Genomic DNA, 115,343 nt, shown 5'->3' with positions numbered 1-115,343 from the left:
GGTGGCAGGTGTCGTGGCGTCGCGATCCGGTCTCCCGGTGCCAGTTCACCGAGTGGTACCCACCCGGTGAACGCGAGGAAGGGATGGTTCGCGGTGGCGTCGATCTGCTTGCCCGACGCGAGGGTCAACCGGAACACCTCGCGGGTGCCGCTCGGAAAGACGTGAGTCATGGTGCGAGGGGTGTAGCGGAGGGTCTCGTCCAATGCCCAGACCGGGATGTCCTTCGTGCGGTTGGACAACAACTCGCCGAGAGTTATCTCCGCATTGTTGTCTGCACGAACGACTCGGGTATCTGCTGTGAGACAACCCGACTCCCGCAGGTCGGACAGCTGGGGGCGTTTGTCGGTGCGCTGCTCGGGGCCACGGTTCAGCTGACTCACCGCGATGACCGGGCACTCGACCTCCTTGGCCAGCAGCTTCAAGCCACGGGAGAGGTCCGCGACCTCCTGCTGCCGGCTCTCGGTGCGCTTCGGCGAGGTCATCAGCTGGAGATAGTCGACCACGATCATCTTGAGGTCGTGCCGCTGCTTGAGCCGGCGGGCCTTGGCCCGGATCTCCATGAGGTTCATGCTCGGCGTGTCGTCGACGAAGAGCGGCGCTTCGCTGATCTCGCCCATGCACCGGGCCAGCTTGGTCCAGTCGTCGTCGGAGAGCTGCCCGCTACGCAGAACGTGCAACGGCACCCGCGCCTCGGCCGAGAGCAGTCGCATGACGATCTCGACCTTGCTCATTTCGAGCGAGAAGATGGCGGCAGCCTGGTTGGCGCGAATGGCAGCATTTCGGGCAAAGTCCATGCTGGCAGTGCTGTTGTGGGTGGGGATCATGGACCGACCGGCCAGGTACAGGTGGTCGTCGTTGTCGACGGTCACGCACCGCACCGGCACGCTGGGAACCGGCCGGACGTCCACGATGAAGCGGCAACCCGTTCGAGCGGGTCCCTCCCCCCGCCGACGCGCCACGTGCGCATCCCGCTTTCGGGCGAGCCCGAAGACCTCGTCCGTGGTCGTGAAGTTCAAGGTGTACGCGACCGACGTCTCCGGCTTGCGTCCCTCGACTGCCTCGAGACTGATTGAGCAGCGGTAACCGAGACTGACGATCAGCTCGTACACATCTGCGGCCAGCCGCTCCGAGGTGCTGGTGAACTGAACATTTCCCGTACCGGTGACAGTCCCGTCGGTGTCGAGTAGTCCCGCAAGTAGGGCGCGGCGCTGCCCTTCGGACGCGCGCAGGTAGGCATCGGGTATGTGCTTGACGTTCAGCACGCCCGACTCTCGCAGGCTTCGTACCAGGGACGAAGGACGATTCCCGCAGGCCACGCAGCCATTTCGACGCCTGTCGCACACCGGGCAGCTCTTGGGCAGGATCGTGTAGAGGGTCGAGACAGAGCGTGACCGCCTGATCTCGAAGCCGTCCTCCTCGATGCGCCGGAGGATACCGGGGTCAACGGTGGTGATCCGGCTGTCGGCGCTGCTGCCGTCACCCAACCAGGCACCAAGGGTGTACGGCGGGATAGGAAGGAGTCGATCGGGAAGGTTGAGCGGGGCTGCATTCGTGACCGCGTGATTGAGACGACGGTCTGCGGTCTCCGTGCGAAGTGTCGCCCGAATCTGCGCGGTGGTGAAGACCCCCGGCTGCACGCTGTCAGCCAAACCAGCGGTCCACCGCTCCACGCGGTTGAGTGAACCCCCGTGAAGCGCTCGGGCGGGATACGCGCGCGCGGGGCGTGCACCCGGCCTGCCGCGCATGGTGGGGGAAGCCCCTCGCGGTATGTCACGGGTTACCCGCTGGGCGGTGTGCACGAGTTCCGCTCCGACAGAGCTGGCCAACTCGTGGATGGTGACAGTGTCCGTGCTCGTCGCGGTTGCGGCAGCGACGCGGAGTCGCTCCACGGTCTCCGGACGCCAGTAGTTGCGGCGCCTGACGTCATCCGCTCTGCGGCTCGCGCGGGTGGTGGTTTTCCACAGATGCTCGGCGTCGGCGACGAGGACCGACCCGTCGGAAAACTCGACCTCGTAGCACGGGCGATCGTGACGTACTTCGAAGGCGTGCGTGACAGTGGTGGGATGCCCGTCGGCGCCGATCAGCCGGTCGCCGACCTTGACCTCGCCCATCGTGGTCCAGCCATCCGGCGTCGGCAGCGGGGTGTCGAGCGCGAGCGCCTTACCCAGACCAGGCCTGCCCGCCACGATGATCAACTGGCCGGCGTGCAGGCCGTTGAGCAGCCGGTCCAGGTCGGTGAAGCCGGTCGGCACACCGGTCATCATTCCGCCCTGCGCACCCACCGCCTCGATCTCGTCGAGCGTCGGCTGAAGCATGTCGGCCAGGATCGCGAAGTCCTCGCTGACCCGCCGTTCGGTGACGTCGTAGACGGCCTGCTGCGCGAGGTCCACGACATCGTCGACGTCGCGGCTGCCGCCGCTGGCGGTGCCGTAGCCCAATTGCACGATCTTGGTGCCGGCCTCGACCAGCCGGCGCAGCACCGCCCGCTCGCTGACGATCCGCGCGTAGTAGGCGGCGTTCGCGGCGGTGGGCACGCTGGCGATGAGGGTGTGCAGGTAGGGTGCCCCGCCGACGCGGACGAGGTCGCCGGAGTCGGCGAGTGCCGCCGCAACCGTGATCGAGTCGGCCGGCTCACCCCGGCCGTAGATGTCCAGGATGATGTCGAAGATGGTGGCGTGCACCGGCCGGTAGAAGTCGTTGGTCTTGAGGATCTCGACGACGTCGGCGATGGCGTCCTTGGAGAGCAGCATTCCGCCGAGGACGCACTGCTCGGCGGCGACGTCCTGGGGTGGGGTTTTGTCGAACTGGCCGTCCCGCTGCACGGGCGGTTGGCCACCGCCGGGCCGTGACTCCGCCCGCCTGTCGTCGGTGACCGACACGGGTCCCCCCTCCACTGCGTCGGATCCGGTCCCAGCTCTACTGCCGGGGTACGACAGTTCCCTCCGACCAGGCCGGTCGATCGGGGGCCATCGCGCCGGCGGTCGAGGGCCAACCATACGGACCCCGAGGTCAGCGACTCAACAAGCCCGGTGGACGAGCCTCGGGACAACCTGTGGACACCGGTGGACGAGCATGTGCGCAGGGTGTGCACAGGCTGTGGACAACGGTTGGGGAATTCTCGACCACAAGCCTGTGAGCTGCTGAAACGCGGTCCCCAGCCTGTGGAGGAGAATATTTTGGTCGGTTCTGTGACACGATCTTCCCGTACTATCTCCAGCGAACGGCTACACCTGGACAGCGGATTACGCTTTCGGTTCAGAAGGGTCACACTCCGGCCGTGAGTTACCGGGACTGGGGACGCGGGGAGGGCAGCCCGCGCGAGCGCCCGCCAACCGCCTCGTGGGGTGAGCCCATGCTGCCCGCTCCGGTCGACCCGTACGACGAGGACGCGCGCTACCGCACCTCCAGTCGACGGCGCGCGCTGGACCGTGGGCAGGACGAACCGGTCGACGCCTACCTGCCGCGGTGGGCGCTGGAGTCGGGGGTTCGGCACGCCGACGGCGGTGGCCGACACGCCGCGCCCGACGAGGACGAGCCCGAGGTCGAGCGTCCGAGTTCCGGGGGCGGCTGGCGAAGCACCGAGACGGGTGCGCGACGGCGTGCCATCGAGACGGGTTGGCGTGAGCAGCCGGCGATCGGCGCGGGCCCCGATTCGGACCACACCCGGGAGTGGACACTCGACCGACCACAGGACGGGGGGTACGCCGGCCGTCGGCGTGCCGACGCGGCGGAAGAGGAGCCGGTCTCCGGCGCGTTCCCGGACCGTCGTCCCCGCCGTGCGCCGGTCGGCCGTCCGCAGGTGATCTGGTCCGGTGGGGATTTGGAGTCCGATCCGGCCGACGGGACGTCTCGTCCGGAGCCGAGCCGGCCGACGCGGCGCAGCCGACGGGCGGCGGAGGAGTCGTGGACGCGTCCGGCGGTGGATCCGTGGGAACGCGGGTCGGAGCGGGCGGCGGAGCCGGACCCGCCGTACGCGCCCGCGGTGGATCCGTGGGACGCGTCGGGTGTGCACGCGTGGCCCCCGGCCGGCCCGGATGGCACCGACCTGAGCGAGCAGTGGTCGCAGGCGGAGAGCGTCGGTGGCTGGGAGCGGTCGGACCGCACCGGCCAGTGGGAACGCTCGGCGGTCGAGGACGATCAGTGGGACCGGACGCTTCCGCCCCGTTCCGACCGGTTCACGGCGGCCGAGGGGTGGCCGAGCCGGGACAGCGGTTTCTGGTCCGGCACGCGGTTGTCCGGGGACGATCCGCGCTGGATGGACACGACGACGTCGGCACCCCGGTCGCCGGTGGTCGGTTACACGGCTCCGCGACCGCGCAGTGCTCCCGTGCCTCCTGATGACGCCCGGCGTCGGGCGGACCGGTCGCCGGTCGGCGCGGCGCCGGTCCGACGGCGGGTGGAGTCGGTGGCGACGGGCGGTTGGGCGCGTCGTCTGGAGGACGACCTGCTCGACCCGGATCCCGGTGGGTCCATCCGGCCCCTGCTCTACACCGCCGCGTGTTACCTGGTGCCGGCAGTGCTGATCTTCCTGTGGTTGCTGACGTTGGACGGGCAGGCGCCGGCGGGGTGTGTCACCGACATCAGCGGGGGTGGCTGCGACTCTGCCCGCTCACGCGCGTTGGAGTCGCTGCTGGCCGGCTCGCCGCGCTTCGGGTTGGCGCTGGTGAGCAGTCTGGTGGTGGCGGCCCTGCTGCGGCGGGTGGGCACGACGTGGCGGTCGGCCACCATCGCGCTGGCCGCCGCGGTGGTCGGCGGTGGCCTCTCCACGGTGCTGATCAGCGCGGTGACCGGTCAACCGATCGGCTGACGGCGGGCCGGTCACGCAAGGGCATGCGCGAGGGCCCGCACCGAACGCTCGGTGCGGGCCCTCGTCGTGGTGCAGCTGGTCGTCAGCCCTGAACGACGTTCAGGTTGAACGACGCGGTGACCTCGGGGTGCAGCTTGATCTTCACCGGGTAGGTGCCGGTCGACTTGATGTGACCGGGCACCTCCAGCCGGCGACGGTCGAGGACCGGGCCGCCAGCGCCCTTGACGGCGTCGACGATCTCGGCCGAGGTGACCGAGCCGAAGAGCCGACCGCCGTCGCCGGCGCGGGCCTTCAGGTTGACCTTGAGACCCTCGAGCTGGCCCTTGACCTCGTTCGCGTGGTCGAGGTCGCGGATCTCGCGGGCCGAACGGGCCCGCTTGATGACCGTGACCTGCTTTTCCGCGCCCTTGGTCCAGGCGATCGCGAAGCCCTGCGGCAGCAGGTAGTTACGGCCGAAGCCGTCCTTGACCTCGACGATGTCGCCCGGGGCACCGAGGCCGGACACTTCCTGAGTCAGGATGATCTTCATATCGGTGCCTCCTCTCAGCGGGCCGTTGCGGTGTACGGCAGGAGCGCCATCTCGCGGGCGTTCTTGACCGCGCGGGCGATCTGCCGCTGCTGCTGCGAGGTCACGCCGGTGACCCGCCGAGCGCGGATCTTGCCGCGGTCGGAGATGAACTTGCGCAGCAGCGCCGTGTCCTTGTAATCGATATAGGTGATCCCGTCCTTGTCGAGCGGGTTCACCTTCTTCTTCGGCTTGCGAAGTGCCGCAGCCTTGGCCATTGACCTTGCTCCTGGTTTGCGATCGCGGGCGCTCGGCGCCATTAGAACGGAGGCTCCTCGTCGAAGTTGCCGCCCGAACCGGCACGCGCGGGAGAGGGTGCGGCCGAAGCCCAGGGGTCGTCGAAGTTGCCTCCGCCGCCACCCTGGCCACCACCGCCGCCACCACCGAAGCCGCCGCCACCGCCACCGGAGCGGGACATCTTCTGCACCTTCGCCGTGGCGTAGCGCAGCGACGGGCCGATCTCGTCGACCTCAAGCTCGATGACGGTGCGCTTCTCGCCCTCGCGGGTCTCGTAGGACCGCTGACGCAGCCGGCCCGAGACGATCACGCGGGCGCCCCGCTGCAGCGACTCGGCGACGTGCTCCGCCGCCTGACGCCACACGGTGCAAGCCAGGAAGAGCGGCTCGCCGTCCTTCCACTCATTGGTGGTCTTGTCCATGAAACGGGGCGTCGAAGCGACCCGGAACTTGGCGACCGCCGCACCGGACGGGGTGAACCGCAACTCGGGGTCATCGGTCAGGTTGCCGATGACCGTGATGGTGGTGTCTCCTGCCATGACCATCTCCTCGCGCACTCAGCGTCTCGTCGTACAGGCTCTCAGAGCCGTACGACAGAGTCGCGGAGGCTGATCCGGGCGAACCGGGTTGAATGCCGGACTGAATGCTTAGCGCATCTCCGGCCGGATGACCTTGGTGCGCAGCACGGACTCGTTCAGCCGGAGCTGACGGTCCAGCTCGGCCACGGCAGCAGGCGTAGCCTGCAGGTCGACGACGGCGTAGATGCCCTCGGCCTTTTTGTTGATCTCGAACGCGAGGCGCCTGCGGCCCCACACGTCCGTCTTCTCAACCGAGCCACCCGCGGTCCGAATCACGTTCAGGTACGTGTCGAGCGACGGGGCGACGGTGCGTTCCTCGAGGCTGGGATCGAGGATCACCATGATCTCGTAATGACGCAAGACGTGCTCACCTCCTGTGGGCTAAGCGGCCACGGTCCTTCCGTGGCAGGAGGTCGTGCGTCGCTGCCCGCACGTGCCGGGGGAACCCGGCCGGACGCGGACAACCTGACCAGGATACCCGGTCCGGACGATCATGCCCGGGGTGGCCGGGCCAGTGCCCCGGGCATACCGACGGGGGCCCGCCGCCCGACCGTCACTGGTCGGTGGCGAGCCCCCGTCAACGAGGCCGCGGAGCGTCCCGTCCGCATTCCTTGGGTGGGACCTGGGGAGGAACGACCACACCGATGAGGTTGGACCGAAGACGCCCCGCGGAGCTTTATCGTGTTGTTATCTGACGATACAACGGCTCTCGTCCCTTGTTGGGGCAAAAGGCAGAATTTTCCGAGATTCTGCAACGGCGGAGATCTGGTACGTCGAGGGGTCGCCCCCGCGACGCCGGGCCGCGCCGCGGGGATGACCTCGCTCTCGGGCCGACGAGCGCCGACTGCCATGCGCGGCGGACCCGCCACGCGCAGCCCCGGGCCCTGCTCGCCGGGTTCCATCCCATCAACGATCGTCGACCAGCCGGGGTGACGCGACGAGCGACGACACCGCGCCGGTCATCGCCGCAGCCGTCGGGGTCGCGACGTAGGCTCGCTGCCATGCGTATCGGAGCCCACGTCGATTCGACCGACCCGCTGGCGGAGGCGGCCGCCCGGTCCGCCGACACCGTGCAGTTCTTCCTCTCCGACCCGCAGGGATGGAAGGCCCCCAAGCCGCGGGAGGACGCCGAGCGGCTGCGCGCGGCCGAGGTCGACCTCTACGTGCACGCGCCCTACGTCATCAACGTGGCGACCCTCAACAACCGCATCCGGATCCCCAGCCGCAAGCTGCTGCTGGGCCACGCCACCGCGGCGGCCGCGATCGGCGCCAAGGGCCTGATCGTCCACGGCGGGCACGTCAACGCCGGGGACGACCTGGCGGTCGGCTTCGACAACTGGCGCAAGACCTTCGCGTACGCGGCCGACTCCGGCGGCTTCGGCGTCCCGGTTCTCATCGAGAACACCGCCGGCGGCGACAACGCCTGCGCCCGCCGGCTGGACGCGCTGGCCCGACTCTGGGACGCCATCGGCGACCACGAGGTCGGCTTTTGCCTCGACACGTGCCACGCGTACGCCGGTGGCGAGGAGTTGCTCGGTCTGGTCGACCGGGTGAAGGCGATCACCGGTCGGATCGACCTGGTGCACGCCAACAACTCCAAGGGCGCGTTCAACTCCGGTCAGGACCGGCACGACAATCTGGACGGCGGGACGATCGACCCGGAGCTGGTGGTGGCCGTGATCCGGGCCGCCGGTGCGCCGGTGGTCGTCGAGACCCCGGGCGGCGTATCCGGTCAGGCTGCCGACATCGACTTTCTTCGCCAGCAGCTCGGGACGGAGCGCCCGGCCGCATGACCACCGGACAACCCGGGAACCCCCGGCCCACTCCGACCGACGACGCCCCGGGCCGACCGGCCTCGACGCGCGCCGGGGAGCGTCCCGCTCCGCCAGCTCCCGCCCCCGCCACGTCGTCCACCGACGCGACCGTCGACACCGACGCGGACAACCCGTCCCGCGCCGATGACACGCCAGCCGCCACCGCTGGGGCCAACGGCGCCACTGCCCCGAACGGCCGACCAGAGCGCGACGCCACGAAGGACGACATCGCCAAGGTCGGCGGCAAGAAGTCCGCCGCGAAGGGCGCCACGGTCAAGGACGCCGCGGTCAAGGACGCCGACGAGGCCGAGGGTACGAAGGCGGATGACGCCGACGCTCCGCGCAAGGCCGACGGTGACGCGAAGCCGGTCGAGGCCGAACGCTGGGAGGCGTTCGCCTCGGCGCCGGAGCCGCAGCCCAGTCGACTCAGCCGAGCCACCCACGCCGTCGGCCGGTTCCTGGTCCACGAGTGGACCCTGGCCGCCCTCGGCGCGCTGGCGCTGGCCGTGCTGATGACCTGGCCGACGCTGCGCTACCCGCGCTACACGCTTCCGCAGGACCACTGGGACCCGAGCCTGCAAGCCTGGCAGATGGCGTGGTCCGGGCACATCCTGCTGGCCGACCCGGCCCGACTGTGGCAGTCCAACACGTTCTTCCCGGAACTGTGGAGCTTCGCGTTCTCCGACACGCTGCTCGGCTACGCCCCGGCCGGGATGCTCGGCAGTGGTCCCGAGGACGCGGTGCTGCGCTACAACATCGTATTCGTGCTGGCGCACGCGCTCGCCACGTTCGGGGCGTACGCGCTGGCCCGGCAGCTCGGTGCCGGTCGGATCGGCGCCGCCGTGGCCGGGGTCGGCTACACCTACGCGCCGTGGCTGCTGGCCCAGGCCGGGCACCTGCATGTGCTCTCCAACGGTGGCATCCCGCTGGCGCTCGCGATGCTCGCGCGGGGGCACGGCTGGTCGCTGCGGCACGGCTACCGGCCGGAGCGGCGGCATGACGGCTGGGTGTACGCCGGCTGGCTGGTGGCGGCCTGGCAGGTCAGCCTCGGGTTCGGCATCGGCCTGCCGTTCGCGTACTTCCTGGCCGGCGTGGTGCTCGTCGTCGCGGTGCTGTTCCTCGTCCGCCGGCTGAGGTCCGGCCGGGCGCTGCCGTTCGGCCGCCGACTCCTCGTGGCCGACGTGGTCGGTGGGGTGTTCTTCGCCGGGGTGGGCCTGCTGATGGCGTTCCCGTACTTCAAGGTGACCCAACTGCACCCGTACGCCGAGCGGACGATCCGCGACATCAGCGCCTTCTCGCCACCGGCGTCCGGCTTCGTGACCGCACCGGCCCAATCACGGATCTGGGGTGGGTTGCACGAGGGCGCCCGCGCGGCGCTGCCGTGGCATCCGGAGATGACGCTGCTGCCGGGCTTCGTGCTCTACGCGTTGGCGGCCGGCGGGCTGTTCTTCTCGGTCTGGCGGCTACGGCACCGGTTGCTGTTGCTCGTCGGGGTGCTGGTGACGATGGCCTTCGCGATGGGTACCCGCTTCTTCGACGGCACATTCACGTACGTGCCGCTCTTCGAGCACGCGCCGGGCTGGAACGCTCTGCGGACCCCGGGCCGGCTGATGTTGTGGACCACGTTGCTGCTCGCGTTGCTCGCGGCGGGCGCGGTCACCGCCCTCACCGACCGGGTCCGTGAGCTGGCCGCGCAGCGGATCCCGTCCTGGCCGGGGCCGTGGCTGCGGATGGCCACCCTGCTGCCGCTGCTGCTGGTCACACTCGAGGGCCTGAACGCCACCCCGCATCCGGTGGTGCCGGCCCAGCCGGCGGCGATGCGCTCGGCCGAGGGACCGATGCTGGTGCTGCCCAGCAACCAGAGCATCGACCAGCACGTGATGCTCTGGTCGACCGACGGGTTTCCAGACGTGGTGAACGGCGGCAGCGGTTTCACGCCTCGCCAGCTCGATGATGTCCGTCGGGTGAGCCAGTCGTTCCCCGACCAGACGAGCGTCGACTACCTGCGGACGTTCGGCGTGCGCACGGTGGTGCTGCTCCGCAGCCAGGTGCCCGGCACCCCGTGGGAGATCACCATCGACGCACCGGTCGAGTCGCTCGGCATCACCCGCCAGGACGTCGGCGACGCCGTCGTCTATCGACTCTGACTCTCTCTCACGTGGTGATGGCCGGCTCCGGTTCGGGTTCGGTGGTCGTTGCTCGGCGGCGCCACCGGTCCAGCCAGGGCGCGTCTGGTGCGCCGTCGAGCACGCCGCCGTCCGGGTCGTCGGCATAGGTGGCCCGTACCGCGTCCTGCTCGGGGTGCAGGATCTCCCGGATGACCAGCACGCACAGCACCACCACGGTGGTCAGTCGCAGCGTCGACGCCAGCACGAACACCCCCTCCGGGAAGACCGGGCGGCTGGTCGCCGCGCCGAGCAGCTCACCGTAGAAGGCGACGAAGTAGCAGACCTCGGCGAGCTGCCAGGCCAGGAAGGCCCCCCACTTCGGGCGGGCCAGCACCACCAGCGGCAGCATCCAGAGCACGAACTGCTGGGACCAAACCTTGCTGAAGATCAGGAACGCGGCGACCACCAGGAAGGCGAGTTGGGCGAGCCGGGGCCGGCGCGGCGCCCGCAGCGCCAGCACGGCCACGCCGAGGCAGGCCAGCCCGAACAGGGCGTACGAGATGGTGTTGAGGGCGGGGATGTTGGCGTTCAACCATTCGAACGGCCCCTGCTGGCCGGGGTCGTTGCCGACCTTGCCGTCGAGGTAACGCCCGACGTACCAGAGTGTGCCCCAGTCGATCGGCCGGGTCGTGTTCAGCTCGAAGAACCGGCCCCAGTTGTCGGGGTAGGCCCGCGCGGGTTGCAGGTTCACCAGCACCACGGCGGCGATCGCGGTGCCGGTGGCGATGAGCGCGGCGCGGAGCCGGTTGGCCCGCAGCGCCAGGACGAGGATCGGCCCCAGCAGGAACAGCGGCCAGAGTTTCGCCGCGCCGGCCAGGCCGAGCAGCACGCCGGCCACCGCCGGCCGTTTCCGGGCCCAGGCCAGCAGACCGAACGCCGCCAACCCGATGGCGAGCAGGTCCCAGTTGACGGTGGCGGTGAGCACCAGCGCCGGGGCGAGTGCGAACAACGCGGCGTCCCAGGGTCGTCGGCGGCGCAACGCCAGGATCACCGCCACGGTGGCAATGGCGAGAGCACCGAGCACGAGCGCGTTGAGGTTGTAGAACCACTGGCCCTGGTTGATGCTCGGGTCGCCGTCGCCGATGGCGTGTACCGGCAGACCCAGCGCCCCCATGAAGTAGCCGGTCAGCACCGGGTATTCCACCGGGTGGTCCCGGTAGGGCACCTTGCCCTCGTTGAGACCCTCGGCGTAGTAGAGGGCGAGCACGTCGGTGTAGCAGAACCGGGTGTACTGGACGTTCTTCTGCCACGCGCCGTCCTGGCACGGGGATTTTTGCACCCAGTGCAGCGCGAGTGTGAGGCAGGCCAGCGCCAGGACGATCCGGACGACGGTCCAGAACCGGCGCTCGTGGCCGGCCGGCCGGTCCAGTGCCGTCGCGTGGTCGCCGAGCGGCCCGCCGATGGCGCCGGAGAGGCCGCGGACGAACCCATCGGAGCGGGAGGGGTGGTCGGTGGTTCCGGCGTCGTCGATGCCGGGCGTCGACTGGGTGCTCATGAAAAGGCATCCTGCCGTACGACGGGGGTGCGCGTCCTGTCCCGACGCGGAGATCGAGGGTACGGAAACGCCGCCGCCGGCCGGACGAGTCGTCCAGCCGGCGGCGGCGTCATGCGTGGTGCGGGTCAGTCCCGTGTGGTCGGTGGCAAGTCGGGCAGCAGCCCACCACCGTTTCCGCCGTTCCCGGGGCCGCCGGGGCCGCCAGGGCCGCCAGGGCCGCCAGGGCCGCCAGGGCCGCCAGGGCCGCCAGGGCCGCCGGGGCCGCCGGGGCCGCCGGGGCCGTTGCCGCCGTTGTTGCCGTCGGTACGTGGGCAGAACAGATTGGTCAGCGAGTCACAGGTCGTCCCCGGCCCACCGGGCTGACCCGACGGCGGCGGTGGCGCCTCCGACTCCTTGCCGTTGCCCTTGGTGATGTCGCCCTCGCCGGTGACGGTGGGCAGGGGGATCTCCTCCTGCCCCTTGAGGGCGGTGTTCATGTACTTCTCCCAGATGGGGCCAGGAAGGGTCGAACCGCCGATCGGCTTACCACCCGCGAGGCGGATCTGGGGCTTCTTCGGATCCCGGCTGCCCACCCAGACAGCCGTGGCGAGCTGTGGGGTGTAGCCGACCGTCCAGGCGTGCGCGTTGTCCTTGTTGTCGTACTCCCAGGTGCCGGTCTTGGCGGCGGCCTGGCGGCCGTCTTCCAGCGAGAGATGGTTGGGGGCGGGAATCTGCTTCAGGACAGCGGTGACCTCATCGGTGATCTTCTTGTCGATCCGCTGCTCGGGCTTGATCCGCTCGCTGCCGACGACCTTCCACTTGCCGGTGTCCTTGTCCTGCTGCTCGACCTTGATGACGAAGTGCGCCTTGATGTACTTGCCGTCGTTGGCGAAGGTCGCCATCGCGTTGGCGTGGTCGAACACGGTGATCGGGTACTTGCCGAAACCGGTGTAGTTGTCGAACGGGTTCGGCCCCTTCTTCGACAGGTCGAAGGCCTGCGGCGGGTCGACGCCCCACATGGTGGTCACGCCGGCCTTGTGGGCCATGTCGACCACCTTCTCGGCGCCGATCTCTCTGGTGACCCAGTAGAAGGGCACGTTGTACGACTGGATCGTCGACTCTTCGAGGGTGCAGTACTTGCCGCATTTGAGGTTGGTACGACCGGCGTTACCGATCGGAACCTTGGAGCCCTCGGGCTTGTACGGCGTGGGATCCCAGTGCGACTTCACCGAGATGCCCGCCTCGATCGCGGCGGCCAGCGTGTAGACCTTCATCGACGAGCCCGGTGAATGACCACCGGTCAGGTCGCCGTTCTTGTCGGTGTTCTTGCCGGCGTAGTCGAAGTCGGCGCCGCTGTCACCGCCGTAGTAGGCGAGCACACGCCCCTTCTTCGGGTCGATCGAGACCACGGCCGCCATCAGGTTCTTGGGCTGGTCGTTGAGCTCGGAGCCCTTCTTCGACTGCATCGCCGTGTTCTCGGCGGCCGTCTGGAGCTTCGGGTCGATGGTGGTGGTGATCCGGTAGCCGCCGTCGCGCAGGGCGTCGACACAGCTCGTCTTGCCCTCCGCGCCGGTGTCGGAGCAGAGGCCCATCGCGTCCATCTCCTGACGGACGTAGTTGATGACGTTGCCCCGAGGGCTGTCGACGCCGAAGCCGTTGCCGTCCTTCTTCGGCGGCAGCACCTTGGGGTACTCGGTGGGCGCCGGTGGGTGGTTGGGGGAGTCCAACCAGCCCTCCTTCTTCATCCCGCCGATCACGTAGTCCCACCGGGTCTTGGCGTCGGTCGGGTTGACCGCCGGGTCGTATCCCTGGTGGGTGTCGCTCGCCACCGGCTGCTTGATGAGCGCCGCCAGGACCGCGCCCTCGGCGGGAGTCAGCTTGATCGCCGGCTTGCCGAAGTACGTCTGCGCCGCCGCCTCGATGCCGTACGCGCCGCGTCCGAAGTAGATCACGTTCAGGTAGTGCTGCATGATCTCTGGCTTGCTGTACGCGTCGTTCAGCTTGGAGGCGAGAATCGCCTCCTTGACCTTCCGACCGTACGTGTCGTCCTTGAGGTTCTCGAACGCGTTGCGGGCGTACTGCTGGGTGATCGTCGACGCGCCCTGCTTGTCGCCGTTGGAGACGTTGTTCCACGCGGCCCGGACGATGCCCTTGTAGTCGACGCCCGAGTGCCGGTAGAAGTTCCGGTCCTCGGCGGCGGCCACCGCATGCTGCACGTACTCGGGGATCTGGTTGATGGTGACGAAGGTGCGGTTCTCGCTGCCCAGCTTTGCCAGTGTGGTCTTGCCGTCCTTGGCGTAGACGGTGGTGGACAGCGGCAACGGCAGTTCCTCGGGCATGACGACGTTCGTCGAGTAGTAGGTGAACCCGACCACGCCGGCACCGGCGAGCATGATGAAGACGGCGAACCCGGCGATCAGCAGGTTCATCCGTTTGCGCTTCTTGGCCCGTGCCGCCCCGCCGGGGTCGCCCGCTCCGCGACCGCCCCGACCCGGACCGTTCGGTCCGCCAGGACCACCGGGGCCGCCCGGTCCACCGGAGACCGGCGAGACGCTCGCCCGGGCGACCGCGGAGCGGCCACCCACCGACGCGGAACCGACGCTGGCCCGGCCCGCCGAGGCGGCGCCGACGGCGGCGGTGCCGACCCGCGCCCGGCCCGCGGGTGCGCCCGGTGCCGGGGACACCGGGACGGAGGCCCGGCCCGCGCCAGCGCGGCCCGCGGCCACTCCTGGCGCCGGCGACACGGGCACCGAGGCTCGGCCGCTGCGGCCCGGCGTGGCCGAGCCGACCGACGCGGACCCGGCCGCGGCACCGCCACGTGGCGGCACGGACGCCGAACCACCCACCGACGCGCGACCGCCGGCGGCCGGCGGTGTCACCGAGGCACGACCGGGGGGCGCCGCAGACTCCGAGGCGGACCAGCCGCCTGCACGAGAGTCACCTCCGGGCCGGCGGTACGCGTCGTCCGCGCCCGGTCCGGGGTCGCCGTTCGGGCCCGGGTACTGGGCCCGCCCGCGCGCAGAACTGGGATCGCCGTACGAGTTCATTCCTCACACCCTGCCGGTCGCGGTGGGGCGCGACTGCGCCGCCACCGGGTTGCCGTGAGTTGTTTCACCCGGGACGCCGGCACGGGTGTGCCGGCTCGCCAAGGTCATTGCCGTATCAATCGGGCCAATCGGACCAACGAGTGGTCGGCCGTCCCGGGTCATGTGCACGGCCCCGGAGCCGGTCGAACCACCTGAGATCACCGTTGCGCCTCTCGCCTCCGCCGACCCACACCCTCGGCGCCCGCCGCATCCTGTTCGCTGCCGCCAGCACCGTCACCGTCGCCCGTGAGACCGTCCCGGCCGAGCAGATACTGCTCGACGAGATGGTTCCAGTCACAGCCGAGGCACACCTCCACCACGAAGACCTGGAACTCACGTAGCGTCATCGCCAGCACGGGCAGCTCGGTCAGCGTCCGGGCCTGTCCGGCGGACTGCTTGAGTTCGTCGCCGTAAATGTAGTGGACGAGGGTCAGATTCTCGCTGCGACAGATGGGGCAGCGGTGATCGGTCGGTTCACCGTGGAACCGGGCAGCGTTCTTCAGGTACGGCGACGCGTCGCACACGTCGTACGTGCCGACCCGGCCGGCCAGGAGTTCACGCAGCACCGCTCGCTTCTGAAGCGAGTAGTCGACGACCTGGCGCTGCGTACGCATGCGGAGAAGGGTACGCGGTCCGGCTCGACGAGGCGACCACGGTCACGATCCGTGACGACAGCGCTTCGCAACGGGGGTTTGCCCTGGCTCACACGAACCGCTAACGTGCGATGTATCGGTCCGATACATCGCGGCGGTTACCGCTCCGCGTCGGAGGGTAAAGAGAGGGTGGCCCGTGCTGGAATTCGCCATCCTCGGCCTCCTGCAGGAGTCTCCGATGCACGGCTATGAGCTGCGCAAGGAGTTGACCGCCAAACTCGGCGCGATCCGGGCGGCGATCAGCTACGGCTCGCTCTACCCGACCCTGCGCAGGTTGCAGGCGGCGGGATGGATCATCGAAGCTGCCGAGACACCCGCCACCGCCGAGGAGGTTCCCGCGCTGACCAGCCGACGAGGTCGGGTGGTCTACAAAATCACCGCGGAGGGTAAGGAACGCTTCGCTCAGCTGATCGCACAGGCCGGGCCCGAGACCTACGACGACACGGGTTTCGGTGTGCACTTCGCGTTCTTCGCCCGTACCGACCAGGCGACCCGCCTGCGCATTCTGGAGGGTCGCCGCCGCAAGATCGAGGAACGTCGCGAAGGACTTCGCGACGTGCTGGGCCGGGCGGCCGAGCGCCTCGACGCTTACACCCTGGAACTGCAGCGCCACGGCCTGGACGCCTGTGAGCGTGAGGTCCGCTGGCTGGAGGAGCTCATCGCCAACGAGCGCTCCGGCCGAGCCCCGACAGTCCCGCACGGGACGGCCGGTGGCCGACGAGAAGACAACAGCCCGCCTCCACCTGGAGAGACCAGGAAAGAGCGGCCGTGACAGAAAAGAAGGAGGCAGACGCTATGGGCTCCGTCCGCGTCGCCATCGTCGGTGTGGGTAACTGCGCCTCGTCCCTGGTTCAGGGCGTCGAGTACTACCGCAATGCCGACCCGAACGACCGCGTCCCGGGTCTCATGCACGTCGCCTTCGGCGACTACCACGTCAACGCCGTGGAGTTCGTCGCGGCATTCGACGTGGACGCCAAGAAGGTGGGCATGGACCTCGCGGAGGCGATCGTCGCCAGCGAGAACAACACCATCAAGCTCTGCGACGTGCCGCCGACCGGCGTGTCCGTGCAGCGCGGCCCGACCTTCGACGGTCTGGGCCAGTACTACCGCGAGATCGTCGAGGAGTCGGACGCCACCCCGGTCGACGTGGCGCAGGCGCTGCGCGACGCGCAGGTCGACGTCGTCGTCTGCTACCTCCCGGTCGGCTCCGAGCAGGCCGCCAAGTTCTACGCCCAGGCCGCGATCGACGCCGGCTGCGCGTTCGTCAACGCCCTGCCGGTCTTCATCGCCTCCGACCCCGAGTGGGCCCAGAAGTTCACCGACGCGGGTCTGCCGATCGTCGGTGACGACATCAAGAGCCAGGTCGGCGCGACGATCGTGCACCGCGCGCTCGCGAAGCTCTTCGAGGACCGCGGTGTCGAGCTGCTGCGCACGTACCAGCTCAACTTCGGCGGCAACATGGACTTCATGAACATGCTGGAGCGCAAGCGGCTGGTCTCGAAGAAGATCTCGAAGACCCAGTCGGTGACCTCGCAGATCCCGCACGAGATGAGCAAGAGCGACGTGCACATCGGCCCGTCGGACCACGTGCCGTGGCTGGACGACCGCAAGTGGGCGTACATCCGCCTGGAGGGTCGCTCGTTCGGCGACACCCCGCTCAACGCGGAGCTCAAGCTCGAGGTGTGGGACTCGCCGAACTCGGCCGGCGTCATCATCGACGCGGTGCGCGCCGCGAAGATCGCCCTGGACCGGAAGATCGGCGGCCCGATCCTGTCGGCCTCGTCGTACTTCATGAAGTCCCCGCCGGTGCAGTACGCCGACCACGACGCCCACCAGGCCGTGGAGGAGTTCATCGCCGGCGAGGTGGCGCGCTGACCCGCTGAGCACCAGCACGGCCGAGGGCCGGGTCCGTCAGGGACCCGGCCCTCGCCGCGTTCCGCCCGCCGTCGCGCCCGAGGTCAGGACCAGGCGTGCCGCAGCGCGACGCTCGCCTCCAGCTCCAGCAGCTTGACCTTGCGCGGCAGGCCCCCGCCGAAGCCGACCAACTTGCCGCCCGCGCCGACGATCCGGTGACAGGGCACGATCACCGGGATCGGGTTGCGGTTGCAGGCCACCCCCACCGCCCGCGCCGCTCCGGGATCTCCGACCAGCCGCGCCACCTCGCCGTAGGTCAGCGTCTCGCCGTACGGGATGCGCGTCATCTCCCGCCACACCGCCCGCTCGAACTCGGAGCCGCGCGGCGGCGACACGGGCACGGTGAACGCGCTCAGCTCACCGCGGAAGTACGCCAGCAGCTCGTCGACGGTCTGCCGAGACAGCGGGTCGTCGGGCTCGACGGCCGCCCCATCGACGCGGCCGAAGTGGGCGCCACAGACGGTCGTACCGTCGGTGGCCACGGAGAACTCGCCGATCGGTGAGTCGAGCACGGTCCAGCGCATGCCGCCATTGTCCCGCGCGGCGAGGCAAAGTTTCGTCGCCGCCCGGCGTCTGAACTACGGAGGTGGACGGTGGCGGAGGTCGACGGGGAGTTCACCACGTTCGTTCAGGAGCGGGGCGCGGCTCTGCTGCGCGTCGCGTACGCGCTGGCCGGTAACCAGCACGCGGCGGAGGACCTGCTGCAGAACGCGCTGGCCAAGGCGTACGCCCGCTGGCCGCGGATCAGGGGTGACGCCGAGCCGTACGTGAAGCGCATCCTCTACCACGACCAGGTGTCCGGCTGGCGCCGACGGGCGCGGCGCGCGGAGGTGCCCGTGGCGGAGTTGCCGGAACGGGCGGCCGACGGCGACGGCGGCCGCGAGACCGACCTGCGGTTGCTGCTGCTGGAGGCGCTGCGGGCGCTGCCGCCCCGGCAGCGGGCCGTGCTGACCCTGCGCTACCTGGAGGACTTGAGCGTCGAGCAGACCGCGACGCTGCTCGGCTGCCGTGCCGGCACGGTCGCCAGCCAGAGCGCCAAGGCACTGGCACGGCTCCGGCACCTGGTACCAGGGCTGGACGAGCTGACCAGCCACCCGGAGGTGACGCGATGACCACGCAGCTGGACGAGATGCTCCGCCGGGCCGTGCGGGACCTCGCCGGGGGCGCCGCGCCCGCTCCGGGCCTTGCCGTCCGGGCGCTCGGCCGGGGTCGCCGGCTGCGCCGTCGGCGACGGATGACCGCCGGCGCGGCCGTGCTGGTCGCGGTCGTCGCGACGGCCGTGCCGTTCGTGCTGCTCCGGCCCCGGTCGGCCCCGCTCCCCGCGACGCCACCCGTGACCGCCAGCCCGTCGCCGTCGCTCCGGCCCGCCCCCGGTGCGAACTGGACCGCCGCGCCGCTGGTGCTGCCCGGCGACTGGGTGGTGACCCGTGCACAGGTCGGTGGCGGGTCGGGGAACGGGTTTCTGCTGGACCGGAGCCGGGGCCGCTACGTTCCCACCGACCGCTACGACGGGATCTACCCCGCGCCGACCGGCTCGCTGGTCGCCGTCGTCGACGAGAACCGTCCACGCGAGGTCGGCCTGGTCGACCTGGCTACCGGCAAGACCCGCTGGCACCAGGTCGGCCGCGCCCTGACCCGCCCGGCGTGGTCACCTGACGGTCGGCGCCTGCTGTTCACCACCGACCAGGTGGATCATTTCGGCTTCATCGTGGTCGAGCGGGACGGCGCACGGCGCACGTACCCGGTCTCCCGGGAGCGCTTCTTCTGCACCGACCACTGCTTCTTCGTCTGGACCCGGGACGGCCGCGAGGTGGCACTCCAGCAGACCGCCGACGGCAAGCCCCGGTCCGAATCGACCCGACACCCCCGCAGGGGCGTGCAGATGTTCTCGGCCGACGACGGACGACCGACCCGGTTCGAACCGCTACCCGGCGACCCGGCCGGGCCGTGGGCCTGGTCGCCCGATGGCAAGCTGGTGGTCGTCCAGGGCCAGCAGGAGCCGCTGCTGGTGGAGACGACCACCGGGCGCGTGGTCAACCCGCTGCCCACCGCTGACGTCACCTGGGTCGGCGACGACAGACTGCTCTACCGGCGGCCGTACGGGTCGGGCGACTTCGTGCTCGCCGACACGACGGGGCGTGAACTCGTCCGCCAGCCACTGCCCAAACAGCTGGTCGAGTTGGAGGTGGGTGTGGCACCACGCTGAGCCGTTCGACCGGTGATCATCGTTGCGCGACACCGATACCGTGCAGGTCGTGGCCACGGGGACGCTCATCTTTCTGATCATCGGTGGGGCGGGTGTCGGTGTGCTGGCACTCGCCCTGCTCGGCAGCGAGCTGCTGCACTTCGGGCACGCCGACGCGGACGGGCCGATCTCCACCGAGACGGTCGCCGGGTTCGCCGGCGCTTTCGGGTTCGGCGGGGCGATCGTCAACGAGCTGCTCGGCGCGCGTACCCCCGCGCTGATCGCGGGTGCGGCGGCCGGCGGCCTGCTCGCGGCCGTGCCCACGGCGTGGTTGGCGTCACGGCTCAGTCGGGCGGCGCGCAACATGCGCACTGACCCCACCCCCACCCGGGACGACCTGGTCGGCGCGCTCGGCCTGGTGGTCACCCCGGTGCCGGTGAACGGGTACGGCGAGGTGCGGGTACGCGTGGCCGGCCAGCCGGTCAAGCTCAACGCCCGCGCCGACCAGCCGATCCCGGTCGGGGCTCAGATCTTCGTCGTACAGGCGCTCAGCGAGACCAGCGTGCACGTCGAAACCTACTGATTCCTCCTCACAGACGGGACTACCCCTTCATGCCCCTGTTGATAGCTGTCGGCGGCGCGGTTCTCCTCGCGCTCGTCCTGGTGTTCTTCGTTCTCTCTCGGATCAAGGTGGCCGGGCCGAACGAGGCGTTCATCGTCACCGGCCGCAAGGGCCGCACCACGCAGACCGCCGACGGCGCCCGGTCGACCGACAATTCCGGGCAGAAGGTGGTGCTGGGCGCCTCGGTCTTCGTGCTCCCGGTGGTGCAGAAGCTCCAGTCGCTCGACCTGTCCAGCCGTCGGATCGACGTCGGCATCCGGGGCGCGGTCAGCAAGCAGGGCATCCGTGCCGACCTGCACGGCGTGGCGATCGTCAAGGTCGGCGGGACCGAGGACGCGATCCGGGCAGCGGCGCAGCGGTTCCTGCACCAGCAGGACGAGATCGACAACTTCACCCGGGAGGTGCTGGCCGGCGCGCTGCGCTCGATCGTCGGCCGGCTCACCGTCGAGGAGGTCATCCGGGACCGGGCGGCGTTCGCCAGCGCGGTGGCCGAGGAGGCCGAGCACTCGATGACCAACCAGGGTCTCGTGCTGGACACCTTCCAGCTCCAGGACATCCTCGCCGAGGGTTCGTACCTCCAGGATCTGGGGCGACCCGAGGCGGCCCGGGTGCTCAAGGACGCGGCGATCGCCGAGGCACGGGCCCGGCAGCAGGCCGAGCAGGAGCGGCTGCTCGCCGAGGAGGCCATCGCGGAGGCGAACCGGAACCTGGCCCTCAAGCAGGCCGGCATCCAGGCGGAGATCGACGCGGCGAAGGCCAAGTCTGCTGCGGCCGGGCCACTCGCCCAGGCCGAGCGGGACCAGGCGATCCTCTCCGAGCAGCAGAAGGTGGCGGAGCGCAACGCCGAGCTCAAGCAGCGTCAGCTGGACACCGAGGTGCGCAAGCCCGCCGACGCCGCCCGGTACAAGGTGGAGCAGGAGGCCGAGGCGGCCCGCAACGCGGCGGTGCTGAGCGCCGACGCGCAGCGACAGGCCGTCATCGCCGCCGCGCAGGCCTCCGCCGAGCAGGCACGGCTCACCGGTGAGGGCGAGCGCGCCCGACGGGCCGCGCTCGCCGAGGCGAACGCGATCGAGGGCGCCAAGGAGGGTGAGGCCGAGCAGCGGCGGCGCTCCGCGATCGCCGAGGCGGTCGAGCGGGAGGGTACGGCCGAGGCGGCGGCCATCCTGGCGAAGGGCGAGGCCGAGGCCGACGCGATGGCCCGCAAGGCCGAGGCGTTCGCGGCGTACGGCGAGGCCGCGGTGCTGGACCTGCTGGTCAAGGTGCTGCCGCAGGTGGTCGAGGCGGCGAGCGCTCCGATCGGGGCGATCGACAAGATGACCGTCATCTCCACCGACGGCGCGTCGTCGCTGACGAAGTCGGTGGCCGGCAACGTCGCCCAGGGGCTTCAGCTCGGCAGCGACCTGACCGGCATCGACCTGGCCGGCCTGCTGGCCCGGCTCGGCTCGGCGTCCACGTCCGGCAACGGCACCCCCGCAGGCAAAAGCCCGTCCGTAGACGGAACGGCCGTCGAGACGCGCTAGTCAGTCACGTCCGCGGCCCCGGGCCGCGTCGATCTTGCGCTTTCTGTCGCGACACAGGGGGCACCAGACCCCATATCGACGGCAGAAAGTGCAAGATCGGCGCGGCCGGGGGCGTGGGGGCGCCGCTTAGGGGATCAGGCCCTCGGCGCGGGCCCAGCGCAGCAGCTCGGCCTCGGCGGCGTCGCGGTCCAGCGGGCCGTGCTCCAGACGCTGCTCCTTGAGGTGCTTCCAGGCCCGCCCCACGACCGGCCCCGGCGGTACGCCGAGCAGCTCCATGATCGCGTTGCCGTCCAGGTCGGGACGCACCCGGGCCAGGTCCTCCTCGGCGGCGATCCGGGCGATCCGGTCCTCCAACGCGTCGTAGTCGGCAGCGAGCTGGGCGGCCTTACGACGGTTGCGGGTGGTGCAGTCCGAGCGGGTCAGCTTGTGCAGCCGGGGCAGCAGGTCACCGGCGTCGGCGACGTAGCGGCGCACCGCCGAGTCGGTCCACTCGCCCCGCCCGTACCCGTAGAAACGCAGGTGCAGCGCGACCAGCGCGGTCACCTTCGCGGTGATCTCCTTGGGGTAGCGCATGGCCTTCATCCGGGCCTTGGTCAGCCGCGCGCCCACCACCTCGTGGTGGTGGAAGCTGACCCGGCCGTCGGACCCGACGGCCTTGGTCGCCGGCTTGCCCACGTCGTGCATGAGGGCGGCCATCCGCAGGATGAAGTCGCAGCCCTCCTCCTCGAAGGAGACCGCGTTCTCGACGACCGTCAGCGTGTGCTCGTAGACGTCCTTGTGCTGGGCGTGCTCGTCGATCTCCAGCTTCAGGCCGGTCAGCTCCGGCAGGAACCGCTCGGCCAGACCCGTGTCGACCAGCAGCCGCAGCCCGGTGATCGGGTCGGCGCCGCAGAGCAGCTTGGTGAACTCGTCCCGCACCCGCTCAGCCGTGATCCGGTCCAGGTCGGCGGCCATCCCGGTCATCGCCGTGTGCACGTCCGGGTGCACGGCGAAGCGCAGTTGGGCGGCGAACCGGGCCGCCCGCAGCATCCGTAGGGGATCGTCGCCGAACGACTCACGCGGGGTGCTCGGCGTACGGATGACCTTGGCCGAGAGGTCGTCCAGGCCACCGTGCGGGTCGGTGAAGCGGTGCTCCGGCAGGCTGACGGCCATCGCGTTGATGGTGAAGTCACGCCGCTTCAGGTCCTCGTCGAGGCTGGTGCCGTACACCACCACCGGGTTGCGGCTGACCTGGTCGTACGACTCCGCGCGGTAGGTGGTGATCTCCAGCCGGAGGCCGTCGCGCTGAGCGCCGATGGTGCCGAACTCCCGGCCGGTCTCCCAGATCGACTCGGCCCAGCCCTTGATGATCCGCAACGTCTCGTCGGGGTGGGCGTCGGTGCAGAAATCCAGGTCGTCGCCGAGCCGGCCGAGCAGGGCGTCGCGCACCGAACCGCCCACCAGGTGCAGCTCGTGACCAGCGCGAACGAAGCGGCGGCCCAACTCGTCGGCGACCGGCGAGACCCGGAGTAGTTCGGCGACGGCGTTGCGCTGCGCGGCGGTGAGTTCGCGGCGGTCGGCGGCGTGAGGAGCGGAGGCTTCGGACATGGGATCGCCAGCTTATCGGGCCGGGGTGCGATCCGATCCGCCGGGCGCGGGTAACGGGCAGGGGTTGACTATGGTCTGTGACGTGCGGGTCGCGCCCGGCTCGACGTACCCCTGGGAGGCTGGAGATGAGCGGCGGGCTCTACCGCAGCGCGAACGCCGCGCGGGACGGCGGTGCGGGAGCCAACGTCCGCCCCTCCGACGGCGCCACGTTCATTTCGGCCGAGCCACTGAACCAGCCGGCCATGGAATCGACCGCCCCGCCGCAGGAGCAGGTGGGCGAGGCGAGCGCCGCGGCCAACAGCGCGGTGATGGCGGTCGGCAGCCTGGTCAGCCGGGGTACGGGCTTCCTGCGCACGCTCGCGTTGACCGCCGCGCTGGGCGGCGCGCTGGTCGGTGACGCGTACACGACCGCGCAGATCCTGCCCGGGATGGTGTACGAATTCCTGCTCGGCGGCATCCTCACCAGTGTCCTGATCCCGGTGCTGGTGCGCCGGCGCAAGGTCGACGGCGACGGCGGTCAGGCGTACGCCCAGCGGCTGCTGACTCTCGCGGTGCTGGCCCTGGCCGTGGCGGCGCTGGTGGCGGTGGCCTTCGCCTCGGTGCTGACCTCGCTCTACGCCAGTAAGAAGACCGGAGCCGACTTCCGGGATCTGGTCACGGCGCTGTCCTACCTGATGTTGCCGATGATCTTCTTCACCGGCCTCAGCGCGCTGATCAGCGCGGTGCTCAACACCCGGGGGCACTTCGCGGCCCCGATGTGGGCGCCGATCCTGAACAACATCGTGGTGATCGCCACGGCGGGCCTGTACATCGCGATCTTCGGCGCCACGATCGTCAAGCCGGACGAGATGACCACCGGCCGGATCCTGCTGATCGGCGGCGGCACCCTGCTCGGTGTCGCCATCCAGGCCGCCGGGCTGCTGCCGGCGCTGCGCAAGGTCGGTTTCCGTTGGAAGCTCCGGTTCGACTTCCGCACCCTCGGACTGCGTGAGCTGGGCCGCCTCGGCGGTTGGATGTTCTGCTACGTCGCGGTCAGCCAGGTCGGCCTGATCGTGCTGTTCAACCTGCTGAACCGGGCCGGTAAGGAGAACGCCGCCGGCCCACTGATCTACAACAATGTGTTCCTGCTGCTGATGATGGCGCACGGCATCATCGCCGTCTCGATCATCACGGCGCTGATGCCTCGGATGAGCGCGGCAGCAGCCGACGGTCGGTACGCCGACGTCGCCGCCGACCTGTCCCGGGGCACCCGCACCGTCTCGGCGGTGCTCGCCCCGATCGCGGTCTGCTACGCGGTGCTGGCCACCCCGCTGGCCGTGACGCTGTTCCGCTACGGCGCGTTCACCGACGAGAACGCCGCCGACACCTCACTGGTGCTGCTGCTCGCGGCGCTGGCGCTGGTGCCGTTCGCGATCAGCCAGCTCTTCACCTTCGCCTTCTACGCCCTGCCGGACACCCGCACCCCGGCGCTGATCAACATTCCGGTGGTGGCGCTGCGGATCGGGGTGCAGGTGGTGCTCTACGTCGCCTTCGCCGCGCACTTCGCGGCGGCCGGGATGATGATCGGTAACGCCGTGTCCTACCTGGCGGCGGCGTTCGCCTCCGCCTGGCTGCTGCGGCCCCGGGTCGGCCGGATCGGGATGGGCGCCATCCTGCGTACTCTCGGCCGGGTCGTCGTGGCCGCGTTGGGCTCCGCCCTGGTCGGCCTGCTGGTGGTGAGCCTGCTGCCCGGCGGCGACACGCCGAGTTGGCTGCAGGCGGTGGTTCAGCTCGTGATCGGCAGCGCGGTGATCGGTGCGACGTACCTCGGTCTCGCCATGGTGCTGCGGATCGGGGAGATCACCGAGGTGGTCGGCATGGTCCGCCGCCGCCTCGGTCGCTGACCGCAGGGATCCGGGCACCGAAAGTCGTAGCCACACGCAACGTGACCACGGATCACCAGGCTGGGGATGCACCTGTGGATAACTCCGCGATTCGCCGGTCAGCAACCGGATCGGCCTGTGGATAACCAGCCGTACGGCTGAGCGTGGTCCCCCGATCGGCGGGAACAGGCGGTTGGCGAGGGCACCACGCCAGGTCCAGCCCCAACGTCGGTCACTTGCGGTGAAGCCGTAGATTGGCTAGTACATGTGCCAGCAACGTGGCTGACAACGGTCGTAACCGGACGACTTCCCCGACTCCCGGCACCCCGCCGGGTACGGCAAGAAGATGACATGTCGGGGAGACGGGCAACCCGGGTAAGGTCGCTCTCGACGGGTACGGCAGGCGCCGACGCTGCGCGTCGACACCGGTTGGCCGGTTCCTTCGACGGCAGAGCGGGAAGCCACATGCCCAGCAGTGCGGGTCCATCGATCGACACGATCACCGAGGGAGGACGGGTGACCCAGGTCGGCGAGGGTCAGGAGGCGGACGAGAGCGCTCCGCCGGTCATGACCTTCGGTGCTCCCACGGCCGGTGAAATCCTCGCCGAGCGTTACGAGCTGGTCGAGCACATCAACAACGACAGCGCGGGTCGGCTGGTCTGGCGCGGGGTCGACGTCATCCTGCGCCGCCCCGTCGCGGTGGTGCTGCGCTATCCGGGTGGCGACTCCGCCACCGAGATGCTCCAGGCCGCTGTCGCGGCCAGCCGGGTCATCCACCCCAACCTGGTCGGCGTCTACGACGCGATCGACGAGGCCGAGCGGGCGTACGTGGTCCGTGAGTGGGTGGACGGGCAGTCGTTGCGCGACCTGGCCGCCGAGGGTCCGTTGGACCCGGCGCGGGCCACCGCGATCGGCAGCGCCGTCGCCAGCGCGCTCGCCGCGGTGCACGCCACCGGGATGGTGCACGGCAACGTCCATCCCGGCACCGTCATGATCAGCGACGAGGGTCGCGTGGTCCTGGCCGACGCGCGCACCGACGGCGACGACAGCCAGGAGAGCGACATCCGGGCGGTCGGCGGCGTTCTCTACTTCGCACTGACCGGTCACTGGCCGCACGCCGAGGCACCGCTGCGCGGCGCCACCGCCGGCCATGGTCGGGCCGCCATCGCGGACGCGGTCCGGGACGCCGGGGGCGCCCTCGCGGCACCCCGCCAGGTTCGGGCCGGAGTGCCCGCGTACCTGGACGACCTGACCATGGATCTGCTCGACGCCGAGATCGCGCCGCCGTCGTCCGACGTGCTGGCGGCCGAGTTGGCCCGGCTGGACGTGCCCGCCGAGGAGGAGCACTACCTCGACAACGGCGGGCCGCTGCGGTTCGCCGCCGACACCGAGGACGAGCCGTCACCGCTGGCCGCGGCCGGTGGTCGCAAGGTCGCCATCGGCATCGCCGGCCTGCTGGCGGTCGCCCTGGTCGGTCTGCTCATCGGGATCAGCGCGCTCGGCGGCGACGACAAGGACCCGCAGAACACCGCCGGGGCCACGCCCACCGCCAGCGCTCCGGCCGGCGAGGCCACCCCGGCAGCCGCGCAGGTGCGCAAGTTGACCGTAAAAGCCGTTCGGATCATCGACCCGGACAGCCAGGTGCGCGACGAGCTGAAGGGCGCCGAGAAGACCACCGACGGCGACGCCGACACGGCATGGGGCACCGACACGTACACGGCGGCCAAGTTCGGCAACCGTAAGTCCGGCATGGGCGTCTGGCTGGATCTCGGCGCGCCCCACAGCGTCAAGTCGGTGCAGGCGGTGCTCTCGGCCAGGGGTGCTTCCGCCCAGCTCCTCACCGGCACCATCGCCCCACCGTCGACCTCCAACGGTGACAAGCAGATGATGACGAACTACAACACCGACAAGAACATCATCGGGCGGCCGTTCGAGGAACATGACGGCACCACCATGACGTTCAACGGGTTCGACGCCGACAAGAAGTACCAGTACCTGCTCTTTTGGATCACCGAGTTGCCCCCCAGCGACCGGGGCTTCCAGGTGGACGTGCAGGAGATTACGGTCCAGGGTTCGTGATCCGGCCAGCACGACCCGGGCACCCCATTCGCTGGACGTGGTGATGGACGGGCGCGACGCGGCAACGGACCTCGAGCTGCTGCGCGCCCACGTCGCCGGCGACCGGGACGCCTTCGCGGTGCTGTTCCACCGGCACCGCGACCGGCTCTGGGCGGTGGCCCTGCGGACGCTCGGCGACCGCGAGGAGGCCGCCGACGCCCTTCAGGACGCCCTGCTGTCGGCACACCGGGCGGCCGGCCGCTTCCGGGGCGACTCCGCCGTCACCACGTGGCTGCACCGCATCGTGGTGAACGCGTGCCTGGACCGGATCCGACGCCGGCAGACGCACCCCACCGTGCCACTGCCCGACGGCAACCGGTCCGGCGACGGATCGGGCACCGGCGGTGTCGAGCCGGCGGCGCCCGCGCAGGACCATGACACGGCGCTGGCCGTCCGCGCCGCACTCGCCGCGCTGCCGCTCGAGCAGCGGGCCGCCCTGGTGCTGGTGGACCTGCAGGGCTACCCGGTGGCCGAGGTGGCCCGCATCCTCGGTGTCGCCGAGGGGACGGTGAAGAGCCGCTGTGCCCGGGGCCGGGCACGGTTGGCGGTGCTGCTCGGGCATCTGCGGCCGGCGACGCCGTCGCATCCGGCCCCGGCCGGCCGGAACGCGGACGTGCCCGGCGTCACGCCGGGGAACCCGCGCCCGGCCGAGGGCGTCGGATCAGGGTCGGTTCGGTACCGGCAGGACGCCAACCAGGAGGACGCGTGACGAACGAGGGGTTCAGGGAGGTCGACACCGACCTGCTCGCTGACTACCTCGGCGGCGCGTTGGACGGCACACCACAGCAGGCCCAGATCGCCCGACTGGTCGACGCGGACCCGGCCTGGGCCGAGGCGTACGCGCTGCTTGCTCCCGCGGTGACGCAGGTCCGCGCCGAGCTGGCCCGCTGGGCCGAGCCCTCCCCCGAGCTGCCCCCGGCCGTCGCCGAACGGATCGCCGCCGCTCTGGCCGCGGCCGACACCCCGACGGACGACGCCCCGGCCACCCTCAGCGGCGCCACCGGCTCGCCCGAGCTGGCTGCTCCCGCGACGCCGGTCGGTGTCCCGGCGCAGGGCGGCCGTCGCCCCGGCGGCCCCTCGCCGACCGAGTCGGGGCGCGGCAGAGCCACCGGCCCGGGTCGCCGACAACGCCGCTGGGCTCGAACCGTCGCTCCGGTGGCCGCCGCGGCCGTCGCCGTCGTCGCGGTCGGTCTGGGCCTCCAGCAACTGTCGACGAACACCACGGACAGCGGTGCCATGGACCGTCCGGCCGCCGCACCCGAGGGTGTGGCGGCGGCCGGGGCGGCCCGCACCTCCGGGCCCGCGCTGCACAGCGGAACCGACTACACCCCGCAGACCTTCGGCCAGACGGCGACCACACGGCCGTCGCCGCTGCTGGGGGACACCAGCGGCGGTCCCCACGTGCAGCCCGGGGTGGACGCCGAAGGGGATCGACGGCCCGCCCCCGACGGGTCGGACCAGCTGGCTCGGCTGAGCGGCGAGGCGGCGTTGACCGGCTGCCTGTCGGCCGTGGCGGCGGAGCACGGCTCGGCTCCGCTGACCGTCGAGGTGATCGACTACGCACGGTTCCAGGGCGAGCAGGCGCTGGTCATCCGGTTCACCGACGCGACCGGGACCCGTTGGGCGTGGGTGAGCGGCCCCGAGTGTGGCGTACCCGGGTCCGGCTCGGACAGCCGGTATTCGACGCGGGTAGGGTGAATCCGCCGTCATCGGTGCGATGAGCGTCCACGTGACCTGACCCACGCCGATGCCCGGCTCGGGAATCCCCGCTTCGTACGATGACGTTCTGGAAGTCAGCTGCCGGCACCCCCCAGGCGTCGGCACTCGGATCAGCATCGGTGCGCGCGCCGACGCCGAACACACACAACTCGGGAGACGGCAGTGGACGAGGTCCGCAACCTGATCATCATCGGCTCCGGTCCGGCCGGTTACACGGCGGCGGTCTATGCGGCGCGCGCGAACCTGAAGCCGCTGATCATTGAGGGCGTGCAGTCCGGTGGCGCGCTGATGACCACGACCGAGGTGGAAAACTTCCCCGGTTTCGCCGACGGCATCCTCGGCCCCGAGCTGATGGACAACATGCGCAAGCAGGCCGAGCGGTTCGGCGCCGAATTCCTCACCGACGACGTGACCCGGGTCGAGCTGGTCGACACCGGCGACTCCGGCGCCGGCGCGGTGAGCACCGTGTGGGTCGGCGAGACCGCCTACCGGGCCCGCTCCGTCATCCTTTCCACCGGTTCGGCCTGGCGTCCGCTGGGTGTGCCGGGTGAGCAGGAATACCTCGGCCACGGTGTCTCTTCGTGTGCCACCTGTGACGGCTTCTTCTTCCGCAACCAGCACATCGTCGTCGTCGGCGGTGGTGACTCGGCGATGGAGGAGGCCAGCTTCCTCACCCGATTCGCCGACTCGGTGACCATCATCCACCGGCGCGACTCGTTCCGGGCCAGCAAGATCATGGCCGACCGGGCGCTGAGCAACGACAAGATCAAGGTCGAGTGGAACAGCACCGTCGAAGAGGTCCTGGGCGCCGACGGCAAGGTCACCGGCGTACGGGTCCGCAACGTGCACACCGGCGAGATCAAGGTGCTGGACGTGACCGGTGTGTTCGTGGCCATCGGTCACGACCCGCGCAGTGAGCTCTTCCAGGGCCAGGTCGAGCTGGACGACGAGGGTTACGTGAAGGTCCAGGCCCCCAGCACCCGGACGAGCGTGCCGGGCGTCTTCGCCGCCGGTGACGTGGTCGACCACACCTACCGCCAGGCGATCACCGCTGCCGGCACCGGCTGCGCTGCCGCGCTCGACGCCGAGCGGTTCATCGCGACGCTCAGCTGAAACAGGAAACACATCCCGGAGGAGGGCAATAGTGGGAAATACCAAGGCGGTCACGGACGCGAGCTTCGTCGCTGACGTGCTGCAGGCCGACAAGCCGGTGCTGGTGGACTTCTGGGCCGAGTGGTGCGGGCCGTGCCGCAAGGTGTCGCCACTGCTCGAGGAGATCGCGGGCGAGATGGGTGACCAGGTCACCATCGTCAAGCTCAACATCGACGAGAACCCGGAGACCGCCCGCGCCTACCGGGTCATGTCGGTGCCGACCCTCACCGTCTTCAAGAACGGCCAGCCCGTGCAGTCGATCGCCGGCGCCAAGCCGAAGGGCGAGCTGATCCGGCTCATCGAGTCGGCCCTCTGATCCGCAGAGACAACTCCGAACCCCGTACCCGCTCGTCGGGTGCGGGGTTCGCCGTCTCCCGGCCGGCACGAACGGAGTTTTTCCAGGCCGAGCCACCTGACCGCCCCGGAACGCATAACCTCAAGCCGGGGCCGCCCGGCCAGCCAGATTCGTGCAGAGGGGGTCGTGCGTGCGTCCGATCCGAGCCGGAGACCGGGGACCTGCGGTCACGGAGATCCGTACCATCCTCACCGGCCTCGACCTGCTCGCCGCCGCCGGTCCGCACACCGACGAGTTCGACCTGGACACCGAACGCGCGGTCCGGGCGTTCCAGCAGTCCCGTGGGCTCAGCGTGGACGGCCGGGTCGGCTCGGAGACCTGGGGCGCGTTGGACGCCGCACGCTGGCGACTCGGCGCCCGCACCCTCTACCACGCGATCCCCGAGCCGCTCACCGGCGAGGACGTCCGGTCGCTGCAGGAACGACTGCTGGAGATGGGGTACGACGTCGGCCGCGCCGACGCCATCTACGGCATCCGGACCTCCCGTGCGGTGGCCCAGTTCCAGCGCGAGGTCGGGCTCACCCCCGATGGCTCCTGCGGGCCGCACACCATGGACGCGCTGCGCCGGATCGGTCGCAAGGTCGTCGGCGGCCGCCCCCAGTGGCTTCGCGAGTCCGACGCGATCCGCCAGTCCGGGCCGGCGCTCGTCGGCAAGACGGTGGTCATCGACCCCGGCCACGGTGGCACCGATCCGGGCATGGTGGTGCCGGACGGGCCGCTGCGCTGGACGGAGGCGGACCTCGTACACGACCTGGCGAGCCGGTTGGAGGGGCGGCTCGCCGCGTCCGGGGTGCGGGTTCAGCTCACCCGCGGTCCCGCGCCCGACAAGTGCCTGCCGGACACCGACCGGGCACTGCTGGCGAATTCGCTCGGCGCCGACGTCTTCATCTCGCTGCACCTGGACGGGCACGCCAACCCCGACGCGGAAGGGGTGGCGACGTACCACTACGGCACCGACAACGGGGTGACGTCGGCGACCGGTGAGCGGCTGGCCGGGTTGGTGCAGCGGGAGATCGTGGCGCGGACCGGGCTGCGGGACTGCCGTACGCACGCCAAGGCATGGGACCTGCTGCGGCTGACGCGGATGCCGGCGGTCCGGGTCGAGGTCGGCTACCTCACCTCCCCCGTGGACCGCGCCCGGCTCGTCGACCCCCGCTTCCGGGACCGGGTGGTGGAGGCGATCGTGGCCGCGGTGCAGCGGATGTACTACCCGATCGAACGGGACGTGCCGACCGGCTCCCTCGACGTCAGCGAGCTGCGTGCGGTGGTGACCGCCGGCACGGTGGTCGACTGACGACCGTGCGACGGCGAGCGCGTCAGCCGCTGGTGGAGCGGGTGGCCGGGGCGGGGCGGACCGGACGGAGCAGGGTCTCCGGGCTCATCGACCCGAGCAGCTTCTCCAGCGCGTACTCGACGTCGGACTTCCAGCTCAGCGCCGTGCGCAGTTCGAGGCGCAGCCGGGGGAACCGGGGATGCGGACGTACCGTCTTGAAGCCGACGGAGAGGAAGAAGTCGGCCGGTGCCACACACCCGCCCACCGGATCGTCCGCGTCACCGAACTTGGCGTCCCCGAACGCCTCGATCGCCTTGATCCCCCGCTTGGTCAGGTCCCGGGCGACGCCCTGTACCAACATGCGACCCAACCCGCCGCCGGCGAACGCGGCGACCACGTTGGCGGTCATCAAGAGGGCGGCGTCGGCGGAGACCGGCGACGTCGGGAAGGCCATCGAGCGGGGCACGTAGGCCGGCGGCGCGTACATCACGAAGCCCGCCGGCATGCCGTCGACGTACGCGAGCTTGCCGCAGGAGCCCCACTCCAGCAGGGTCTGGGAGACCCACGCCTCTTTCTCCAGGCCGGGGTCACCGGCGGCGCAGGCCCGGTCGGCCGAGACCGGATCCAGCTCCCAGTAGACGCACTGGCGGCAGGGGCGCGGAAGGTCCTCCAGCGTGTCGAGGGTCAGGCTGACCAGACGTCGCGACATATGGCGCATCCCCACAATAGGCTCGGTCGTGAGGCCGGCATGGAACGACAGTGCCGCCTTCCTGCCCCCGACGAGCGATCGTACGCCGCCGATCGACCGGACGGGAGGGGACGCGCAAATGCCCACCACACCGGGGACGTCCGCCATGTGGTCGATCCGTCCCGGTACGGCGGCAGGCTGGTCACGGCCGACTAGGATCGACAATCGGTGTCCCGTCGCCATGGTCACGAGCGTGCGGGGTACCCGGGGCGGGAGCCACCCGAGCAGCGATCGAGGTGAGGTCATGACCGGCACGACACTCGACGACTACACCGACCGGTACGCCCGGCGGGTACGCGGGATGACCGCCTCCGAGATCCGAGCACTCTTCGCGGTGGCCAGTCGACCCGAGGTCGTCTCCCTCGCCGGTGGCGCCCCGTACATCGCCGCGCTGCCGCTCGACGCGGTCGGCGAGATGCTGGGCCGGCTCGGCTCCGAGCACGGTGTGACCACCCTGCAGTACGGCATCGGGCAGGGGACCCTGGAGCTGCGCGAGCGGATCTGCGAGGTGATGTCGCTCTCCGGGATCGACGCCGCGTGCGGCGCCTCACCGGAGGACGTGGTGGTCACGGTGGGCGGGCAGCAGGCGCTCGACCTGGTGGCCCGGCTCTTCCTCGACCCCGGTGACGTGGTGCTCGCGGAGGGCCCGACGTACGTCGGCGCGCTCGGGGTGTTCCAGGCCGCCCAGGCGCAGGTGGTGCACGTGCCGATGGACGCCGATGGGTTGATCCCCGAGGCGTTGGAGACGGCCATCGCCGACCTCGCGCGTACCGGCCGGCGGGTCAAGTTCCTCTACACCATCCCCACCTATCAGAACCCGGCGGGCGTGACGCTCAGCGAGGAGCGCCGGGAACGCGTGCTCGACATCTGCGAGCGCGCCGGCCTGCTCGTGATCGAGGACGACCCGTACGGCCAGCTGGGTTTCGAGGGTGAGGCCCCGGCGCCGCTGCGGGCCCGGCGGCGCGACGGTGTCTTCTACCTCAGCACCTTCTCCAAGACGTTCGCTCCCGGCCTGCGGGTCGGTTGGATCCTGGCGCCTCACGCGGTCCGCGACAAGCTGGTCATCGCGAGCGAGGCGCAGATCCTCTGCCCCAGCGGCTACGCGCAGGCCGCCGTGGCCACCTACCTCGGCACCATGCCGTGGCGGCAACAGCTCAAGGTCTACCGCGAGGTCTACCGCGAACGCCGCGACGCACTGCTCGACGCGCTGGCCGATCTGATGCCCGAGGGCACCAGCTGGACGACCCCGGCCGGTGGCCTCTTCGTGTGGGCCACCCTGCCGGAGGGGCTCGATTCGAAGGCGATGATGCCGCGCGCCATCGCCGCCCGGGTCGCCTACGTGCCCGGCACCGGCTTCTACGCCGACGGCACGGGCACCGGCGCCATGCGACTGAACTTCAGCTTCCCGCCCCCGGAGCGGATCCGCGAAGGCGTCCGCCGACTGGCCGGCGTCATGGAGCAGGAGATCGCGACGCGCCGCGTCTTCGGCGCCGTGGGCGGTGCCGCCGGCCGGCGGGGCCGGCCCGGCTCCGACGTGCCGGGTCCCGACTTGGCATGATGCCGGCATGGGTACGACCGCTGTCGAGCGCTTCTCCGTGACCGATTCCGCCGTCGCGGCCGACCTGCGTGTGCTGGTGCTCGCCGGCGGGCTCTCCTACGAACGGGACGTGTCGCTGCGCTCCGGCCGTCGGGTGCTCGACGCTCTGCGTGCCGTCGGCGTCGAGGCCGAGCTGCGGGATGCCGACGTGGCACTGCTGCCCGCCCTGGCGGCCGACCCGCCGGACGCGGTCGTGATCGCCCTGCACGGCGCCACCGGGGAGGACGGCTCGCTGCGGGGAGTGCTGGACCTGTGCGGCGTCCCGTACGTCGGCTGCGACGCCCGCGCTTCCCGGCTCGCCTGGGACAAGCCCTCCGCGAAGGCGGTCCTGCGCGAGGCCGGCATTCCCACTCCCGACTGGGTGGCCCTGCCGCACGACCGCTTCTCCGAACTGGGAGCGGTCGCCGTGCTGGACCGGATCGCCGACCGGCTCGGTCTTCCGCTCATGGTCAAGCCGACGCAGGGCGGCTCCGGTCTGGGCGCCGCCGTGGTCCGGGACGCCGCGTCACTTCCGGCCGCGATGGTCGGTTGCTTCGCGTACGACTCGACGGCCCTGGTGGAGCGGTACGTGCCCGGCATGGACGTGGCGGTCTCCGTGATCGACCTCGGGGACGGCCCGCAGGCGCTGCCGCCGGTGGAGATCGTGCCGCGCAACGGCGTGTACGACTACGCCGCCCGCTACACCGCCGGTCGGACCACGTGGCACGCTCCGGCTCGGCTGGAGCCGGAGGTGGCCGCCTCGGTCGCCGAGGTCGCTCTCGCCGCGCACACCGCGCTCGGCCTGCGGGACCTGTCCCGGGTCGACGTGATCGTGGACGCCGCCGGCCAGCCGCACGTGCTGGAGGTCAACGTCTCGCCCGGCATGACGGAGACGTCGCTGCTGCCGCTGGCCGTCCAGGCCGCCGGCCTGGACTTCGGCCGCCTCCTGGGTTCGCTGGTGACCCGGGCCGCCGCCCGCCGCCCGGCCTGACTCTGGCCTCGATCCGTCGCACGGCCCGCCGGCCGTGCGGTCGGCGAGTTCCGTACGCGCGGACCTCTCGCCGACCCACGGCCGAACCGGCGGTCAGCGCGGCGCGCGTACGTCGGGTGGGATGCGTCCGTCATCGGTGACGACGGTGGGGGCGCTGCGCGGGGCCGGGATGACCGGGTGGTGCTCATGGCCTGCCGGCTCGGGGGCGTCTTCGGGGGCCGTCACGGAATCGGCTGCCGACCTGTTGGAGGGCGTCGACGCGGCAGCGGACGCTGCCGCCCCGGCGTCGGTCGCCAGCTCGTCGGAGGGCACGGCTCCCCGGCTGGTGTCCAGGGTCGGGATCTTCGGGCCGCCGCCAACGTCCCCGTCAGCGCCAGGGCCGGGGGTGTCGGCGTCGGGGGTGCCCTCTACTGCTGGCTCCGGAATCTCCTCGGCCGCCTCGATGACCGACACGGTCTCCTCTTGGGCCGCCGCGGCATGGGCCGCCGCCGCGGCGGACTGGGCCAGCAGGCTCGACGGCGCCTGCCACTGGATGCGAGGCGGCTCGGCCAACGGCCGGCCACCGAACTCGGCGAGCCAGGCAGCGACGAGCGCCAGATTTTCCCGCCACTGCTCCTCGGAGATCGGCGGCAGGATCGAATCCCACAGGGATAGGAAGGTCCCTCGCAACTGAAGCCGGCCGTACGGCCGAGCCAGGAACCACATGTGCAGGTGGGCGGAACCGTCGCCCCATCGATTGACGTGCACCCGCGCCACGCCGTCCAACGACCGGATGGCCCGCTCCAGACGTACCGTCATCACGCCCAGCTCGGCGGCGAGCAGGTTCGGCAGGTCACCCAGGTCGAGGTGGGTCCGCGATTCCAGGATGAGCACCATCGGCAGGCCGGTCGGCCGGTCCATGGCGCGGACCCGCCACCGCTCTCCCACCCAGATGTAGGCGTCGTCCGGCGCGTTGCAGGCGGTGCATTCCCGGAGGCCCTCGCCCTTGCGTGGCGGTTCGACCGGGACCGGGTCGTCGAGCTGCTTCACGCGGAGGTCACCCTCGAAGGGGAACGAGGGCCACTGGGTGAAGTCCGGGACTGAGGGAGGGGTGTCGTGCACGACGCTGACCCTAACCGAGTCTGGGACCGCTGTCCCTACCTGTTCGACCGGTCCCGACCCTTCCGATCAGCGCTCATCGTCAATCGCTGTTCCCGTCAGCGCTGACCGCCAGAGCGATATCCACAGGCTGCCGAGATCGCGAACACAGGCCGTCATCCACAGGCTGACACCCGCTTTCACGCGGGGTTTCACGTGAAACGAGGGGTACCTGTGGACAACGGGTGTGGATAACTTTTCGGCCCCTCAGTCGTTGCCGGCGCACCCCGTCATCGCCGTGTTGATGGACGGGTGCCGGGGTCGCCCCGCCCGGAGGGACGGGGGCCTTGGTGGCGTGCCCATGGTGTCGCGGACGGTGCCGAATGGTCGCCGTTTCACGTGAAACGGGGCCACTCTGCATCAGTCCGGCGGCGGAACCGCCCTTCGGGACAGACGAACAGGTGCCCCCTGCGCCCTCTCAGTGAGCCGCTGCCGCCCTGAGGACCGAGAGGGGTGCCTCAGGTCGACCTACTGCCCTGCAAGCGTCCTCGTCGCTCGTGTAGGTCATCCGCCCTCCGGGCTTACCCTCACGGGCTTCACGCGCCGAGGGTTTACCGGGCCTTACGACTCCCGAGGCTTCAGCACACGCTGTCACGCCGGGAAAATCCGCCTGAGCCTCTCGATACCGCGCCGCCGAGACGTCGACCTTCCCGGGCCCAAGTCTGGACACCGCGCCGCCGACGCGGCGACCATCTCGACCTAGGTCTGGGCGCCGGCACCGTCGAAGCGCCGACGATCCCGGCCTCGGTCTAGAGCATCGCGTCGTCGCGCCATCGAGGCGTCACGTCGAGGCGTCAAGGCGTCGCGTCGTCCAGGGGCCGAGGCGTCGACCATCCCGGCCTACCGAACCCTCGTCAGCCGCACCGAGATGGGACCGTTCATGCCCCGCCGCCGAAGCGGCACCTGCGGCCGAGCCGACACCGGAATCCGGGTGGGCCGGGCAGCCGAGAGCGAACAGGTCCTGACCGCTGAACACGTGGTGCCGTTTCACGTGAAACGAGGACGGATACGAAACGGCCGCGCACCCGAGGGGATGCGCGGCCGTGGTTGGAGACGGGACGATCAGTCCTCCGTCCCCTCCTCCTGCGGCACGCCGATGATGCCGACGATCCGCTCCAGGTCGTCCACCGTGGCGAACTCGATCGTTATCTTGCCCTTGCTCCGGCCGATGTCCACCTTCACCCGGGTATCGAAGCGGTCGGACAGTCGATCGGCGAGATCCGACAGCGCGGGCGCGTGCGGCTTCGGTCGCCGCTTGGTGGCCTGACCCTTCGCGGGGCCGTCGTTCAGGGTAAGGGCCACGATCTCCTCGGTCGCCCGCACCGACAGACCTTCGGCCACGATCCGCAACGCCAACTGCTCCTGGGCCTCCGAGTCGTCGAGGCTCAACAGCGCGCGGGCGTGGCCGGCGGACAGGATGCCCGCGGCAACCCGGCGCTGCACCTGCGCCGGCAGGTTCAAGAGCCGGATCGTGTTGGAGATCTGCGGCCGGCTGCGGCCGATCCGGCGGGCCAACTCCTCGTGGGTGGCGCCGAACTCCTCCAGCAACTGCTGATACGCGGCGGCTTCTTCCAACGGGTTCAGGTTGGCCCGATGGATGTTCTCCAGCAGCGCGTCGCGGAGCATCGCGTCGTCACGGGTGTCCCGGACGATCGCCGGGATGTTCTCCCGGCCCACCGCCTGGGCGGCCCGCCAACGGCGCTCGCCCATCACCAACTCGTACTTGTCGTCGTCGAGCTGGCGCACGACGATCGGCTGAAGGAACCCGACCTCCTGGATCGAGGTCTTCAGTTCCTCCAGCGCCTCCTCGTCGAAGACCTGGCGGGGCTGCTTCGGGTTCGGCACGATCGCGTCGACCGGGATCTCCGCGAACCGGGCACCGGGCACCGGACTGAGCGTGGGCTCGGGCGGGTGGACGGTGGACACGACGGGAGCCGTCGACTGGGGCCCGGCCGCCGCACCGTCGTCGACGTCAACGTGCCCGTTCTCCGGTTCGGCCGTCACGGTGCCGGCGGCACCCGGCACCGGCCCGGTCGGGATGAGCGCCCCCAGGCCCCGTCCCAGACCGCCCCGAGGACGGTTCTTCATGCCACGCCTCCCAGCGACTTGTCCCCACTACGCATTCCGACCCACCGGCTCCTTGACGCCCCGCTCGGCGATCTCCTGGGCAGCCTCGAAGTAACTCGTGGCACCCCGCGAACCGGGATCGTAGGTCATCACCGACTGGCCGTAGCTGGGTGCCTCGGAGACCCGCACGTTGCGGGGGATGACCGCTTGGAGGACCTTGTCGCCGAAGTGGTTCCGGACGTCCTGCTCGACCGCGTCCGCGAGGCGGGTACGCCGGTCGTACATGGTGAGCAGGATGGTGGACACGTCGAGCTTCGGATTGAGGTGTTGCCGCACCAGGTTGATGTTGTTGATCAGCTGGTTGAGCCCTTCCAGGGCGTAGTACTCGCACTGGATCGGGATCAGCACCTCCTGCGCGGCGACCAGGGCGTTGACCGTGAGCAGGCCGAGCGAGGGCGGGCAGTCGATGAAGACGTAGTCGAACTGGCCCGGGTAGGCGGCGATCGCGCGGTCGAGGCGCGACTCCCGCGCCACCACCGACACCAGCTCGATCTCCGCGCCGGCGAGGTCGATCGTGGCCGGTACGCACCACAGGTTGGGGATGCCCTCGACCGCCTGCGCCACCTCGGAGAGCGGCACGCTGTTGATCAGACAGTCGTACACGTCGGGGATGCCGGTGTGGTGCGGGACGTTGAGGCCGGTCGAGGCGTTGCCCTGTGGGTCGAGATCGACCACGAGCACCCGGTTGCCATGCAGGGCGAGTGCCACCGCGAGGTTGACCGTGGTCGTGGTCTTACCCACGCCGCCCTTCTGGTTGGCGACGCACATGACCCGGGTCCGGTCCGGTCGAGGCATGGTCACCTCGCCACTGGGATTCAGGATCTGCACGGCGCGCATCGCCTCCATAGCCAACGGTGGGTCATCCTCTTCGCGCGTCGGGGTTTCACGTGAAACGTACGTGGGATCGGCCGCTACCGCGGCCAGCGACTCGGTCGACGCGACCGGTACGTCCGGGACCGCCGGCGCCGCATCGCGTGCCGCCGCAGCGGTCGGCTGGTGCGGCACTGCCGACTCGAAGCGAACCGCGGCAGCCGCGTTCCGCCGGCCGAGCGGCTGTCGCACCTCGGCCGCGTTGACCGGTCGGCTGGGTCCGTCCGATGCTCGACGACCAGCCGTCGGCTCGGGAGTCTCCAACCCGGCGAGGTGAATCGCCGGGTCGTCCCGCGATGCCAGCGGATCGCCGTCCGCCGGAGGGGTGGACGCCCCGGTGACACCGGGCGACCAGCTGGGGTAGTCGGTTTCACGTGAAACCGGGTCGCTGGTTGACCCGGTCACGCGTGGATCGTCGTACCTGCCGTCGTCATGCACCTGTCATCCCTGCCCGCTTCGGATGGTCGGTCCGCGCCCCGGTCAACTTGGCCACACCCGCGCTCGCACCCCGGAGCGTACGGCCCCTCGGGAGCGGTCGGAGTCCGCGACGTCCGTCGGCCGCTCCACATTATCGACGCGCGGCCAGCCTACGGCGGACGGGCGCGGCCGGTCCACGTCGGGTTCTCATTAGCTCGTCCATCCGTACCGGTACAACGAGGCAACCCTCCGACCGGACGCCCGATGGCGCGATGGTCAGCGGCGTCGGGCTCGCCCGCCTCGGGAGCGCTTGCTCGCGGCCGGCCGGACCGGACCGACCATCCGCTCACGGACGATCTCCACCACGGTCGTGGGCGGATCGATCACCCCGACACCACAGAGGTGTACGGCGGCTTCCCCGCCACCGAGTCGCGCCACGACGTCGGCGTGCTCCTCGATCTCCGCGGCGGCGGACGATCCCTTGAGCGCCAGCAGCCGTCCGCCCCGCACGGCGAGCGGGAGGCACCAGGTCGCCAATCGGTCCAGCGGCGCGACCGCGCGGGCCGTCACCACGTCGCCGCTGATCGGCTCCCGGCCACTCGATCCGCTGGCGGCTTCGTCGGCCCGGCCGCGGAACACCCGTACCGACCTGGTCAGGCCGAGCCGCTCGACGACCTCGATCAGGAACGACGTCCGCCGAGCCAGCGGCTCGATCAGGGTGACCGTCAGGTCGGGGCGCGCGATGGCCAGCACCAGACCGGGCAGCCCGGCGCCGGAGCCCACGTCGAGCACGCGCGCCTCGGTCGGAATGCGCTCGACCACCGCGGCGCAGTTGAGGAGATGACGGTCCCAGATCCGGGGCGCCTCGCGCGGGCCGATCAAACCGCGGACCACGCCGTCGGTGGCCAGGATTTCGGCGTACGCGGCGGCCAGGTCGAGCCGGTCACCGAAGAGAGTCAGTGCGGCCGGCGCCAGCTCGGGCGGCAGCGCGACGTCCGACGGCGACGGTGGGCCGTCTGACGGGGCGGCCGGTGGCGAGCCGTCGGCTCCGAGAGCCAGGGACGGGCCGCCGTCGGTGTCGGTGCCCGGAGTGGCACGCCGGACAGCGGACGGCCCGGACGGCGTGCCGCCCGGGCCGGTCACGGCGTCGGCCGTGGTGTCGTCGTGGGTCACCCGGTCAGTCCGCCGGCCGCACGACGATGCGGCGGTTGGGCTCGACGCCCTCCGACTCGCTCTCCACGCCGGCCATGGCGTTGACGACGTCGTGGACGCACTTGCGCTCGAACGCGGACATCGCCTCCAGGCGCACCGGCTCGCCGTACTCCTTGACCTTCTCGACGGCGTTCTTGGCGACGGCGGCGAGTTCCTTACGGCGGTTCGCCCGGTAGCCACCGACGTCGAGCAGCAGGCGGCTCGGCGTACCGGTCTGCCGGAAGATGGCGAGCCGGGTCAGCTCCTGGAGCGCCTCCAGGGTGGCGCCGCGCTGGCCGACCAGGTTCTGCAGTCGGGCACCGACGACCTCGACCACCGGACGGCCGCCAGCGACCAGCTCGTCGATGTCGCCGTCGTAGTCGAGGATGTCGAGCAGCCCTTCGACGTAGTCGGCCGCGATCTCGCTCTGCCGGAACAGGTCGGACTCGCCCACGGACTTCTTCTCACGACCACCGGCGGTGGCCTCGGTCTCGTCGCCGTCGGCCTCGTCGCCGTCGGCCTCGGTGTCGTCGGCCTCGGTGTCGTCGCCGTCCACCGCGAGCGTCGCGGTCTCCTCCTCGTCCAAGGACTGCTCGGTGCGGGGGATGCTGGTCTCGGTCACGGTCTCATCTCCGTACTCGCTCGGCCGGACCGTCGGGTCCGCTGGTTTCCCGGGGCCGGCGGGAGGTCGCCGGTGCCCACGGGCACGTCTGTACGGGCAGTGTCGCCCGTTACCGCGTCGTGCGCGGTCGGTTCCGCCCGGCGCCGGCCGTACGGCGGCTGCGCGGTGCGGGGTCGGGCCGCCGCCGGTTGCCCGACGGCGGCCCTACGGGGGTCAGCCCTGCCGCTTGGCCGGGCGGCTCTTCTTTGGGTTGGCCGGCTTGGCGCCCGGCTTCGGGCCCGCCACCTTCGGGGCGGTCGCCTTGACCGGGGCCGCGGGGGTGGCCCTGCCGCGGCCGAACAGGCCGCCCGACTTGGCGGGCTGCACCGGGCCGCGAGTGGCGGCGGGGGCGGTGGTCTTCTTGGCGGTCACCGGCGGGGGGAACTTCCGCAGCACCCACTGCTGCTGACCGAGGGTGAAGAGGTTGTTCGTAACCCAGTAGATGATCACACCGATCGGGAAGATCGCGCCGGAGATCAGCAGCGAGGCCGGGATGCCGTAGAGCATCAGCCGCTGGATCATCCGCTGCTGCGGGTCTTCGGCCCAGCCGGTCTTGAGGATCATTTGACGGCTGGTCAGGTAGGTGGTGCCGATCATGATGAGGACCAGGATGCCGGCGATCACCTTGACGGTGGTGCCGTTCGCGCCGAGCCGGGACAGCTCCTCAGCGGTGGACCCGAACTTGCCCGACAGGGGCGCGGTGAAGAGCTTCGCGTGCGAGGCGCTGTTGAACTGGTCGACGGTCCAGCCGTAGATCGTCTTCTTGTCTTCCGACTTGAAGGGGTCAAGTCGACGCAGCACGTGGAAGAGGCCCAGGAAGACGGGGATCTGGAGGAACATCGGAAGGCAGCCCATCAGCGGGTTGGCCTTTTCCTTCCGGTAGAGCTCCATCATCTCTTTCTGGAGCGTCTCCCGGTCACCCTTGTGCTTCTCCTGCAGCTCCTTGACCTTGGGCTGCAATGCCTGCATCGCCCGCTGGGACTTGATCTGCTTGACGAAGACCGGGAACAGGATCACCCGGACGGAGACCACCAGGAAGACGATGGCCAGGATCCAGGCGAAGTTGGTGCCGATCACCGCGTCGACGGGCACCCCGATGGCGTCCCAGGCGGAGTGCCAGGTCAGCAGGATCCACGAAATCGCGTAGTAGATCCAGTCGAGACTCAATTCGGTGCTCCAGTCACATCGGCACGGCGGCGACCGCCCGGCTCCGGCACCGGGTCATGTCCACCAGGGTGGAAGGGGTGGCAGCGCAACAACCGCCGGACCGCCAGCGCGGCTCCCCGGAGCGCGCCGTGCCGGGACACCGCCTCCTGGGCGTACGCACTGCACGACGGGTAGAACCGACAGCGAGCCGGCAGTGCCGGACTTATCCACCGACGGTACGCGATGATGGGCGCGATCAGCACCCTGGCACCGGTTGACGTCGGGCGCGTGGCGGTCGGGTCAGTGCTCACCGGGACCGCCTTTCCCGGGGCGACCGGGCAACCGCGATGGCGGAGTCCAGGTCCGTGGCGAGCCGGGGATACGACGCGTCAGCCGCAGCGGGCAGCGCCCGGACGACAAGGGTGCTGCCGGCGGGCAGCGCGCCGAGCCGCTCCCGGACCAACGCCCGCAGTCGACGCCGAACCTTGTTACGGACCACCGCGTTGCCGACGGCCTTGGATACGACGAAGCCGGCGCGGGCCGGGGCGGAGGGCTGCTCCGCAACGGTGTCCCGCGCCGGCTCCGGCGAGGTCGTTGTGCCGGTCCCGGTGGTCGACGGCATGGTCAGGTGGACCACGATCGCGCCTCGGCCTACGCGTCGGCCACCGCGAACCGCTGCGGCGAAGTCGGTGCTACGCCGCAGTCGCTGTGCGGCGGCCAGCACGACTGCCCACGTCCCCCGGACCGGCCCGGTCGGCTCAGGCCGACAGGGTGGTGCGACCCTTGGCGCGGCGGCTCGAGAGGATGGCACGGCCGGCACGGGTGCGCATGCGCAGCCGGAAGCCGTGGGTCTTCGCGCGCCGGCGGTTGTTCGGCTGGTAGGTGCGCTTGCTCACGTCAGGCTCTCCGTTTTCGTACGCGCCCCGCGCGACGGGATCGCCGGGGTCGTGGGGTGGTCCAGGCCACCTCGACGGTGGCCACCGATCGGTGCTGCCCTGCGGAGCCGGACCTCGGCGGTGCGGGGATGCGACCGCGGACAGCAAGCACCCATCACCCTAGCAGAGGACGAGAGAGCAGCCGCTCCAGCCTACGCAGGGGTGCAATGACCGTCAAACACCCACAGCGGGGGGGAACATCGGGACGCGCCCGGGACCGAAGGGGAGGTTTTCGCTGATGCCGACAAGGCCGCTGCCGCGTCGCCGGTTGATGGGGCAGGGACAACGCTGTTACCGTGCCCGATTGCGGTGAGCGTCGGAAGCTCCGGTCGTCGCGCGCAGGCAAGACCGGACACGCTGGTGAATCGTTCGGCACGGTGAACCCGCTTCAGCGCACGTCCAGGCAGGGGGCAGGTCCCACCCGCGCCCGGCGGGCGACCACAATCGGTCGGTACACAGGCTGTGGATAACCTGTGGACGACCGCTGGTCAGCTGTCCGGGTGGGTGTTGTTCCACCCGCGCACGCGGCGGGCCCGGGACGGCCGGCTGGCAGACAGCGGCGGCCGGGAGCAGAGGCGAGGGGGTGGCACGACGGTGGCCGGTACGACCGACCTTGCCGCGGTGTGGTTGGCGGCGACCGACGAGCTCGCCGACGAGATCATCTCCGCCCAGCAGCGTGCCTACCTCCGGCTGACCCGCCTCCGGGCGATCGTCGAGGACACCGCGCTGCTCTCCGTACCGGACGCGTTCACCCGAGACGTGATCGAGTCGCGGCTCCGCCCAGCGATCACCGAGGCGCTGACCCGCCGGCTCGGCCGGCCGATCCAGGTGGCCGTGACGGTGCGGGTGGCCGAGGACGCCACCGGACGCCCGGCCGGCACCGTCTACCGCAGCACCCCCGAGCCGGGGCTGCCCGACGTCGAGGATCCGCCGTCCGCCCCGCTCGGCGACGAGTACACCGGGCGAGGTGTGGCCGACGAGGCCACCGGTGAGCAGCAGCGCCCACCCGCGGGCCCCATACCGCCGGCGCCGGCGAGCCCGCCTCCCGCGTCGGCCGTCGACGGGCACCGGTCCGGTCTGATCCCCGCCAGCCGGGACGGGCAGGAGGCACTCTTCAGCGCGGCCTTCGTCGAGCCGATGCGCTCGCCCCGACCGGCGCCCGAGCGGCGCGGGTACGACGAACAGGCGGCCCGCCTCGACCCGCCCGGCCCCGACACCCGGCCGTATGAGCCCCGCTACTCCGAGGGCGCCGCGTCCCCCCGGGACCAGCACGTGATCCGTTCACTGCCCCGTGACGGTGCGACGGACAGCGGTCCGGGCCGCAGTGGGATGGAACACCGCGCGGGCGGCCGCGACGACCGCCGGCTGCCCGGCGCCGACACCGGCGGCAACCGGCTGAACCCGAAGTACATGTTCGAGACGTTCGTCATCGGCTCGTCCAACCGGTTCGCCCACGCGGCCAGCGTGGCGGTGGCCGAGTCGCCGGCGAAGGCGTACAACCCGCTGTTCATCTACGGCAGCTCGGGGTTGGGCAAGACGCACCTGCTGCACGCCATCGGGCACTACGCCACCACGCTCGGCAACGCCCGGTCGGTGCGGTACGTCTCGACCGAGGAGTTCACCAACGACTTCATCAACTCGCTGCGGGACGACAAGACCAGCGCGTTCCAGCGGCGCTACCGCGACGTCGACATCCTGCTGATCGACGACATCCAGTTCCTGGAGAACCGCGAGCGTACGCAGGAGGAGTTCTTCCACACCTTCAACACCCTGCACAACGCCAACAAGCAGATCGTCATCACCTCGGACCGGTCACCGAAGCAGTTGGCCACGCTGGAGGACCGGCTGCGGACGCGCTTCGAGTGGGGCCTGCTCGCCGACATCCAGCCACCGGACCTGGAGACGCGGATCGCGATCCTGCAGAAGAAGGCGGCGCAGGAGCGGCTGTACGCCCCGCCGGACGTGCTGGAGTTCATCGCCTCCCGGGTGTCGAACTCGATCCGGGAGCTGGAGGGCGCGCTGATCCGGGTGACCGCGTTCGCGAGCCTGACCCGGTCGACCGTCGAGCTGTCGTTGGCCGAGGAGGTGCTGCGGGACTTCATCCCGGACGGCGCCGGCCCGGAGATCACGGCGGACCAGATCATGGTCTCCACGGCCGACTACTTCGGGGTGAGCCTGGAGGACCTGCGCGGCCAGTCCCGCTCCCGGGTCCTGGTCAACGCCCGCCAGGTGGCCATGTACCTGTGTCGGGAGCTGACCGAGTTGTCGTTGCCCCGGATCGGGCAGGCGTTCGGTGGCCGGGACCACACCACCGTCATGCACGCCGACCGCAAGATCCGGCAGCAGATGGCCGAGCGGCGTTCGCTCTACAACCAGATCGCCGAGCTGACCAACCGGATCAAGCAGAACACCTGAGGGGTACGCCGCACGACGCGGCGGACACGCCCGGCCGGATCTCCGGCTGGGCGTTCTTTTTTGGTCTCCGGCGGGCCTCGGCTCACCTCCCGGGGGCGGGTTCGGCTTGACCCTCGACATGGTGCAGACCACAGGATCGACGCCGTGACCACCTTGATACTCACTCGTTGTCCACAGCTCGTTATCCACCGTCGGTGGATAACTACGGTCCGTCCTCCGCCAGTTACCCACAGCCTGTGGAGAAACCCTGTGTACGACGCTGTGGACGGCTGGGGACAACGACGACGTTGTCCACCGATGATCGTCGGCCTGTGTACGAGCTGTTGAAGGTTCTGGGGACAACGGCAATGGTGATCTTCTCGGTCGTCCACAGGCATGGGGAGAAAGTCGGTGGATTACCGGTGGACAACCGGTGGACAACGGTGGACAACCGGCCGTCGTCGCCGGGCTGTGGACACCCGAGGCAGTTGTACCCCCGGTTCTCCACAGCCAACTCACCGGTGGATAACCTGTCTGAGCTGCGCAGACCCGAGTTCTCCACAGTTTGCACAGGTGCGATGAAGACGATGGGTTATCTCTTCTAAGAGAACAAAAACCAATCATCACCGTTGGGCTTTCTGTGGATCGGGCCGAACGCTGCCGGACCGGCCGGTCAGCATCGACACGATCCACGGGGTCGGGCGCACAGCCGATGTCCCCGCGCCCTAAGGTGCGATGGGTACCCGCACGGTCGGGCGGGACGGTAGGCAGCGGTCGGCATGAGAGAGTTGTCGCTGACGTCGACGCGGAGGCATTGATGAAGTTCCGAGTGGAGCGCGACGCGCTCGCCGAGGCCGTGGCGTGGACCGCGAAGAGCCTGCCGAACCGGCCATCCGTACCGGTGCTCGCCGGGGTGATGCTCCGCGTCACCGACGGCAACCTGCGGGTCTCCGGTTTCGACTACGAGGTTTCCAGTCAGGTGACCGTCGAGGTGCAGGGTGACGCCGACGGCGCCGCGCTGGTCTCCGGCCGCCTGCTTGCCGAGATCACCAAGGCGCTGCCGGCCAAGCCGGTCGACATCGCCGCGGTCGGCGCCCACCTTGAGCTGGTCTGCGGCAGCGCCCGGTTCACCCTGCCCACCATGCCGGTGGAGGACTACCCCGCCCTGCCCGAGATGCCGCAGAGCGCCGGCACCGTCGACGCCGCGGCGTTCGCCACCGCGGTCTCCCAGGTGGCCATCGCCGCCGGCCGGGACGAGACGCTGCCGATGATGACCGGCGTCCGCGTCGAGCTCGCCGGCAACACGCTGTCGATGCTCGCCACCGACCGGTACCGGCTGGCCTTGCGCGAGATCCAGTGGCGGCCCGACGACCCCGAGGTCAGCATCAACGCCCTGGTCCCGGCCCGCACCCTGAACGACACCGCCAAGGCGCTCGGCCCGCTGGGCGGCGAGGTCACCCTCGCCCTCGCTCAGGGCGCGGCGGGAGAGGGCATGGTCGGCCTCGCCGGCGGTACCCGTCGCACCACCAGCCGGCTGCTCGACGGCGCCAACTACCCGCCGGTTCGCTCGCTCTTCCCGGCCACCCACAACGCCGAGGCCCGGGTGTCGGTCAGCACCCTGATCGAGGTCGTCAAGCGGGTCGCCCTGGTGGCCGAGCGCACCACCCCGGTGCTGCTCAGCTTCAGCGCCGACGGGCTGGTGGTCGAGGCCGGCGGCTCCGAGGAGGCACGGGCGAGCGAGGCGATGGAGGCCACCTTCACCGGTGACGCGCTGACCATCGGCTTCAACCCGCAGTACCTCATCGACGGCCTGGCGAACCTGGGTTCGCAGACCGCCGTGCTGTCGTTCGTCGACGCCTTCAAACCCGCGGTGATCTCACCCGCCGGCGAGGATGGCGAGGCCATTCCGGGGTATCGGTACCTCATCATGCCGATCCGCGTGTCTCGCTGATCGCGCCCAGCAACACCCAGATCCACGGAGGTAGGAACAAATGCAGCTCGGCCTGGTAGGACTCGGCCGGATGGGCGGCAACATGCGCGAGCGGTTGCGGGCTGCCGGCCACGAGGTGGTCGGATTCGATCACAACCCGCAGCTGAGCGACGCGGCAAACCTCGCCGAGCTGGCACAGAAGCTGGAATCGCCGCGGGCGGTCTGGGTCATGGTGCCCGCCGGCGTCACCGACGCCACGATCGACGAACTCGCCGAGGTACTCGGCGACGGCGACATCATCATCGACGGCGGCAACTCCCGCTTCAGCGACGACGCTCCCCGGGCCGAGCGGTTGAACGAGCGCGGCATCGGCTACGTGGACGTCGGCGTCTCCGGGGGCGTCTGGGGCCGGCAGAACGGCTACGGGCTGATGGTCGGCGGCGCCCAGGAGCACGTCGACCGGCTCATGCCGATCTTCCAAGCCCTCAAGCCGGAGGGTGAGTTCGGTTTCGTGCACGCCGGCCCCGTCGGCGCCGGGCACTACTCGAAGATGGTGCACAACGGCATCGAGTACGGCCTCATGCACGCCTACGCCGAGGGCTACGAGCTGCTGACCGCCTCCGAGCTGGTGACCAACGTCCCGGGCGTGTTCAAGTCCTGGCGCGAGGGCACCGTGGTCCGCTCCTGGCTGCTCGACCTGCTCGACCACGCGCTCGACGAGGACCCGGAGCTGGCCGAGCTGAGCGGCTACACCGAGGACACCGGCGAGGGCCGGTGGACCGTCGACGAGGCGGTCCGGCTCGCCGTCCCGCTGAACGTCATCACCGCCTCCCTGTTCGCCCGGTTCGCCTCCCGGCAGGACGACTCACCCGCCATGAAGGCCGTCGCCGCGCTGCGCCAGCAGTTCGGTGGCCACGCCGTCCACAAGCGCTGAGCGGTATCCACAACCTGTGTACGTCCACCGACTGGAACTGGTCGACTTCCGCTCGTACGAGCGGGTCGCCGTCGACCTCCAGCCGGGGGCGAACGTCCTGATCGGCGCCAACGGCGTCGGCAAGACCAACCTCGTCGAGGCGCTCGGCTACGTGGCGACCCTGGATTCGCACCGGGTCGCCACGGACGCGCCGCTGGTCCGGATGGGCGCCACCTCGGCGGTGATCCGCTGCGCGGTGGTCCACGACGGCCGGGAACTCCTCGTCGAGCTGGAGATCGTGCCGGGCCGGGCCAACCGGGCGCGGCTGGGCCGCTCCCCGGCGCGGCGGGCCCGGGACGTGCTCGGCGCCCTGCGACTGGTGCTCTTCGCGCCGGAGGACCTGGAGCTGGTCCGCGGCGACCCGGCCGAGCGCCGCCGCTACCTGGACGACCTGCTGGTCAACCGGCAACCCCGCTACGCGGGCGTACGGGCCGACTACGAGCGGGTCGTCAAGCAGCGCAACGCCCTGCTGCGCACCGCGTACCTCGCCCGCAAGACCGGCGGCACCCGGGGCGGCGACCTCGGCACCCTCGCCGTCTGGGACACCCACCTGGCCCAGCACGGCGCGGAGCTGCTCGCCGGGCGGCTGGAGCTGGTCGCCGCGCTCACCCCGCACGTCGCCAAGGCGTACGACGCGGTGGCCGCCGGGCGGGGCGCGGCCGGTATCACCTACCGGCCGTCCATCGAGCTGGCCGAGCCGACCACCGACCGGGCCACGCTGGCCGAGGCGCTGACCACCGCGCTCGCCGCCTCGCGCACCGCGGAGATCGAACGGGGGACCACCCTCGTCGGCCCGCACCGCGACGAGCTGGCCCTGTCTCTCGGGCCGCTCCCCGCCAAGGGGTACGCCAGCCACGGCGAGTCCTGGTCCTTCGCGCTCGCCCTGCGGCTGGCCGGCTACGACCTGCTGCGCGCCGACGGTATCGAGCCGGTCCTGGTGCTCGACGACGTCTTCGCCGAGCTGGACACCGGGCGTCGGGAGCGGCTGGCGGAGCTGGTCGGCGGGGCGAGTCAGCTGCTGGTCACCTGCGCCGTGGACGACGACGTGCCGGCCGCGCTGCGCGGCACCCGCTATCAGGTCGGCGAGGGGACGGTACGCCGTGTCGGATGAACCGGACGCCAGGCGGTCAGGCGCCAACCGCATCGGCAGCGGCCGACCGGCCGGTGACGCCGCGAGCGCGCGTACCGCGAGGTCGGGAGCGACCGGAGGCGGCGCTGACGGCCCGGACGTGGCCGGAAGTGGCGCGGCCGGGGTCGACGGCGGCGGGCCGGCGGACGGTGCGACGGGGCCGGAGCTGGCCCGGGCGGTGCTCGACGCGGCGCTGTCGCGCCGGCAGGCGGCGGCGCGCACCCGGCGTGCCCCTGGCGGCGCGGGCGCCGACGGTGCCGGCGGCTCGGGGCGGCGGCTGCGTGGCTACTCCGGCCCCGGCCCGGACCCGCGCGACCCGCAACCCCTCAGCGCGGTGCTGAACCGGCTGGTCAAGGCGCGCGGCTGGCAGCAGCCCGCCGCCGAGGCCACCGTGTTCGGCGCCTGGGAGCGGGTGGTCGGTGCCGAGGTCGCCCAGCACAGCCGGCCGGTCAAGCTGGAGAACGGCGAACTGACCGTGGAGGCGCGCTCGACGGCCTGGGCGACCCAGCTGCGGCTGCTCGCCGGCTCGCTGCTCAAGCAGATCGCCCAGGAGGTCGGTCACAACGTGGTGCGCAAGCTGCACATCCACGGCCCGGCCGCGCCGTCCTGGCAGAAGGGGCCGCGCCGGGTGCGCGGTCGGGGGCCGCGCGACACGTACGGCTGAGCCGGCCCGCTCAGCGCCGTCGGTCGGCTTCGCGGGCCGCCCGCTTGCGGTCGCGCTGCTCCTGGGTGTAGCGCTTGCGCTCGGCCAGGTCGCGTTTCCACGCCTCGCGGGCCTCGGCCGAGCCACCCTGCACGGCGCCCGCGACCCCGTCGGCCGGGCCGGCGAGGTTCCGGAACGTCCACCGCATCAGGCGACCACCCTCGCCCGGTGTCCTGTTCGCCGTGCCGTTCTCGCTCATCCCGGTCCTTCCACGCGATCAGTTGCCACACCAATGATTGGTGCACCAACGATCGCTACGATAGTCAGCATGCAGTCAGCGAGCAACCGATGAGTGGGCAGCCGGAGGGCGTCGACCCGTTGGCGCTGGAACAACAGGTCTGCTTCGCCCTGTCGGTCGCCGCACGCAGCGTGGTGGCCGTCTACCGGCCGCTGCTGGAACCGATGGGGCTGACCCACCCCCAGTACCTGGTGATGCTGGCGCTGTGGCAGCACGCGCCGCTGTCCGGTCGCGACCTCAGCCGCCTGCTGCAGCTCGACCCGGGCACCCTGTCACCCCTGCTCAAGCGGCTCGAAGCAGCCGGCTACCTGCGCCGGGAACGCGACGCCGCCGACGAGCGCAGCCTCGCCGTCACCCTTACCGCCACCGGCGCGGCCCTGCGCGCCCAGGCCGAACGGATCCCGGCCGCGATCGTGCAACGCCTCGGGCTGCCCGTCGAGGACCTGCAGCACCTGCACGCGGTGCTCACCCAGGTGATCGCGGCGGCCAACCGGCCCGGCGCCGACCCGGCCGCCCCGCAGAGCGGGACGGCCGCTCAGGCGTCGGCGTAGACGGCGAAGCCGCGCTCGGCGCAGCGGCGGTAGAACGCGGCCAGCACGCCCAGCTCCGCACAGGTGAAGTTCCACTGCGGCGGATCACCGCGCTCGTCGCGCAGCGCGTCGAGGCGAGTCTCCAGCCAGCGCAGCTGCTGCTCGGCCAACCGGCCGTCGCCGAGCAGCGCCCGCAGCACCGTGCTCACCGAGTCGAAGGTGACCGTCTCGCCGTACTCCCGGTGGCCGGCCACGAACCGCTCGATGCCGCCGGCGATCCAGGCGCAGCCGTCCGGGTCGATCACCGGATCCTCGTCCTCGGCGGCGGCATCTGTGGCATACAACACACCTTCGAGACCGAGCAGGAGATCCACCAGCTCGGTGTAGGCGGTCGCCCGGACGGTGCCGGTCTTCGCGATCAGCTCGGCCAGCGCCGCCGTCGGCGCGGAGATCCGCGGCAGGTCGACGATCTCGCCGAAGTCGACGAACTCGGCCGGCGCCACCGGATCATAGAAGCGGCCGGTCCGCGGCCAGTGCACCGCGACGTTGTCCAGCCCCATCTTTCACCTCTTAGAGAGCACGTGTCGGGTCGATCGGGTCGATCGTCCCGGTTCCGGCCGGTAAAGATCAAGGCCGCTTCCGGGGCGCCGCAAACGTACGGCACGGACGGTCCGGCCGCGACCCCCGACCCGCCCGAGCGCGGGTCAACCCGTTCGGGGGCGGCGCGTCCGAACGGAGCCTGGCGTGTGGGGGGAGTCGCGGGTAACGGGGTTCTGCCGGCTACGGACATCTCAGCCGCCTCGTTGAGGGTGCCGAGTGGTGGTTCTGTCCTCCGCGCACAGTAGGATTGACAACGAGACGAAGACCCGGTGCGGGGCGGGGGACGGGGCCGGTGGCCCAGTTTCATTCTCCACTCCGGGTTGAGCCGATCGCGATCCGCGGGCAAACCGCGGCGACCGGCGCGTTCGACCCGCTGTCCGGAGGTCTCCGGCGCCGGTCCGCGCGCCGACGTCGCGTCCTGTCCGCCGAACCCGCGCCCGACGTGCCCTCCCGGCGCCGACGACGCGAGAAAGTGGCCGAGGGTGGCAGCGCAGGACAAGCAGGAGTACGGCGCAGAGTCGATCACCGTTCTCGAGGGGCTGGAGGCGGTCCGCAAGCGGCCCGGTATGTACATCGGGTCCACCGGCGAACGCGGTCTGCACCACCTCGTCTGGGAGGTCGTCGACAACGCGGTCGACGAGGCGCTGGCCGGATACTGCGACACCATCGACGTGGTGCTGCTCGCCGACGGCGGCGTCCGGGTCACCGACAACGGCCGAGGCTTCCCCGTCGACCTGCACCCGAAGCTGAAGAAGCCGGGTGTCGAGGTCGCGCTGACCGTGCTGCACGCGGGCGGCAAGTTCGACGGCAAGGCGTACGCGGTGTCCGGGGGTCTGCACGGCGTCGGCGTCTCCGTGGTGAACGCGCTCTCCACGCGGATGGCCGTGGAGATCCACAAGTCGGGCTTCGTCTGGCGGCAGCAGTACAACAACTCCAAGCCCAGCTCTCTCGACAAGGGCGAGACCACCGACCGCACCGGTTCGGCGGTCTCCTTCTGGCCCGACCCCGACGTCTTCGAGACGGTCGACTTCGACTTCCAGACCATCTACCGGCGCCTGCAGGAGATGGCCTTCCTCAACCGCGCGCTGCGCATCCACCTGCTCGACGAGCGGGTGGCCGAGGAGGAGGACGGCCGGCAGCGCGAGGTCACCTTCTTCTACGAGGGCGGCATCGCGGACTTCGTCCGGCACCTCAACGCCTCGAAGAGCCCGATCCACAAGACCGTGGTCGAGTTCGAGGCCGAGGAGGAGGGCATGTCGCTCGAGATCGCCATGCAGTGGAACGAGTCGTACGGCGAGTCGGTCTACACCTTCGCCAACACGATCAACACGCACGAGGGTGGCACCCACGAGGAGGGCTTCCGGTCCGCGCTGACCAGCGTGGTCAACCGGTACGGCGCCGACAAGAAGCTGCTCAAGGGCGACGAGAAGCTCTCCGGCGAGGACATCCGGGAAGGGCTCGCGGCGATCATCTCGGTCAAGCTGGCCAACCCGCAGTTCGAGGGCCAGACCAAGACCAAGCTGGGCAACACCCCGGTGAAGAGCTTCGTGCAGCGGGTCTGCAACGACCGGCTGGTCGACTGGTTTGACCGCAACCCGGCCGAGGCCAAGATGATCATCACGAAGGCCTCCCAGGCGGCCCGTGCCCGGATCGCCGCGCAGCAGGCGCGCAAGCTGGCCCGGCGCAAGTCGCTGCTGGAATCCGGCTCGATGCCGGGCAAGCTGGCCGACTGCCAGTCGACCGACCCCCGCGAGTCCGAGGTGTTCATCGTCGAGGGCGACTCGGCCGGCGGCTCGGCCAAGCAGGGCCGCGACCCGCGGACCCAGGCGATCCTGCCGATCCGCGGCAAGATCCTCAACGTGGAGAAGGCCCGGATCGACCGGGTGCTGAAGAACAACGAGGTCCAGGCGCTGATCACCGCGCTGGGCACCGGCATTCACGACGACTTCGACATGGAGAAGCTGCGGTACCACAAGGTGGTGCTGATGGCCGACGCGGACGTCGACGGCCAGCACATCCAGACGCTGCTGCTCACCCTGCTGTTCCGCTTCATGCGTCCGCTGGTCGAGATGGGGCACGTCTACCTGGCCGCCCCGCCGCTCTACAAGATCAAGTGGAACAAGAAGGGCGACGACGCGCAGTACGCCTACTCCGACCGCGAGCGGGACGGGCTCATCGCGCTGCGCCAGCAGAAGAAGCCGAACGCCAAGCCGGACGACATCCAGCGCTTCAAGGGCCTCGGCGAGATGAACTATCCCGAGCTGTGGGAAACCACGATGAACCCGGCGACGCGTACCCTGCGTCAGGTCACGCTCGACGACGCCGCAACCGCGGACGAGTTGTTCAGCGTCCTGATGGGTGAGGACGTCGAGGCGCGCCGGTCGTTCATCCAGCGCAACGCCAAGGACGTGCGGTTCCTGGATATCTGACGGGCCTCGGCGGGCCGGTCGGGCACCACCCGGCCGGCTCGCCGGTCCACAGAGTTATCCACAGCTTGGTCGGTATCCACAGCCGTTATCCACAGCACGAAAACGACTCTGAGTCTGATAAGGGTATACAGTGACCGATTCCCCCGAGTCCACACCGAACGAGCCCGAGGTTCCCGCCGAGGCACTCGCCGCCGTGGTCGCGCACGACCGGATCGAGCCGGTCGGGCTCGAGGTGGAGATGCAGCGCTCCTACCTCGACTACGCGATGAGCGTGATCGTCGGGCGCGCGCTGCCGGACGTCCGGGACGGGCTCAAGCCGGTCCACCGCAAGATCCTCTACGCCATGTTCGACTCCGGCTACCGGCCGGACCGCGGCTACGTGAAGTGCTCCCGGGTCGTCGGCGACGTGATGGGTCAGTTCCACCCGCACGGCGACTCGGCGATCTACGACGCGCTGGTCCGGATGGCGCAGCCCTGGTCGCTGCGCTACCCGCTGGTCGACGGCAACGGCAACTTCGGCTCGCCGGGTAATGATCCGGCTGCCGCCATGCGCTACTGCGTCACGGCGGATGTCCGGATTCGCACCGCCGAGGGCAGCGTGCGGATCGCGGACGTGGTCGCCGACGCCGCGCCGTCCAGCGAGACCGACATCGACCTCAAGGTCCGCGACCGCAACGGCGACCTGGTCCGCGCCAGCAAGTTCTTCCACTCCGGTGAGCACCCGACGCTGCGGCTGCGCACCCGCGAGGGGTACGAGCTGACCGGCACCCACAACCACCCGGTGCTCTGCCTGGTGGACGTCGCCGGCGTGCCGACCCTGCTGTGGAAGTTGCTCGCCGAGATCTCCCCCGGCGACCGGGTCGTTCTCCAGCGTTCGGTGCCGGACGAGATCGGCTACCCGATGCTGGAGCACGTCGAGGCCGCCGTCCTCGCCGGCGCCTTCGTCAGCGAGGGCTGGGTCTCTACGGGACGGGCCGGTTTCAACAACGTCGACCGCGAGTTCTTCGTCCGCGTCCTCGCGGCCTACGACTTGGCGGTGGGCGGCCCGCGTTACGTCAGCGAGCGGGTCATCGCGTCCGGCAGCACCCTGCACGAACTCGACGTGCAGGACCTCACCGCGCTGCGGTCGAGCCTCCTCGGTGAGCTGATGGGCGCGCGCAGCGCCGCGAAGTTCGTTCCCGAGTTCGTCTGGCAGGGGCCGGCCGCGGTCAAGCGGGCGTTCCTTCAGGCGCTGTTCGAGGGCGACGGCTCGTCGTCGCTGCTGCCGCGCAACACCATTCAGATCTCGTACTCGACCCGGAGTGAGCGGTTGGCGGGCGAGGTCCAGCAGTTGCTGCTGGAGTTCGGTGTGATCAGCCGACAGATCCGCTACGACGATGGCGAGATCAAGGTCGTGGTGACCAACCGCCGCGACGCTCGAATCTTCGCCGCGCACGTCGGTTTCCTCGGCCGCAAGCAGGCCAAGCTGGAGGCCGAGCTGGCCCAGGTGCCGGCGAGCAGCACCGCGCTCTCCAGCGACCACGTGCCGCTGGTCGCCGACTTCATCCGCGAGCACGGCGCGCAGCGCTGGACCGAGCGGGACTGGCTGCGTCGGCACAACGTGGACCGGGTCGAGCGGTGGGAGCGCGACCGCGACGAGATCGCCGCCCGGATCACCAAATCCGAGGTGCTTGACGTCGTCGAGCCTCTTGTCGACGGGCGCTTCTACTACGCCGAGGTGGCGCAGATCACTGACGCCGGCGTGCAGCCGGTCTACAGCGTCCGGGTCGACACTGACGACCACTCGTTCGTCTCCGACGGGTTCGTCAGCCACAACACCGAGTGCAAGCTCGACCCGCTCGCCATGGAGATGCTGCGGGACATCGACGAGGACACCGTCGACCTGCAGGACAACTACGACGGCCGGGCCAAGGAGCCCACGATCCTGCCGTCGCGGATCCCCAACCTGCTGGTGAACGGCTCCGAGGGCATCGCGGTCGGCATGGCCACCAAGATCCCGCCGCACAACCTGCGGGAGATCGGCGCGGCGGTGCAGTGGTGCCTGGAGCACCCCGAGGAGGACGAGGAGACCACCCTCGAAGCCCTGCTCGGCATCGTCAAGGGCCCGGACTTCCCGACCCACGGCCTGATCGTCGGCACGACCGCCATCCAGGACGCGTACCGCACGGGTCGTGGTTCGATCCGGATGCGGGCCGTGGTGGAGGTCGAGGAGGACAAGCGGGGCCGGCCCTGCCTGGTCGTCAGCGAGCTGCCCTACCAGGTCAACCCGGACAACCTGGCCGAGCGGATCGCCGAGCTGATCAAGGAGGGCAAGCTCGCCGGCATCGCCGACATCCGCGACGAGTCCTCCGGGCGTACGGGCATGCGGATCGTGCTGGTGCTCAAGCGCGACGCGGTCGCCAAGGTGGTGCTGAACAACCTCTACAAGCACACCCAGCTCCAGGAGACCTTCGGCGCCAACATGCTGGCGCTGGTCGACGGTGTGCCGCGCACGCTCAACCTGGCCCAGTTCATCCGTTACTACGTCGAGCACCAGATCGACGTGATCCGCCGGCGGACGGCGTTCCGGCTGCGCAAGGCCGAGGAGCGGGCGCACATCCTGCGCGGTCTGGCCAAGGCGCTGGACGCGCTGGACGAGGTGATCGCGCTGATCCGGCGGTCGCCGACGGTGGACGACGCCCGGCAGGGCCTGATCCGGCTGCTGGAGATCGACGAGATCCAGGCGACCGCGATCCTGGACATGCAGCTGCGCCGCCTCGCCGCCCTGGAGCGGCAGCGAATCGTCGACGACCTGACCAAGCTCGAGATCGAGATCGCCGACCTCAAGGACATCCTCGCCAAGCCGGAGCGGCAGCGTCGGATCGTCTCGGAGGAGCTGGGCGAGATCGTCGCCAAGTGGGGCGACGAGCGGCGTACGCAGATCATCCCGTTCGACGGCGAGGTCTCGATGGAGGACCTCATCGCCCGGGAGGACGTGGTCGTCACGATCACCCGAACGGGGTACGCCAAGCGGACCAAGGTCGATCTGTACCGCTCGCAGCGGCGCGGCGGCAAGGGCGTCAGTGGCGCCACGCTGCGGCAGGACGACATCGTGAGCCACTTCTTCGTGTGCTCGACGCACGACTGGATCCTGTTCTTCACGAACAAGGGTCGGGTGTACCGGGCCAAGGCGTACGAGTTGCCGGAGGCCAGTAGGGTAGCCAAGGGCCAACACGTGGCCAATCTGCTCGCCTTCCTACCCGACGAGCAGATCGCGCAGATCATCGAAATCCCGAACTACCAGGTAGCCCCCTATCTGGTACTGGCCACGAAGAACGGCCTGGTGAAGAAGACGCGGCTCGAGGAGTTCGACTCCAACCGTTCCGGCGGAATCATCGCGATCAACCTGCGCGATGAGGACGAGCTGGTCGGTGCTGCGCTGGTGGCGCCGGAGAACGACCTGCTGCTGGTCTCCAAGAAGGCGCAGGCGATCCGGTTCAACGCCTCCGACGAGGCGCTGCGGCCGATGGGCCGGGCCACCTCGGGCGTGATCGGCATGCGCTTCACGGACGACGACGTCCTGCTCGCCATGGAGGTCGTTCGGGACGGCTTGGACGTCCTGGTGGCCACGAACGGGGGATACGCGAAACGTACCCCGATCGAGGAATACCCGGTGCAGGGCCGGGGAGGTAAGGGCGTGCTGACCGCGAAGATCACCGAACGGCGCGGTGGTCTGGTCGGTGCCGTGGTGATCGACCCGGACGACGAGTTGTTCGCGATCACCAGCAACGGTGGTGTCATTCGGACTCCGGTGAAGCCTGTACGCCGTACGCGTGACCGGAACACAATGGGGGTCAAGCTGATGGACCTCCCGGACGGCGTGACTATCGTGGCGATTGCTCGCAATGCCGACGAGCCTGACGAACAGGACTAGTTGAATGACGGAGACACAGGCGAAGTCGGGGAACACGGGGACCTCGGCCAACCCGGTCGACGAGGAGGCCGCCAAAGGCGGCACACCAGCGACCGGCCGCGCGGCCGTGGGCCGGGCCACGGTTCCCGCCGACGCGCCTGCCCCGAAATTCACCCGGGCTCCCGGCATGACACCTCCGCCGGAGCAGCCCGGCGAGGACGGGGGATCGGGCGACGCCAAGGCCGAGACGGCGGCTGTCGAGGCACCGACGTCCGCCGGGGCGGCCCCCACGGCGGCCGCCCCGACCCCGGCTCGGCCGACGACCACCCAGCCGACCAACACCCGGCCCGGTCAGGCGACATCGACCGGAGCCACCGGCACCCAGCCGCGGATCACGCCGGGCATGACCCAGCCCGACTCGGGGCGTACGGCCGCTGGCGGTCGCCCGGCGAGCGGTGGCGGCCTGCCGCCGGGGATCGGCAACGCGTCGGCCGTCGGTGCCGCTCGCGTCGGTGAGGCGGTACGCGCCGCGCGTACCTCGGTCAGCTCGGCGGCGTCCCGCGGACCGCGCCGGGCCCGGCTGAACCTCAAGCGGATCGACCCCTGGTCCGTGATGAAGTTCGCGTTCGCCGTCTCGGTGGTGCTGTTCATCGTCGTGGTGGTCGCCACGTCGGTGCTCTACCTGGCGCTGGACGCGATGGGCGTGTTCCAGAGCGTCAACGACAGCCTCAGCGACCTGGTCAACGCGGGCGGTGGGCAGAGCACCAACGGGTTCCAGATCACCGCCAAGGGCGTGATCCTCAGCTCGGCGCTGATCGGCCTGGTCAACGTGGTGCTGTTCACCGCGCTGGCCACGCTGGGAGCGTTCGTCTACAACGTCTGCGCCGACCTGGTCGGCGGGATCGAGCTGACGCTCGCCGAGCGGGACTGAGTGTGACCGGGGCGCCGGGCACCGCGGAATGCGGTCGCTCCGGCGCCCCGTACTCGGGTAGGTTTTGCAGGGCGGCGACGGAACGGCTCGCAGGTTCGGACCCCGATTTGGGGCCGGCAGAGCGGATGGGTTAATCTTGCCGTCGCAACGCGGGGCTATAGCTCAGTCGGTTAGAGCGCAGAGCTGATAACTCTGAGGTCGATGGTTCGATTCCATCTAGCCCCACCGCACATCGTCCGACGCTAGTCGAGCGCGAGGGGTCACCCCATGTTCAAGAAGTTGCTGATCCTGGCCGGCGTCGTCGGCGTGGCTGCCGTCGTCTTCAACAAGGTCAAGGCCGCCAACGACGAGCGTGCCCTGTGGCACGAGGCGACCACCGCACCCGACCTGCGCTGACGTCCGGCCGGCGGCGAGCGACGCACCGCCGCAGCCGCTCACGGGGCCCTAGCTCAACTGGCAGAGCACTGCCTTTGCAAGGCAGGGGTTAGGGGTTCGAGTCCCCTGGGCTCCACCAGCACTTTCCCCGGTCGATCTCGGTCCGAGTACAGCCATCCGTACAGCCAAGCCGGTCACGCCGTGCCCTCCTGGCCGAGAATCCGGTCAATGGCCGAGGCAGCCTGACGAGCCCGCGCCGGCAGAACGTGGCCGTAGGTGTCGGCCGTCATCCGGATCGTGGAGTGCCCGAGCAGCTCCATCACCGTCCGCAGCTCCTCGCCCTGGTCGAGCATGAACGTGGCGAAGGCGTGTCGCAGGTCGTGCAGGTGCAGCCAGTCCAGCCCGGCCGCCGCGCGGAGCTGCTCGAAGCGCCGGTTGGCGTTCCGTGGCTCCATCGCGGTGCCGATGGTGCTGGCGAAGACCAGGCCCAGATCCGACCACACCTCCCCGGCCGCGAGCCGGTCCTTGGCCTGGCGCACGCGCTGTGCCTCCAACGCCCGAACGGCCAGAGCCGACAGCGGCAGCGGACGGGCTGAGCGGTGCGTCTTCGGTGGCACGAACACCAACCCGTGATCCGTTCGCTGGAGCGTCTGCCGAACAAACAGCGCCTTCCCCGGCAGGTCGACATCCGACCACCGCAGGCCCAGCAGCTCAGCCCGCCGCAGCCCGGTCGCCAGCGCCAGGACGAACAGCGATTCCAGCCGGTCCCCGGTCAGCACCGACAGCAGGGTCTTGGCTTCCTCGGGGGTCAGAGCACGCCGCTCGGTTCTGCCGAGGGCCGGTGGCTTGGCTGCCTTGGCGACGTTGCGCGGGACCAAGTCCATCCGCTCAGCGTCGGCCAGGGCGACACGCAGCACCGCATGCACCTTGATGATGCTGGCCGGTGCGAGCTTGCCCCGCAGCCCGGTAAGGAACCGCTGCACATCGCGAGGCGTCAGCCGGTCGAGCTTCACCCGGCCCAGGCCCGGCACGAGGTGCTTGCTCACGGCCAGGCGGTAGCGCACCAGCGTTGACGGCCGGGTTCCGTCGTGTGCCTTCACGTCCCGCAGCCACTCGGTCAACCAGGCTTCGAGGGTCCGAGGCTGCGCGGAGAGGTCGACGCCGAGCTGAAGTTGGCGCCGCAGCTCGTCTCGCTTCCGGACCGCCTCAGCCTCGCTCTTGGCGTAGACGTACTTCCGCTTCCGCTTCCCGTCAATCCAACCGAGGTCGACCACCGCAGCCCACACGCCCGGCCGCTGCTCGTACACCGAGCCCTCGCCAGGAGAACGCCGACGCCGGCCCGTCATGCCGCGAACTCCTCATCCGCCGCCAAGAACTCATCGAGCGCGGACAGCGGAATCAGCCGAGCACGACCCGCCTTGATCGAACGCAGCCGGCCCGATCGCATCAGGACGTACACGGTGTCTCGACAGACGCCGAGCAGGGCCGCAGCCTCGGCCGGGCGGACGCTCTTCTTCTCGCTCACGCTCCGGTCCCTTCCTGCTCTGCGGACTGATGTGAGGTGGTTGCCGAAACGTCGGGTGGGTCGGCCGCGCGTCTTGCCGTGTCGAGTTGGACGCGCCATTGGATGCGTTCGGAGATCGCCCGCAGGACCCGGTGGCCGAGCGGCGCCACGTCCGGGTCGGTGGGTTTGGCGAGTTCCCAGGCGTGGCGTTGCTCGCCGCCGGGCGGGGCGGTGTCGGCGTCGGTGGTGACACCCAGGAGCGCCTTGACCCACTCGCGCCGGTCGGCCCGGTGGTCGGTCAGGGTCTTGCCGGACCATTGCCGAGAGATGAGGACGCGGCGCCCGCCGATGCCGAGGGTTTCCCGCTTGTGGACCTTGTTTTTGCAGTTCCCGGGCCGCAGCCCGGGTCGGGCCTTCTTGGGTTGGATGCCGTAGAGCAGCCAGTTGGCGCAACGCTCCGAGCAGGGCGTGTGCCGCAGCTCTTGCCAGAGCCGTTCCAGGTGCGCCCGTTGCCGGCCGGTGGTCACGTCGTGGCAGTCGGCGGCCTGTTTGGTGAGGTACTTGGTGATGTAGCCGACGCACCGGTCGGCGTCCTTGGTCCCGGCGAGTACGCCTTTGGCGTCGACCTGGGCACCGAAGCGGGCGACGTGCACGGGTTGTGCGTCGGGGTCGGCGTCGACCAGGTCTAGGGCGTCATCCCAGGACGGCAGGAGCCTCGGGGCTCCGCCCCGAACCCCGGCCCTCCTCAGAGATGCCGCCGCGGATCACCTCGCCGGGCACCACAAGGGCTACCAGCCTCCCCGCACGGGGCCAAGGTCGTTCGGCTGGTAAGGCGCTCCACCTTGTCCCCGTGCGGGGAGGCTGGACGGTCTACGACTGCCCGACGAGGAGATCCGCTTCCCTGCCTGGTTGCTACGCTTCGCGACCTGACAGGGAGGAAGCCGTGGGCAAGTTCCTAGACCGCTTTCGCAAGGTCGACCGAAGTGAGCCTGCTCCGGGCCTCAACCCGGAAGGCTCTGCCCTCGGTATCGCGGCGGCCCGCCGGCTGAGGGAACTCGGACACATCGAGATTGAGCGCGGTCTGACGGAAGCGGAACTTGCTCGCGTGGAGCACACCTTCGGCTTTCAGTTCGCCGACGACCACCGCGCGTTCCTAGCCGCCGGGCTACCGGCCGGCCCTTCATGGCCTGACTGGCGACGAGGAGAACATGACGCCCTCCGTGACCGCCTTGCGTGGCCTATCCATGGCGTGGTGTTCGATGTCGAGCACAACGGCTACTGGCATGAGAGCTGGGGAGAGCGGCCAAGCAACCGCCGTGAGGCGGTAGCAAACGCCGAGCAGCACCTCCGGATAGTGCCGCAGATGGTGCCCGTGTTCGGCCACCGTTTTCTGCCCTCCGGCCGCGGCTCGTACGGGCACCCGGTCCTGTCGATGTATCAGACCGACATCATCTACTACGGCGACGACCTGGAGGACTACATCCATTCGGAGTTCGGCGGACCAGCACCGGACCGAGACCAGGAGCCGCAAGCCACCGTCGCCTTCTGGAGAGACTTCCTCTAACTGGTCCTGTACAGCCATCCGTACAGCCAAGCCGGCTGACGGGCAGGAGTGACCAGCGACGGCGGCCGACAACTCGAGCAGGTCAGCGGCACCGGCCGACACCTGCCTACAACAGGCTTGATCTTTGCAAGGCAGGGGTTAGGGGTTCGAGTCCCCTGGGCTCCACCACATCGCTCGGGCAGGTCACGGCCTGCCTGCTCAGGAACGAGTACTCGGATGCCGGCAATCGTCCTTCGCGCGGCGGCATTCCGGCATTGAATGGCTCGCATGGAGGGTGCTGGCGCGGCCATGGGCTCGGGGGTGAAGCTCCTCCGGAATGAGCGGAGCAAGCAGGAAGCGAGCTTCGTCGAACTCTTCTTCGACCTCGTGCTGGTCTTCGCTCTCAACCGAGTGGTGGCCACCAGCACGTCGCAACTGGCGTCTTCCTCAGGTGCGGGGCGGTGGGCCAGCTTACTGCAGGCCCTGCTGCTGATCCTGCCGCTGATCTGGATCTGGTCAATCACGGCTTACAGCACGGCGCGCTTCGAGCCCCGCCGGCTGGCGGTGCAGGTCATGGTGCTGGTGACGGCTTTCGGTGTGCTGCTCCTGGGCGTCGTCACGCCGCGGGCGTTCGACGGCAACGGGTGGGTCTTCGCCGGGGTCTATGTCGCGCTCCAGGCCGGCCGGGCGCTGGTGGTCGCTCTGACGCTGCGGTCGCACTGGCTGCAGCGCCTCTACTGGGGAATGCTGGGTTGGTTCTGCGTGTCCGCCGTTCCGTGGCTGCTCGGCGCCCACGCTCACGGTGCGGCCAGGACGCTGCTCTGGTCGCTCGCGATCGCCATCGAGTACGGATCGGCCCGGCTGGGCTGGTGGGTGCCGTGGCAGGGGACAGAGCGCATCCTGGCTTGGGAGTCCGCTGCCGGACATCTCGCCGACCGATACCAACAGTTGGTGCTGATCGCGCTCGGGGAGACGATCCTCGCGGTCGGGATCGCCTACACCGAGGCGTCCGGGAGCCCACGCCTCCTGCAGACGCTTGGGCTGGTGATCGCGTTCATCACCGCTGTGCTGCTCTGGCGTATCTACTTCTACAAGGCAGGCGAGCTGTTCGGATCGGCGGTCAAGTCGGCGGCGAGTCCGGCCAGCCTGGGCCGAGTAGCCGGCACCGCCCACCTGCTTATGATCATCGGGGTGGCTGCCACCGCCATCGGCAATGAACTGGTGCAAAAGCACCCCACCGGCCATACGTTCAAGTCCTGGCTTGCGTTGATGCTCGGCGGCCCCGCCCTGTACGTGGCGGGCCGCACGCTGCTGGAGTGGGTTGTCTTCTCCCGCGTCTCCAGGCACCGACTGCTCGGCATTGCTGCTCTGCTGTTGCTCGCCGTGCCGCTAGCCTTCGCCCCGCCGCTGGCGGTGGTCGCCGCAGTGCCCGTGGTGCTGATCGCGATCGCCGTCGCCGACGCTCGCCGGGCAGCTGGAAGGCCCGCTGAGGCACCCACGCCGCCGGGCTGACCATGGGCGGCAGACTGAGGACCGCCATGCTTCGTAAAAAGGCCGGCGGGCAAGGCTGGAGCGTCAGTAGGAAGTCAGCAGAAGCGGTAACACCCGTTGGTAAGCCCTGACAGAGAACGACGGCCGCCTTTGCAGGGCAGGGGTTAGGGGTTCGAGTCCCCTGGGCTCCACCAACATCGCCTCCGACGGCCGATCCCGAGCGTGCTCGACTCCAGCAGGAGTAAGGCTTGGCGCGCGGCACCATCCTGGACACGGTTCGGTGTTGGTCGGCGAGGACCTGGTCTACGTGGTGCCCGGGAAGGGCACGTTCGTCAAGGCTCCGTGACGAGACACCGCCGTGCGGTCGGAGCTTGGCGCGCTCAGCAGTGACTAGCTAGCAGACGGTGGGCATTTCCGGCTCGCCACCGGACCCGTCAGCGGAGCGTGGCAATACGACCGGACACGCGACCGGCCCACCGCCACCGACGTGTCGCACGGTGTTCGGCCCAGGCAACGATCTTCAGGCGAGCGTCGGAGCGGGTGCGGACGTGGCGGCGGTGGACGTACCGCAGTCAGGTGTGGGCGCTCGTAGCGGGTGGCTCCGTGAGCTTCCACCGGTCGCCGTGACCCGTGGCGATCGCGACCGCCTCGACCACCCGTCGGGCCGCCGCTGGGTCATCGGCGAAGCTGGCGGCGGCTCCGAGGTCGACCGGCGGCCCGCCAGCGAGGCTCGCGGCCACGGCGATCATTCGCCGGTCACGGTCCGGCACGTCGGCGGTCGCCGCGAATCCGACCACCGCCGACCAATCGGTGACCTGCCCCATCCGCACGATCTCGTCGTCGTCCCACAACAGATCCAGGATCCGCACGAGGTCACCGAAGCCCGGCTGGTCCGGGAGCGCGGTGAAGGTCAGCAGGTGCACGGCGGCCTGCTGGCCGAGCAAGGCGCCGGTGGCGATGTCGGTGCGCAGGGCGATCCGAATCGCGTCACCGGTGAACCCCGAAGCGAAATCCGGCGGGGGAGGCCTCCGATGCAGCGGCGGCGCCGTATCGGGGTCGGCCAGCAACTCCGCCACCCGCAGGCACTCCACACACGGCGGTAACGCGGCGATGTCGACGTATGTGTCGCTGCGATGCATCTCGTAGGCAAGGTCGATCGCCCGCTGGTCATGGCCCCAGACCGGACGCTCCGGAGCCGAACACAGCGTGAGACCCGAATTCCCGTGATCCCCAGCGTGGTCGAGAGCGAGATCCACCGACAGGTGCTGGAATGTGCCGTCCGTACACGGCCGAGGTGTCATCGGGTCCTCCTCACCACCGGATGCTTCGCCGGTCGCCCGTGACAACGAAGTCTACCTTTCTCGGCCCGGATTCTGGTTGGTCGATTACTGCTCGGCGAAAGATCCATGGGCTCGGCCATCGCTGTCATGATTCATCGAAGTTAGCCAGGGTGCAGGCAGGCATGAACCATGTGCCGTATTGCAGAGAAATTCCGCGAGGAACGGCCAACGTGCCTGTGCACGCCAGGACGACGAGGGACAATCGAGCCCGAAAACGGGGTGTCAGACGCCGTGAAGCGCTGAAGACTTCCCCGTTGGTCAGAGGCCAGACCTGCCCGATTGTGGGTGATATCTACTCGGCTTCCGGCATTAGGGGGCACCGTTCAACGCAGACGCGCCCGGCCCGACGAAGCGTCGGGCCGGGCGCGTCTGCGTGGGGCTACGCCACGAAGTGCGAACGGCGTCGACGTGCGACCACGAAGCCCGCACCGCCGAGGAGCAGGAGCGCACCACCGATGGCGGCCACGGTCGCGGTGTCGGCACCGGTCACGGGCAGTCCACCGCCCTCGCCGCCGCCAGCGGCCGGGCTCGTGGAGGTGGCCGCAGTGGGCGCGACGCTCGTCGTGGCGCTCGGCGTCGGGGTCGGGGTCGGCGTCGGCGTCGGCGTCGGCGTCGGCGTCGGGGTGGGCTGGGACGCGCAGTCGAGCGCACGCGCGTCGTACAGGCCCTCGTTCAGGTAGGCCAGGTAGGCGTCGACGGATGGGGCATCGAGTGTCTTCTGCGCGGCCTCCTTCACGTTGGGACCAGCGCCGGTCAACGTCTGGACCACCTTGACCCGCAGATTCACCGACCAGACGGTCTGCACGTCCTTCTTGAGGAATGCCCGGAGATCGTCTGAGCTGCCATCCAGCTTCTTCTGAATGACGTCAGGCAGGGTGGGCAGCGACTCGGTGTTCGCGGCGTACAGGATCTGGGCCGTCAGCACCCGGAGTTGGGTGGTAGTGGCGGTGTCCAGGTCGATGGTGAAGAGCTCGCGGATGTCCTTTATGCCTTGCGCTCGACCGTCTGGCAGGTCTCGTTCAGCCCGAGCGACCCGGTCTGCGCCACCGCCGGTGCCGCCGGAACCATAAAGGCCAGCGCTATTGCAACGCCGGCCGGGATCTTCCATCGCATGTGGATCTTCCTCCCCGTTGTAGATCAAAGCCTGGAGATGTTACCGCCGCTGGCGGATTGGCAGGACCCCGCATGGCTGGCGTTACCTGGATCGGCGGCGGGGATCCGCGATCGTGCGGATTGACGTTGACGAACCGGATTAAGCCGAAAGAGCCCGCTGGACGACAGCAGACTTCACCCGGAGCGCATCGAGTTGGCCGAGAGGGCCATGCGAGGAGAGGTGCCGCTTCCCAGTCCGCTTCGGTAATGACCTGTCGGTTCGCGCATCGCCCTTGTCATGATCCGCGAATGGATGAGCAAACAACCCCCGTCACCGTGCACATCTACTGTCGGGTCGAGGTGGTCGTCACCGACCCCGCAGCGGTCACCGGTCACGCGATCGCCGACCTGCGTGCAGCCGACATCGACTGGTCCGCAGAGGCGGACGATCTCGGGACGGCCGTCGAGGAACTACGGTCGGACCTCGCCACCTCCCTGGCGGCGCTGGTGGACATCAGCCAGCTCGGTGACGGCATACCGGGTGTGGAGTTTCGCGGTGGTCTGCGTTGGGCCGAACAGGGCCCGGCCCGGGACCCGTTCCGTGCCGAAGAGCGGTGACGGAGGGCGTCTATCCGGTGGCCTCCGCCGCTCAGCAGGGCGGGGTGAGCGGCGCGGTCTCGCCGCGCGCGATGGTGCGGACCTGCTTGACCCAGCCCCGGCGGCGGGCCTCGTCGACGAAGTGCGCCAGCGGCGAGCGGAAGACCGGGTAGTCGTCGTAGTGGATCGGCACCGTCAGCTTCGGGCGGATCAGCTCCACCAGGTCGGCGCCCTGCCGGGCGTCCATGGTGAGCAGGATGCCGGCGACCTTCGTGCCACCGAGATGAATCAGCATCGCGTCAATGTCCGGGTAGCGCTCGGGGATATCGGTGAGCAGCGGACGGTTGAGCGTGTCGCCGGAGACGTACAGCCGGAATTCGCGCCGCCCGCCGCGTTCCACGTCGATCATCGTGCCCATCACGTCGGGCAGCAGCCGGTCCAGCGCGCCGGGGCCGTGCTTGCCCGGCATCGAGGTCAGCCGCAGGGTCGTACCGTCGCGGTGCAGCTCTCGTGACGACCAGGTCGGCAGGCCCTGGGCGGCGTGGAAGCCCCAGCGGCGCAGCTTGCGTTCGGCGGCGGGCGTGGTGACGATGGGCAACTCCCGGTCCAGCTCCCGGCGGGCCACCCGGTCGAAGTGGTCACCGTGCAGATGGGACAGGACCACGGCGTCCAGGTGGGGAAGCTGGGCGATCCGTAGCGCTGGGTCCGTGCGTCGGCGCGACCACAGGCCCTTTCCGAGGTACGCCCGCTGGCCGCGGTGCAGGAAGTTCGGATCGGTCAGCAGGGTGAACCCGCCGATCCGCAGCACTGTCGTCGCGGTGCCGATGAATGTCACCTGTGGATGCTCGGCCATCATCCCCACCTCCCCCGGCTCCGGTACCCCAGCCGGTCCCGCTCAAGCGTCATCCGTCCGTGGCCGTCTCCTCGGCCCCGGGAGTGGGCTGCGCGAGGTCGGGTCGTGCCGACGGAAGGTGCTCCACCAGTCTGGTGAGCGCGCCGTTGGCGAAGGTGGCACCGAGCGCCGATCCGGCGCCGATGGTCCAGCCCACCGGGCCCAGCGGGGTGCAGCCGAAGAACTGGCTCACCCCCGGCGTCTGCACCACCACGACCAGCACTCCCAGCGACGCCGCCGTGGACGCCAGCACGGCCGGGCTGGTGCCGCCGGCCAGGATGGTCTGGCCGAGTTGGGTGCCGACGAGCGAGACGAGGGCGACCGTTCCGGCCCGCCGCTGACGGCCGGTGTAGCGGGCCAACGTCCAGCCGACCGTCGCGCCCAGCGTGGTGGACGCCGCGCGGAGCCCGATCTCCCTGCTGAGGGTCTCACCGAGCGACGCGTCGGGACCCTCCCGGAGCAGCCCGTCGGTGCGGTCCGGGGCGGGTGGGCGGACCGCGATGGCCAGCGCCGGCGCCAGGTCGGTGAGCAGATTGACCAGCAGCAGTTGCCGGCCGGTGAGGGCGGAACGGCCGGTCACCGCGGCGCTGAGCACACTGAACGCGATCTCGCCGAGGTTGCCGCCGACGAGGATGCTCAGCGCGTGGCGGACCGATGACCACATCGCGCGACCCTCGACCAGGGTGGCGATGATGGTCTCCAACCGGTCGTCGGTGACCACCAGGTCGGCGGCGGCGCGGGCCGCCGGTGTGCCGCGTTGGCCGAGGGCGATGCCGACGTCGGCCAGCCGGATCGCCGGGGCGTCGTTGGCGCCGTCGCCGGTCATCGCCACGGTCCGCCCGCACTTCTGCAACGCCTGGATGATGCGCACCTTGTGCGCCGGGGTGCAGCGGGCCACCACGTCGGTGTTGGCCAGTCGCTCGGCGAGCGCGTCGTCGTCCAACTGGTCGAGTTCGGTGGCGGTGACCACCCGCTGCTCGTCGTGTTCGCTGATGGTGGCGGCGATCGCCTCGGCGGTGGCCGGGTGGTCACCGGTGATCATGATGGTGTGCACCCCGGCCTGCCGGATCCGGCGTACCGCGGGGGCTGCGCTCTCCCGGACCCCGTCCGCGAGGGCCAGGAACCCCACGAAGGTCAGACCTCGGACGTCGGAGTCGGTGATGTGCGCAGCGTCCACCTGGCACTCCGCGACGGCGAGGATCCGGTGCCCCGCCCCGGCCTGATCGGCCAGCAGGCCTTGCAGTTCCGCGCGGCCGGCGTCGTCCAGCGGCTCCTGCCGGCCGTCGATGCGCCGCGTCGCGCAGCGTGGCAGCACCGTCTCCGGGGCGCCCTTGACGCTGAGCAGCAGGCGACCCTCGGTCTCGCCGATGCTCGCGTGGTAGCCGCGGGACGGTTCGAACGGCAGCCCGCCGGCAGCCCGCCAGCCGGCGGCGCCGGTCTGCTCCACCACGTGAGCCGTGGCGGCGCCCCGCCGAACCGCCCGGTCGGTCTGCAACGCCAAGTCCTCCGGCTTGGCCGCGGCGGGCGTGGCCCGCAGTGCCGTGGCGAGGGTCAGTCGAAGCCGCTCGTCGAGCCGGTCCACCGGGGCGTACCGGTCGCCGACGCCGTCGCCGACCCCGGCGAGCAGCAACTTGCCCTCGGTGAGGGTGCCGGTCTTGTCGAAGCAGAGCACGTCCACCCGACCCAACGCCTCGATCGTGCGTGGGTTGCGGACCAACGCGCCGTGCTCGGCCAGCCGCCGGGCGGCGGCCAACTGCGCGGCGCTGACCAGGAACGGCAGCCCCTCCGGCACCGACGCGACGGCGAGGTTCGCGGCGGTCGCCGCCGTTTCGGCCAGCGGTACGCCCCGGAGCAGCCCCGCACCGGCCACGGCGATCGCCGAACCCGCGGCCAACGGAATGGCGGCGCTGGTCAACGAGCCGAGCCGGGCCTCCACCCCGCTGGTCGGGGGCGCCTGCCGGATCAGCGCCAGGCTGCGCCCGGACTCGGTGTCGACGCCGGTCGCCACCACCACGGCGGTTCCGTGGCCGGCGGCGACGGTGGTGCCCTCGTACAGCATCGAGTGCCGGTCGGCGATGGCCGCGGCGACGACCGCCCGGTTGCTCTTGGCGACCGGCAGCGACTCGCCGGTCAGCGACGACTCGTCCGCCTCCAACCCCACCGATTCGAGCACCCGGCAGTCGGCCGGCACCGAGTCTCCCGATTCGAGGGTGATGACGTCTCCGCGGACGAGGTCCTCGGCTGCGACGATTCGCTCGGCGCCGTCCCGGCGGACCCGCGCGGTCACCGCCGAACGGGACAGCAACTCCGCCAGCGACCGTTCGGTGTTGCGTTCGTGCACCGCCCCGATCAGGGCCGACCCGCCGACGACGCTGCCCACCAGCGCGGCGTCGACAAGCGAGCCGAACGACGCGGAGAGCACCGCCCCGGCGGCCAGGACGGGAGTGAGCGGGTTGGACAGCTCGTCCAGGAACGCCCGCAGCAGCCCACCACCGGCGGGTGTGTCGCCGCCGCCCGTCCCGTGACCGTCGTGTCGGCGATGCGCCTCCGCGCTGGCCAGCCCGTCCGGCCTGGTGTCCAGCCGGTCGAGCACGGTCCGGACCGGCATCAGGTGCCAGGCGGTCGCCACCGGCGTCGGGGTGTCCGACCGGTCGGGCAACCGGCGGGCACGCCAGACCCCGTTCGCGAAGGCCAACCCGGCCGCGCCGTTGACCGCGACGAGCGACCGGTGTGGCAGCTGGGTCGGCGGGGCGGTGAACGCGCCCAGCGCCCCGAGGCCGGTGCCCGCCATGGCGAGCCGGATGTTCTGCTGTGACATCCGCCGGGCCGCCCCGGTCGCCTCGATCATCAGGGACACCACCCGCAGGTCGCTGCCGACCAGCAGGTGCGCCCCCCACGGCGGCAGCTCGTCCGGAGCGGACATCCCCAGCCCGCAGTCGGACGCGCCGAGCGCCGCCCGGTCCCCGGAGACCAGCATGACGACCGCCCCGTCGCGCTGCAACGCGCGTACGGAGTCGGCCAGCCGATCCCCGCCGGGCAGCAGCGCGTCGGCGAAGCCGTACCGCTGCTCGTCGCCGCCGGCCACGATCAGCTTCAGGCCGGCGTGGCGGGCAGCGGCCGGCAGGCCGTCGACACCCGGCGCGGGTTCGGGCTCGACCCGCAGCAGCGCCATGAGCCGACCGGAGTGGGTGAGCCCCAGCAGTTGGCCGCCGGCCGCGCGCAGCCGATCGCCGTCCGGCACGTCGCCGGGATCGCCCGCCTGGAGGTGGTCCAGCGGTGCCAGCCGCCAGCCGTCCAGCTCCTGTGAACCGGTCGGGTCGTTCGGGTCGAACAGCGCGAACGCCTGCTCCGCCACGTCGTCGACGTTCACCTCGGCCGCCGGGGCCAGGTCGGCGAGTACGCCCCGCTCCGAGCCGAGGACCGCCGCGTCCAGCACCAACGTGTCGATCCGGTCCAGCTCCCGCAGCACGCCACGGTCCATCGCGATCACCCCGCGCCGGGCGAGGATCCGGCCGAGCTGTGCCGCGTACCCCTCTCGTCCGCTGCCCGGGGCCTTGGGCAGCGCGGACAGGCCCAGCGCGGCGGCTCGCTTGCGCCCGGCGATCGGTGTCGCCGCCGCGGCGGCAGCCACGCCGGCGGTCAACATCCGGTTGATGTAGCGCTCGACCGGCCCGTCCGGTTTCGGGCGGGGACGGTCGACCGTCGGCCACGGCGCGGTGGCGCGCTCGGGGTCGCCGGTCAGCCGCGGCTCGGCCTTCTCCCACGCGGCGAGTTGGGCCCGCGCCTCGCCCCACTGCACCATCCGTTGGGCGCCGTCGAGAACGATCCCCGTCCAACGGCCGGTCAGACCCTGCACCACCGCCTCGGCCAGCGGAAAGATGACGTCGGCGCGGGGGTCGGAGCGCAGCCGCCGGCCCACGAACGCGTGCAGCTTCGGTTGCAGGTCCGCGGCGGTGAGCAGGCCGGAGACCTCGGCGGGCAGCGGTGCGAACGGCAGGAGCCGGGTGGCCGCTGAGATGGTCAGGCCCAGTGCGTCCGAGGCGAGGGCGCCCAGGGTGCGCGGGGTGCGCGGCCCCTCCTCCGGCGGATGTGGCGGCGGGATCTCCGGATCCGGTTCGTGGTCGCAGGTTCGCTCTGTCCGCTCGATCGTGGCGACGAGGTCCCGCAGTCTCGGCTCGGGGGCCTGCACGGCCACCACCACCCGGCCGGACGGGGCGTTCACCCGGGCCCAGGCCACCCCGGGCATTCGTTCCAGCGCGGCCTCCACCTGCCGGGCCAACTGGTCGCCACCGTTCTGGCAGACGCCGTGCACCTCGATGTGGTGCCGGCCGGGGCGGGACCAGACCCGCCGCCGGGTCAGCCCGACCGTCCGGGCCAGCCGGGTCGCCGCCGACCCGAGGGTCCGGGACGCCTCCCCGACCAGGTGCGGCACGCCGATGGACGGCAGGAGGCGGCCGGCGGCGCGACCCGCCGCCGTCATCGAGGCGTACGGCCGGACGGACGCCGACCCGACTCTCCGTTGTCGCTGCTGGTGCCGTCGGTCATCTCGTCCTCCCACCGCCTCACGTCCGGCGGCCTGGCTTCCCGACCTGGCGTCCGTTATGCCCCTCTGAGCACCGGAAGTTTGCGAGCCTGGCCGCGCATGGACGGGGTGGGTGGTGGAACCCGACAACCATCACCGGACACGGGGAGGCCGGAATGAGCACCTTCACGCGACACCTCAACGGTTCACGCGAGAACGTTCGGATGTACCGCCGCCGGGTCGAGCTGCCGATGCTGGGTGAGGTGGCGGTGCCACCACCGGACAAGATCGCCTACTACGCCGGGCTCGGCGTGCTCGCCGCGTTGCAGGTGATCGAATGGCCAACCGCCCTGGTGGTCACCGCCGGGCATCTCCTGGCGGACCAGCACCTGTCGGGACTGGTCCGAGGCCTCGGCAGGGCATTCCAGGACGCCTGACGAGAGCCGGGTCACCCCCGGTTGACATGAATCCGGGTTGAGGTCGCAGGCTCGGTGCATGTCGAGCCGAACCGTCACCCCCGTTCCGGCCCCCGCCGGGCTGTTCGCACCCCGGCTGCGGGCGATGACGGTGGGCAGCGTCGCGCTGGTGTCGCTGCTGGCGTTCGAGGCGTTGGCGGTCGGCACGGCCATGCCGACCGTCGCGCGCAGCCTGGACGGGCTGGCGCTGTACGGGATCGCGTTCGGTGGCCCGTTCGCCGCCGGTGTGCTGGCCATGGTGGTTTCCGGGATCTGGTGTGACGCACGGGGGCCCCGGGGGCCGATGTGGCACGGTGTCGGCTGGTTCGTGGTCGGGCTGCTGATCGCCGGAACCGCGCCGATGATGACGGCGCTGGTGGTCGGGCGGGTCGTGCAGGGGTTCGGCTCCGGGTTGCTCTCGGTGGCGCTCTACGTGATTGTCGGGCAGGCGTACCCCGAGGAGTTGCATCGGCGCATCTTCGCCGCGTTCGCTGCGGCGTGGGTCGTACCGTCGCTGGTCGGGCCGGCGCTGGCCGGCCTGATTGTCGAATACCTGGGCTGGCGGTGGGTCTTTCTCGTGGTGCCGGCGGTGGCCGTGCCGGCGGTGTTGCTGATCCATCCGGGCCTGCGGTCGCTCGACCGGACCGTGCGGACCCGGCCGCCGGCCGGCGCGATGGCCCGCATCGGCTGGGCCTGTGGGGCGGGCGTGAGCGCTGCACTGCTGCACATCGGGGGTCAGCAGCGCGGCGTGATGGCCCCGGCGGTGATCGCGCTCGCCCTGGCCGGCCTGCTGGTCTGCGCTCCGCGCCTGCTGCCGCCGGGGTTCCTGCGGGCGGCCCGCGGGCTGCCCACGGTGGTCGGTCTGCGCGGTCTGGCGTCGGCGGCGTTCGTCGGTGCCGAGGTGGTCATCCCGTTGATGCTCTCCCGGGAGCGGGGACTGTCGCCGACCGCCGCCGGGCTTGTCCTCACGGTGGGCGCGTTGGCCTGGTCGGTGGGCTCCTGGGTGCAGGGCCGTTTTCCCGTGCCGGCCTCCCGGGCCAGCTTCCCCCGCGTCGGGTTGTGCTGCATCACGGCCGGCACCGCGACGGTGGCGTTGGCCGTACGACCCGAGCTGCCGGTGGCCGTCGCCGTGCTGGGCTGGGCGTTGGCGGGGCTCGGTATGGGACTGCTGTACCCGTCGTTGTCGGTGCTCACCCTGGAGCTGTCCGCGCCCGGCGAGCAGGGGCGCAACAGCTCGTCGCTGCAACTGGGCGATTCGCTCTTCGCGGCGACCGTGCTGGCGCTCACCGGTGCCGTACTGGCCGCCGGGAGTGCCCCCGGCCCCGCCAGCTACGTGGTGACCCTGGTGGTGGCGGCCGGTCTGGCCCTGGTCGGCGCGCTGCTGGCGGGCCGGGTGGTGATGGACGGGGCTACCCGGCCGGGCGGGTGATCCGCTGAGGATCCGCCATGCCCGTACCGGGCGGGCGCGAGGATGGCAGGCGATGAACGTCCTGCCCGTCCTGCCGCTGGCCGTGGTGATGGTTGCCGGGAGTCAACTGGTCGTGGCGGTCTTCCTCGCCTCGTCCGACCGGCCCCGGGCCGCGTCGCTGGGCTTCCTCGCCGGCGCCGGCCTGGTGGTCGCCGTCGGGGTGACCGTGAGCTGGTTGTTGACCCGGTTGCTGGGCGGGTTGGCGACGGACGCCAGCGCTGCCGCCAGCAGGATCGATCGCGGTCCGGCCATCGATCTGGTGGTGCTCGCGCTGCTGGTGTGTCTGGCCCTGGTGGTCTGGCTGCGTCGCAACCGGTCCGGGCCGCCGCGCTGGCTGGGCAGCGTGGGCCACGCCGATCCGCGCTGGGCCTCGCGGATGGGCGCCCTGCTCTTCGTGGTGACACCCACCGACGACCTGATCATGGCGACGGTCGGCGCGACCGTGGCCCGACACAACCTCCCCTGGTGGCACCTGGTGCCGTTCGTGCTGCTCACCGTGCTCCTGCTCGCGGTTCCGCTGCTGGCGTTGGTGCTGCTCGGCCAGAAGGCGGCGCGGGTGCTGGCCCGGATGCGGAAGTGGGCCGAGGGGCATTCGTGGATCGTCAACGAGACCGTGATCGCGTTCTTCGCGCTCCTGACCGTGCTGGACCTGATGCGTTCGGTGTGAGGCAACCGGTCACGTGTCCGGCAGCGGTGTCGTCATCAGTCGACGGGCTGTACGAGCGAGGGCGGAACAGGAGGAGACGATGAGGGTTCTGGTCACCGGGGCGGGTGGTCAACTGGGGAGCCATGTGCTGGCGCGACTCTGCGCCGACGGGATGAGCGTCCGGGCCGGCAGCCGCCGGCCGCGTACCGGCTCGGACGTGGAGTGGGTCGTGGCCGACCTGGCCACCGGCGGCGGGCTGGCCGAGGCGGTGACCGGGGTGGACGCGGTGCTGCACCTGGCGTCCTCGCCCCGGGGGCGTACCCACCAGGTGGACGTGCTGGGCACCCGTCGGCTGGTGGTCGCCGCGAGCGCGGCCGGCGTCGGGCACCTGGTCTACATCTCGATCGTGGGGGTGGACCGGGTGCCGTTCCCGTACTACCGGCACAAGCTGGCAGCCGAGCGGGTGGTGGCGGCCGGCCCGGTGCCGTGGTCGGTGCTGCGCGCCACCCAGTTCCCCCAGTTCCTCGACGATTTGCTGGCGACCAGCGCGCGGCTGGGCCCGGTGTTCGGCGACCGGGCGGTGCTCGCCCAGCCGGTCGACCCGGGTGAGGTGGCCGCCCGGCTCGCGGCCCGGCTGGCCGCCGGCCCGCTCGGGGGCATCGAGGAGTTCGGTGGGCCACAGGTGCTTCGCTTCGACGAGGCCGTCCGCGCCTGGCGAGAGGCACGCGGGTCACGCGGACCTCTGCTTCCGGTACGGATTCCCGGCCGGCTCGGGCGCGAGCTGCGCGCCGGTGGATTGGTCACCGAGGCGCTACCTCGCGGTGTGCGTACCTGGGCCGACCACCTCGCGGACACGTACGGGGGAACCGCGCGGAGATGAGAGGGATGCCGGTTCACGTTCGTCTTACGGTGACGCCATGTTCGTTGTCGTCACCACGGTGATCCTCTACGTCTTCGGTTTCGTCTTCCTCTACGGCGTGATCCGGCTGGGTGTCCGGCACGCGCTGGAGGACCTGGAGCTGCAGCGGGCCAGAGCCCGACGCGAGGAGGAGTTGGCGGCCGCCCGCGACCGTTCCTTCCTGCGCGACAACGCGTTCCTCGCGGGCAGTTGAGCCGCGACGTGGAGGTGGTGTCGCGGGACGGCTCGGGAGTCGGCGAGCGATCCGGCCGCACGGGTGCGAGGATCGCACCCGTGATAGGAACGCTGAAGACCGAACCGGCCCGTGCCCGCCTCGACCTGCTCGCCGCGCCGGTGGCGGAGGCCATCGCTCAGTGGCCGGCCAGCGCGCCGGTGGACGTCGACGACGTGCTGGTCGCGCCGATCGACGCCGACCTCGCCGACACGGCGGCGTTCTGCGAGGCGTACGAGGTGGGGCTGGACGTGTCGGCCAACTGTGTCGTGGTGGCCGGAAAGCGCGAGGGCGTGGTCCGCTACGCGGCCTGCATCGTACTGGCCACCACCCGGGCCGACGTGAACGGCGTGGCCCGGCGGGCGCTGGACGTGCGCAAGGCGAGCTTCGCCCCGATGACGGACGCGGTCGAGTTGACCGGCATGGAGTACGGCGGCATCACCCCGATCGGGCTGCCGGCCCAGTGGCCGATCCTCGTGGATGCGCGGGTGATCGCCACCCCGCACGTGATCATCGGGTCCGGCGTACGACACAGCAAGATCGCGCTGCCGGGGCCCGCGCTGGGCGCGCTGCCCGGCGCGCAGGTGGTCGAGGGCCTGGCCAGGCCGGCCTGACCAGGCACCGACATCGATACCGTTGCACGTGAAACATCACCCCGGTCGATGTTTAGGGCGTGTGTCAAAGCCCCTGGCCCGCCTGGACTCCGCCTCGGCTCGACCGAGGACTTTGACACACGCCCTACCGTGCTGCGGCCTCTCGCTGCTCGACCTCGGCCAGCGCGGCGAGGAGCGTGGACGTCTCCTGGGCGCCGCTGACCGCGTACTTTCCGGCCAGCACGAACGTCGGGACGCTCGTGATGCCCAGGTCCCGGGCGGCGGCCAGCTCGGCGGCGAGTTCGGCGGTCCGCTCGTCGGAGTCGAGGAAGCGTCGGGCGTCGGCGGAGTCCAGGCCGATCCCGCCGGCGATCGTGGCCAGCGCCTCTCGCGAGCCGATGTCGAGGCCCTGGGTGAAGTGCGCCTGGTACAGGGCGTCCACCATCTCAGCCGCCCGGCCGTGCTCGGTGGCGTAGGCCACCAGTCGATGGGCGTCGAAGGTGTTCGCGGCGACCGCACGGTCGTAGTCCAGCCGCAGCCCGTCACCCGCCGCGGCCTGGGTCACCCGCGCGACCATCTGCCGGGCCTGCTCCGGGCCGCCGAACTTGTCGGCCAGCGCGTCCATGATCGGGCGGGGCTCGGGCACCGGCGACGGGTCGAGTTGGAACGGCCGGTACCGGACTGTCACCTCGCCGTCGTAGCGGGCGAGCGCCTCATCCAGTCGGCGCTTGCCGAGGTAGCACCACGGGCAGACGACGTCGGCGTAGATCTCGATCTCCATGATCGGTGCCAACTGCCAGCTCAGCCGAGTTGTTCCCGGACCTGCCGCTTGAGCCGGCCCAGGATCGCCGTGCCGCCACGCACCCGCAGCGGGCTGATCGCCTGGGCCAGGCCCATCCGCTGATAGAGGTCGTCCGGCACAGCCAGCACCTCCTCGGCGCTCGCGCCGGCCAGGCCCTCGGCGAGGATCCCGGCGAACGCCCGGGTGGTGGGTGCCTCCGGCGGGCAGTCGAAGAGGGTCTCGACGGTCCCGTCCGGCGTCACCCGGGCGCGCAGGAAGAACGCCGTCTGGCACTCGGGCACCTGCTCCATGCCCTCGTGCCCGGCGGCGTCGGCGGGCAGCGGCGGAATGACGTCGGCGTACTCCAGCAGCATCTCCAGCACCAGGTCGCGTGGCGCGGCAGCGAACTCGTCGACGATCTCGGCCAGTCGGGCCGGCATGTCAGCCATGGGTCGAGGCTACCGCCGGTGCCGACGGCTCACGTGGTCGGAGACTGTTCGCTGATCTCGCTCAACGCGCTGGTCGGGTCGAGCTGCATGGCCAGGTCACCGAGCGAGACGATCCCCACCAGCTTGCGGTCGCTGTCGCAGACCAGCACCCGGCGGATGCCCCGGTCCCGCATGAGCGCCGCAGCCTCACCCGCCGTGCAGTGCTGCTCGATCATGACCACCTCGCGGGTGACGATCGAGCCGATGGTGGTGGCCGCCGGCGAAATGTTCTCGGCCACCGCCCGCACCACGATGTCCCGGTCGGTGAGCATGCCGGCGAGGGTGGCGCCGTCGGTGACCACCACGTCGCCGATGTCCGCCTCCTTCATCACCCTGGCCGCCTCGTCCAGGGTGGTCTCGGCCGACAGGTACACGACCTGCTTGGTCATCACGTCGCTGACCCGGTAACCGGTCATGAGATCCTCCGAAGACGTATCACCCGATCCGACTGCACTACCCCGTGACGCGGTTGCTACACCAGGTTTGCACGCTCCCGCCGGGCCTCGTCGACGATCCGCTCCACCGCACCGTCCACCGGCAGTTCCGCGCGCCCGTCGCCGGCCCGCTCGCGCAACTCCACGTACCCGTCGGCCAGTCGGCGGCCGACCACGACGGTGCGGGGGATGCCGATCAGCTCCGCGTCGGTGAACTTCACCCCGGCCGAGACGTGCGTCCGGTCGTCGACCAGCACCCGCAGGCCGGCGGTGGCCAGGCGCCCGCCGAGGTCCAGCGCCGCGTCGAGCTGCGGGCCCTTGCCCGCCACCACCAGGTGTACGTCACACGGCGCGACCGCCGCCGGCCAGACGAGTCCCCGGTCGTCGTGGTGCTGCTCGGCGATGGCCGCGACCGCCCGGGAGATCCCGATGCCGTAGCAGCCCATGGTGGGCCGGACCGGCTTGCCGGCCGGCCCGAGCACGTCGACAGCGAACGCGTCGGTGTACCGGCGACCGAGCTGGAAGATATGCCCGATCTCGATGCCCCGCCGGATGGTCAGCTCGCCGTCGCCGCAGGCGGGGCAGGGATCTCCGGCGCGCACCTCGGCCGCCTCGATCGTGCCGTCGGGGGTGAAATCCCGCCCGCAGACCACGTCGGTGGCGTGCCGACCCGGCTCGTTCGCCCCGGTCAGCCACGCCGAGCCGGTCACCACCCGAGGATCGACCAGATAGCGGATGCCCAGCTTGGCGAGCACCTGCGGACCGAGGTACCCGCGCACCAGCTCCGGATGCTCGGCCCACTCGTCGAAGACCGCCACCTGCGCCGGCTCCAGCGCGGCGCCGAGCCGCTTCAGGTCGACCTCCCGGTCACCGGGCAGGCCGATCACCAGGAGTTCGGCCCGCTCGGCGCCCGGCTGACGCACGGTCAACACGACGTTTTTCAGGGTGTCGGCGGCGGTCCAGTCATCGCGGTCCCCGAGCCGACGGGTGTTCGCCAACTCGACCAGGCTGGCGATGGTCGGGGTCTCGGGGGTGTCGTGCGCCTGCGTCGCGGGCTGGGCGGTGGGGTCGCCGGCGGCGGGCGCCCGGGTGACGACGGCCTCGGTGTTCGCCGCGTAGTCGCAGGCGGTGCAGCCGACGAACGTGTCCTCGCCGACCGGGGTCGCTGCCAGGAACTCCTCCGACGCCGAGCCGCCCATCGCACCGGACATCGCGTGCACCACCGTGTGCTCCAGGCCCAGCCGGTCGAAGATCCGCTGGTACGCCGCCCGGTGCCGGGCGTACGCGTCCCGCAGCCCCGCCTCGTCCAGGTCGAAGGAGTAGGCGTCCTTCATCAGGAACTCTCGGCCGCGCAGCACACCGGCCCGGGGACGCGCCTCGTCGCGGAACTTCGTCTGCACCTGGAACAGCGTCACCGGGAAATCCCGGTACGAGGTGAACACGTCCTTGACCAGCAGCGCCGCCATCTCCTCGTGGGTGGGTGCCAACAGGTGCTCGGCGCCGCGTCGGTCGGCGAGGGTGAAGAGGAGGTCGCCGTACTCCGTCCACCGGCCGCTCGTCCGGTACGGCTCGGCGGGCAGCAGCGCCGGGAAGTGCACCTCTTGGTCACCGATCGCGGCCAGCTCGGTGCGTACGACCTCGGTGATCCGGTCCAGCACCAGCTTTCCCAGCGGCAGCCACGTGTAGCCGCCCGGCGCGGCGCGACGGATGTAACCGGCGCGCAGCAGCAGCCGATGGCTCGGCACTTCCGCGTCGGCCGGATCCTCGCGCAGGGTCCGCAGCAACAGGGTCGACATGCGTAGCAGCATTCGCGCAGCCTAAGACCGGCGGGCCCGGTGCGGCGATCCCAATTCGATCGTGGGTCACGTGTCGCCGGGAAGGCGGCCCTCGCAGCGGACGTCCGGGTCGGCCACCGGCCGCCGGGGCATCATCCAGTCCAGCGCGGTCTCCTCCACCGGCCAGCCCCGCACCGCCACCAGGCTGTACGGAACCGCCGCGGGCTGGGGGCAGAGGACCTGCGACTCGACCCACCCGTTTGGCAGGAACCGCACGGTGGCCGTCCGGTCCAGCACGATCGTCGACGTGTCGGTCACCGTGATGAGCGCGCCGAGCACCACCTCCCGGCCGCCGTTGGCGGCCGGAGGGCCGTCCCCATCGGCCAGGCTGGCCGTGCCGCCGTTCGTCGAAGCAGCCGGAGCGCCCGAGGTTGTGCCTTCCACGGCCGTCGAGGCCGGACCGCCCGGGGCTGTGGAGGCCGGGACGTCCGGGGCCGGCGAGGTCGACTGCTTCGGGACCACCTCGACCGCGGCGGTGGGCAGCAGTGGCACCCGGAGGAAGACCGCGCCCATCACCATCGGGAGCACGGCGGCGACCGTGAACGCCAGACCGTGGGTCAGCGTCGGGGCGATCCAGCCGGGGATCGGGCCGGTGAGCAGCACGGTGGCGGCGGGCGGCACCGCCAGCAGCGCGGCCGTGGCCATCTCGCCATCCTGGTACGCCGTCCAGATCGCCGGACCCAGCACGGTGTACGCCAGGATCGCCGCGGCCAGCGGCAGGGCCACGCTGACCAGCAGGATCCGGGTCGGCTGGTCAGGATGCAGGTAGCGGGTGCGCAGAGCGAGCAGCCAGAGGCCGAGCATCAGCAGCGACGGCAGGAAGCGGAGCTGCCAGGTGAGCGCCCCCAGCGCGACGGCCGCGCTGATCACCCAACCGGGGGTACGTGCCGTCCCGGAGGCCAGTAGTGAGCGTTCCGGGTCGAATCGGTCCGGAGCGCTGAGCCGGAGCAGTCGACCGAGGACGCCGAAGGTGAGCACGACCACAGGGAACGCCCAGACCAGGGCGATCAGCAGGGCACTGAGCAAGCCGAGCGGACTGACGTACTGGACCAGCAGCAGCATCGTGGACATGTCCTGTTGGCTGAGCTGCCACAGCCGCAGCACCAGGAGCAGGACGGGGAAGGTGGGAAGGAGGGTCAGCAGCCACTGCTGCGCCTGCCGCGCCCCCGCCATCCGGCGCGGGCGGACGGCCTTGGCGGAGCTGGTGGTGATCCGGGGTACGCCGGGGGCGGTAGCGCGATCCTCTCCCACGGCCACTGTCGCACCTCCACCTTCCTCGGATCGGGTTGCTGCTGTTCCGCGACCGGCTGCGGGAGGTTGTATCCCTGCTGCCAACGGAGGTTGGCGTTGTACGCGTTCTCCCAGGCCGAGTCGTTCTCGTCGTTGGCCGACTTGTAGAGCGCGAGGTCGACCAGGTCGAGCAGGGCCTGGTTGGGGCCGGTGTTGACGCCCCACCGCTCCTGGGGCGACGAGCCGATGTCCCAGTGCCGCAGCGGTTTGACGTTCTTGAGGGTCACCGGGAAGTGTTGACCGTCGTCGTCCGGCTGGTCGCCGGTGACGAAGCCGGCGAGGATCGCCGCGTCGGTGGTGACGGCCTGCACCTTGCCGTCGTACAGCTCCTGGATGCACTCGCTGATCCTGTTCCGACCCACCGGGGAGGCGCCGGCCTCGGCGAGGCGCTGAATGGACGTCGAGGTGGTCAGCGAGCAGACCGTCTGCCCACGCAGATCCTCCAGGCTGCTCACCTGCTTCTGGTAGCTCTTCAGCGTCACCACCGACTGCTCGGTGTTCAGGTACGGGGCCGAGAAGACGGCGCCCTCCTCCCTGCGCTTGTCGTTGATGCTGTACGAGGCGATGACCAGGTCGACGATGACGAACCCCTCGCCGTCCTGGGCCTGTCGACGGGCCCGGTCCTCGCTCTCGATCGGCACGAAACGCACCTGCGAGTGGTCGAAGCCGAGATAGCTCGCGATCATGTAGGCGATGTCGACGTCGAAGCCCTTCCAGACGTTGTTCGGGAGGCGCTGCGAGATGCCGGGCTGGTCGTCCTTCACACCGATGACGAGCTGCTGCTTGCCCTTGAGGTGGGCGTTCTCCAGCAACTCGTCCCGGGTCGGCGGGCCCGCCGCGAGGACGATCGGGACCAGGGCGGCTGCCAGGACGGCCAGCGCGACGATGAGCCCCACGAGTCGGATCTGACGGGTCCGTACGGTGCGCGGCGACATGGGTGCCGCCGGGGCTGGCCCGGCGGGGCTCGGCTCGCTTGCCTGACTCAACTAGGCCCTCCCCACTGCGCGGTCCGGTGACCGGCCCCTCATTGTGCGGCCTCAATGCGAGCCACGGCACTCCACCACCAGCCGGATTGGCGACACGACGCCCCAGCGTTGCGGGTGATCGAGGAAAGTGGTGCGCTGCGCATGACCTCCGCCACCTCGGCCGGTCGGGGCACCGGCCGGCGTGGGTCCGGTGACAGACTGGTCGCCGCAGGCAACGGGTGGCGTGAGGGGGGCGCGGGGTGCGCTGGCGCAGTTTTGTCGCGGTCGGGGACAGCTTCACCGAGGGTATGGACGACGCGTACCCGGACGGCACCTACCGGGGCTGGGCGGATCTGGTGGCGACCCGTCTCGCCGCCGAGACCGGCCCTGACTTCCGGTACGCGAACCTGGCCATCCGGGGCAGGCTCTTTCCCAGCGTGGTGGCCGAGCAGGTGCCCTCCGCGGTGGCCATGAAGCCCGACCTGATCAGCTTCGCGGCCGGCGGCAACGACGTGCTGCGGCGCACCTTCGACCCGGACACGTTGGTCTCCCGCTTCGACGAGGTCGTCCGGCAGCTGCGCTCGGGCGGCGCGGACGTGCTGCTTTTCCGATTCGCCGACGTGATGGCACGACTGCCCGGTCAACGTCTCGTCGCTCCCCGGGTGGAGCTGCTCAACCAGGCGGTCGGTGAGACCGCCGAGCGACACGGCGCCATCCTGGTCGACCTGTACGCCGACAACACGTTCCTCAACCCGATGCTCTGGAGCACCGACCGGCTGCACCTCTCCCCGGCAGGGCACCGGCGGGTCGCCGGGCAGGTGCTGAACGCGCTCGGGGTGGGCTGCGACGAGGAGTGGCTGATGGTCCCGCCGCACCCGGCGCCGTCGCCGTGGCTGGCCGCTCGCGCGGCCGACCTGCGCTGGGCCGGGCAGCACCTGGCCCCGTGGATCAGGCGGCGGCTCACCGGCCGGTCGTCCGGCGACACGGTGACCGCGAAGCGCCCGCTGCTCGGCCCGCTCGTCGACTGAACGTGCTCACCCTGCACACCGCGCCGCTGCTCCGGCGTACCCCCGACGGCGAGCCGCTGCCGGGCCAGGCCGTGCTGGTCGGCGGCGACCGGGTCGAGGCCGTGGGCCCGCTGGCCGAGCTGAGCGAGACGTACGCGGGGGTGCGGGTACGCCGATGGCCCGGCGTACTGGGTCCGGGCCTGCTTTACGACGGCCCGCTGCCGGCGGCGCCCACCCCACGCGAACGGGTGCACGCGCTGCTGCGCGAGGGCTTCACCGCGGTGCTGGCCGAGCACCTGGCCGACCCGTCGCTGCGGGCCGCCGTCGACCGGAGCGACCTGCTGGTGCTGCCGGCGCCCGTGGTGCCGAGCCTGCATCCGGGTGGACGCGCCGACCTGTCGGCGCACGACGCCGACGGCACCTGCATCGCGACTGTGGCCGCCGGCCGGATCGTGCACCGGCGCGCCTGAACGCGCCGCATCCGATTTCCCTGCCCGGCCGGTGCCGGCAACGGCGGACGAGTCGAGCGTGGCCCGGGCGGCACCGCCCGGGCCACGCCATTTCCGCCGATCGCCCCCCGATGTCGGCGGACCCCCGTTCCGACCCGCCGCCATCGAACGCCAGCCCCCGCCCGTGGCGCCTCAGGGTCGACCGCAGCCTAGAAGCCGGCGGACTCGCACGCCTTGTCGTAGGCCGGGTAGGCGTTCCCGTTGGCCCACCAGGTGCCGGAGAGCACCGTGCACCACACCTGGTTGCCGGCCCAGTTCTGGCCAACCGCCGTGTCGCTGATGTGCGGCGCTGGGTAGGCCGTCGAGGTCGAACCCTTGCTGGCGCCGTTGGCGGTGATCGTCACCTTGATCTCGGCGTCAGCCGAGGGGTCGCAGTAGATGTGACCGGTGGCGTAGACACTCGGACTCCTGCGAGCCTTTTGATCACTTCGTTGTCTCCTTGGGTCAAAAGGTCGTTCCGCGTGGGCACCTCGGTCTGCCGTCAAGCCTGAGCGGCGATCGGTGCCGCGGGAACGGCCTGAGCTGTTCGGAGCTGTTCGAAACGGTCCTGCACGTCGGCGACGGGCCGGGAGAGCGCCGCGTCACGCCCGATGGCCGGTCGTCGGGGTTCTGGCGGCGTACCTTGGGGATCATGTCTGTGCCGAACGATCCTGATCCCCGCCTCCAGTCGTACGCCGACCCGCGGCGGCTGGTCACCACCGACTGGTTGGCCGAGCACCTGGGCGACGAGGGCCTCGTCGTGGTCGAGTCCGACGAGGACGTCCTGCTCTACGAATCCGGTCACATTCCCGGTGCCGTCAAGGTCGACTGGCATCTCGACCTGAACGACCAGGTCACCCGGGACTACCTAGACGCGACGAGCTTCGCCGAGATGTGTGCCGCGAAGGGCATCGGCCGGGGCGACACCGTGGTTTTCTACGGCGACAACTTCAACTGGTGGGCCGCGTACGCCCTCTGGGTGTTCTCGCTCTTCGGCCACGCCGACGTGCGCCTGCTCGACGGCGGCCGGCAGAAGTGGATTGCCGAGGGGCGCGAGGTGACCCGCGACAAGCCGGCCCGGCCCGGGGCCGACTACCCCGTGCCGCTGCGGGACGACGCGCCGCTGCGGGCGTTCCGCGAGCAGGTGATGGCGCACATCGCCGTGGGGCGGCCGCTGGTCGACGTCCGGTCCCCGGGCGAGTACACGGGCGAGATGCTGCACATGCCCGACTACCCGCAGGAGGGCGCGCTGCGTGGCGGGCACATCCCGGGCGCGGTCAGCAAGCCGTGGAAGTCCGCCGCCAACGAGGACGGCACGTTCAAGTCCGCCGACGAGCTGAAGGCGATCTACGCCGACCAGCTCGGGCTGAGCCCCGACGATGACGTGATCGCGTACTGCCGCATCGGCGAGCGGTCCAGCCACACCTGGTTCGTGCTGCGGCACCTGCTGGGCTACCCGCAGGTGCGCAACTACGACGGCTCGTGGACGGAGTGGGGCAACCTGGTCCGGGCACCCGTGGTGAAGGGCGACCAGCCCGGCGGTATCGCCGCCTGAACGTTGCGCGGGAGCTGGCCGGCTGAGCGTTCGACGCATTCGACGGCCCTCAGCCGGCCAGCGCCAACACGCCGCGCAGGTCACGGATGACCCCGGTGATCTCGCCGGTCTCCGGGTCCCAGCGGGCGAGCGCGGCTGGTTCCAGGCGGAGCAGCACCGCGCCCTTGTTGTCCCAGCCCAGCACCGGGCAGCAGCCCTTGCCACGGCCACGACCGAGGTCCAGCACGTGGGTCACCTCGCCGGTACGGGAGTCCAGCACGGCCACCCCCTCGGCGCCGTCGATCTCGTTGCTGGTGATCCACGCGGCGCTCGCCAACCGACCGCCGTGCAGCCAACCTCGGCCGTAGAACTCGTTGACCTGGTACGGCGAGGGCAGCGCGTCGTAAGTGATCCGTTGTTCGGAGCGGATCGTGGCCTCGCGGGCGCTCCGGCTGCGCAGCGTCAGGCCACCCCGCTCGCCGGTCAGCTCGATCAGCGCCGCCTCGCGGCCGGCCTCCGGGTCGGGTGCCACCACGTTCCAGGCCGACACGTCGATGGTGCTCGCCGCCTCGGTGTCGCGCTCCACCGCGTACGTCCGGTCGTCGCCGCCGACCAGCACCCGGTCGTGCGCCCAGACCACCAGCTCCAGGTAGCCGTCGAGCGGAATCCGGCGTACGCCCGCCGTGGTGAGATCCACCATGATCAGCTCATTGGTCTGCGCGAAGGCCGCCCACCGGCCGTCCGGCGACAGGACTCCCGGCTTCACGGCGGTCGCCTCGTTGCCGCCCGCGTCCCGGGTGGGTGCCAGCGTCACCACGTCGAGACCGCGCACGATGCCGTCGTCGCCGAGGATCCGGACCGGGCCGTCCGCGCGGTTCTCCTCGTCGACGGGCTGGAACAGCGCCAGCGCCCGCTGGACCGGTCGTTCGGACAGCGACACGGTCGCCGGGCCGCTCAGCCGGCTCAGCGGATCGGGTGGGAACGTCAGCTCGGCCGGCGGACGCTGCACGGAATCGGCGTGGGTGGGCTCGACGCTCGGCGCCACCGTGTGGTTCAGGGGCGGATTGGGGGACGGCCGGCGGACGGCCACCGTGCCCCCGCCGACCAGCGCCACGGCCAGAACGGCCGCGCCGAGCACCCGTCGGGTACGACGCGTGCGCCGCGCCCGGTCCCAGCCGGCCGTCGCGGGCCTGCTGGGCAGCACGTCCTCCACGCTTACGGCGAACAGTTGGCGCAGATCCCGCTCGTTCATCGGTTCACCTCCAGGCCGGCGGTCGGGTCGCCGGAGCGGGTCGCGCCCCGGCTCGGTCGGCCGTCTGCGGTGAGATCGGGGGCGACCTCGCGGAGCCGGCGCAGCGCCATGTGGCACTGGCTCTTCACGGTGCCCACGGTCACCCCGAGCGCCTCCGCCGTGGCGACCTCGGTCAGGTCCTCGTAGTAGCGCAGCACCAGCACGGCCCGCTGCCGGGGCGGCAGCAGCCCCAGCGCGTCGTGCAGGGTCAGCCGCAGCGCGCCGTCCCGGTCGGGGGCCACCTGCTCCGGCGGTGCGGCGCTGAGCCATTCCCGGCGTCGGCGCCGCCACCACGACACCGCGTCCCGGTAGAGGATGGCCCGCACGTAGGCGGCTGGATCGCCGTCGCGGACGGAGGTCCAGCGCAGCGCCAGCTTCAGCAGGGCGTCCTGGAGAAGGTCCTCGGCCTGGTGCCGGTTGCCGCAGATCAGGAAGGCCGCGCGCAGCAGTCGGTGCTGGTTGCTCTCCACGAAGGCGAGGTAGCCGTCGCGGCCGTCGTTCGCCGTCGATCCCATCCGCACCCCTTCCGGCCGCCACGGTGCGCGTCACCCGACAGACGCATGGGGAGGGGGAAAAGGTTGGGTCAGATCTGCGGCAGCCCGGTCAGGTAGCGCTGGAGGGTCGGCGCGATCCAGGAGACCAGCTCCTCCGGCTCGGCGTCCACCATCGGTGGGAGCCGGACGACGTAGCGGGTGAAGGCGAGGCCCAGGATCTGGCTGGCCACCAGGCCGGCACGCCGTGCGGTCAGCGCCGGGTCGGTGCCGAACGCGGCCACGGCCGCGGTGAGCTGGTCGGCGAAGATGCCGCGCATGCGTTCGGCCGCGCCCGGGTTGGTGCTGGCGGCCCGCAGCAACGCCACAAGCGTCTCGTCGCCCTCCCACCGGGCGAGGAAGTGCCGCACCAGCACCTCGCCGAGCTGCTCGGGCGACACGGCGGCCAGGTCGGGCAGGCGGAGGTCGAACTCGGCCGCCGCCGCGAACAGGCCCTCCTTGCTGCCGTAGTACCGCATGACCATCGACGGGTCGATCCGGGCGTCGGCGGCGATGGCCCGGATCGTGGCGCGCTCGTATCCGTCGGCGGCGAACCGCTCGCGGGCGGCTCGCAGGATCGCCGCACGGGTGGCGTCCGAGCGGCGGGGCTGGGTGGGCGCGGTCATGCCAACGACCGTATGCCAACGGTTGTTGACACACAACGACCGTCGTCCTAGCGTTGCCAACAATCGTTTGCCAACACTCGTTGGCAACAGTCGTTCCGGAGGTGGCCATGCTGCCCACGAGTACCGACGTCCTGGTGGTGGGTGCCGGCCCCACCGGCCTCGCCACCGCACTGACGCTGGCCCGTCGCGGGATCGACGTGACAGTGCTGGACCAGCAGGCCGAACCGCCGCAGACGTCCCGCGCGGCCGTCGTGCACGCGTACACCCTGGAGGTGCTGGACCGGATCGGCGTCGCGGCGCCACTGGTGGCCCAGGGGGTGCGTGCGCCGCGTTTCACGGTCCGCGACCGGGACCGGACGCTGCTGTCGGTTCCGTTCCACCGGTTGCCGTCCCGTTTTCCCTACGCCCTGCTGGTCTCCCAGGCGGTCACCGAGGCCGTGCTCGTCGGGCAGTTGGCCGACCTCGGCGTCCGGGTGCGGCGGCCGTGCCGGCTGACCGACCTGAACCCGACCGCCGACGGGGTGCTCGCGCGGGTCGACGGTGCGGACCTGCGCGCCCGGTACGTGGTCGGCGCGGACGGCCTGCACAGCACGGTCCGGCAGGCGGCGGGCATCGGCTTCGCCGGCCCCAGCGACGAGGAGTCCTTCGTGCTCGCCGACGTGCGGGTCGACAGCGCGCTGCCCCGCGACGAGGCCGCGTTGTTCCTCGCCCGCCCCGGTCCGCTGGTCTGGGCGCCACTGCCGGACGGCGTGGTCCGGCTGGTCGCCGCCGTGCCGACGGCACCGCCCGAGCCGGACGCGGCGTACCTCCAGGCGCTGCTCGACGAGCGCGGCCCGACCCGCCGGCCCGACCGGGTGACCGAGGTGCTGTGGGGTTCCCGGTTCCGGGTGCACCACCGAATCGCCGACACCTTCCGGGCCGGGCCGGTGCTGCTGGCCGGGGATGCCGGGCACGTGCACAGCCCCGCCGGCGGGCAGGGTATGAACCTCGGCATCTGCGATGCGGTGGCCCTCGGCGCCGCCCTGGCCGAGGTGCTCGCCGGCGGCCCGGAGACGCTGCTCGACGACTACACCGCGCGGCAGCGCCCGATGGCCGAGGACGTGGTGAGCTTCGCCGCCGGGCTGACCCGGCTGGCCACCACCTCCCCGGCCCGCCGACCGGCCCGCGACGCGCTGCTCCGGCTGCTCGGTGCCGTACCCCCGGTCCGGCAGCGGATCGCGCTGCGCCTGTCCGGGCTGTCCCACCGGGAACGGAGCGCGGGTTGAGCTGTTCACCGAGACGGGTGCCGCTCTGATCGGGCCGCTGTCGCGCCGCTGGTGGGCGTGGCGGCCGTCGGTGCCGGTGCGGCCGGTCGCAGTGCCCACCAGGCCGCCAGCGTGACCAGCGCGAACGTGCCGGCCGCGGCGCCCGCCACCGGCACCGTCCCGTACGCGGCGGCGGCCAGCCCGGCGAGCGCCGCGCCGACGGGTGCGGTGAGCAGGCCGACCATCCGCTGCGCGGCACCCACCCGACCGAGCAGTCCGCCCGGCACGTGCCGCTGCCCGTACGACGCCGACAGGCTGTTCCACCCGACGGTGCCGGCGGCGAAGACGGCCAGCGCGATCCCGCCCGGCACCGGTTGCCGGGCCAGCGCGAACACGACCAGCGCGACGGTCTGTACGGCGAGCACCGCCCGCAGCGCGGGCACCGTGCCGAGCCGGGCGGCGAGCCGGCCCGCCCCGAGCGCCCCGCCCACGCCGCCGAGAATGGCGCCCGCCGCGAACAGTCCGTATCCGGCCGGCGGCACGCGCAGCACGTCCAGCGCGTAGAGCACCAGCACCGCCATGAGACCGCTGATCGCCAGGTTGCTCGCGGCCGCCAGCAGGGTGACCCGCCACAGTGTCCGGTCGCCGCGCAGCCAGCGCATCCCCTCGGCGATCTCGCTCCACACCGACCCGCGTCGGATGGCCGGCCCCGCATCCACGGCGGGCGTCGGAGTGAGGGCCAGCACGAGCAGGGCCGCCACCGCGAAGGTGACGGCGTCCAGAGCGAACGGCAGGGCGGGGCCGGTGGCGAAGAGGACACCGGCGGCCGGCGCACCGAGGAAACCGCCGGCCACCGCGCTCCCCGCCTGGAGCCGTCCGTTCGCCCGGGGCAGCGCGGCCGGCGACACGACCGTGGGCAGCAGCGCGAACGAGGCCGAGTCGAAGAGGGTGCCCAACGCGGCGAGGAGGAACGCGGCCGCCAGGAGCGTCACGACGGCCGCCCGGTCGAGGACGACCGCCACGGCCAGCGCCGCCACCACCACCGCGCGTACCCCGTCGATGCAGGCCATCGTCCGCCGGCGGTCCCAGCGGTCCGCGTACACGCCGCCGAGCAGGCCGAAGAGCAGCGGGGGAAGCTGCCCGGCCACGGTGACCGCCGCGATGATCCGAGGGTCGCGGGTCAGTGTGGCGGCCAGCAGGGCCAGAGCCGGCGTGCGCAGCGCGTCCCCGAACCGGGACGAGACGGCGGCGGACCAGAGCAACCGGAAGTCCCGGCCCAGAGCGGAGGTGGTCATGCCGCCGAACGTGCCCTCTCGACCGGGTCGAGGGTCAAGCCGCCGGGCGAAAGGGGGACGCGAGCCGTCGGTGATCATCGGTACGGTGGGCGCCGGCATCGGGACCGGGGAGAACTCAGGCGTGGACCACACTTTCCAGGTCGACCTGCGTGGCGTGGTCGACCTGCTCAGCCATCACCTCTACGGCAGCCCACGGGTCTACGTCCGTGAGCTGCTCCAGAACGCCGTGGACGCGATCACCGCCCGGCGTACGACCGAGCCGGACGCGCCGGCGCTGGTCCGCATCGAGCCACCGGAGATCACCGGCGACGGCACCCTGCGGGTGCACGACACCGGCGTCGGCCTGACCGAGGCGCAGGTGCACGAGCTGTTGGCCACCATCGGCCGCAGCTCCAAGCGCGACGAGCTGGGCTTCTCCCGGCACGAGTTCCTCGGCCAGTTCGGCATCGGCCTGCTCTCCTGCTTCCTCGTCGCCGACGAGATCCAGGTGCTCACCCGGCACGGCGACAACCCCACGGTCCGGTGGACCGGGTACGCCGACGGCCGCTACGCCGTGACCGTGGCACCGCCGGAGGCCGCCCGCGTCGAGCCGGGCACCACGGTCACGCTGGTGCCCCGCCGGGACGCCGACCAGTGGTTCGCCACCCCGACCGTCACCGACCTGGCGCGGCTCTTCGGGTCGCTGCTGCCGGTCACCGTCCGGGTCGGCGACACGGTCACCACCACCGGCGAACCCCCGTGGGCGACCGCGCCGGGGGCGCCGCTCGACCGCGCGGCGTTGATCAGGTACGCCCGGGAGACGCTCGGCGTGGAGCCCTTCGACGTGCTGCCGCTGGCCGTGCCGGAGGCCGGGCTGACCGGTGTCGCCGTCATCCTCCCGACCCCGGTGAACCCGGCGGCCCGGGCCGGGCACCGCGTCTACCTCAAGCGGATGCTGCTCACCGAGAACGCCGACAGCCTGCTGCCGGACTGGGCGTTCTTCGCGCACTGCGTGGTCGACGCGACCGAGTTGCGCCCGACGGCCAGCCGCGAGTCCCTCTACGAGGACACCCTGCTCGCCGCGACCCGGGAGGCGCTCGGCGACCAGGTACGCGGCTGGCTGGTCCGGCTGGCGCGACACGACCCGCACCGGCTGGCCGAGTTCCTCCAGGTGCACCACCTCGGCGTGAAGGCGCTGGCGCTGCACGACGACGAGATGCTCCGGCTGGTCGACCGGTGGTGGCCGATGGACACCAACGTCGGCACGCTCACGCTCGCCGAGTTCCGGGAACGTCACGGGGTGCTCCGCTACGCGGCCAGCCTCGACGAGTTCCGCCAACTCGCCGCGGTGGCCGCCGCACAGGACCTGGCGGTGGTGAACGCCGGCTACACGTACGACACCGAGCTGATCGAGCGGCTGCCGGCGGTGGACCGGTCGGTGCTTATCGAACGGCTGGAGCCGAGCGACCTCACCACCCGGTTCGAGGCCCTCGACCCGCAGGTCGAGTTGGCGCTGCGGCCGTTCCTCACCGCCGCGCAGCGGGCCGTCGAGCGGTCCGGCTGCGAGGTGGTCATCCGGGCGTACGACCCGGTCTCGCTGCCCGCGCTCTACCTGGTCAGCCGGTCGGCGGCGTTCAACGACCAGCTCGCCGCCAGCCGCGACCGTGCCGACGAGCTGTGGGGCGGAGTGCTCGACGCGCTCGCCGCCACCGCCCCACCGGACCGCCCGCAACTGGTGCTCAACCACCGCAACCCGCTGGTCCGGCGGGTCACGATGCTGGGCGACCCGGAGCTGGTCGGCCTCGCCATCGAGGCGCTGTACGGGCAGGCGCTGCTGCTCGGCCACCATCCGATCCGCGCTGCCGACGCCGCGCTGCTGAACGATTCCTTCCTCGGCCTGCTCGGCCGGGCCGTGCCGGGACGGGAGTGACCTTGAGCGACGAGGACCTGTGGCGGGTGCTGCGTGGCATCGCCGACATGCCGTACGGGGCGGGGCAGATCGCCGCGCTGGAGCAACTGCTGCGCCGGGTCGACGCCGCCGACGACCGGCACCTCGCCTTCGTCACCCGGATGCAGGCCACCACCGGGTACGTCTACGGCGGTGAGCCGGCGAAGTCGTTCGTGACCTTCTCCTGGTGTCTGTCCGAATTCGATCGCGACCCGCAGCCGTACCACCAGCGCCACCTGCACCAGTTGCTGTGGCACTTCAAGTACATGGTGTCCGGCCTGCTGAAGTTCCCCGAGGTGCCGCTGGACCGCACGTACGCGGTGCTCGACGACATGGAGCGGCGTTACCGGGCCGGCGGGCACAGCCTGCAGACCGTCCACAAGCACCGGTTCCGGGTCGCCGACCACGTGGGCGACGCCGAGGCCGCCGCGCACTGGTACCGGCTGTGGCAGACCACACCCCGCGACGAGCTGTCCGACTGCGCCGGCTGTGACCCGACGAGCCAGGTGGGCTACCTCGCCGACACCGGGCGGGACGCCGAGGCGGTGGCACTGGCCGAGCCGGTGCTCGCCGGCAGACTGACCTGCACCGAGCAGCCCCAGGCGATCCTCACGGCGCTCCTTCTGCCCTACCTGCGTACCGGTCGGGGTGAGTCGGCGCGTGACGCGCACCGGGAGGCGTACCGCAAGCTGCGCGGCAACCTCGCCGACCTGTGGGACATCGGCGACCACATCGAGTTCTGCACGCTGACCGGCAACGAGGCGCGGGCGGTCGAGCTGGTCGAGCGGCACCTGGACTGGCTGGACCGGCCGCCGTCGCCGGCCGCCGCCATGCACTTCGCGGCGACCGCCGCCGCCGCGCTGCGTCAGGCCGGTCCGGCGACGGTGTACCGCCGGGCCGCCGAGGGCCGCCCGGCCGCCGAGGTGCCCGCGCCGATGCTGGCCGACGAGTTGGCCGCTACCGCGGCCGCGCTGGCCGCCCGCTTCGACGCCCGCAACGGCACCAGCCACCAGTCGGAGTGGATCGCCCGCCGGCTCGCCGTACGGCCCAGCGGCGAGCACCTGCCGCTCTCCGCGAGCGTCCGCCGCCGTCCGGCCCGGCCGACCGGGGACGAACCGACCGCCGCGCCCGGTACGGCCACGCCCGCGTCCGCCGACCGACCCGGCCGCGAGCGGGTCGGTGCGGCCACCATCGCTCTGCCCGCCGACGTCGACGCCGACGAGCTGCTGACCCTCGCCGAGGAGAGCTGGGGCCGACACGACCGGGCCACGTTCCAGGCGGCGCTGGCCGCGTGCGACGACCGGTTCGGCTCCACCGACCTGCCGGCGCGCACGGTCGCGCACCGGTTGGCGCTGCGGGCCGCCGAGCGCGGCGACGAGGACGACATCGAGGGCGCGGTCGAGTTGAACCGGACGGCGCTGGACCTGTACCGCTCGGCGGGCGAGGAGGTTCCCGCCCGGGTGGTCGCCGGGCGGCTCGGCGTGCTGCTGACCCGGACCGACGAGCACGCCGAGGAGGGGCTCGCGCTGGTCCGGGAGGCCGCCGAGGTGCTGGACCGGCTCGGGGACGACCGGCAGCGGGCCGCGGGGCACGACCGGCTGGCGTTGGCGTTGCTGCACCAGCAACGGTGGGCGGACGCCCTCGCGGCGCTGGACCGGGCACCGGCCGACGCGGGTGGCGACCGGCACCTGGCGGCTCGGATGGCGCTGCACCGGGCGCACCTGCTGGAGCAGTCCGACCGCGTCGATGAGGCCCGCGCCGCCGCCGAGGAGGCGCGCGGCATTGGTCGTGAGCTGGGCATCGGCGAACTGCTCACGGCGGCCTGCCTGGCCTGGGCGCGGACGGTCGACGACCCAGCGGCGGCGGTGGCCGCCTGCGACGAGGCGCTGCGGGTGGCGCCGGCGGACGCGGAGCTGCCCGTCCGGGTCGCCCGCGCGCGGGCGCTGCTCTCCGCCGGCCGGGCTGCCGACGCGGTAAACGATTTCGTCGAGGCGGTGACGCTCTGCGTGGAGCGCGGCGCCGAGGGGGACGCGTTCCTGCGCTGGGAGCTGGCGAACGCGTACCGGATGGTGGGCCGACTCGCCGAGGCGGCCGAGGTCGCCGAGGAGGCCGTGCTCGGTCTGGACCGGCTGGGCGCCCAGGCGGAGGCCGACCGCTGCCGGCACCTGCTGGCCGGCGTGTACGCCGGGCTCGGCGAGATCGATCCGGCGCTGGCCCTGCTGGAGCAGTTGTCCACCAACCTGGACGGCCCGGACAACCTCCCGCACCGGGCGCAGGTGCTGGAGGAGGCCGGCGGGATCCTCTACGACGCCGACCGGGACGCGGTTGCCGCCGAGCGGTTCGCCGCCGCCGCCACGGCGTACCGGCTGGCCGACCTGCCGTTGGACGAGCTGCGTGCCCGTCGGCGAGAGGCGTACGCCTGGTTCTGGTCCGACGATCGACCGGCGGCGGTCCGTGCCGTCGAGCTGGTGGACGGGTTGGCTGCCACGTTGGCCGGGCAGTCGGAGCCGGAGCCGCCGGTGATCTACGAGCTGGCGATGGCGGCCGAGGCCGGTGCGCGGGTGTTGGTCGGGGAGGGGCGGCCGGACGAGGCGTTGGACCGGCTCGCCGGGGTGCCGGACCGGCTGCGGTCGATCGAGGCGTTCGGCGAGGCGGCCCAGGTCGAGGTCCTCGTCGGTGAGCTGCTGCTGCGCCTGGACCGGCCGGCCGAGGCGGAGCCGCTGCTGCGGCGCGTACTCGGTGGGCTCCCGGCCGGCTCGCAGCCGGTCCGCCAGACGGCCTGGCTGCTGGCCCGCGCCCTGGACCTGCTGGACCGACCCACGGAGGCCGCCGCGCTGCGCGCGGAGCACGACCTCGACCCGGACGAGTGACCTCTGCGCCGCCCGGTCGGCCCCGCCCGAACGGGTGCCGGCCGGTGGCGTGGCGCGCGCAACCGACCGGTAACCGGCGTCCCACCGCGGTCAGCTCGCGGACTACGCTTGCCCCGTGACGGTGGAGCAGCAGACACGGGGTGCGGCGGGTGCGGGCCGGCGCCGGTCCCGCAAGGACGAGATCCTGGAGATCGCGGTCGGTCTGTTCGCCGCCCGTGGCTATCACGGCGTGTCGATGGACGACATCGGTGCGGCAGCCGGGGTGACCGGCCCGGCGCTCTACCACCACTTCGCCGGCAAGGAGGCGATGCTGGCCGCCGCGCTGATCCCGGTCAGCGAGGGGCTGTTGGCCGGCGGCCGGGAACGTGCCGCCGGGCATCCGGACGACCCGCGCGGCGTGCTGGAGTCGCTGATCGACTTCCACGTCGAGTTCGCGCTGGCCAACCCCGCGGTGATCGCGCTGCACCTGCACGAGCTGGACCGCCTGCCGGAGGAGCCGCGACGACGGATCCGCCGCCTGCAGCGGATGTACGTCGAGGAGTGGGTGACGGTGCTGACCGCGCTGCACCCGGGCATGCCCGACGGTGAGGCGCGGGTGCTGGCGCACGCCGCGTTCGGCCTGATGAACTCGACTCCGTTCCTGGGCGGCGAGGTGGACCGTCGGCGTCGCGCCGAGCTGCTGCGCGGCGCGACCCTGGCCGCGCTGCTCGCCTGAGCCCCGGCTCGTCAGGAGTGGGCCCGTCGTGGTTCCCTGGCATCGTCCCAACATCCGGACGCCGGGAGGAAACATGATCGAGTCACTGCTGGTCGCCAATCGGGGCGAGATCGCCCGCCGGGTCATCCGGACCGCCAAGCGGCTCGGCATCCGCGCGATCGCGGTGTACTCGGAGGCCGACGTCGATCTGCCGTTCGTCGCCGAGGCGGACGAGGCCGTCCTGATCGGCCCGCCGAACCCGGCCCAGAGCTACCGCAACGTCGAGGCGATCCTCGCCGCCGCGAAGTCGACCGGCGCACAGGCCATCCACCCCGGCTACGGGTTCCTGTCGGAGAACGCCGAGTTCGCCCGTACCGTCGAGGCGAGCGGGCTGATCTGGGTCGGGCCCGGCGCGGACGCGATCACCGCGATGGGCGACAAGATCAACGCTCGGAACCTGATGGCGGCGGCCGGCGTCCCGGTCGCGCCCGGCACCACCGACCCGGCCGCCGACCTGGACGCGGCGGTGACGGCCGCCGCCGAGATCGGCTACCCGGTGATGGTCAAGGCCGCCGCCGGTGGCGGGGGCATGGGCATGGGCGTGGCCGTCGACGAGGCCGCGCTGCGCACCGAGTACGACAAGGTGCGCGCGTTCGCCGAGCGGATGTTCGGCGACGGTTCGGTGTTGATCGAGCGGTACTTCCCCCGGGTGCGCCACGTCGAGGTGCAGATCCTCGGCCTGGCCGACGGTCGGGTGGTGGCGCTCGGCGAGCGGGAGTGCTCGGTGCAGCGGCGCAACCAGAAGCTGGTGGAGGAGTCGCCGTCCCCGGCGGTCTCGCCGGAGCTGCGCGCACGCCTCCTGGCGGCAGCGGTACGGGCCGGCGAGGCCGTCGGCTATCGCAACGCGGGCACGGTGGAGTGCCTGCTCGACCCGGCCTCGGGCGAGTTCTTCTTCCTGGAAATGAACACGCGGCTGCAGGTGGAGCACCCGGTGACCGAGTACGTCTACGGCGTCGACCTGGTGCAGGAGCAGTTGCGGGTGGCCGCCGGCCTGACCCCGACCTTCGACCCGGACGCGCTCGCGCCGAGCGGGCACGCCATCGAGCTGCGGATCAATGCCGAGGACCCGAAGCGCTTCCTGCCCGGCCCCGGCGTGATCAGGACCTGGGTGGAGCCCACCGGCGAGGGCGTGCGGGTGGACTCGGGTTACACCGAGGGCAACACCGTCACCCCGTTCTACGACAGCCTGCTGGCCAAGCTGATCGTCACGGGCGCGACCCGCGACGAGGTGATCGAACGGGCGAAGGCCGCTGTCGCCGCCTTCCGGATCGAGGGCCCGAAGAACAACGTGCCCTTCTTCGCCGAGCTGCTCGAGAACGAGGAGTTCCGCTCCGGCGCCTACGACACCGGCATCGTCTCCCGCATGCGCTGACCCGGCCGGGCCGTCGCCGGGCCGCAGGGCTGGTGACCTGTCGGCGGGGCGACACTGGCACCCGCGTCCTTTGCTCTGCTTACCTGGACGCAACACGGCATGTCCGGATACCGGACGATCGCCGTTGCGCCCGATGAAGCAGTGCAAAGGACGCAGCACCGACCACCGCCCCCATCCGACGTCACAGCGAGGTGACCATGAGCCAGTTGCCGGATTCCGTTTCGATTCGCGAGGTTGGGCCGCGCGACGGATTGCAGAACGAGGAGCCGATTCCCGCCGATGCCAAGGTGCGGCTGCTCGACGCGCTCTCCGGCACCGGCGTACGCCGGATCGAGGCGGTGTCGTTCGTGCACCCGAAGGCGATCCCGCAGATGGCCGACGCCGACGAGGTGTGGCAGCGGGCCACGAAGGCCGACGGGGTGCGCTACTCGGCGCTGGTGCCGAACACCCGGGGCGCCCAGCGGGCCCTCGCCGCCGGGTTCACCGAGATCGAGGTGGTGGTGTCGGCCAGCGACACGCACAACCGGCGCAACGTCAACCGCTCGACCGACGAATCGTTGGACGACATCGCCGAGCTGATCGGCCTCCTGCACGCCGCGTCGGCACGGGTCGAGGTGATCGTGGCGACCAGCTTCGGATGCCCGTACGAGGGGGACATCGACCCGCTGCGGGTCGCCGGCATCGTCGACCGCGTGGTCCGCGACGGCGCGGACCGGGTGGCGTTCGGCGACACGACCGGCATGGCCACTCCGCGACGGGTCCGTGAGCTGCTGACCGCGGTACGCGACCGCAACGCGCACGTGCCGGTGCTGCTGCACTTCCACAACACCCGGGGCACGGCGCTGGCCAACCTGCTGACCGCGCTGGAGCTGGGGGTCACCGAGTTCGACGCCAGCGTCGGCGGCCTGGGCGGCTGCCCGTACGCCCCGGGGGCCAGTGGCAACCTCGCCACCGAGGAGGCCGTGCACATGCTGCACGACATGGGCGTCGACACCGGCATCGACCTGGCTGCCCTGATCGAGGTGGCCGAGCTGGCCGAGGAGCTGCTCGGCAAGAAGCTCCCGTCCGGTGTGCTGCGGGCCGGTCCGCGTACCCGGCTGACGCCGATGCCGAGCTGAGGACGCGACGAAGGGGCCGGCGAACACGCCGGCCCCTTCACCGTGCCAGGTCGGTCAGCTCACCGGGGTGAGCACGCTCGGCCAGCTGTCCCGGAAGATGTCCGCGCTGCGGTCGGCGCTGCGCTCGGTGGCGCTGAGGGTGCCGGCGAAGAGGCTGCTCACCCGGCTCGCTTCGGCGCTGCTCGGGTACGGGTTGGTGCAGCTGGTGCCGGCGCTGCCGCCGGACATCAGGATCGAGCAGTTGCCGTTGTAGTTGTCCGGCAGGCCGAGGATGTGCCCGATCTCGTGGGTCATGATCCGCAGCGGGCTGTACTGCGCCGCCTGCTGGGTGTCGATGTAGACCCGGCCGTTGCCGAGGCTGGTCCGCACGGCGTAGGAGCCGCCGCCGGTGATCTGGTAGATCCGCAGGTTGGAGCCGCAGTTCGCGGTAAGCGTCAGGTTCGTGGTGGCGTTGTTCCAGATCGAGGCGGCCTGGCTGGCGGTGCCGGCGTAGGCGCCTGCCTGGCTGGTGTTGTAGCAGATGGTCATCGCGGCGGACGCGGGCGCGGGGTTGGCGACCGTGACGCCGAGCGTGGCAACTGCCGTCGCGACAAACGCGACGGCGAGCCGACCGAGTCGTGAGGTCATCGCTGACTCCTATCCGGGAGGGGGTGCCAGGAGCCTATCCACAGAGATTAATAGATTTCAATGTTTCGTTTGAAGGAGCGGTGGTTGGTCGCGGGTCGCCGGGAGGTGCGCGAATGCGATAGCCTAACGATCGTTCAGGTCAGTACGGGCGAGGGAGTCGGCGTGACGCTCGACGGTGAGGCGCTGGAGCAGCTGCGCAAGCGGGCCCGGTCCGGCGGCGCGGACAAGTACCACGCGGCCAACGAGGCCAAGGGGAAACTCTTCGCCCGCGAACGCGTCGCGCTGCTGGTCGACGAGGGTTCGTTCGTCGAGGACGGCCTCTACGCGAACGCGCTCGCCGACGGGCTGCCCGCCGACGGCGTGGTCACCGGCACCGCCACGATCGACGGTCGGCAGGTCTGCCTGATGGCCAACGACTCCACCGTCAAGGCCGGCAGTTGGGGCGCCCGGACCGTCGAGAAGATCATCCGGATTATCGAGCGCGCGTACTCCACCAGCGTCCCGATGGTCTACCTGGTCGACTCCGCCGGCGCCCGGATCACCGACCAGGTCGACCTCTTCCCCGGCCGACGCGGCGCCGGCAAGATCTTCTGGAACCAGGTCCGCGCCTCGGGTTCGATCCCGCAGGTCTGCGCGCTGTTCGGCCCGAGCGCCGCCGGTGGGGCGTACATTCCGGCGTTCTGCGACGTGGTGGCCATGGTCGACGGCAACGCGAGCATGTACCTCGGCTCCGACCGCATGGTCGAGATGGTCACCGGGGAGAAGACCACCCTGGAGGCGATGGGCGGGGCCAAGGTGCACACCGCCGAATCGGGCGTCGGGCACTTCCTCTGCAAGACCGAGGCCGACGCGCTCGAGGTGGTGAAGACCTACCTGTCGTACCTGCCGGCGAACTGGACCCAGGCGCCGCCGGTCGCGCCGGCCGTCGCCGCGCCCGCGAAGGCCGACCTGGCCGCGCTCGTGCCGGCCAGCGAGCGGCAGGCGTTCGACATGCGGCGGTACGTCAAGGGCCTGCTCGACGAGGGTTCCTTCTTCGAGATCCAGGCGCTGTGGGCCAAGGAGCTGACCATCGGGTTCGGCCGCCTCGACGGCCAGGTCGTCGGCGTGCTCGGCAACAACTCGATGTTCAAGGGCGGCGTGCTCTTCGTCGACTCGGCCGACAAGGCGACCCGGTTCGTGCAGCTCTGCGACGCGTTCAACGTGCCGCTGCTCTTCCTCAGCGACGTCCCCGGCTTCATGGTCGGCAGCGCCGTGGAGAAGCAGGGCATCATCCGGCACGGCGCCAAGATGATCACCGCGATCTCCGAGGCGACCGTCCCGAAGATCTGCGTGGTGGTCCGCAAGGCGTACGGCGCAGGGCTCTACGCGATGGCCGGCCCCGGCTTCGAGCCGGACGCGACCATCGCGCTGCCCACCGCGAAGATCGCGGTGATGGGCGCCGAGGCCGCCGTGAACGCCGTCTACGCCAACAAGATCGCGGCGATCGGGGACGCGGACGAGCGGGCCGCCTTCGTGGCCGCCAAGCGGGCCGAGTACGAGCAGGACATCGACGTCGTCCGGCTCGCCAGCGAGCTGGTGGTGGACGCCATCGTCGAGCCGCACGACCTGCGTGGCGAGCTGGTCCGCCGCTTCGCCGCGGCGCGTACCAAGGACCGGCACTTCTCCCGACGCCGGCACGGCGTCACCCCGGTCTGACCCTCGACGCCAACTCCGTTTCGGCGTCACGAGCGTCGACGGCACCGTCCCACCAGGAGGATGAAGTGGACTTCCGGCTCACCGACGAACAAGCGGCGCTGCGGTCCAGCGTGCGGGACTTCGCCCGCGAGGTGGTCGCCCCGGTCATCGCCGAGCACTACGAGCAGCACACCTTCCCGTACGAGGTGATCCGGCAGATGGGCAAGATGGGCCTGTTCGGCCTGCCCTTCGGCGAGGAGCACGGCGGGATGGGCGGCGACTACTTCGCGCTGTGTCTGGCCCTGGAGGAGCTGGCCCGGGTCGACTCCAGCGTCGCCATCACGCTGGAGGCGGCGGTCTCGCTCGGTGCGATGCCGATCTACCGCTTCGGCACCGACGAGCAGAAGGCCACCTGGCTGCCGAAGCTGCTCAGCGGCGAGGCCCTGGCGGGCTTCGGGCTCACCGAGCCGGGCACCGGCTCCGACGCCGCCGGCACCCAGACGCGCGCCGTGCTGGACGGCGACGAGTGGGTGATTAACGGGTCGAAGGCGTTCATCACCAACTCGGGGACCGACATCACGGCCCTGGTCACCGTCACCGCCGTGACCGGCACGAACGCGGACGGCTCCAAGGAGCTGTCGACGATCATCGTGCCCACCGGCACGCCCGGATTCACGGTGGCCCCCGGTTACTCCAAGGTCGGTTGGACCGCCTCCGACACCCACGAGTTGACCTTCGACGACTGTCGGGTGCCCGCCGCCAACCTCCTCGGTGCGCGCGGCCGAGGGTTCGCCCAGTTCCTGCGGATCCTCGACGAGGGCCGGATCGCGATCGCGGCGCTGGCCGTCGGTCTCGCCCAGGGCTGCGTCGACGAGTCGATCAAGTACGCGCAGGAGCGGCAGGCGTTCGGCCGCCCGATCGGCGCCAACCAGGCCATCCAGTTCAAGATCGCCGACATGGAGCTGAAGGCGCACACCGCCCGGCTGGCCTATTACGACGCCGCCGCCCGGATGCTGGCCGGCGAGCCGTTCAAGCGACAGGCCGCCATCGCGAAGCTGCACGCGAGCACCATCGCGGTGGACAACGCCCGGGAGGCGACCCAGATCCACGGCGGGTACGGCTTCATGAACGAGTACCCGGTCGCCCGGTTCTGGCGGGACTCCAAGATCCTGGAGATCGGCGAGGGCACGAGCGAGGTGCAGCGCATGATCATCGCCCGCGACCTGGGTCTCTGAGCCACCCACACCCCACCTGCACGCGGCCCGGCCCCGCTCCGCCTTTCCCTGCCTGCTGTCTGACGTCGACCTGCCGTTCGGCGTCGACCTGCCGTTCGGCGTCGGCCTGCCGTTCGACGCCGGCTCACTGTTCGACGCCGACCAGCCGTCGTGGGCCGGCCAGCCGTTCGGCTGTCGGATTTTCGGCGAGCGGACGTCGGCAGACCGACGTTCGACTGCCGATGGTCGGAGTCGATCCGTACTCTTCGTGGCCATGACTCCGGAGCATGATCGGTCGCGGAGCCCGGCCGGTCGTACCGGCCTGCCGGAGCTGCTCCGTGCGCACCGGCGGGCGGCCGGCCTGACTCAGGCGGAGCTGGCGTCCCGTGCCGGGGTCGGCGTGCGGACGGTGCGGGACCTGGAGCGCGGCCGGTCGGTCCGGCCGCAGCGCACCACCGTCGAGTTGCTGGCCACGGCGTTGGAGCTGGCCGGCGGGACCCGGGCGGCGTTCCTGGCCACGGCCCGTGGCGCTGCCGGCGGTGAGCCGCCCCGGTTGGACGTCAGCTCGGGCACGCCCGGGGTTGGCACCGGTGTCACGTCGACAGCCGGAGCCGCCCGGGCCGGCGCTTCGGTGGCCCTCCCACCACCGGTCGCCCTGATCGGCCGCGACCGCGACGTCACCGAGCTGGCCGGAATGCTGACCGCGGAACGCGGCCCCCGACTGGTGAGCCTGGTCGGGCTGGCGGGGGTCGGCAAGACCGCGCTCGCGCTCGCCGTTGCCCACGCGGCGGCCCGCGCACATCCGGGCGGTGTGGCCGGCGTGCTGGTCGGCGAGGGTTCGGACGGACCGGACGTGCTCGCCGCCACGATGACCGTCCTCGGCGCGGCCCGGCTGCCGGAACTCGTCGCCCGGCTCGCCGGGCGGCCGGCACTGCTGGTCATGGACGCGGTCGAGCGCGCTCCCGGCCCGGTGGCCGAGACGCTGCACCGGCTGGGCGTCGTGCTGCCGTCGTTGCGGGTGCTGGTCACCGGACGGCACCCGGTCGGGCTGCCCGGCGAACGGGTCTGGCCGGTCGTCCCGCTCGAGGTGCCGCCGCCGGACGCCGAGCACTCCGGGCCGGCCACGCTCGGCTCGTGGCCGGCGGTCGCGCTGTTCACCGCGCGGCTCGCCCAGGTCCGGCGGGAGCCGCCGACTCCCGACGAGCTGCCGGCGTTGGCCGCCCTGGTCCGTCGGCTGGGCGGCCTGCCGCTGGCCATCGAGCTGATGGCCGCCCGGGGCCGGCTGCTCGACCTCACCGAACTGCTCGATCGGTACGGCGATCGCGTGCTCGATCTGACCACCCCGCCCGACCCGGCGGCCCGTACCAGTTGGGACGGGCCGGAGGCGACCACCCCCCGCCCGTATGCCACCGACGCCACCCGGGCGGCGGTGGCGGTGACCCTGCGGGAGGCGGTGGCGACCAGCTACCGGCTGCTCGCGCCGGATGAGCGCGACGCGCTGCGGCGGCTCGCCATGTTCGGCAACCGCTGGTCGGTGGAGCTGGCCGAGGAGATGCTCGTCGACGAGGCCGACCGGGATGGCACGGTCGCCATCGATCCGGTTCCGCTGCTGGACCGCCTCGTCGAGCTCGGCCTGCTGAGCGTTCGCGGCACCGGGCCGTTCCGGTTCCGCCTGCTCGACGCGGTTCGTGACTTCGCCATCGAGCAGGCCGTGGGCGGTGGTGAGCTGACCTGCGTACGACGTCGGCATGCGGAGGTGGTCGCCCGCCTCGTGGCGCGGACTGCCTCCGAGCTGGCCGGCCCCCGCATGCTCGACGCGGTGCACCGGCTCGACGAGGTGAGCAGCGACATCAGTACGGCGCTGGCTCACGCGGCCACCGACGACCCGCTGACCGCGCTCCGTCTGGCGGCCTGCCTGCCCCGCTGGTGGCGCTTCCGGGGGCGCGATGTCGCCGGGCGGCAGTGGCTGCGGCGGTTGCTGGCCGACCCGCGAACCGCGGACGCGGACCCGATCCTGCGCGGTTGGGCCAGCCTCGGGGTGGCCCGGCTCGCCGCCGAGCACGGTGCCGAGGTCGACGAGTTGCCGACGGCGCGGGCCGCGTTGGAGACGTTTCGACAGGCCGGCGACGTGACCGGCGAGCTGGAGGCGCGCAGTGTTCTCGGCGCGCTGCTGACCACCGTCGGGGGGCACGCCGAGGCCCGGGAGCAGGCCGAGGCGGTGCTCCGGCTCGCCGCCCGCAACGGGCGGACCCGGGACCTGGCGGTGGCGCAGAACAGCCTCGCCTGGCACGAGATTCGGATCGGTGACCTGGGCGCGGCACGTCGTCGGCTGGCTGCCGTGGACCGGCTCGCCGCCGAGGGTGGTGAGCAGCGGTTGCGGGTGCTGGCCTGGGCCAACCGGGCCGAGGTGTCCCGGCTGGAGGGCAAGTACGCCGACGCCGTCGACCAGGGCCGGCGCGCGGCGGCGGCACTGTTCGAGTTGGGTGACCCGGGGCATCGACGGCGGGTGCTCGGGACGGTCGGACTGGCGCTCGCGCAGGACGGGCGTGCCGTGGAGGCGACCGAGGTGCTCACGGAGCTGCGCGCGGGGGCCGCCGAGGCGACAGTTGTCGTGCCGGGCCAGCAGTGGGTGGAGCGAATCGGACTCCCGCGACCGCGTTCGGACGACACTGTGTTGTCCTGGGGCGGCCCGGAGGCGGGGATCTGTGCGCTGATCGAGGGGAACCTGGCACTGCACCGGGGCGACCGGGAACTGGCGGCGGAGTGGTTCGCCGCCGCCGTGGAGGCCGGTCACGACCGGCGGGACGTGGTGGAGGCGCTGGTGGGCCTCGCCGCGAGCACGGCGGACCCGGCGGTCCTCGATCGTCTCGACCGGGTCTGCGAGCAGGGTGGCATCCGGTTGCTGCCGCAGGAGTCCGGGCTGCTCTATGCGCTGATGGCCGCGCGGGGCGGGTCCACCGAGCGCTAGTTGGGCACCCGTCGGTGGCCGGCCCAACGGAGAGTGGCGCGAGCGAAGAGCCCCCTTGGTGCTACCCCTCGCTGTTCGCCCGCGCCGTCACCCCCCGGTGATTCCCCGGTGGACGAAAGCCTGCCACCGCTGCCGGGGCAGAAGGTGCCCTTCACGAGGTTTGTCCGGTATGCAAAGTCAGTTCTGCCGGTCTTTCTGCCGGTGCTGCCAGCACTCGCCGTACGCCATCACTGACCGCCCGGACGTCGCCCGACAGGGCTCGATCGCCGACAACGGGGCTCGCCGCCGCCGTCAACGCGGCTCTTCCCCGCCGCCGTCAACCCGGCTCGCCGCCGCCGGCCAGGCCGAGCGGGCACGGGTCGGCCTGGCCCGGGCGCCAGCGGTCAGGCCGGGTCGCAGTCGTCGGCGTCGGCCATCTCCTGATTGGTGCTGCCGGCGGTGGCACCGGGATGGACCGCGTCCCGCACTCGGCGCAGGCCGTCGAGCAGTGCCGCCAGAGCCTCGGGATCGAGCTGGCCGGTGAACCACTGCTCGATGATCCGCAGATGGCCGGGCAGCGTCTCGTCGAGCCGCTGCATGCCGGACGCGGTGACCACCGCGTACGAGCTGCGACGATCGTTCGGGCAGGCTCGGCGGGTGAGCAGCCCGTCGCGTTCCATCCGGTCCACCACGCGGGTCACCCCGCTGGTGGACAGCGACGTCTGCGCGGCGAGGTCGGTCATCCGCAGCTGGTTACCCGGCGAGCGGGCCAGTCGGGTGATCACCTCGAACTCGACCACGGAGAGGCCGTGCTCCTCTAGTTGGGCGGCGAACCGGGCCGAGAGCCCGGCGTGGACCTCGTAAAGGAGGCCAACCGCGGTGATCCGGGGGTCGTCGAACACGTTGGTCACTCGTTAATCCTACCAGTACTTGACAGGGGGAATGTTGTTGCGGTTATATTTGCTCAAGCAGTCGTTGGGCTACTAAACAATCATTTGGAGGACAGCAGCATGACCAGCAGCATCGATCCGGTTACCCGCGACTGGGACGGCCTCACCATCCCGACGGCCGGCACCTACGTGCTGGACGCGGCGCACAAGCGGGTCGGCTTCGTCGCCCGGCACATGATGGTGAGCAAGGTCCGCGGTGAGTTCAACGAGGCGACCGCCACCATCACCGTCGCCGAGGACCCGCTGCAGTCCTCGGTCGTCGCCACCATCCAGGGTGCCAGCATCGACACCAGCCAGGGCGACCGGGACGCGCACCTGCGCAGTCCCGAGTTCCTGGACGTCGAGAAGTACCCGACCCTGGAGTTCCGCAGCACCGGCGTCAAGTCCCGCCGCGGCAACGAGTTCGTGCTCACCGGTGAGCTGACCATCAAGGACGTCACCCGTCCGGTGGAGCTGGAGGTCGAGTTCGAGGGCGTGGGTCGCAGCCCGTTCGGCCAGGACATCTTCGGCTTCTCCGCGAGCACCGAAATCGACCGCGAGGAGTTCGGCCTGACCTGGAACGTCACCCTGGAGACCGGTGGCGTGCTGGTCGGCAAGAAGATCAAGATTGAGATCGAGGGCGAGGCCGTCCGCCAGGCCTGATCCCACGGATCACCGGTACGCCGGGCCCGCGCCGCACGTCGGCGCGGGCCCGGCGTCGTCCGTATCGAGCGCGTGTGAATTGTCACGACTTGTTGGCACCACGATGGGGTCCGACGCGGCAGCGACGGGGTAGAGATGGCGCCACGAGCGCATCCGCCCTGGCCACCGTCGGATCATGGTCGTCGGCCTCTGGCCCTGGCCAGGCGAGCGCTCTTAACGTGGATGGTTCACAATGCGCTTTCCGGGACGGCAGGATCCCGACCGCGCCGGCTGTCGGGAGGACACATGGGCAGGGACGTCTCGCAGGGCGCCTTCACCCCGGAGGACCGCGTCCGCTACCGGCAGAAGGTCCGACGCTGCCTGGACGTCTTCGCCCTGATGCTCGACGACTTCGGCTTCGACGCGGACCGACCGATGACCGGCCTGGAGATCGAGCTGAACCTGGTCGACTCGCGCGCCGAGCCGGCGATGCGCAACGAGGAGATCCTCGCCGACATCGCCGATCCGCTGTTCCAGACCGAGTTGGGGCAGTTCAACCTGGAGTTGAACGCCGAGCCCCGACTGATCGAGGCCACCGGTTTCGCCGACTACGAACACGACCTGCGCAACAGCCTCACCCGGGCCGACGAGCGCGCGGCCAAGTCCGACGCGAAGATCGTCCTGGTCGGCATCCTGCCCACCCTCACCGAGGGCCACCTGGTTGAGGACAATCTCTCCACCAACGAGCGCTACCGGGTGCTCAACGACCAGATCGTCGGCGCCCGGGGCGAGGCCATCGAACTCGACATCCGTGGCGTCGAGCAGTTGCGGACGCACACCGACTCGATCGCCCCCGAGGCGGCCTGCACGAGCCTCCAGTTCCACATCCAGGTCGCGCCGGACAGCTTCGCCGACTACTGGAACGCATCCCAGGCCATCGCCGGGGTGCAGGTGGCGGTCGGAGCGAACTCGCCCTTCCTGTACGGCCGCCAACTCTGGGCCGAAACCCGGATCGCCCTGTTCAAGCAGGCCACCGACACCCGCCCGGAAGAGCTCAAGGCTCAGGGCGTACGCCCCCGGGTCTGGTTCGGCGAGCGGTGGATCACCTCGATCTTCGACCTCTTCGAGGAGAACGTCCGGTACTTCCCGCCGCTGCTGCCGATCTGCGAGGACGAGGACCCGGTGGAGGTGCTGCACGCCGGCGGAGTGCCCCAACTGGGTGAGCTGCGGCTGCACAACGGCACCGTCTACCGCTGGAACCGCCCGGTGTACGACATCATGAACGACCGCCCGCACCTGCGGGTGGAGAATCGTGTGCTGCCCGCCGGTCCGACGGTGGTGGACATGCTGGCCAACGCGGCCTTCTATTTCGGGCTGGTCCGCGGCCTGGCCGAGGCGGACCGGCCGATCTGGAGTCAGCTCACGTTCAGCTCGGCCGAGGAGAACTTCCACGCGGCGGCCCGACGTGGTCTGGACGCCGTGCTGCACTGGCCCCGGTTCGGTGACGTGCCGGTCACCAAGCTGGTGCTGGAGCAGTTGCTGCCCGTCGCCGCGACCGGCCTGGACGGGTTCGGCGTCGACCCGGCACAGCGGGACCGGCTTCTCGGCATCATCGAACAGCGCTGTCGTACCGGCCGCAACGGCGCCGTCTGGCAGACCGAAACGGTCTGGGCGGCCGAGCGCCACCGGGGCATGGACCGCGATGCCGCCCTGCACCACATGGTGCAGCGCTACGCGGAACTCCAGCGCACCAACGAACCGGTCCACACCTGGCCCGTCAACTAACCCCCACCCTCCCCGCCCCCCTGGCCTCCCCCGGCCCCCTCAACCCTGTCGATCATGAAGTTATTGCCGCCCGCCTCGGCCTGTCGCAGCAATAAACTTCATGATCGACGGAGTGCAGCGGGGGTGGGGGGTGGGTTCAGGTGGTGGGGCGGCGGGGTGGGCGTGCTCGCTGGGAGGTTGGGGCCTCGGTTGGGGCTGCGGCGTCCGGGGCGGTGCGTGGGGTGGGAACGCGGGGTGGGGTGGTGGGCGCGTGGTCCGGCTGGGTCTCCGGCGTGGTCGGTGCCGCAGCGGTCCTGCCTCGTCGGGCTGCCGTACCGGTCGCGGCGTCGCTCACCGAGCGGGCGCGGCGTGCCGACCGGGTGCCGTCCGCCTCGCCGTCCCGCGTGGCCGTGGGCGTCGAACGCGAGGTCGGGTCGAGCCCCGCGCCCCGGGTGCTATCCGCCGAAGAGGTCGACGCCGGTTCGAGTGAGCCGGCCGAAGGAGCCGACGCCGGTTTGCGTCGGCCGGCCGGCCCGGTCGACGTCGGTTGTTGGTCGGCCGCCGTGGTCGACGCCCGTTCGGGCTCGTCGGCCGGAGCGGTCGGCCGTCGGTCGGCAGCACGTCGGCGGCCGGCCCGTTCCGCGAGGACGGCGGCCAGTATCGAGCCGCCGACACCGGCGATCACCGCGTACGGGGCGATGAGCTGGGTAGAGAACTGTGCGGGCCCCAGCGTGACCCAGCGCGGCACGGTGGTCAGGTAGGCGAGCGCTACGAGCAGCGGACCGGCCGCGCCGGATGCCGCCGCGCCGATCCGGTGCCCGCCCGACCGCGCGGCGCCCCGAGCGGCGAGCGCACCGATCAGGAGCGCGGGTAAGAGCGCCAGCAGCGCACCGGGCCAGTAGAGCTGGCCCCCGATCCAGTACCGCGCGTGGTCCGGGTCGAGCTGCCACGTGCCGAGCTGAGCGCCGGTGAGCCCGCGCCCGACGCGTACCCCGTCGATGACCGAGACCACCGCGAGCAGCCAGAGCCAGGCGGCCGTCGCGGTGACGTTCAACGCGGCGGCCCGGGAGCGCAACGCCCAGAGCGCGACGAACACGCCGATCAGAATGCCCAGCACCGCGTGCAGGGCGGCGACCCGCTGCGGCGTGCCGGTGTCGGCACCCGCGGCGACCCGCGCCGGTACGGCGACCAGTAGCACGGTGACCAGTCCACCGAACCCGGCGCCGAGCGCCAGCGACAGCCTGCGGAACAGGCCGCCGGGCTCGTCGGGCAGCGTGTCGGCAACCGGTGCCGATCGATCGACCGACGAGGTCGGCTGGGGCCGCGCCGCCTCGGTGCCCTCGGCCCGGGCCGGCCGTCCCTCGTCGAGCGCCGCCGGCCGCGGCAACGCCGCCTCGGTCGCCGGGGCGGGTGCCGTCGGCTCGGCGACGGCGGCCGGCTGGCCAACCGCCGGGAGCACGGCACGCTGGTGCAGTCGCTGCGCGCAGACCGCGCCGAGCACGGTCGAGCTGGCGGCGAGCCAGGTGGCCCAGGCCAGGCCATCCGCCCAGGCCGTGTCGTTGGCGCCGGCGTCGGTGGGCGTCCAGGTGATGACGCCGAGCCCGTAGCCGAAGCCGAGCTGCGCGGCGCCCGCGCCGGCAGCGACCCCGATCGCCGTCACGATCGATACTCCCCAGCCCCGTCTGGCCATGCCGGGCAGCGTAACGTCCCGTCGTCGGTGCGGCGAGTCGCAGTGACCCGCCGGTACGGACCGTCGGCACAACGTGATGGGCGGCGAACGGTACGGTCGCCGGTGATGAGGCGGTGGGCGGTATGACGGACGCGAACACGGGTCGGCAGGATTCCGCCGGTGGCCAGGCCGGCGGCGGTGGAAGCCGGGCCAGCGTGCTGCTCGGTGGCGGGCTGGTCGCGGTGCTGCTGGCGGTGGTCGGTGCGACCGGCGGCTGGCTGCTGGCCGGCGAGGATGACGAATCTCCGGCGATCCCGCAGGCGGTGGCCACCACGGCCGGTACGCCAACCGACCGGGCCACCTCGTCCCGGCCGACCACCGGCCGGACCACGCCGTCCGCCCCACGAACGACCGCCTCCACGACGAAGGGGACCGGGCTGACCGTTCCACCGGTGGTCGGCACCGACTTCGTTCAGGCGCGCGAGATGCTGCGTAAACAGCGGTTGGGCTGGCGTCTGGTCTTCGGCGGCGGCACCGGCCGCACGGTGGAGAGCGCCTCGCCGGCCGTGGGCACCGAGGTGGCCCGGGGCACCACCGTCCAGTTGCAGGTGGCCGGTCCAGCCCCCGCCGCCGAAGTGCCGGACGTGGTCGGCGACGACTGCGCCGAGGCGGCCGATGAGTTGGTCGAGGAGGGGCTCTACCCGCGTTACCGCAGTGGGCGCAGCGGGAAGGTCAGCCGGCAGGAGCCGGCCGAGGGCGGCCCGGCCCGCTGGAACGACGAGGTGAGCATCTGGTGCGGGGCGGCGGCCCCGCCGAGCCAGCCGAACGCGAAACCCACCCTCTGACCCGCACCGCTGCCCGGCGTCGACCCACCCGGCCTGGCCCGTCGGACACCACCTGACCCGACGGCGGCACGCGGTTCGCGCCACCTATACCGGCCGATGTCGACGCGGGCGGTTAGGTTGACGGTCGAGGGCCACGGCGCCCGCCCGGTTCGGGAAAGGACGTGCGATGAGCGACGACCGCCAGGAGCCGCCCGCCGGGGAGCCTGAGGACGACCGCACGCGCCCCCTGCCGCCCTCCGGCGGCAACCGGCCGCAGCCGCCGGACCGCACCGCGTCGCCGGACGAGACGATGCCGATCGATCGGGCTGCTTCGGGTGGTCGTGGTGGCTCGTCGGACGAGACGATGCCGATCGACCGGGCTGCCTCGGGGCCGTCGGGTGACCGGACGGCGCGGATGCCGGTGGAGCGGTCGACGACGCCGCCGTGGTCCGGGCGGGCCGAGGTGCGCGCGCCCCGACCGGCCGAACCGGCCGCGGACTGGTACGTCGAGGAGCAGAGTGACCGGCGTTGGTGGCTGCCGATCCTCTGGGGCGTGCTCGCTCTGCTGCTCGCCGGGCTGCTCGGGGCGGCTCTGTGGGTGGTGCTCAACGCCCGGGACGACGACTCCGACGACCCGGCGACGCCGTCTGTCCCGCCGCCCAGTGCCACCGCCGCGCCGAGCAGCAGCGCCCCGACCTCGGCGGCGCCCAGCAGCGCGACGCCGAGCAGGCCGGCGGCCACCACCGAGGAGGCGCAGATACCGGTGCCGCCGCTGACCGGCCTGGCGCAGGCCACCGCCGAAGGGTTGCTGGACCGGCTCGGCCTGAGCTACCGAGTGGTGTACCGCGCGTCCGAGCTGCCGCCGGGGACGGTGGTCAGCACCGATCCGGAGGCCGGCGCGACGGTGCGGACCGACGAGGAGGTGCTGCTGGTGATCTCACAGGCGCGGCCCTCGACCGCAGCCAGCCCGACCAGCCCGAGCCCGACGGTGACGACCACGCCGTGACCGATGTTCACCACATCCGGCGGCGGGTGCCGACGAGGCCGAGGCCGGCGAGCGAGATGGTGAGGCCGAAGATCCCGGACCAGAACAGCGAGCGGCGGACGTCCGTGGCGGTGTGCTCGGCCGGCGCGGCCTCGGTGAGTTCCTGCTGTCCGTCGGACTGACCGCCCGCGCCGGCCCCGGCGGCCGGGTCGGCCGCTCCGACGCGTCCGTCGGGGGCGTCGACGCTGATCCAGCCGGGTTCGCCGGTCGGCGGGTCGGAGTCGACCACGGTGATCTCTGGAGCCGGCACCGGAACGGCCAGCCGGGTGGACGACAACGCCGGGTCGCGGACCAGGACCACCATGGTGGTCACGGCGCCGAGGAGGGCGAGCAGTCCGAGAGCGTAGGTGATACGGGAGCGGTGGTGCCGCCGCACGGCGGGCTGATTGACCATGACCATCCCAGGCTCAGGGTCCTGGACGTGCGGTGGAACGTGCCGGGGTGGGCGTACCGATTCTATGGCGACAGCACGCCTACCCGCGGCGGTTCGCGCTGGTCAGCCGACTCTGACCGGCGTACGAGAGACGGGTCGTCGGGGCCGTACGGTGTGCGGGCGGGGCTCCGGTGCGGCCTGCACCTGTTGCAGCCCTTCCCGCTGTACGAAGATCGACCGTCGACTGACGGCATCGCCGGCGGCGTTGAGCTCGTAGCCGTCGAGCCAGAGCCAACCGTCGTAGGTCGGCCAGTCGAGCACCCGGATCACCCGGAACATGATCGGCCTGAGGAACTGGACACTCGCCGCGCGAGTCACGTGCAGAACGTCACCGGAGCGGGGAAGCACATGGGCTCCTGGGGAGGGAGAGCCGGCGTCGTGCCGGCGGGTGACTGGTCTGGGATGTCTCGGCCCGGTGACGGGATCGCGTCTCATGGACCGGTTGGTGCGTGATGGTGGTCGGGCCGTACCCGCTGGTGGCGTGCCGCCACCCGACCATCACCTGACTGCTTCCGGGAACCGCGCCCACCGCCGCAGTCAGCTGGCTTGCAGCGGTGGGGTCATCACCCCGGCGCAGGTCTCAGTGGCACCGGCCCGGCCCGCGTACCGCCCGGCCGTCCGGGGTCGGTGGGATCACCACACCCGGAGAGCGGACGGAGACGCTGAGTGATCCGTGCCATACGGACAGACTGCATCAGCGACGTGCTTCATGCAAGTTGCACGTCGACTTTTGCCGATACGTGAGTCCGCCACGCAAAGCGGAGCTTGAAGCCATCGGCGTACGGACGGCACACTGAGGGCCGGTTTCGCCCGTCGCGGCCGGCCGATGACCGGCACCACCCCTCGTCGCGAACGCTCGCCGGTCGACGGTCGCGCCCCCGGTGAGCGGCAGCCAGTGGCGCGTCGACCGGAGGTAGCCCGAGAGTGGGGTCGAGCAACCAGCGGCGAGGACCAGAAACACCGAGGCCGCGCAATGAGTGAGCGGCGAAGCCCGACGATCCGACGGCGGCGGCTCGGCGCCGAGTTGCGCCGGCAGCGGGAGTCGGCCGGCATCACCATAGAGGTTGTCGCCGAGCAGTTGGAGTGCTCGGCGTCCAAGGTCTCCCGGATCGAGACGGGGCACACCACGGCCACCCCGCGCGACGTGCGGGACATGCTGAGGATCTACGGCGTCGTGGGTGCCGAGAGCGACGAACTCGTTCAGATCGCCCGGGAGGCGCGGCAGAAGGGCTGGTGGCACCCGTACAGCACGGTGCTGGTCGGTGCGTACGTCGGGCTGGAGGCGGCGGCGAGTTCGATCCGGGCGTACGAACAGCAGGTCGTTCCGGGCCTGTTGGAGACCGAGGAGTACGCCGGGGCGATGATCCGCGCCGCCCGTCCGGACTTCACGGCCGATCAGGTACACCAGAGGGTGCGTGTCCGTCTGGGCCGTCAGTCGTTGTTGACCCAGGACGATCCGGTCGATCTGTGGGTGGTGCTCGATGAGGCGGTGGTAAGTCGGCCGGTGGGCGGGGACGAGGTGATGCGTGGCCAACTCAGGCGGTTGGTCGAGGTGGCCGAGTTGCCGAACGTGACGCTCCAGATCCTCCCCTTCGAGGTGGGTGCGCACGCCGGCATGGACGGGACCTTCACGATCCTCAGTTTCCCCGAGCCCGGTGATCCGGATGTCGTGTACGCGGAGAACGCCACGGGTGGGCTCTTCCTTGAGAAGAGCGACGAACTGCAGAAGTACAGCTTCATCTTCGATCACATCCGCGCTGCGGCCATTCGTCCAGAGGAGTCCGTCGCACACATCGCAAAACTGGCAGAGGAGCCGAAATGGCGACCAAGGGGTTCCCCGTGGACCTGACGCAGGCGACGTGGTTCAAGAGCTCGAAGAGCGGGCCGAACTGCGACAACTGTGTGGAGGTGGCGTACGTGACCGGGGCGGTCGGAGTGCGGGACTCGAAGGACAAGGCCGGCCCGGCCCTGGTCTTCGCTCCCGGCGACTGGCACGCCTTCGTCGCCGGCACCAGAGATGGTGTGTTGGGCTCGGTCTGACCGAGTGAGCAGTCGAGGTCCCCGCCCGGTCCTGACCGGGCGGGGTCTCGCCGTGTCCCGGAGCGCCGCCGACCCGGAGCCGACCGCCGGGCCCAGCGATGTTCCGCCGGGATTCCCGTCGCCACAGCGGGTCCGCCTCGTTGAACCCGTCGGTACGGCGCTGGTCGACGACCCGCCGCATCGACCCGCACCCGAGCGAGGTAGGCGAGACGGATGACGACGATCGGTTCAGAGAACCTCACCAACGGTCCGGGCAAGCCGGAACGGTTCGGCGGCAAGTACCGCGGAGCGCGTCGGGACACCGTACTGACCGAGGTGGTCTCGACCGACCAGGAGCTGACCGGGCGGGAGGCGGCGAACCCGGACACGGCCGACGCGCCGCTCTCGCTGCCCTCGCTGGACCCGAACCCGCTGGTCGAGCCGTCGTTTCCGCCGACCGGCTGGCCGCTGGAGCCGACCGGTTCGCTGGCCGACCACCCGCTGCTGCGCGGCCTGCTGCTGGAACTGCCACCGAAGGGCAGCATCCCGCCGCCGGGCTGGCTGGACCGCTGGTTCGAGGCAACCCGGGCGATCCTTGAGCTGCTATACGTGCAGGGGTCCAGCCGCTCGCGCTGACCGGGGCGCGGCGGGCTGAGCCCGCTCGGTGAGCCGGCTGTGTCGCAGCGCGTGCCGGACACCGATCGCCGCCACCGCGAGCGCGCCGACGGTGATCGCCGGCCCGGTGACTCCGGGCTCGGCGCCGAGGTCCGCGCCGGCCGCCGCGATCACCGCCGGCACCGTCGCGAGGGCGGTCACCTGCACC

General features: G+C 71.3%; 102 protein-coding genes, 2 tRNA genes and 1 pseudogene (2 of these 105 only partly in view). 59 read left to right on the top strand and 46 right to left on the bottom strand.

Annotated features, from left to right (window positions below; genetic code table 11):
• Positions 1-2,750, bottom strand: partial view of a replicative DNA helicase gene (locus tag OG505_RS27160; RefSeq protein WP_405434736.1) — the 5' portion only. The gene continues 1,156 nt to the left of window position 1, outside the view; the window shows 2,750 of its 3,906 coding nt (coding positions 1-2,750); it begins with the start codon at positions 2,748-2,750; the stop codon falls past the left edge of the window.
• Positions 2,751-3,277: 527 nt separating this feature from the next.
• On the opposite strand from OG505_RS27160, the gene OG505_RS27155 reads away from it, so the two are divergent.
• Positions 3,278-4,807, top strand: coding sequence for a hypothetical protein (locus OG505_RS27155; RefSeq protein ID WP_405428800.1), 1,530 nt, complete (start codon positions 3,278-3,280; stop codon positions 4,805-4,807).
• Positions 4,808-4,889: 82 nt separating this feature from the next.
• Here OG505_RS27155 and rplI read toward each other — a convergent pair whose 3' ends face one another.
• The 4 genes from rplI to rpsF form a co-directional block, all read right to left on the bottom strand.
• Complete coding sequence (gene rplI, locus OG505_RS27150; protein WP_007453817.1) at positions 4,890-5,336, bottom strand: 50S ribosomal protein L9; 447 nt, start codon at positions 5,334-5,336, stop codon at positions 4,890-4,892.
• Positions 5,337-5,350: 14 nt separating this feature from the next.
• Positions 5,351-5,590: a 30S ribosomal protein S18 gene (gene rpsR, locus OG505_RS27145; RefSeq protein WP_007073789.1), complete on the bottom strand. Its 240-nt coding sequence runs from the start codon at positions 5,588-5,590 to the stop codon at positions 5,351-5,353.
• Between the two features lie 41 nt (positions 5,591-5,631).
• Positions 5,632-6,165, bottom strand: a complete 534-nt coding sequence (locus OG505_RS27140; protein WP_234582687.1) for a single-stranded DNA-binding protein — start codon at positions 6,163-6,165, stop codon at positions 5,632-5,634.
• 90 nt (positions 6,166-6,255) lie between these two features.
• On the bottom strand, positions 6,256-6,546 hold the full coding sequence (rpsF, locus tag OG505_RS27135) for a 30S ribosomal protein S6 (RefSeq protein WP_007453836.1): 291 nt from the start codon (positions 6,544-6,546) through the stop codon (positions 6,256-6,258).
• A 641-nt stretch (positions 6,547-7,187) separates the two neighbouring features.
• On the opposite strand from rpsF, the gene OG505_RS27130 reads away from it, so the two are divergent.
• Together OG505_RS27130 and OG505_RS27125 are read left to right on the top strand one after the other, a co-directional pair.
• Positions 7,188-7,979, top strand: coding sequence for a deoxyribonuclease IV (locus OG505_RS27130; RefSeq protein ID WP_405428794.1), 792 nt, complete (start codon positions 7,188-7,190; stop codon positions 7,977-7,979).
• A complete protein-coding gene (locus tag OG505_RS27125) occupies positions 7,976-10,147 on the top strand; it encodes a hypothetical protein (RefSeq protein ID WP_405428792.1) in 2,172 nt (723 codons plus the stop codon). The genes OG505_RS27130 and OG505_RS27125 overlap by 4 nt, the downstream gene beginning before the upstream one ends.
• Positions 10,148-10,154: 7 nt before the next feature.
• Here the strand turns inward: OG505_RS27125 and OG505_RS27120 are convergent, their stop codons facing one another.
• From OG505_RS27120 to OG505_RS27110, 3 genes are all read right to left on the bottom strand, one after another.
• A complete protein-coding gene (locus OG505_RS27120) occupies positions 10,155-11,663 on the bottom strand; it encodes a glycosyltransferase family 87 protein (protein WP_405428790.1) in 1,509 nt (502 codons plus the stop codon).
• A gap of 125 nt (positions 11,664-11,788) precedes the next feature.
• Positions 11,789-14,689, bottom strand: a complete 2,901-nt coding sequence (locus OG505_RS27115; protein WP_405428788.1) for a transglycosylase domain-containing protein — start codon at positions 14,687-14,689, stop codon at positions 11,789-11,791.
• A gap of 197 nt (positions 14,690-14,886) precedes the next feature.
• Positions 14,887-15,342, bottom strand: coding sequence for a DUF5318 domain-containing protein (locus OG505_RS27110; RefSeq protein WP_405428786.1), 456 nt, complete (start codon positions 15,340-15,342; stop codon positions 14,887-14,889).
• Between the two features lie 175 nt (positions 15,343-15,517).
• Between OG505_RS27110 and OG505_RS27105 the strand changes: the two genes are divergently transcribed.
• On the top strand, positions 15,518-16,153 hold the full coding sequence (locus OG505_RS27105; protein ID WP_405428784.1) for a PadR family transcriptional regulator: 636 nt from the start codon (positions 15,518-15,520) through the stop codon (positions 16,151-16,153).
• A 23-nt stretch (positions 16,154-16,176) separates the two neighbouring features.
• A complete protein-coding gene (locus OG505_RS27100) occupies positions 16,177-17,256 on the top strand; it encodes an inositol-3-phosphate synthase (RefSeq protein WP_405428782.1) in 1,080 nt (359 codons plus the stop codon).
• 83 nt (positions 17,257-17,339) lie between these two features.
• Here OG505_RS27100 and OG505_RS27095 read toward each other — a convergent pair whose 3' ends face one another.
• Positions 17,340-17,819, bottom strand: coding sequence for a methylated-DNA--[protein]-cysteine S-methyltransferase (locus OG505_RS27095; RefSeq protein ID WP_405428780.1), 480 nt, complete (start codon positions 17,817-17,819; stop codon positions 17,340-17,342).
• A 69-nt stretch (positions 17,820-17,888) separates the two neighbouring features.
• Here OG505_RS27095 and OG505_RS27090 point away from each other — a divergent pair, with 69 nt between their 5' ends.
• From OG505_RS27090 to OG505_RS27075, 4 genes are read left to right on the top strand one after another with little or no spacing between them, the layout of a single operon-like run.
• A complete protein-coding gene (locus tag OG505_RS27090; RefSeq protein ID WP_405428778.1) occupies positions 17,889-18,407 on the top strand; it encodes a SigE family RNA polymerase sigma factor in 519 nt (172 codons plus the stop codon).
• Positions 18,404-19,501: a TolB family protein gene (locus OG505_RS27085; RefSeq protein ID WP_405428776.1), complete on the top strand. Its 1,098-nt coding sequence runs from the start codon at positions 18,404-18,406 to the stop codon at positions 19,499-19,501. Before OG505_RS27090 ends, OG505_RS27085 begins: the two co-directional genes overlap by 4 nt.
• A 40-nt stretch (positions 19,502-19,541) precedes the next feature.
• Positions 19,542-20,063 (top strand): hypothetical protein, encoded by a 522-nt coding sequence (locus OG505_RS27080; RefSeq protein ID WP_405434734.1) that lies wholly within the window; start codon positions 19,542-19,544, stop codon positions 20,061-20,063.
• A gap of 29 nt (positions 20,064-20,092) precedes the next feature.
• On the top strand, positions 20,093-21,622 hold the full coding sequence (locus OG505_RS27075) for a flotillin family protein (protein ID WP_405428774.1): 1,530 nt from the start codon (positions 20,093-20,095) through the stop codon (positions 21,620-21,622).
• Positions 21,623-21,748: 126 nt separating this feature from the next.
• On the opposite strand, the gene OG505_RS27070 is transcribed toward OG505_RS27075, so the two are convergent.
• Positions 21,749-23,209 carry a CCA tRNA nucleotidyltransferase gene (locus OG505_RS27070; RefSeq protein ID WP_405428772.1) on the bottom strand — a complete coding sequence of 487 codons (1,461 nt, stop codon included), beginning with the start codon at positions 23,207-23,209 and terminating at the stop codon, positions 21,749-21,751.
• Between the two features lie 125 nt (positions 23,210-23,334).
• Between OG505_RS27070 and murJ the strand changes: the two genes are divergently transcribed.
• The 7 genes from murJ (at position 23,335) to OG505_RS27035 (ending at position 31,709) form a co-directional block, all read left to right on the top strand.
• Entirely contained in the window at positions 23,335-25,092 is a 1,758-nt protein-coding gene (murJ, locus tag OG505_RS27065) for a murein biosynthesis integral membrane protein MurJ (protein WP_405428770.1), read from the top strand.
• 444 nt (positions 25,093-25,536) lie between these two features.
• Positions 25,537-27,150 (top strand): protein kinase family protein, encoded by a 1,614-nt coding sequence (locus OG505_RS27060; protein WP_405428768.1) that lies wholly within the window; start codon positions 25,537-25,539, stop codon positions 27,148-27,150.
• A gap of 43 nt (positions 27,151-27,193) precedes the next feature.
• Positions 27,194-27,898, top strand: coding sequence for an RNA polymerase sigma factor SigM (gene sigM, locus OG505_RS27055; RefSeq protein ID WP_405428766.1), 705 nt, complete (start codon positions 27,194-27,196; stop codon positions 27,896-27,898).
• On the top strand, positions 27,895-28,887 hold the full coding sequence (locus OG505_RS27050; protein WP_405428764.1) for a hypothetical protein: 993 nt from the start codon (positions 27,895-27,897) through the stop codon (positions 28,885-28,887). The genes sigM and OG505_RS27050 overlap by 4 nt, the downstream gene beginning before the upstream one ends.
• A gap of 183 nt (positions 28,888-29,070) precedes the next feature.
• Positions 29,071-30,021 (top strand): thioredoxin-disulfide reductase, encoded by a 951-nt coding sequence (gene trxB, locus OG505_RS27045; RefSeq protein WP_405428762.1) that lies wholly within the window; start codon positions 29,071-29,073, stop codon positions 30,019-30,021.
• 31 nt (positions 30,022-30,052) lie between these two features.
• The gene (gene trxA / locus OG505_RS27040; protein ID WP_405428760.1) at positions 30,053-30,376 is read left to right on the top strand and encodes a thioredoxin; all 324 of its coding nucleotides are present in this window, start codon (positions 30,053-30,055) and stop codon (positions 30,374-30,376) included.
• Between the two features lie 169 nt (positions 30,377-30,545).
• On the top strand, positions 30,546-31,709 hold the full coding sequence (locus tag OG505_RS27035) for an N-acetylmuramoyl-L-alanine amidase (protein WP_234588685.1): 1,164 nt from the start codon (positions 30,546-30,548) through the stop codon (positions 31,707-31,709).
• A 22-nt stretch (positions 31,710-31,731) separates the two neighbouring features.
• Here the strand turns inward: OG505_RS27035 and OG505_RS27030 are convergent, their stop codons facing one another.
• Positions 31,732-32,397, bottom strand: coding sequence for a GNAT family N-acetyltransferase (locus OG505_RS27030; RefSeq protein ID WP_405428758.1), 666 nt, complete (start codon positions 32,395-32,397; stop codon positions 31,732-31,734).
• 283 nt (positions 32,398-32,680) lie between these two features.
• On the opposite strand from OG505_RS27030, the gene OG505_RS27025 reads away from it, so the two are divergent.
• Both OG505_RS27025 and OG505_RS27020 read left to right on the top strand, forming a co-directional pair.
• Complete coding sequence (locus OG505_RS27025) at positions 32,681-33,994, top strand: PLP-dependent aminotransferase family protein (RefSeq protein WP_234588687.1); 1,314 nt, start codon at positions 32,681-32,683, stop codon at positions 33,992-33,994.
• 7 nt (positions 33,995-34,001) lie between these two features.
• Complete coding sequence (locus tag OG505_RS27020) at positions 34,002-35,003, top strand: D-alanine--D-alanine ligase (protein ID WP_405428757.1); 1,002 nt, start codon at positions 34,002-34,004, stop codon at positions 35,001-35,003.
• A 93-nt stretch (positions 35,004-35,096) separates the two neighbouring features.
• On the opposite strand, the gene OG505_RS27015 is transcribed toward OG505_RS27020, so the two are convergent.
• From OG505_RS27015 to rpmH, 9 genes are all read right to left on the bottom strand, one after another.
• Entirely contained in the window at positions 35,097-36,104 is a 1,008-nt protein-coding gene (locus tag OG505_RS27015; protein WP_405428755.1) for a hypothetical protein, read from the bottom strand.
• Positions 36,105-37,202: 1,098 nt separating this feature from the next.
• Complete coding sequence (locus tag OG505_RS27010) at positions 37,203-38,228, bottom strand: ParB/RepB/Spo0J family partition protein (RefSeq protein WP_405428753.1); 1,026 nt, start codon at positions 38,226-38,228, stop codon at positions 37,203-37,205.
• Between the two features lie 27 nt (positions 38,229-38,255).
• Positions 38,256-39,329: a ParA family protein gene (locus tag OG505_RS27005; RefSeq protein ID WP_405434732.1), complete on the bottom strand. Its 1,074-nt coding sequence runs from the start codon at positions 39,327-39,329 to the stop codon at positions 38,256-38,258.
• Positions 39,330-39,830: 501 nt separating this feature from the next.
• Positions 39,831-40,541: a 16S rRNA (guanine(527)-N(7))-methyltransferase RsmG gene (gene rsmG, locus OG505_RS27000; protein ID WP_405434730.1), complete on the bottom strand. Its 711-nt coding sequence runs from the start codon at positions 40,539-40,541 to the stop codon at positions 39,831-39,833.
• Positions 40,542-40,731: 190 nt separating this feature from the next.
• A complete protein-coding gene (locus tag OG505_RS26995) occupies positions 40,732-41,367 on the bottom strand; it encodes a protein jag (RefSeq protein WP_405428751.1) in 636 nt (211 codons plus the stop codon).
• 213 nt (positions 41,368-41,580) lie between these two features.
• Complete coding sequence (gene yidC, locus OG505_RS26990) at positions 41,581-42,573, bottom strand: membrane protein insertase YidC (RefSeq protein ID WP_405428750.1); 993 nt, start codon at positions 42,571-42,573, stop codon at positions 41,581-41,583.
• A complete protein-coding gene (yidD, locus tag OG505_RS26985; protein ID WP_405428748.1) occupies positions 42,570-42,863 on the bottom strand; it encodes a membrane protein insertion efficiency factor YidD in 294 nt (97 codons plus the stop codon). The genes yidC and yidD overlap by 4 nt, the downstream gene beginning before the upstream one ends.
• A complete protein-coding gene (gene rnpA / locus OG505_RS26980; RefSeq protein WP_405428746.1) occupies positions 42,860-43,276 on the bottom strand; it encodes a ribonuclease P protein component in 417 nt (138 codons plus the stop codon). Before rnpA ends, yidD begins: the two co-directional genes overlap by 4 nt.
• A 34-nt stretch (positions 43,277-43,310) precedes the next feature.
• Positions 43,311-43,448, bottom strand: coding sequence for a 50S ribosomal protein L34 (gene rpmH / locus OG505_RS26975; RefSeq protein ID WP_007453904.1), 138 nt, complete (start codon positions 43,446-43,448; stop codon positions 43,311-43,313).
• 633 nt (positions 43,449-44,081) lie between these two features.
• Here rpmH and dnaA point away from each other — a divergent pair.
• From dnaA to OG505_RS26950, 5 genes are all read left to right on the top strand, one after another.
• Positions 44,082-45,902 carry a chromosomal replication initiator protein DnaA gene (dnaA, locus tag OG505_RS26970; RefSeq protein WP_405428743.1) on the top strand — a complete coding sequence of 607 codons (1,821 nt, stop codon included), beginning with the start codon at positions 44,082-44,084 and terminating at the stop codon, positions 45,900-45,902.
• 796 nt (positions 45,903-46,698) lie between these two features.
• Positions 46,699-47,832 (top strand): DNA polymerase III subunit beta, encoded by a 1,134-nt coding sequence (gene dnaN / locus OG505_RS26965; RefSeq protein WP_405428742.1) that lies wholly within the window; start codon positions 46,699-46,701, stop codon positions 47,830-47,832.
• Between the two features lie 40 nt (positions 47,833-47,872).
• Positions 47,873-48,745: a phosphogluconate dehydrogenase (NAD(+)-dependent, decarboxylating) gene (gene gnd / locus OG505_RS26960; protein ID WP_405428740.1), complete on the top strand. Its 873-nt coding sequence runs from the start codon at positions 47,873-47,875 to the stop codon at positions 48,743-48,745.
• Between the two features lie 16 nt (positions 48,746-48,761).
• Positions 48,762-49,895: a DNA replication/repair protein RecF gene (recF, locus tag OG505_RS26955; protein WP_405428739.1), complete on the top strand. Its 1,134-nt coding sequence runs from the start codon at positions 48,762-48,764 to the stop codon at positions 49,893-49,895.
• 31 nt (positions 49,896-49,926) lie between these two features.
• Positions 49,927-50,577: a DUF721 domain-containing protein gene (locus OG505_RS26950; protein ID WP_405434728.1), complete on the top strand. Its 651-nt coding sequence runs from the start codon at positions 49,927-49,929 to the stop codon at positions 50,575-50,577.
• A 10-nt stretch (positions 50,578-50,587) separates the two neighbouring features.
• Here the strand turns inward: OG505_RS26950 and OG505_RS26945 are convergent, their stop codons facing one another.
• A complete protein-coding gene (locus tag OG505_RS26945; protein ID WP_405428737.1) occupies positions 50,588-50,815 on the bottom strand; it encodes a hypothetical protein in 228 nt (75 codons plus the stop codon).
• A gap of 89 nt (positions 50,816-50,904) precedes the next feature.
• On the opposite strand from OG505_RS26945, the gene OG505_RS26940 reads away from it, so the two are divergent.
• On the top strand, positions 50,905-51,405 hold the full coding sequence (locus tag OG505_RS26940; protein WP_405428735.1) for a MarR family winged helix-turn-helix transcriptional regulator: 501 nt from the start codon (positions 50,905-50,907) through the stop codon (positions 51,403-51,405).
• On the opposite strand, the gene OG505_RS26935 is transcribed toward OG505_RS26940, so the two are convergent.
• Positions 51,390-51,944 carry a hypothetical protein gene (locus tag OG505_RS26935; RefSeq protein WP_234584449.1) on the bottom strand — a complete coding sequence of 185 codons (555 nt, stop codon included), beginning with the start codon at positions 51,942-51,944 and terminating at the stop codon, positions 51,390-51,392. The genes OG505_RS26940 and OG505_RS26935 overlap by 16 nt on opposite strands.
• A gap of 522 nt (positions 51,945-52,466) precedes the next feature.
• Here OG505_RS26935 and gyrB point away from each other — a divergent pair.
• The 6 genes from gyrB (at position 52,467) to OG505_RS26905 (ending at position 59,750) form a co-directional block, all read left to right on the top strand.
• Positions 52,467-54,413 (top strand): DNA topoisomerase (ATP-hydrolyzing) subunit B, encoded by a 1,947-nt coding sequence (gyrB, locus tag OG505_RS26930; protein ID WP_405428733.1) that lies wholly within the window; start codon positions 52,467-52,469, stop codon positions 54,411-54,413.
• 130 nt (positions 54,414-54,543) lie between these two features.
• Entirely contained in the window at positions 54,544-58,326 is a 3,783-nt protein-coding gene (gyrA, locus tag OG505_RS26925; protein ID WP_405428732.1) for an intein-containing DNA gyrase subunit A, read from the top strand.
• Between the two features lie 4 nt (positions 58,327-58,330).
• Complete coding sequence (locus OG505_RS26920; protein WP_405428730.1) at positions 58,331-59,236, top strand: DUF3566 domain-containing protein; 906 nt, start codon at positions 58,331-58,333, stop codon at positions 59,234-59,236.
• A gap of 151 nt (positions 59,237-59,387) precedes the next feature.
• A tRNA-Ile gene (locus OG505_RS26915) sits at positions 59,388-59,461 on the top strand.
• Between the two features lie 42 nt (positions 59,462-59,503).
• A complete protein-coding gene (locus OG505_RS26910; protein WP_007453934.1) occupies positions 59,504-59,632 on the top strand; it encodes a DLW-39 family protein in 129 nt (42 codons plus the stop codon).
• A gap of 42 nt (positions 59,633-59,674) precedes the next feature.
• Positions 59,675-59,750: transfer RNA gene (locus OG505_RS26905), tRNA-Ala, on the top strand.
• A 55-nt stretch (positions 59,751-59,805) separates the two neighbouring features.
• Here OG505_RS26905 and OG505_RS26900 read toward each other — a convergent pair.
• From OG505_RS26900 to OG505_RS26890, 3 genes are read right to left on the bottom strand one after another with little or no spacing between them, the layout of a single operon-like run.
• A complete protein-coding gene (locus OG505_RS26900) occupies positions 59,806-60,957 on the bottom strand; it encodes a tyrosine-type recombinase/integrase (protein ID WP_405428728.1) in 1,152 nt (383 codons plus the stop codon).
• Entirely contained in the window at positions 60,954-61,136 is a 183-nt protein-coding gene (locus OG505_RS26895; RefSeq protein WP_334626924.1) for a helix-turn-helix domain-containing protein, read from the bottom strand. Before OG505_RS26895 ends, OG505_RS26900 begins: the two co-directional genes overlap by 4 nt.
• A complete protein-coding gene (locus tag OG505_RS26890) occupies positions 61,133-61,825 on the bottom strand; it encodes a replication initiator (RefSeq protein WP_405434726.1) in 693 nt (230 codons plus the stop codon). Before OG505_RS26890 ends, OG505_RS26895 begins: the two co-directional genes overlap by 4 nt.
• A 233-nt stretch (positions 61,826-62,058) precedes the next feature.
• Between OG505_RS26890 and OG505_RS26885 the strand changes: the two genes are divergently transcribed.
• From OG505_RS26885 to OG505_RS26875, 3 genes and pseudogenes are all read left to right on the top strand, one after another.
• Positions 62,059-62,679 carry a hypothetical protein gene (locus OG505_RS26885; RefSeq protein WP_405428727.1) on the top strand — a complete coding sequence of 207 codons (621 nt, stop codon included), beginning with the start codon at positions 62,059-62,061 and terminating at the stop codon, positions 62,677-62,679.
• A 267-nt stretch (positions 62,680-62,946) separates the two neighbouring features.
• Positions 62,947-64,170 (top strand): low temperature requirement protein A, encoded by a 1,224-nt coding sequence (locus OG505_RS26880; RefSeq protein WP_405428725.1) that lies wholly within the window; start codon positions 62,947-62,949, stop codon positions 64,168-64,170.
• A gap of 194 nt (positions 64,171-64,364) precedes the next feature.
• Positions 64,365-64,495 (top strand): annotated as a pseudogene (locus OG505_RS26875) (GntR family transcriptional regulator); the annotation flags it as partial.
• A gap of 226 nt (positions 64,496-64,721) precedes the next feature.
• Here OG505_RS26875 and OG505_RS26870 read toward each other — a convergent pair.
• Together OG505_RS26870 and OG505_RS26865 are read right to left on the bottom strand one after the other, a co-directional pair.
• Entirely contained in the window at positions 64,722-65,288 is a 567-nt protein-coding gene (locus OG505_RS26870) for a hypothetical protein (protein ID WP_405428723.1), read from the bottom strand.
• A gap of 580 nt (positions 65,289-65,868) precedes the next feature.
• Positions 65,869-66,630 (bottom strand): LPXTG cell wall anchor domain-containing protein, encoded by a 762-nt coding sequence (locus OG505_RS26865; RefSeq protein ID WP_405428721.1) that lies wholly within the window; start codon positions 66,628-66,630, stop codon positions 65,869-65,871.
• A 260-nt stretch (positions 66,631-66,890) separates the two neighbouring features.
• Between OG505_RS26865 and OG505_RS26860 the strand changes: the two genes are divergently transcribed.
• Complete coding sequence (locus tag OG505_RS26860; protein ID WP_405428719.1) at positions 66,891-67,199, top strand: hypothetical protein; 309 nt, start codon at positions 66,891-66,893, stop codon at positions 67,197-67,199.
• 31 nt (positions 67,200-67,230) lie between these two features.
• Here OG505_RS26860 and OG505_RS26855 read toward each other — a convergent pair whose 3' ends face one another.
• Positions 67,231-68,013, bottom strand: a complete 783-nt coding sequence (locus OG505_RS26855; protein WP_405428717.1) for an MBL fold metallo-hydrolase — start codon at positions 68,011-68,013, stop codon at positions 67,231-67,233.
• A gap of 67 nt (positions 68,014-68,080) precedes the next feature.
• Positions 68,081-72,550 (bottom strand): HAD-IC family P-type ATPase, encoded by a 4,470-nt coding sequence (locus tag OG505_RS26850; protein WP_405428716.1) that lies wholly within the window; start codon positions 72,548-72,550, stop codon positions 68,081-68,083.
• A gap of 218 nt (positions 72,551-72,768) precedes the next feature.
• Between OG505_RS26850 and OG505_RS26845 the strand changes: the two genes are divergently transcribed.
• From OG505_RS26845 to OG505_RS26820, 6 genes are all read left to right on the top strand, one after another.
• Entirely contained in the window at positions 72,769-73,029 is a 261-nt protein-coding gene (locus OG505_RS26845; protein ID WP_405428714.1) for a hypothetical protein, read from the top strand.
• Between the two features lie 58 nt (positions 73,030-73,087).
• The gene (locus OG505_RS26840) at positions 73,088-74,476 is read left to right on the top strand and encodes an MFS transporter (protein WP_405428713.1); all 1,389 of its coding nucleotides are present in this window, start codon (positions 73,088-73,090) and stop codon (positions 74,474-74,476) included.
• A gap of 52 nt (positions 74,477-74,528) precedes the next feature.
• Positions 74,529-75,182 carry a GAP family protein gene (locus OG505_RS26835; protein WP_405428712.1) on the top strand — a complete coding sequence of 218 codons (654 nt, stop codon included), beginning with the start codon at positions 74,529-74,531 and terminating at the stop codon, positions 75,180-75,182.
• A gap of 79 nt (positions 75,183-75,261) precedes the next feature.
• Entirely contained in the window at positions 75,262-76,041 is a 780-nt protein-coding gene (locus OG505_RS26830; protein ID WP_405428710.1) for an SDR family oxidoreductase, read from the top strand.
• A gap of 37 nt (positions 76,042-76,078) precedes the next feature.
• Positions 76,079-76,273, top strand: coding sequence for a hypothetical protein (locus OG505_RS26825; RefSeq protein ID WP_234584465.1), 195 nt, complete (start codon positions 76,079-76,081; stop codon positions 76,271-76,273).
• A gap of 83 nt (positions 76,274-76,356) precedes the next feature.
• Positions 76,357-76,905 carry a YbaK/EbsC family protein gene (locus tag OG505_RS26820; RefSeq protein ID WP_234584466.1) on the top strand — a complete coding sequence of 183 codons (549 nt, stop codon included), beginning with the start codon at positions 76,357-76,359 and terminating at the stop codon, positions 76,903-76,905.
• A gap of 124 nt (positions 76,906-77,029) precedes the next feature.
• Here the strand turns inward: OG505_RS26820 and OG505_RS26815 are convergent, their stop codons facing one another.
• From OG505_RS26815 to OG505_RS26790, 6 genes are read right to left on the bottom strand one after another with little or no spacing between them, the layout of a single operon-like run.
• A complete protein-coding gene (locus OG505_RS26815) occupies positions 77,030-77,665 on the bottom strand; it encodes a DsbA family protein (protein ID WP_405428708.1) in 636 nt (211 codons plus the stop codon).
• A 20-nt stretch (positions 77,666-77,685) separates the two neighbouring features.
• The gene (locus tag OG505_RS26810; RefSeq protein ID WP_405428706.1) at positions 77,686-78,114 is read right to left on the bottom strand and encodes a SufE family protein; all 429 of its coding nucleotides are present in this window, start codon (positions 78,112-78,114) and stop codon (positions 77,686-77,688) included.
• Between the two features lie 29 nt (positions 78,115-78,143).
• Entirely contained in the window at positions 78,144-78,569 is a 426-nt protein-coding gene (locus OG505_RS26805) for a CBS domain-containing protein (protein WP_405428704.1), read from the bottom strand.
• 56 nt (positions 78,570-78,625) lie between these two features.
• Positions 78,626-80,395 (bottom strand): proline--tRNA ligase, encoded by a 1,770-nt coding sequence (locus OG505_RS26800; protein WP_405428702.1) that lies wholly within the window; start codon positions 80,393-80,395, stop codon positions 78,626-78,628.
• A gap of 54 nt (positions 80,396-80,449) precedes the next feature.
• Positions 80,450-81,673 carry a hypothetical protein gene (locus OG505_RS26795; protein ID WP_405428699.1) on the bottom strand — a complete coding sequence of 408 codons (1,224 nt, stop codon included), beginning with the start codon at positions 81,671-81,673 and terminating at the stop codon, positions 80,450-80,452.
• On the bottom strand, positions 81,559-82,608 hold the full coding sequence (locus OG505_RS26790; protein ID WP_405428697.1) for a transporter substrate-binding domain-containing protein: 1,050 nt from the start codon (positions 82,606-82,608) through the stop codon (positions 81,559-81,561). The genes OG505_RS26795 and OG505_RS26790 overlap by 115 nt, the downstream gene beginning before the upstream one ends.
• 329 nt (positions 82,609-82,937) lie before the next feature.
• Between OG505_RS26790 and OG505_RS26785 the strand changes: the two genes are divergently transcribed.
• Both OG505_RS26785 and OG505_RS26780 read left to right on the top strand, forming a co-directional pair.
• Positions 82,938-83,705, top strand: coding sequence for an SGNH/GDSL hydrolase family protein (locus OG505_RS26785; RefSeq protein WP_405428696.1), 768 nt, complete (start codon positions 82,938-82,940; stop codon positions 83,703-83,705).
• 2 nt (positions 83,706-83,707) lie between these two features.
• Positions 83,708-84,154, top strand: coding sequence for a hypothetical protein (locus tag OG505_RS26780; RefSeq protein ID WP_405428694.1), 447 nt, complete (start codon positions 83,708-83,710; stop codon positions 84,152-84,154).
• A gap of 188 nt (positions 84,155-84,342) precedes the next feature.
• Here the strand turns inward: OG505_RS26780 and OG505_RS26775 are convergent, their stop codons facing one another.
• Positions 84,343-84,537 (bottom strand): hypothetical protein, encoded by a 195-nt coding sequence (locus OG505_RS26775; protein WP_405428693.1) that lies wholly within the window; start codon positions 84,535-84,537, stop codon positions 84,343-84,345.
• Positions 84,538-84,824: 287 nt separating this feature from the next.
• On the opposite strand from OG505_RS26775, the gene OG505_RS26770 reads away from it, so the two are divergent.
• Positions 84,825-85,727, top strand: coding sequence for a sulfurtransferase (locus tag OG505_RS26770; RefSeq protein ID WP_405428690.1), 903 nt, complete (start codon positions 84,825-84,827; stop codon positions 85,725-85,727).
• A 49-nt stretch (positions 85,728-85,776) separates the two neighbouring features.
• Here OG505_RS26770 and OG505_RS26765 read toward each other — a convergent pair whose 3' ends face one another.
• From OG505_RS26765 to OG505_RS26755, 3 genes are all read right to left on the bottom strand, one after another.
• Positions 85,777-86,958: a hypothetical protein gene (locus OG505_RS26765; RefSeq protein ID WP_405428688.1), complete on the bottom strand. Its 1,182-nt coding sequence runs from the start codon at positions 86,956-86,958 to the stop codon at positions 85,777-85,779.
• Positions 86,955-87,512: a SigE family RNA polymerase sigma factor gene (locus tag OG505_RS26760; protein WP_405428687.1), complete on the bottom strand. Its 558-nt coding sequence runs from the start codon at positions 87,510-87,512 to the stop codon at positions 86,955-86,957. Before OG505_RS26760 ends, OG505_RS26765 begins: the two co-directional genes overlap by 4 nt.
• A 68-nt stretch (positions 87,513-87,580) precedes the next feature.
• Positions 87,581-88,153 (bottom strand): TetR family transcriptional regulator, encoded by a 573-nt coding sequence (locus OG505_RS26755; protein WP_405428685.1) that lies wholly within the window; start codon positions 88,151-88,153, stop codon positions 87,581-87,583.
• Positions 88,154-88,260: 107 nt separating this feature from the next.
• Here OG505_RS26755 and OG505_RS26750 point away from each other — a divergent pair, with 107 nt between their 5' ends.
• Positions 88,261-89,418, top strand: coding sequence for an FAD-dependent oxidoreductase (locus tag OG505_RS26750; RefSeq protein ID WP_405428683.1), 1,158 nt, complete (start codon positions 88,261-88,263; stop codon positions 89,416-89,418).
• A gap of 5 nt (positions 89,419-89,423) precedes the next feature.
• Here the strand turns inward: OG505_RS26750 and OG505_RS26745 are convergent, their stop codons facing one another.
• Entirely contained in the window at positions 89,424-90,692 is a 1,269-nt protein-coding gene (locus OG505_RS26745; RefSeq protein WP_405428681.1) for an MFS transporter, read from the bottom strand.
• 121 nt (positions 90,693-90,813) lie between these two features.
• Here OG505_RS26745 and OG505_RS26740 point away from each other — a divergent pair, with 121 nt between their 5' ends.
• From OG505_RS26740 to OG505_RS26720, 5 genes are all read left to right on the top strand, one after another.
• Entirely contained in the window at positions 90,814-92,601 is a 1,788-nt protein-coding gene (locus tag OG505_RS26740; protein WP_405428680.1) for an HSP90 family protein, read from the top strand.
• Complete coding sequence (locus OG505_RS26735) at positions 92,598-95,489, top strand: hypothetical protein (RefSeq protein ID WP_405428678.1); 2,892 nt, start codon at positions 92,598-92,600, stop codon at positions 95,487-95,489. Before OG505_RS26740 ends, OG505_RS26735 begins: the two co-directional genes overlap by 4 nt.
• Positions 95,490-95,604: 115 nt before the next feature.
• A complete protein-coding gene (locus OG505_RS26730) occupies positions 95,605-96,204 on the top strand; it encodes a TetR/AcrR family transcriptional regulator (protein WP_405428676.1) in 600 nt (199 codons plus the stop codon).
• 73 nt (positions 96,205-96,277) lie between these two features.
• Positions 96,278-97,615, top strand: a complete 1,338-nt coding sequence (locus OG505_RS26725; RefSeq protein ID WP_405428675.1) for an acetyl/propionyl/methylcrotonyl-CoA carboxylase subunit alpha — start codon at positions 96,278-96,280, stop codon at positions 97,613-97,615.
• Between the two features lie 206 nt (positions 97,616-97,821).
• Positions 97,822-98,733: a hydroxymethylglutaryl-CoA lyase gene (locus OG505_RS26720; protein ID WP_405434724.1), complete on the top strand. Its 912-nt coding sequence runs from the start codon at positions 97,822-97,824 to the stop codon at positions 98,731-98,733.
• A gap of 54 nt (positions 98,734-98,787) precedes the next feature.
• On the opposite strand, the gene OG505_RS26715 is transcribed toward OG505_RS26720, so the two are convergent.
• The gene (locus OG505_RS26715) at positions 98,788-99,360 is read right to left on the bottom strand and encodes a snapalysin family zinc-dependent metalloprotease (protein WP_405428674.1); all 573 of its coding nucleotides are present in this window, start codon (positions 99,358-99,360) and stop codon (positions 98,788-98,790) included.
• Positions 99,361-99,522: 162 nt separating this feature from the next.
• Between OG505_RS26715 and OG505_RS26710 the strand changes: the two genes are divergently transcribed.
• From OG505_RS26710 to OG505_RS26700, 3 genes are all read left to right on the top strand, one after another.
• The gene (locus OG505_RS26710) at positions 99,523-101,055 is read left to right on the top strand and encodes an acyl-CoA carboxylase subunit beta (RefSeq protein ID WP_405428672.1); all 1,533 of its coding nucleotides are present in this window, start codon (positions 99,523-99,525) and stop codon (positions 101,053-101,055) included.
• A gap of 65 nt (positions 101,056-101,120) precedes the next feature.
• Positions 101,121-102,269 carry an acyl-CoA dehydrogenase family protein gene (locus OG505_RS26705; RefSeq protein ID WP_405428669.1) on the top strand — a complete coding sequence of 383 codons (1,149 nt, stop codon included), beginning with the start codon at positions 101,121-101,123 and terminating at the stop codon, positions 102,267-102,269.
• 253 nt (positions 102,270-102,522) lie between these two features.
• Positions 102,523-105,216, top strand: a complete 2,694-nt coding sequence (locus tag OG505_RS26700; RefSeq protein WP_405428666.1) for an ATP-binding protein — start codon at positions 102,523-102,525, stop codon at positions 105,214-105,216.
• 383 nt (positions 105,217-105,599) lie between these two features.
• Here the strand turns inward: OG505_RS26700 and OG505_RS26695 are convergent, their stop codons facing one another.
• Positions 105,600-106,106 carry a MarR family winged helix-turn-helix transcriptional regulator gene (locus OG505_RS26695; protein WP_405428664.1) on the bottom strand — a complete coding sequence of 169 codons (507 nt, stop codon included), beginning with the start codon at positions 106,104-106,106 and terminating at the stop codon, positions 105,600-105,602.
• Between the two features lie 99 nt (positions 106,107-106,205).
• On the opposite strand from OG505_RS26695, the gene OG505_RS26690 reads away from it, so the two are divergent.
• Both OG505_RS26690 and OG505_RS26685 read left to right on the top strand, forming a co-directional pair.
• Positions 106,206-106,787: a YceI family protein gene (locus OG505_RS26690; RefSeq protein WP_405428662.1), complete on the top strand. Its 582-nt coding sequence runs from the start codon at positions 106,206-106,208 to the stop codon at positions 106,785-106,787.
• A 285-nt stretch (positions 106,788-107,072) separates the two neighbouring features.
• Positions 107,073-108,551, top strand: coding sequence for a glutamate--cysteine ligase (locus OG505_RS26685; RefSeq protein WP_405428660.1), 1,479 nt, complete (start codon positions 107,073-107,075; stop codon positions 108,549-108,551).
• Between the two features lie 136 nt (positions 108,552-108,687).
• Here OG505_RS26685 and OG505_RS26680 read toward each other — a convergent pair whose 3' ends face one another.
• Entirely contained in the window at positions 108,688-110,220 is a 1,533-nt protein-coding gene (locus OG505_RS26680) for a hypothetical protein (RefSeq protein ID WP_405428658.1), read from the bottom strand.
• Positions 110,221-110,342: 122 nt separating this feature from the next.
• On the opposite strand from OG505_RS26680, the gene OG505_RS26675 reads away from it, so the two are divergent.
• Positions 110,343-111,044 (top strand): PASTA domain-containing protein, encoded by a 702-nt coding sequence (locus OG505_RS26675; protein ID WP_405428656.1) that lies wholly within the window; start codon positions 110,343-110,345, stop codon positions 111,042-111,044.
• A 166-nt stretch (positions 111,045-111,210) separates the two neighbouring features.
• Entirely contained in the window at positions 111,211-112,029 is an 819-nt protein-coding gene (locus OG505_RS26670) for a PASTA domain-containing protein (RefSeq protein WP_405428654.1), read from the top strand.
• Between the two features lie 7 nt (positions 112,030-112,036).
• Here the strand turns inward: OG505_RS26670 and OG505_RS26665 are convergent, their stop codons facing one another.
• Both OG505_RS26665 and OG505_RS26660 read right to left on the bottom strand, forming a co-directional pair.
• Positions 112,037-112,468, bottom strand: coding sequence for a hypothetical protein (locus OG505_RS26665; protein ID WP_405428652.1), 432 nt, complete (start codon positions 112,466-112,468; stop codon positions 112,037-112,039).
• Positions 112,469-112,564: 96 nt separating this feature from the next.
• A complete protein-coding gene (locus tag OG505_RS26660) occupies positions 112,565-112,849 on the bottom strand; it encodes a hypothetical protein (protein WP_405428650.1) in 285 nt (94 codons plus the stop codon).
• A 625-nt stretch (positions 112,850-113,474) separates the two neighbouring features.
• On the opposite strand from OG505_RS26660, the gene OG505_RS26655 reads away from it, so the two are divergent.
• The 3 genes from OG505_RS26655 to OG505_RS26645 all read left to right on the top strand — a co-directional run bounded on the left by OG505_RS26655 (position 113,475) and on the right by OG505_RS26645 (position 115,156).
• Positions 113,475-114,350, top strand: a complete 876-nt coding sequence (locus OG505_RS26655) for a helix-turn-helix transcriptional regulator (RefSeq protein ID WP_234584497.1) — start codon at positions 113,475-113,477, stop codon at positions 114,348-114,350.
• Positions 114,320-114,541 carry a DUF397 domain-containing protein gene (locus OG505_RS26650; RefSeq protein WP_007454112.1) on the top strand — a complete coding sequence of 74 codons (222 nt, stop codon included), beginning with the start codon at positions 114,320-114,322 and terminating at the stop codon, positions 114,539-114,541. Before OG505_RS26655 ends, OG505_RS26650 begins: the two co-directional genes overlap by 31 nt.
• A 213-nt stretch (positions 114,542-114,754) precedes the next feature.
• A complete protein-coding gene (locus OG505_RS26645; RefSeq protein WP_405428649.1) occupies positions 114,755-115,156 on the top strand; it encodes a hypothetical protein in 402 nt (133 codons plus the stop codon).
• Here OG505_RS26645 and OG505_RS26640 read toward each other — a convergent pair.
• Positions 115,124-115,343, bottom strand: partial view of a hypothetical protein gene (locus OG505_RS26640; RefSeq protein WP_405428647.1) — the 3' end only. Its footprint extends 380 nt past the window's final position; the window shows 220 of its 600 coding nt (coding positions 381-600); its start codon lies beyond the right edge, outside the window; the stop codon is at positions 115,124-115,126. The genes OG505_RS26645 and OG505_RS26640 overlap by 33 nt on opposite strands.

This window comes from Micromonospora sp. NBC_00617 (assembly GCF_045161355.1).
Lineage (GTDB): Bacteria > Actinomycetota > Actinomycetes > Mycobacteriales > Micromonosporaceae > Micromonospora.
This window is presented reverse-complemented; position numbering and strand designations above follow the sequence as displayed.

Excerpts from the sequence above, each read along its gene's own strand:
- OG505_RS27025 (WP_234588687.1), top strand. The coding sequence starts at position 32,681 with ATGACCGGCACGACACTCGACGACTACACCGACCGGTACGCCCGGCGG.
- OG505_RS26645 (WP_405428649.1), top strand. The coding sequence starts at position 114,755 with ATGACGACGATCGGTTCAGAGAACCTCACCAACGGTCCGGGCAAGCCG.
- OG505_RS26870 (WP_405428723.1), bottom strand. The coding sequence starts at position 65,288 with ATGCATCGCAGCGACACATACGTCGACATCGCCGCGTTACCGCCGTGT.
- OG505_RS26685 (WP_405428660.1), top strand. The coding sequence starts at position 107,073 with ATGGGCAGGGACGTCTCGCAGGGCGCCTTCACCCCGGAGGACCGCGTC.
- OG505_RS26830 (WP_405428710.1), top strand. The coding sequence starts at position 75,262 with ATGAGGGTTCTGGTCACCGGGGCGGGTGGTCAACTGGGGAGCCATGTG.
- OG505_RS26750 (WP_405428683.1), top strand. The coding sequence starts at position 88,261 with ATGCTGCCCACGAGTACCGACGTCCTGGTGGTGGGTGCCGGCCCCACC.
- OG505_RS26680 (WP_405428658.1), bottom strand. The coding sequence starts at position 110,220 with ATGGCCAGACGGGGCTGGGGAGTATCGATCGTGACGGCGATCGGGGTC.
- OG505_RS27085 (WP_405428776.1), top strand. The coding sequence starts at position 18,404 with ATGACCACGCAGCTGGACGAGATGCTCCGCCGGGCCGTGCGGGACCTC.
- OG505_RS26945 (WP_405428737.1), bottom strand. The coding sequence starts at position 50,815 with ATGAGCGAGAACGGCACGGCGAACAGGACACCGGGCGAGGGTGGTCGC.
- OG505_RS26725 (WP_405428675.1), top strand. The coding sequence starts at position 96,278 with ATGATCGAGTCACTGCTGGTCGCCAATCGGGGCGAGATCGCCCGCCGG.
- OG505_RS26845 (WP_405428714.1), top strand. The coding sequence starts at position 72,769 with ATGAGCACCTTCACGCGACACCTCAACGGTTCACGCGAGAACGTTCGG.
- OG505_RS26940 (WP_405428735.1), top strand. The coding sequence starts at position 50,905 with ATGAGTGGGCAGCCGGAGGGCGTCGACCCGTTGGCGCTGGAACAACAG.
- OG505_RS26650 (WP_007454112.1), top strand. The coding sequence starts at position 114,320 with ATGGCGACCAAGGGGTTCCCCGTGGACCTGACGCAGGCGACGTGGTTC.
- OG505_RS26825 (WP_234584465.1), top strand. The coding sequence starts at position 76,079 with ATGTTCGTTGTCGTCACCACGGTGATCCTCTACGTCTTCGGTTTCGTC.
- OG505_RS27100 (WP_405428782.1), top strand. The coding sequence starts at position 16,177 with ATGGGCTCCGTCCGCGTCGCCATCGTCGGTGTGGGTAACTGCGCCTCG.
- OG505_RS26665 (WP_405428652.1), bottom strand. The coding sequence starts at position 112,468 with ATGGTCATGGTCAATCAGCCCGCCGTGCGGCGGCACCACCGCTCCCGT.
- OG505_RS27020 (WP_405428757.1), top strand. The coding sequence starts at position 34,002 with ATGGGTACGACCGCTGTCGAGCGCTTCTCCGTGACCGATTCCGCCGTC.
- OG505_RS26815 (WP_405428708.1), bottom strand. The coding sequence starts at position 77,665 with ATGGAGATCGAGATCTACGCCGACGTCGTCTGCCCGTGGTGCTACCTC.
- OG505_RS26755 (WP_405428685.1), bottom strand. The coding sequence starts at position 88,153 with ATGACCGCGCCCACCCAGCCCCGCCGCTCGGACGCCACCCGTGCGGCG.
- OG505_RS26880 (WP_405428725.1), top strand. The coding sequence starts at position 62,947 with ATGGAGGGTGCTGGCGCGGCCATGGGCTCGGGGGTGAAGCTCCTCCGG.
- OG505_RS26840 (WP_405428713.1), top strand. The coding sequence starts at position 73,088 with ATGTCGAGCCGAACCGTCACCCCCGTTCCGGCCCCCGCCGGGCTGTTC.
- OG505_RS27060 (WP_405428768.1), top strand. The coding sequence starts at position 25,537 with ATGCCCAGCAGTGCGGGTCCATCGATCGACACGATCACCGAGGGAGGA.
- OG505_RS26745 (WP_405428681.1), bottom strand. The coding sequence starts at position 90,692 with ATGACCACCTCCGCTCTGGGCCGGGACTTCCGGTTGCTCTGGTCCGCC.
- OG505_RS27095 (WP_405428780.1), bottom strand. The coding sequence starts at position 17,819 with ATGCGCTGGACCGTGCTCGACTCACCGATCGGCGAGTTCTCCGTGGCC.
- OG505_RS26805 (WP_405428704.1), bottom strand. The coding sequence starts at position 78,569 with ATGACCGGTTACCGGGTCAGCGACGTGATGACCAAGCAGGTCGTGTAC.
- OG505_RS26910 (WP_007453934.1), top strand. The coding sequence starts at position 59,504 with ATGTTCAAGAAGTTGCTGATCCTGGCCGGCGTCGTCGGCGTGGCTGCC.
- OG505_RS26810 (WP_405428706.1), bottom strand. The coding sequence starts at position 78,114 with ATGGCTGACATGCCGGCCCGACTGGCCGAGATCGTCGACGAGTTCGCT.
- OG505_RS26700 (WP_405428666.1), top strand. The coding sequence starts at position 102,523 with ATGACTCCGGAGCATGATCGGTCGCGGAGCCCGGCCGGTCGTACCGGC.
- OG505_RS26760 (WP_405428687.1), bottom strand. The coding sequence starts at position 87,512 with ATGGGATCGACGGCGAACGACGGCCGCGACGGCTACCTCGCCTTCGTG.
- OG505_RS26770 (WP_405428690.1), top strand. The coding sequence starts at position 84,825 with ATGTCTGTGCCGAACGATCCTGATCCCCGCCTCCAGTCGTACGCCGAC.
- OG505_RS26900 (WP_405428728.1), bottom strand. The coding sequence starts at position 60,957 with ATGACGGGCCGGCGTCGGCGTTCTCCTGGCGAGGGCTCGGTGTACGAG.
- OG505_RS26835 (WP_405428712.1), top strand. The coding sequence starts at position 74,529 with ATGAACGTCCTGCCCGTCCTGCCGCTGGCCGTGGTGATGGTTGCCGGG.
- murJ (WP_405428770.1), top strand. The coding sequence starts at position 23,335 with ATGAGCGGCGGGCTCTACCGCAGCGCGAACGCCGCGCGGGACGGCGGT.
- OG505_RS26715 (WP_405428674.1), bottom strand. The coding sequence starts at position 99,360 with ATGACCTCACGACTCGGTCGGCTCGCCGTCGCGTTTGTCGCGACGGCA.
- OG505_RS27125 (WP_405428792.1), top strand. The coding sequence starts at position 7,976 with ATGACCACCGGACAACCCGGGAACCCCCGGCCCACTCCGACCGACGAC.
- rpsR (WP_007073789.1), bottom strand. The coding sequence starts at position 5,590 with ATGGCCAAGGCTGCGGCACTTCGCAAGCCGAAGAAGAAGGTGAACCCG.
- OG505_RS26860 (WP_405428719.1), top strand. The coding sequence starts at position 66,891 with ATGGATGAGCAAACAACCCCCGTCACCGTGCACATCTACTGTCGGGTC.
- dnaN (WP_405428742.1), top strand. The coding sequence starts at position 46,699 with ATGAAGTTCCGAGTGGAGCGCGACGCGCTCGCCGAGGCCGTGGCGTGG.
- OG505_RS26675 (WP_405428656.1), top strand. The coding sequence starts at position 110,343 with ATGACGGACGCGAACACGGGTCGGCAGGATTCCGCCGGTGGCCAGGCC.
- OG505_RS27030 (WP_405428758.1), bottom strand. The coding sequence starts at position 32,397 with ATGTCGCGACGTCTGGTCAGCCTGACCCTCGACACGCTGGAGGACCTT.
- OG505_RS26765 (WP_405428688.1), bottom strand. The coding sequence starts at position 86,958 with ATGAACGAGCGGGATCTGCGCCAACTGTTCGCCGTAAGCGTGGAGGAC.
- OG505_RS27070 (WP_405428772.1), bottom strand. The coding sequence starts at position 23,209 with ATGTCCGAAGCCTCCGCTCCTCACGCCGCCGACCGCCGCGAACTCACC.
- OG505_RS26670 (WP_405428654.1), top strand. The coding sequence starts at position 111,211 with ATGAGCGACGACCGCCAGGAGCCGCCCGCCGGGGAGCCTGAGGACGAC.
- OG505_RS27010 (WP_405428753.1), bottom strand. The coding sequence starts at position 38,228 with ATGAAGAACCGTCCTCGGGGCGGTCTGGGACGGGGCCTGGGGGCGCTC.
- gnd (WP_405428740.1), top strand. The coding sequence starts at position 47,873 with ATGCAGCTCGGCCTGGTAGGACTCGGCCGGATGGGCGGCAACATGCGC.
- OG505_RS26935 (WP_234584449.1), bottom strand. The coding sequence starts at position 51,944 with ATGGGGCTGGACAACGTCGCGGTGCACTGGCCGCGGACCGGCCGCTTC.
- OG505_RS26690 (WP_405428662.1), top strand. The coding sequence starts at position 106,206 with ATGACCAGCAGCATCGATCCGGTTACCCGCGACTGGGACGGCCTCACC.
- OG505_RS26850 (WP_405428716.1), bottom strand. The coding sequence starts at position 72,550 with ATGACGGCGGCGGGTCGCGCCGCCGGCCGCCTCCTGCCGTCCATCGGC.
- sigM (WP_405428766.1), top strand. The coding sequence starts at position 27,194 with ATGGACGGGCGCGACGCGGCAACGGACCTCGAGCTGCTGCGCGCCCAC.
- OG505_RS26920 (WP_405428730.1), top strand. The coding sequence starts at position 58,331 with ATGACGGAGACACAGGCGAAGTCGGGGAACACGGGGACCTCGGCCAAC.
- OG505_RS27120 (WP_405428790.1), bottom strand. The coding sequence starts at position 11,663 with ATGAGCACCCAGTCGACGCCCGGCATCGACGACGCCGGAACCACCGAC.
- OG505_RS27130 (WP_405428794.1), top strand. The coding sequence starts at position 7,188 with ATGCGTATCGGAGCCCACGTCGATTCGACCGACCCGCTGGCGGAGGCG.
- OG505_RS27075 (WP_405428774.1), top strand. The coding sequence starts at position 20,093 with ATGCCCCTGTTGATAGCTGTCGGCGGCGCGGTTCTCCTCGCGCTCGTC.
- OG505_RS26655 (WP_234584497.1), top strand. The coding sequence starts at position 113,475 with ATGAGTGAGCGGCGAAGCCCGACGATCCGACGGCGGCGGCTCGGCGCC.
- OG505_RS27115 (WP_405428788.1), bottom strand. The coding sequence starts at position 14,689 with ATGAACTCGTACGGCGATCCCAGTTCTGCGCGCGGGCGGGCCCAGTAC.
- OG505_RS27110 (WP_405428786.1), bottom strand. The coding sequence starts at position 15,342 with ATGCGTACGCAGCGCCAGGTCGTCGACTACTCGCTTCAGAAGCGAGCG.
- OG505_RS26800 (WP_405428702.1), bottom strand. The coding sequence starts at position 80,395 with ATGCTGCTACGCATGTCGACCCTGTTGCTGCGGACCCTGCGCGAGGAT.
- rplI (WP_007453817.1), bottom strand. The coding sequence starts at position 5,336 with ATGAAGATCATCCTGACTCAGGAAGTGTCCGGCCTCGGTGCCCCGGGC.